Here is a 115,343-nt window from a genome sequence, read left to right as displayed (position 1 = left end):
CGCCAGCCTTCCCGCCAAGAAGCACGGAAACATTCCGCTGTGAGCCCGGACGTGGAGCCGGCCGCGAAGGCGGCGGTTGAGCCCGGGCAGACCCCTGGCGGAAACGGCGCCGAGGCCGCAGAGCCGCTGTTCTCCGTGGTGAAGGGCGAACCGACAGACGTCGAGCTCGCGGCGCTGACCGCCGTCGTACTCTCCCTCGGCAGCGCCGAGCCGGAAGGCAAGGCGAAGCCCAGTGTCCGCCACTGGGTGCGGCGGCAGCAGCTGCGCCTGGCCCCCGCCCCCGGGCCGGGAGCCTGGAAGCGCAGCCGCGGCTGAGGCGGAGCCGGGGTGGCCGCCGCAGCGGCGGTCCGCTGACACACCGAAAAGTTCAGTGAGTCTTTCATAACCGGGTTTGCCCCGTTAGTCTCGTGGGGTGACTACCGAATCCGCAGCCTCCGCGCGCCCCCATACAGCCATCGACGCCGTCGCCGACGGCTACACGGACACCCTGATACGGCTCAATCCGAGCTTCGCCACAGTGCTGGGCATACCGGGCCACGAGACCGAGTTCCAGGACTTCTCGCCGGCCGGCATCGAAGGATTCATGGCTGCGGCCATGGAGGCTCTCAGCGCACTCGACGGCCTGGAGCCGGTGGACGAGGTGGACGCCGTAACGCTCGACGCCATGCGCGAACGGCTGGGACTGCAGTTGGAAATCCACGCATCGGGCTGGGACGCCGCCGAACTGAACAACATCGAATCGCCGGCGCAGAACATCCGCTCCATTTTCGACCTGATGCCCACCGACACCGCCGAACACTGGGAGCACATCGCCGGCCGTGCCCACAGCGTCCCCGGAGCGATCGACGGTTATATCGAGTCGCTGCGTTCCGCAAAGGAGCAGGGCAAGGTCTCCGCTGCCCGGCAGGTGGCCATCGTCATCGAGCAGGCCACCAAATACGCCGCCGGGGACGGCTTCTTCGCGAAGATGGCCGCCGGCGCAAAGACCAAGAACGGCCCGCTTTCCGCGGAACTGCAGGCAAAACTCGACGACGGCGCTGCCGCGGCCAGCGCAGCCTACGTGAAACTGGCCGACTTCCTGTCCGCCGAGCTCCTTCCCGTGGCACCTGCCAAGGACGCGGTGGGCCGGGACCGCTATGCACTGGCATCCCGGGCATTCCTCGGCGCGACGGTGGACCTCGACGAGACGTACGCCTGGGGCGTCCAGGAACTCGAGCGGCTCATCGCCGAACAGGAACGCGTGGCCAACGAGATCCGGCCCGGCGCGTCCGTGGCGGAAGCCAAGGACATCCTGAACAGCGATCCTGCCCGGCAACTCAAAGGCACCGACGCCCTTAAGGCCTGGATGCAGGACCTCTCGGACAAGGCCGTGGCGGATCTCGCCGGTGTCCACTTCGAGATCCCGGACATCATGAAGACGCTCGAATGTCTGATCGCCCCCACGGACGAAGGCGGCATCTACTACACCGGCCCTTCCGACGACTTCAGCAGGCCGGGCCGGATGTGGTGGTCCGTACCGGCGGGCGAGGACACGTTCACCACGTGGGCAGAGACCACTACGGTGTTCCACGAAGGCGTACCCGGACACCACCTCCAGATCGCTACGGCTGTCTACCGCCGGGAGTTGCTCAACAAGTGGCGCCGCAACGTCTGCTGGACGTCCGGCCACGGTGAAGGCTGGGCACTGTACGCCGAGAAACTGATGCAGGAACTGGGTTACCTGAAGGACCCGGGCGACCACATGGGCATGCTGGACATGCAGCGCATGCGTGCGGCGCGCGTGGTGTTCGATATCGGCGTGCACCTGGAGCTGGAGGTTCCGGAACGCTGGGGCAGCGGAACCTGGACGCCGGACAAGGGGTACGGCTTCCTGAAAGAGAACCTGGCGATCAGTGAGGGACAGCTCAATTTCGAGTTCGCCCGCTACCTGGGGTGGCCGGGTCAGGCGCCGTCCTACAAGGTGGGCCAGCGCCTCTGGGAACAGATCCGCGCCGAGCTGGAAGCCCGCCCCGGTTTCGACCTGAAGGCCTTCCACACCAAGGCCCTGAACATCGGCTCCGTGGGGCTCGACACCCTCAAGCGGGCGCTGCTGGGGTAAGTGCCTTCCGCCTGTCGAGTTTTTGTCCAGATGACGCGAGCAAACCGCCTTGGAAGTCGCGTTATCTGGACAAAAAGTCATTGTGAAGGCGAGACGTTTGCCACATCGACCCCGGGAATAACTTCACAAAAGTGCCTACCTACGCCATTTTCTAGGGATTTTCCGGCTACCCCTGGAATCTATTCCCGTAACATTTCTCAACATCCGTTCGTCGTGATAAGCGAACCCGTCCTAGCGTGTTCGGGTGAGCACTCAAACCAGCACCCCCTCCCCCGCAGGAAACACCGGCTTCCGGCTGCCCAAATGGGCCGGTTCGTTCGGCTTCCAGATCATCGCCGCTCTGATCGTGGGCCTGGGCCTCGGCCTCCTGGCCAAGTACACGGGCAGCACCAAGGCGAGCCCCAATGCCCTCGGCGCCACCCTGCAGACCATCGGCTCGAGCTACGTCTCGCTGCTGCAGACCGCCGTCGTCCCACTCATCTTCACCGCGGTTGTCAGCTCGATCTCGAACCTGCGCCAGGTGTCCAACGCCGCAAAGCTGGCGTGGAACACGCTCCTGTGGTTCGCCATCACGTCCCTGATCGCAGTGCTGATCGGCATCGGCCTGGGTGTGCTCCTGCAGCCCGGCGCCAGCACCGGCATCACCCAGGAGGCTAAGTACTCCGGCAAATCCGGCGACTGGTGGGCGTTCCTGGTGGGGCTTTTCCCCAAGAACTTCCTGGGCCTGGGTGCCAGCTCCACCGTTGCTGAATCAGGCGCCGTGACCACCGCGGTCAGCTTCAACGTCCTCCAGATCCTGGTGATCGCGATCGCCGTCGGCGTGGCCGCCCTGAAGGTGGGCAAGGCAGCGGAGCCGTTCCTGACCCTTAACGCTTCCGCCCTCGCCGTCATCCAGAAGGTGCTGTGGTGGATCATCCGGATCGCCCCGCTGGGCACCGTAGGGCTCATTGGCAACGCCGTGGCCGTCTACGGATGGGACACCATCGGGTCGCTGGGCAAGTTCACCTTTGCTATCTACGTCGGACTGGCCCTGGTGCTGTTCGTGGTCTACCCGGTCCTGGTCCGCACCCACGGGTTGTCTGTCAAGCAGTATTTCTCCGGTGTCTGGCCCGCTGTGCAGCTGGCCTTCGTTTCCCGCTCTTCCGTGGGCACGCTGCCGCTGACCCAGCGCGTCACCGAGCGCAGCCTGGGCGTCCCCCGGGCCTACGCCTCTTTCGCCGTGCCGCTGGGCGCCACCACCAAGATGGACGGTTGCGCCGCGATCTACCCGGCCATCTCGGCGATCTTCGTGGCCCAGTTCTTTGGCATCCAGCTGGACTTCAGCCAGTACCTGCTGATCGCACTCGTCTCTGTGCTGGGCTCGGCAGCGACTGCCGGCACCACCGGCGCCGTCGTCATGCTGACCCTGACGCTCTCCACGCTGGGACTGCCGCTGGCCGGCGTCGGCCTCCTGCTGGCGATCGATCCGATCCTGGACATGGGCCGCACGGCGGTCAATGTCGCCGGGCAGGCGCTCGTCCCCACGATCGTTGCCAAGCGCCAGGGCATCCTGGACGAGTCGCTCTACAACGCACCGCGTAACGGCGACCCGTTCGCAGACGACTCCACCGAGGTGGTTGCCGATCCGACGGCGGCTGCAGTGGACGGCCGCGAATTGGCCGACGCGAAAGCCTGACACCAGGCTTGGCTTAAAACGCCGCAGCCCCCGGGATCTTCCCGGGGGCTGCGGCGTTTGGGTATGTTCGGCCGCCGGTACGCCTTAGTGGCCCCCGCCTCCGATCACGCCGTTCTTTACGGCCTTGGCGACAGCGTCCGCTTCCGCCTGGGTGAGCTTGCCGTCCGCGACTGCCTTGTCCAGCCGCGTTTTGAGGGCAGCAGCGCGCTCAGACTGCGCCTCCGTGCGCAGCTCCTCAAGTGCGGCGGTGACCTTGGATTCCTCAATGCCGAGTGACTCCGCGAGGGACTTGGCCAGGGCCGATTCCATGGCCTCCCTGTCCGGTTTAGTGCCCTCGGCGGGACGAGTGGCCGGCTTGTTCGCCTCACGGAACGTCCTGAGCGCCTCGGTGACCTTTGCCTCGTCGACGCCGAGCTTGGCAGCTAGCTCCGATGCCTGCGCGCCCCCTCCGTGTCCGTGCCGGCCGCCCTTGTGCCCGCGGTCGTGGCCGTCCGCATTCGTAGTGGCCGACGCACTGGGCGACGGCGTGGGCGTGGTTGCCGCCGACGCAATCCCGCTGACGCCGATCCCGGCCCCGACAACCAGGGCAGCGGCGCCCAGGCCGAGGCCCAACTTCTTCCTGCTTGACATGGCACGTCTCCTCGATCTGCCGCAGCAACATTGCTGCTTCCGTTGGTAGCTACAGTTCGCCTACCTTCCCCAAGAGTGCGGCACCCGGTTAAGTAAATGCTGTCATCCAGCTGTCAGGAAGCTGTGAATCGGACTCCACAAAGAACTTGCACAGAGTGTAAAAATGCACGTAGTGTAATGCCGTGCCACCTACCCAGACCGCGCCCGGCCAGGCTTCCGGCGCCAACGCCGCGCCCGCAACACCGTCGCGCCGTGAACTCAACAAGGCCGCAACACGCCAGGCCATTACCGATGCCGCCCTCCAGCTCTTGCGGAGCAAGGGCCCGGGTAACTTCACGGTCGAGGACATCGCCGATGCCGCCGCCATTTCCCGACGCACTTTCTTCAACTACTTCAGCAGCACGGAAGCGGCCCTGGCAGCGGTGACCCACGGTTTCCTGGACCACGCCCTTGCGCAGTTCCGGCTGCGGCCAGCCGACGAGCCCATCCTGGAGTCGGCACGGGCGGCCCTGATTCAGCTTGCCGACCCCATGACCGTGGCCCCCATGGCCGAGCTGTACACCCTGGCGCAGTCCAATCCGCAGCTCAACCGCAGCGAACTGGAAGCATGGGACCACTGCACCGCGGAAATCATCGACGCTGCCCGTGAACGGTTCGCCCAAACTCCCGGCGCCGAATTCGACGAACTCTATCTGCGCGCGCTGGCCGGTTCCCTCATCTCCTGCGGTAAGGCTGCAATGGACGTCTGGTTCGCCCGATGCGGCGGGTCCCTGACCCCGGAGTCCCTTTCCATCCTCAGGCAGCTCCTGATCGATTCCATGAGCCTGCTGGGCTCCGGATTCGCCCGCCCCGCAAGGCCCCGGGCCAGCACCATGGCCAACAACTCCACCGCCACCCCTTTCGCAGATCGGCTCTGACATGGCACTTTTGCTTTACCGCCTCGGCAAGTTCTCCTACCGGCACCGCTGGCTTGTCATCTCCGTGTGGCTCGCCGTCATGCTGGCCGTCGGTGGCGCGGCTGCAGCCTTCCACGGCACCCTGTCCAACAACTTCCAGATCCCGGGCACCGAGACGCAGCGGATGGCGGACAAGCTCAAGAACGAGCTCCCCTCGTCCTCCGGCGGCTCGGCGAGCGTTGTGTTCGAAGCCAACGACGCACAATTCAGCCAGGCAGGTAAAGACGCCGTCACGGCTGCGCTCACCAAGCTCAAGACCCTCCCCGACGTCCAGGGCACCGTCGACCCGTTCGCCACCCAGGCGCAGCTGGACAAGGCCGCCGCGGACCTCACTGCAGGCAAGGAACAGTCTGCTGCCGGCAAGGCCCGGCTGGAGCAGTCCGCGGCCGAGCTCGCCGCTGGAAAGGCCCAGCTGGAAGCTGCCGAACAGCAGATGGTGGCCGCGGGCATGCCGCCCGCCGCGATCGAGGCGCAGCTTGGCCAACAGAAGGCAGCGCTCGCCGAAGGCCAGGCAAAGCTCGACGCCGGCACGAAGGAACTGGAAGCCGGCGAGGCGACGCTGGCCCTTGGTACGCGCCAGCTCGAGGCCTCGAACGGCCTCCGCTTCGTCTCCGAGGACGGCAAGGCCGCCATCGCGCAGGTCCAGTTCAAGACGTCGATCAACGGCCTCAACCCCGAGGTCCGCCAGGAAGTCCAGGACATCGTCAAGGAGGTGTCCGCCGCCAACGTCACCGCGCTGCCCAGCAAGGAAATCAGCGAAGACATCTCCGAACTCTTTGGCACAGCCGAGATCATCGGCATCGCCGTGGCAGCCCTGGTCCTGATCATCATGCTCGGAACCCTGATCGCTGCCGGGCTTCCGCTGCTTATGGCCGTCGTCGGCGTCGCCGTCGGCGTGGGTGCCACGTTCGCCCTGAGCGGCGCCTTCGACATGAGCTCCATTTCCCCGATGCTTGCGCTGATGCTCGGCCTCGCCGTCGGAATCGATTACTCCCTGTTTATCGTCAACCGGCACCGCTCCCAGCTGCTCTCCGGAATGGACCCGGAGGAATCCGTGGCGCTGGCCACGGGCACGTCCGGCAATGCCGTGCTCTTCGCCGGCCTGACCGTCATCATCGCCCTCGCGGCCCTCGTGGTCCCGGGCCTTCCGTTCCTGGCCGTGATGGGTCTCTCGGCCGCCGCAACAGTGGGCGTCGCCGTCGTCGTAGCCCTGACCCTGACGCCGGCTGTGCTCTCCCTCGTGGGCCGGAAACTGATCTCCAAGCGGGCCTGGGCCAAAGCGGCCAGGCACAATGCCGCTCCCGGCCACGAAACCGAGGACCGCGCCAGGGAGGAACACCGCAGCAACCACGGCTGGGGCGGCATCGTCACCAACCACCCGTGGCTGGCCCTGCTGGCCGGAGTGGTCCTGCTCGGTGTGGTGGCCCTGCCCGCCGCCCAGCTGCGGCTTGCTTTGCCGGACGCAAGTTCCGAACCGGTCGCCTCACAGGCATTCAAGGCCTACGACGTCACCAAGCGGAGCTTCGGCGAGGGCATGACCGGCCCGATCATCGTAGTGGGCGACCTCCCCGAGGGACTCAGCGAAGCCGACGCGCAGGCCAAGCAGTTCGACGTCGCGGACATCCTGCGCGAGACCGGGAACGTCACGGCCGCCGTGCCCCTGGCCCTGAGCGAGGACCGCCGCACCGCAGTGTTCCAGGTCATCCCGAATGAAGGCCCGGCCAGTGCGAGCACCGTCCAGGTGGTCTCCGAACTGCGCGCCGAAAAGGACCAGATCAAGGACTCCACCGGCGTCAGCATCGGCCTCACCGGACAGACCGCCGGCAACGTCGACGTGTCCACCAAACTCGGCGACGCGCTGCCGCCGTACCTGGCGATCGTGGTGGGTCTCTCGTTGATCCTGCTGCTGCTCGTGTTCCGTTCCATCTGGGTGCCGCTGCTGGCCACCGGCGGCTTCCTGCTCTCGCTTGCCGCTGCGTTCGGGGCGGTCGTTGCCGTTTACCAGTGGGGCTGGCTTGGGATGGTGTTCGGCGTCGAAAATCCGGGCGCTGTGCTCAGCTTCCTGCCCATCATCCTGATCGGTGTCCTGTTCGGACTCGCCATGGACTACCAGGTGTTCATTACCTCGGGCATGCGTGAATCGTTCATGCACGGGGAGTCGGCAAAGCACGCCGTCCGGAGCGGCTTCAGCCATGCCTCTGCCGTGGTCACCGCGGCCGCCATCATCATGGTCAGCGTGTTCGCGGGCTTCATCTTCTCGCACCTGAACATGGTCCGTCCGCTCGGCTTCGCCATGGCCTTCGGCGTGCTGATTGATGCCTTTGTGGTCCGTATGACGATCGTCCCGGCCGTGATGTACCTGCTCGGCGAAAAGGCATGGTGGCTGCCGCGCTGGCTGGACCGCATCCTGCCGGACGTCGACGTCGAGGGCACGAAACTCCGGAAGGATGAGACCGCCGTCGTAACAGAAGCGGAAGAGGTCGGCGCACGCTGACAGAGCGCTTCGTCGTCCTTAGGGGCCGCCCGCCGATCACTTGATCGGCGGGCGGTCCCTTTTTCTGCAGTTAATTTCTGCTGTTAGTCTTCCGCTGTCTGTGACCCGGCTACGCCGCGAATGGAGCATAGCGGAGGGCACGCCTGCGAATCTTGGCGTGGTGGCGGAGTTCTTTCCGCTGACGTACTGCTTCCGGGCAGCCGGAGTCCAAGGCCGGGCTCCCGCGTTGAGTTCCCGGCAAAGGCGGTGCAGTGGATCGGCAGCTGTGGCCGGTGGGCGTTGTCAGCCGGATGGCATGCCTGGTCCCGCCGGGGACATGTGGTCCGGTCAACGGGTGAGCCGTCCAGCCCGGCGCTTCCTTGGTGTGGTTGCAGGCTTCGCAGAGCCCGGCACCGTTGTCCTGTGTTGTAGCTCCGCCGCCGTGCCAGGGGACGATGTGGTCCAGATGGCGGATGGGTGCGTCGCAGTAGGGCGTGCGGCAGGTGTCGTCGCGTGCCTCGATGAAGCGGCGGAGTCCCGCGGGGAAAAGCCGGGCGCGGGAATCCATCGCCACCAGCTCGCCCGTGGCAGGGGCCGTGTACAGACGACGGATCCAAGTGTTGAAGGCTTGATCCCGGATAGAAGGCGCAGCTCCGCCACGGTCAATGATGCTTCTGGCCCAGCCGCCTGGGACCACACCGTAGCCGGGAAGGCGTGCCGGTTCGCTGTCACCTTGAAAGAGGGTCCGATCAGTCATGACGAGCTGGATTTCGATGCCTGTAAAGCCGCCCGGCGTCCCGGTCACGCGTTCGACCAGGTCATCGGCCATGATTTGTCCGCGGGAGCGAGGATCTCCGCCGCTGCGGACAGACTCCGCGTTACGGACAAGAGCAGCATGAACGGCGACACCGGCCGAGACGGGCAACAGGGCGGTCAGATAGCACATGGTGTCCGGAGCCGGGCGGAGGCTGACGTGACGCTCGGCTGCGGCGTGGCTGGCCCGCTGGGTGACAGAACGGGGGTCACGGCGGTAAGCCGCGGCTCGGACGGCAGCGATGATTCCCCGGTCACCTACCCCGTCAAAGGCGGCAGTGTCGGGCGCGAGTTCCTCGTCCACGGCGCAGCGGTCCTCCGCCGACAGGCACGCCGTCTCCTTGACCAGTAACGTTGCGCGCCACTCATTCAGTTGCCCGGTCTCCAGCGCGGCGAGGGTTCGGGGCATCTCGGTCACCATAGCCTCGGCCAGGCCCAGCAACCTGTCTCCCTTGGACGGGGATTCGCGACGGGCGAGCGCGATCTGCGCTCCGATGCCTGCCCCGCATTGGTCTGCGGGTACTCCGGCGTCAGACTGTTGGCGGCGCTGCTGCCGGTCAAATGCGACAGTCAGCCGGGCCTGACGGGCAGACAACGCAGATTTCCTGTCCTCCAACGCCCGAATCTCCTCAATCAAGCGAGCGCCGTCCTCCTCAGGCATGCCACCATTCAGGTCAATGACCGCATCTTCCGCAACCGGCCGTTGACCGCAACTGCAAGCACAGCGGAAATCACCCTGGCGTGCTGCCAGCGCCGCTTCCGGTCCGGGATATCCTTCCATGGCTCAAGTGTCCCTTTGGGCTACGACATTAATGAGGGCAAACAGGAGCCGGTCGCCCGCTTCGTGTGCCATTGGGGACGTGCCCACTCCGGTCGTAGCTATCGGCGCACGACTTAGGACAGCCGCCACCTCAAGACGCGTTATGACAGGAGCCAATGCGGCGCCCAGCTCCTCCAGCCGCCGACAGAATTCGATCTGCTCGGCGCCGCCCTCAGGCACCTTGATCTGTTGAAGCGCGTGCAAGCACATTGCTACCACGCCGCGGAGGTTGTCTCCATCACGTCCGGCCATTGCCCGTGCCGCTTCCGATCCCTGGTTCCCGTCCATGAACCAACTATCCCGCCGACCTCCGACAATAAGCCCGAGCGAGAAATCCTGAGCGAAAAGACCCCGCGACAATGAGACTCAGGGGGAACTAGGCTGGAGCGGTGACCCGCCTCATTCTTGCCTCCCAGTCCCCCGCACGCACCAAACTGCTGAGCCACGCCGGCATCCGGCACGAGATCCTGGTTTCGGACGTGGATGAAGATGCCGTCCAGGCCCGCTACGGCGTCACGGATCCGCACGACACCGCCCTGCTGCTGGCGCGCGCCAAGGCGGAGGCCGTCGCCTCGCTGCCGGAAGCAGACGGCGCACTGGTGCTCGGCTGCGATTCCGTCTTCGAGTTCGACGGCGAGGCGCACGGCAAGCCGTACACGGCCGAGGTCGCCAGGGAGCGAATGCTGCGGATGAGCGGCGCCATGGGCGTGCTGCACACGGGCCACTGGCTGGTGGACTGCCGCGATACCGAGCCCGACGACGGCGGCTCCAACGGCTCCGGCGCCACGCTGGGCTCCGTGACCTCCGCCGAAGTCCATTTCATGGACATGAGCGTCGAAGAAATCGACGCGTACATCGCCACCGGCGAGCCGCTCCAGTGCGCCGGCTCATTCACGATCGACGGCTACGGCGGTGCCTTCATCCGGAAGGTCGACGGCGACCCCCACACCGTCGTCGGACTTTCCATTTCCACCCTTCGCGGGCTGCTGGGCCAGGCGCAGGTAGGCATCACCGAACTGTGGACCGGCGGCGCCATTGACCCCGCCGATGTCCGCGCGGAGTGAGGCAATTCGCAGCTCTTTGTAGCATCCCTACAAAGGACAGGAGCTTTACACGCGGAATCCGCAAGTAATATCGGCGGAACCCTCAAAATCGCGCTAGGCTCCCTGAAGGAAAGAAGGAGACGCCTTGTCAGCAAATTCGGAGCAGTCCGCAAGTCCAGAGCAGTCCACCGCCCCAAGCCACGCAGGTGCCGCCCTGACGAGCTCCAAGCGGCTGAGCAAAGTCCTCATCGCCAACCGCGGTGAAATCGCCGTGCGCATCATCCGAGCCGCCCGGGACGAAGGCATCACCTCGGTGGCCGTCTACGCCGACCCGGACCGCGACGCCCTGCACGTGCGCCTGGCGGATGAGGCCTACGCACTGGGCGGCAACACCGCTGCCGAGTCCTACCTGGTGATGGAAAAGCTCATCGAAGTGGCGCACCAGAGCGGCGCCGACGCCATCCACCCGGGCTACGGCTTCCTGGCCGAAAACGCACAGTTCGCCGCCATGGTCATCGGTGCGGGCATCACCTGGATCGGCCCCTCCCCGGAGGCAATTTCCGCCCTCGGCGACAAGGTCCAGGCACGGCACATCGCCGAAAAGGTGGGCGCACCGCAGGTCCCCGGCACCGCCGACCCCGTGGAATCCGCAGAAGAGATCCTCGAGTTCGTGGACAAGTTCGGCCTGCCGGTGGCCATCAAGGCGGCTTTCGGCGGCGGTGGACGCGGCATCAAGGTGGCCCGCACGCGCGAGGAGATTCCGGAACTGTTCGAATCGGCCGTCCGCGAGGCCGTCGCTGCGTTCGGGCGCGGAGAATGCTTCATCGAGCGCTTCCTGGACGCCCCGCGGCACGTCGAAACCCAGTGCCTGGCGGACGCGTACGGCAACGTCGTGGTGGTCTCCACCCGCGACTGCTCTCTGCAGCGCCGCAACCAGAAGCTGGTGGAGGAGGCGCCCGCTCCCTTCCTGACCGAAGAGCAGAACCGCCGCCTCTACGAGTCGTCCAAGGCCATCCTCAAGGAGGCCGGCTACCTCGGCGCCGGAACGTGCGAGTTCCTGGTGGGCCAGGACGGCACCATCTCGTTCCTTGAGGTCAACACCCGCCTCCAGGTGGAGCACTGTGTCTCCGAGGAAGTCACCGGAATCGACCTCGTCCGCGAACAGTTCCGGCTGGCCCGCGGCGAAAAGCTGGGCTACGACGATCCCGAGGTGCGCGGACACTCCATCGAATTCCGCATCACCGGCGAAGACCCCGGCCGCAACTTCATGCCCGCCCCGGGCACCATCACCACGTTGAAGAACCCCACCGGCCCCGGCATCAGGGTTGACTCCGGCGTAGAGCAGGGCGACGTGATCAGCGGCAACTTCGACTCGATGCTCTCCAAGCTGATCGTCACCGGCGCCACCCGTGAGCAGGCACTGCAGCGCTCCCGCCGGGCCCTGGAGGAGATGGTGGTCGAGGGCATCCCCACCGTCATTCCGTTCGACCTCGCAGTGGTCACCAACCCCGACTTCGCCCCGGCCGAGGGACCGTTCAAGGTCCACACCCGCTGGATCGAGACGGCGTTCGTCAACGACATTCCGGCGTGGACGCCTGACGGCGCCGAAGGTGAGGCGTCCGACGCCGGGGATCGCCAGCGCGTTGTCGTCGAGGTGGGCGGCAAACGCCTTGAGGTGGTGCTTCCGGCGTCACTCGGCTCGTTCAGCACCGGCGGCCCGGGCAAACCGGCCAAGGCCAAGAAGCGTTCCCGCTCCGGCGGACCGGCGGCTGCTGCGGGCGGCAACTCGCTGACCTCTCCCATGCAGGGGACCATCGTGAAGGTGGCAGTTGTGGAAGGCGACATTGTTGCCGAAGGTGATCTCGTCGTCGTACTCGAAGCGATGAAGATGGAGCAGCCGCTCACGGCCCACCGTGCGGGCACCATTACCGGCCTGGTCGCCATCGCGGGCGAGACGGTCTCCGCCGGTGCCGTGATCGCCACGATCGAGGACTAAGCCGCCTCCGGCTCCTTCCCGGTCCGCCGGCACAGCAATGCCCGCCGCCCCCGGCGCGCCCATGGCGCCCGGGGGCGGCTCCATGCAGACTTAGCGTGTGAAGCCATTTCTACTGCTTGCCTCACGCGCCGAGGACAAGGCTGCCGAGGAAGAATACGAGGCCTACCTGCGCTATGGCGGACTTGAGCCCGCACAGTTGCGCCGCATCCGAATGGAAGCCGGGCCCATGCCGGACCTGGACCTCTCCGATTACTCCGGGGTGATCGTAGGCGGCAGCCCCTTCACCTCCAGCGACCCGGCGGACCACAAAAGCCCGGCCCAGCACCGGGTGGAGCGTGAATTGCGCCTGCTGCTGGACCGCATTGTGCCGGCGGATTTCCCGTTCCTCGGCGCCTGCTACGGGGTCGGTACGCTGGGCCTGCACCAGGGCGCGGTCATTGACCGGACCTACGGTGAAGGCCTGGGCGGCACCACCATCAAGCTGACAGCGGAAGGCCTGCAGGATCCCCTCCTGCGCGGACTGCCGGAAAGCTTCACGGCGTTTACCGGCCACAAGGAAGCCGTCAGCGTCCTTCCCTCCCACGCGGTGCTCCTGGCCAGTTCCGCGGCCTGCCCGGTGCACATGTTCCGGATCAAGGCCAACCTGTACGCCACACAGTTCCACCCGGAGCTCGACGCCGACGGGCTGGTCACCCGGATCGATATCTACCGCCACGCCGGCTACTTCCCGCCGGAGTCGGCGGAGGTGCTGATGGAGAACGCCCGGCAGTTCATTGCGGCGGAGCCGATGAAAATCCTCAGCAACTTCGTGGAGCGCTACGCAAGGTAGCGGCCGCAAATGACAAATGCCCGGCACCCCCGCGAAGGGTGCCGGGCATTTCCAGTGTCGGATTACCGGGTCAGGCTACGTTGTTCTCGTAGTCCAGGTCCCGTGTTTCCTTGCTCAGGAAGAGCGCCACAAGCGTCAGCACGGCCATGACGCTGAGGTACACGCCCACCAGCACGGGGCTGCCCTTGGCCATTTCCCAAAGCCACACCGCGATGAAGGGGGCCACGGCCGCACCCAGGATGCTGGAGACGTTGTAGCTCACGGCGGACCCCGTGTAGCGGACGTTGGTGGGGAACAGTTCGGGCAGCAGCGCACCCATGGGTCCGAAGGTCAGCCCCATCAGGGTGAAGCCGAGGATCAGCAGGGCCATGGTGCCCACGAAGCCGCCGCTGAACAGGGGGACGAACAGCAGTCCGAAGACGAAGATTCCCGCGGTGACTGCGAGGAGCATCTTGCGGCGGCCGTACTTTTCTGCCAGCGGGCCGGACACCAGGGTGAAAATGCCGAAGAACACGACGCCGGCAATCAGCATCCAGAGGAAGTCGTTGCGCGTGTAGCCCAGGCCGGGGACGAACGCCGCGGCTGCGGCCTCGGTCATCGGCTTTCCGGCCTTCTCGGCGGCGGCCCTCGCGGCGTCCAGCGTGGCGGGGCGCGTTCCATAGGTGAGGGTGAACGTAGTCATCAGGTAGAACAGCACGTACGTGGCCAGCATGATGAACGTACCCAGGATGAGCGGGCGCCAGCTGGTCTTGAAGACACGGCCGATGGGAAGCTTGGCCACTTCGTTGGATTCCAGGACCTTGGTGAAGGCCGGCGTTTCAATCAGCTTGAGGCGGACGTAGAGCCCGATGATCACCATGACGGCGCTGAGCAGGAACGGCACTCGCCAGCCCCAGGCTTCAAACGCCTGCGGGGAGAGCTGGTAGCTGGCCACGAGGAAGATCACGTTGGCAATGATGAAGCCGATGGGCGCACCCAGCTGCGGGAACGTGCCGTAGATGGCCCGCTTGTTGGCGGGGGCGTTCTCGGTGGCCAGGAGGGCCGCGCCGCTCCATTCCCCGCCGAGGGCCAGGCCCTGGGCGAAGCGCATGACCACCAGGAGTGCCGGCGCCCAGAAGCCCCAGCCCGGTACCAGCGCCGTGGGGAGGCAGCCGATCAGGAACGTTGCGATGCCCATGGTCAGCAGCGATGCCACCAGGGTGCCCTTGCGGCCGAATTTGTCCCCGAAGTGGCCGAAGACCACGGAACCGAGCGGCCGGGCGATAAACGCCACACCGAACACGGCGAAGGAGCTCAGCAGCTGGGTGGTCTCATTCTGTCCCGGGAAGAACAGTTTGGGGAATACGAGCACAGCGGCAGTTGCGTAGACGTAGAAGTCGTAGAACTCAACAGTGGTCCCGATGAGGCTGGCGACGATCACGCGCCCGCGCGAGTTAACCTGCTTGGCTGACCCCGGCTGCGGTGAGGTGGCAGTGGATGACATGTAGTAACGCTTTCGTGAGAAACCGGGCGGGTGCCCCAAAAGACTGCCCGGCTAAGGGATACGTATCTCTCAATAATAGTTCCCGCCGTCCAGCGACTGGACAAAGGGTCCAGTATGCGGACGTTTCGATTTGTCTCACAAAGCGGCGCCTCACGCCGTCACAAATGCCCCGATAGGCAAACTTCACAGCACGTTAACAAACGGCGACGGTTGACGAAACGCGCCATCCCTACCTTTGAAGAACAACAAACCCCCGAAGGAGGTACACCGTGACTGTTGACCGCACGGCAGAGGCCGGCGCACAGCCCGGAACTACCCGCACCGTTCACGCCCCCGCCCTTGAAGTCCGCCCCGGCCGCTGGATCGCCAACTGGGATGCCGAGAACAAGGAGCAGTGGGAGTCCCAGGGCCGTTCCATCGCCCGGCGCAATCTGAACTGGTCCATCTTCGCCGAATTCCTCGGCTTTGTCGTCTGGCAGCTCTGGTCCATCGTGGTGGTCCAGCTCCCCGCAGCAGGCTTCACTTTCTCCACGTCCGAAATCTTCTGGCTGATCTCCATGCCCAGCCTGGTGGGTGCCACCCTCCGCATCCCCTACACGTTCATGGTCCCAAGGTTCGGCGGCCGCAACTGGACCATCGTCTCCGCGCTGCTGCTCCTGATCCCCTCCATTGGGCTGGCGCTGTGTGTCTCCAACCCGGCGACACCGTTCGGCGTCATGCTCCTGGTCGCTGCCCTGGCCGGCTTCGGCGGCGGCAACTTCGCGAGCTCCATGGCCAACATCACGTTCTTCTACCCGGCCCGCGAAAAGGGCTGGGCCCTGGGCCTGAACGCCGCCGGCGGCAACATGGGTGCCGCCGTCGCACAGCTCGCTGTCCCGATCGCCATCACGCTCCTGGCCGCCGGAACCGTCAACCTTCCGGTCGCAGGCCTGATGTGGGTTCCGCTGATCCTGCTCGCAGCGTTCGGCGCCTTCAAGTACATGGACAACCTCACCAGCGCCAAAGGTGACGTGGCAGGCTCGATCGCAGCGCTCAAGGAACCGCACCTGTGGATCATGGCCCTGCTGTACATCGGCACCTTCGGTTCGTTCATCGGCTTCGCCGGGGTGTTCCCCAAGCTGATCAAGGACTACTTCCCCGCTTTCTCCTCCATCGGAGTGGGCACGGTGGCACTGTCCCTCGCCTTCCTCGGACCTTTGGTGGGTTCACTGGCCCGCCCCTACGGCGGACGCATGGCTGACCGAATGGGCGGCGCCCGCATGACCGTTGCCGCCTTCGCCTCCATGGCCGTCATCACGCTGACCATGATCTGGACCCTGCCGCTGAAGAACTTCTGGCTCTTCCTGGTGCTCTTCCTGATGCTCTTCACCGCAAGCGGCTTCGGAAACGGCGCCACCTACCGGATGATCCCCATCATCTTCGCCACCAACAGCAGGGCAGCCCGCAACGGCGCCAGCTCGGTGGCAACCCAACGCCTGGCCTCCTCGGCCCTGGGCCTGATCTCGGCTATCGGCGCCTACGGCGGGTTCGTTATCCCGCAGGTGCTGAACGCGTCCAACCAGGCCAGCGGTTCGTACACCCCCGCTTTCTACGGCTTCGTCGGGGCATACGTCCTGATGCTGGTGGTCTGCTGGGCCTGCTACATCCGCAACGCCAACCGAAATGCGATGGGACACGTCTAACATGACCACAAGCGCCGACACGCACTGCCCCTACTGCGCCTTGCAGTGCGCCATGACGCTGAAGTCCCCAGCGGCTCTGACCCCGGCTGTCCAGCCGGGGTCAGACCCCGTGCCGGCTCAACCTGTCCTGGAGGTATCCGGACGCGACTTCCCCACCAACCGCGGCGGCCTCTGCCGCAAGGGCTGGACGTCCGCGTCCCTGCTGAGCCACCCCGGACGCGTCACCGAGCCCATGCTGAAGGGCTCCGACGGAGTCCATCGTCCCGTGAGCTGGGATGACGCCCTGAAGCTCATCACCGCAGCCGTCAAGGAGACCAGGTCCCGCTACGGCGCGGACGCCGTCGGCGTTTTCGGCGGCGGCGGCCTGACCAACGAAAAGGCCTACATGCTGGGCAAGTTCGCCCGCCTCGCCCTGGGCACGTCCCGGATCGACTACAACGGCCGGTTCTGCATGTCCTCCGCAGCCGCCGCCGGCATGAGGGCATTCGGCGTGGACCGCGGACTGCCGTTCCCGCTCGAAGACCTCGACAACGCCAGCACCATCCTGATGCTCGGCTCCAACGTGGCCGAGACCATGCCGCCCTTCGTGCAGCACCTGCAGGGAGTACGCGACGCCGGCGGGCTGATTGTGGTGGACCCCCGCCGTTCCGCCACTGCCGCGTTCACTTCCGACGGCGGCGGCCTGCACCTGCAGCCGCTGCCGGGCACCGACCTCGCCCTGCTGCTGGGTCTCTCCCACGTAGTGATCCACGAAGGCCTGGCCGACACCGATTTCATCCAGGCGCGCACCAGCGGCTTCGACGCCCTGGTCCGCAGCGTCAACGCCTTCTGGCCCGAGCGGGTCCAGTCCCTGACCGGGGTTCCCGCCGACCTCATCCGCGAAACGGCGCGCAGGCTGGCCCACGGCGCTGCCCAGGGTGGAAGCTACATCCTGACGGGCCGCGGCGTGGAGCAGCACGTTGACGGGACGGACACCGCCACCGCCGCCATCAACCTGAGCCTGCTGCTCGGACTGCCGGGTTCCGCCCGCAGCGGCTACGGCACCCTCACCGGCCAGGGCAACGGCCAGGGCGGACGCGAACACGGCCAGAAGGCCGATCAGCTCCCCGGCTACCGGAAGATCACCGACCCCGCGGCCCGCGCGCACGTGGCCAAGGTGTGGGGCGTGCCGGAATCGTTGATTCCCGGGCCCGGCCTCCCCGCCGTCCAGCTCCTGAAGTCCCTCGGACAGCCCGACGGCGTCCGATGCCTCTTCGTGCACGCCTCCAACATCGCGGTGGCCTCCCCTGATGCAAACGCAGTCATTGCGGGCCTCCGCAGCCTGGACTTCCTGGTGGTCTGCGATTTCTTCGTCTCCGAAACAGCCGCCGAAGCAGACCTGATCCTGCCGGTCCTTCAGTGGGCGGAGGAGGAAGGCACGCTGACCAACCTTGAGGGGCGCGTGCTGCGCCGCCGCCGTGCCCTGCAGCCGCCGGCCGGAGCCCGCAGCGAACTCTGGATCATGGCACGGCTCGCCGAAGCGCTCGACGCCCCGTCCACCTACAGCGAGGATCCCGAGACGGTCTTCGAGGAACTGCGCCTGGCCTCCGCCGGCGGGCTCGCTGACTACTCCGGCATCGACTATGCGATGCTGGACCGCGGCGAGGCCGCCTACTGGCCCTACCCCGTGGGAAGCAGCGGCACGCCGCGGCTGTTCCTGGACGGTTTTGCCCATGCCGACGGCAAGGCGGTCATGACGCCGGTGGCGCCCCGCCGCCGTCGTACTCCGGCAGCGAACCCCGCCCGGGACAACACAGCCTCAGGCGCCAAGACCATGACGCTCATTACCGGCCGCCTGCTGGAGCATTACCAGTCCGGGTCGCAGACCCGACGCGTGTCCGAGCTGCTGGAGTCCCAGCCGGAGGCAAAGCTGCAGATCCACCCCGCGGCCGCGGCGTCCATGGGCATCACCGACGGCGCGTTCGTATCCGTGGCCAACGAGCGCGGCGAGGTGCTCTGCCGCGCCGAACTCAGCACGGCGATCCGGCCCGAGACTGTCTTCCTGCCGTTCCACTTCCCGGAGCTCGAGAGCGCCAACCGGCTGACGGAGGCCGCTACCGATCCCATCTCCGGGATGCCGGAGTTCAAATTCAACAAAGTCTGGGTCCGGGCGGCCGCCAACGGACTTCAGCACAGCGTTCTTCAGACATCGGAGGCCTCATGAGTGAGCAGATAGTAATTGTTGGCTTTGGTCCGGTTGCCGCACGGCTGGTCGATGAGCTGCTGCCCGCGGTCCGTGGCGGACTGGCCCGCCTGACCGTGATCGGCGAGGAGGCGGACGCCGCCTACAACCGCGTGCTGGTGGCCGACCTCGGCGTCGGGCGCACCACCGCGGGCGCGCTGGCGCTGTCCGACGCCGCCGCGCTGATCGCCGACGGCGTGGACGTCCGGCTCGGCGTCCGCGTCCGCCGGGTGGACCGCGCCCGCCAGCAGGTGATCCTCACGGACGGCACCAAGCCCCGCTATGACCGGCTGGTGTTTGCCACCGGTTCGCGTCCGGTCATCCCCAACCTGACCGGCCTCAACCCGGACCCGGCCCACCCGGTATTGCCCGCCGGCGTGACCGCGCTGCGCGACCTGCGCGACGCCGAGGTGCTCCGCCAGGCTGTTTCCGGCGGCAAGCGCGTTGTGGTGCTGGGCGGCGGCGTCCTGGGACTCGAGACAGCCCTGGCCGCCGCCGAAGAGGGTGCCACGGTGACCGTGGTCCACAACGGACCGCACCCGCTGGGCCGGAACATCGACCGCGGCGGCGGAGCGGTGCTGGCCGCCAGCCTGCGCAACTGCGGCGTCCGGATGGCCGGCAACGCGCGCTCCACCGGGATTGAACACAACGCTCCCGACGGCGGCTTCTCCGCCCTGCTGCTGGATGACGGTTCAGCGATCGACGGCGACCTGCTGGTGCTGTCCTGCGGCGTCCGGCCGCGCGTGGAACTGGCCGAAGGCTGCGGGCTGTCCACCGGCGCGGGCATCCTGGTGGACCACAAGCTGCGGGCACACCATGAGCCCCACATTTTCGCGATCGGCGACTGCGCCGAAGTCCGCTGCCCCGACCCTTCCTGCAGTGAGTGCCGCAGCGCGCCCGGCCCCTCCGGCCTGGTGGGCCCGGGCTGGCGGCAGGCGGGGTGGCTCGCCGAGTACCTGACGCTCCTCGCCGAGGGATCCCCTGCGGGATTCGGCGAAGGTTTCGGCGAAGGTTCCGGCGACGCCGGTCCGGCGGACGTGGCGGATTCCCTGCCCGAGCTGCCGATGGAAAAGCCGGGTGTTATCGTCCTCAAGGCCCGCGGCCTGAACATGGCCGTGGCAGGCGATAATGCCGCAGATCCGTGGGACGACGAGGTTTTGACGGCCGGTGCGGTGAACGGCCGTCCGCGCCTGCAGATCGCTCAGTGGGCGGATCCGGAACACGGCCGCTACATCAAGATGACAACGCGCGGCGGAGTCTTGGAGGGCCTCGTGGCCGTGGGCATGCCCCGCACTGCGGCGGAGCTGGTGTCCCTGTTCGAGCGCGGCGACGAGCTCCCCGCCGACAGGTCGCTCCTGCTGCGCCTTGACGGACCGGACCAGCTGGCAGCCCCGGGAAGCAGCGACCCCGCCCGCACCGTCTGCCGGTGCGCCGGGGTCAGCGGCACCAAGATCCAGGACGCTGTTGCTGACGGCTGCTCCACCGTGGCTGAGGTTTCCGGCGCCACCCGTGCCGGCACCGGCTGCGGCGGCTGCCACTCCGACATCAAGGACATCATCGAAAAACACTTCCAGGCGGCGGCAGCCGCCTGACGTGATGTGATGTGATGGCGGCTCGCCCGGTGCGCCGGGAAGCCTGGCTTCGCCGCTGACCCGTTCAAGGGACTTATGCCCCTTGTCCCTCCTGCGGCCCCGGGGTGTCATGGAAGCCAGAGTCAGTGGATCCGAGGGGTTGCCATGTTCAGCGTCACGATCTTCCTGGCCGCGGCCGCGCTCATCGTTGCTGCCGCCGTCATGGGCATCGTCTCCCTGCGGCGGCCGGACCGTTCCGTCCGCGCCCGGGCACTGGTGTGGACGGCAGCCGCCATCATGACGGCCTTCACGGTCCTCGCCGGCCTGTTCGTCAGCGGCTATGCCCTGACTGATCCCGGCGGCCCCGAGGGAATCATGCTGGTTTTGTGGTGGGCCGTTGCCCTGGCCGTCCTGGCCGTCCTTGCCTGGCTTCGTCCCTCGTGGGCCACACCGGTACTGGCCCTGCTGGCCGCGTTGGTGGTCGTGGCGGGAATTTGGTTCGCCCTGGATTCCGTGTCGTGGCGCGAGTTCGAGAACGCCAACGGCCCGGTCCGCGCCGTGGCCGTGCTGGTCCTCGCGTTCCCTGCAGCCGTCCTGGGCCTGAAACGAACGGCCACGGCGGGCTGGCTATTGCTGGCCCTCGGCCTGGGCCCGATAGCCTTCTCAGCCCTGGGGAACCTCGCCGGAGTGGTGTCCCTCTCCGCCGTCAGCGTGATCCCGCTGATCACGGGACTGCTGTTTCTGGTGGCGGCCCGGATGACCCGCGCCGCGGTGTCCACTGAGCACGTGGGTGCCTTGCCGGCCTGACGTTACATATGAACGTGCAGGCGCCGTGCCGCTTCCGAGATGGAACCGCTGAGTGACGGGTACACCGTGAAGGTGCTGGCGACGTCGTCGACGTGCAGTTTCTGCGTGACCGCGATGGAGATCGCGAAGATCAGCTCGGACGCGTTCGGGCCCACCACCACACCGCCGATCACCGTGCCGGAGCCCTTGCGGGCGAAGATTTTGACGAAGCCGTCCCGGTGGTTGCGCATCTTGGCCCGGGCGTTGCTGCGCAGCGACAGCTTCACCACGTCGCCCTGGTACTTTCCGGAGTCGATCTCGGCCTCGGACACGCCGACGTTGGCGATCTCGGGCGAGGTGAAGATATTCGAAGCCACCTGGTGCAGCTTGAGCGGGGTCACGCTGTCGCCCATGAAGTGGGCCACCGCGATGCGGCCCTGCATGGCAGCGACGGAGGCGAGCGCAAGGACGCCGGTGCAGTCGCCGGCGGCGTAGATGTTCGGAGCCGTGGTGCGGGAGACGCCGTCCACCTTGATGTGGCCGCTCTCGGTGAGTGCCACGCCGGCTTCTTCAAGGCCGATACCGGCCGTATTGGGAATGGACCCGACACAAACCAGGCAGTGGCTGCCGGTGACCTGGGAGCCGTCGCCCAGGGTGACCACCACGCCGTCTTCCGTGCGTTCCACTGTTTCAGCGCGTGAACGGGAGAGCACTTTCACGCCGCGGCGTTCAAAGACGCCCTCCAGAACCTCGGCGGCGTCGGTGTCAGAGCCCGGCAGCACGCGGTCGCGGCTGGAAATCAGGGTGACCTTGGAGCCCAGGCCGTTGTAGGCGGAGGCGAATTCCGCACCGGTCACACCGGAACCCACCACGATGAGTTCTTCAGGGAGCTCGTCCATGTTGTAGATCTGCGCCCAGTTCAGGATCCGGTCGCCGTCAGGCCGGGCGGTGGGAAGTTCACGCGGGTGGGCGCCCACCGCAAGCAGGATGGTGTCCGCTTCCACCGTTTCGGTGCCGTCCACGGTGAGGACCTCAATGGTGTGGCTGTCCAGCAGCTTGCCGGAGCCGATCAGGATGCGCACGCCCTGGTGTTCCAGGCCGGTGCGGATGTCCTCGGACTGCTTCCGCGCCAAGCCGAGCAGGCGGTCGTTGATGTGCTTCAGGTCCGCGCGCATCACGGGGGCGAAATCGCCGCCGTCGACGTCGAACTTCACTCCCAGCTCCCCCGCCTCGCCGACGCGGGTCATCAGGTCCGCCGTCGCGATCAGGGTTTTGGAAGGTACGACGTCGGTGAGCACCGCCGAGCCGCCCAGGCCCGCCCGCTCAATGATGGTGACTTGTGCCCCCAGCGAGGCGGCCACCATGGCGGCTTCATAGCCGCCGGGCCCTCCGCCGAGTATTGCGATGCGAGGTGAGCTGAAATCCGGATGCGTAGTCACAAAGATCCATTCTCTACCCATCCGCCGCCGCACACCAATAAAAGGGACCTGCGCCACTGCTGGGCACGGCCCCGCGGGCACGATAACTTGTACCAGTGAGTAATACAGAATTCCTGAACACGGACCCCTTTGACGCCGCGCGCGCCGCCGCCGACTACATCGCCGAAGAGACGGGCGTGGACAGCCACGACGTCGCCCTGGTGCTCGGCTCGGGCTGGGGCGACGCCGCGGACCTGATCGGCGAGACCACTGCGACGTTGTCCGCGGACGAGGTCCCCGGTTTCTCCGCACCGGCAGTGGAGGGCCATGTAGGCACCATCCGCTCCGTCCTGACCAGGGAAGGCAAGCGGGCGCTGGTGCTGGGCGCCAGGACGCACTACTACGAGGGCAAGGGCGTCCGCGCCGTAGTCCACGGGGTCCGGACCGCTGCGGCGGCCGGCTGCAAGGTCCTGGTGGTGACCAACGGCTGCGGCGGCCTCAACGAAGACTGGGCTCCCGGCACTCCCGTGCTCATCAAAGATCACATAAACCTCACCGCCACCTCACCGCTGGAAGGCGCAACATTCGTTGACCTGACAGATCTCTACTCGGCACGGATCCGCGGGCTGGCCCGCGAAGTTGATCCGTCCCTCGACGAAGGCGTGTACGCGCAGTTCACCGGCCCGCACTACGAAACGCCCGCGGAAGTGCAATACGCCAAGCGGATCGGGGCCGACCTGGTGGGCATGTCCACAGCGCTCGAAGCCATCGCCGCCCGTCACGCGGGCATGGAGGTTTTCGGCATCTCACTGGTAACCAACCTTGCCGCCGGCATCAGCCCGGTGCCGTTGAGCCATGAGGAAGTGCTGGAAGCCGGGCAGGCCGCCGCTCCGCGCATCTCCAAGCTGCTCGCGGAAATCATCGCCAAGCTCTGAGCCGACACCGCATGGCCGCGCCCGCCGGGCACTAGTTCCTGGCGAACTAGCTCCTGGCGGGCATCAGCCGGCGGAGGACGTCCTTACGGGAGCCGGGAAACTTCCGCTCGACTGAGGCGGCAATGCCCGCAATGGTCTGCCGCGAGAGCGTCTGCCGCCAGGCAAGCTCGGCCTGCCGCATGGTCTGGGACACCAGGCAACTTCGGAGGTAGTCTTCACCGGGGTCCGCCCCGGGCGCGTTCGCGAGAATGGATTCGCAGCGAAAAGCGGGTTCCGGACCCTCAATGGCCAGGACAACGTCCAGCACGGTGATCTTTTCCGCGCCCCGCGCCAGCTGGAAGCCGCCGCGTGGTCCGGAGACGGAATACAGGATGCCCGCGCGGACCAGCGCCTGGAGCTGCTTGTTCAGGTAGGCGGCGGGTAACTGATACAGCTCAGCCAGCCGGGCACTGTTCACCGCCTCCCCCGAGGGGGCCCAGGACATGTTCACGCAGCAGTGCAGCGCCCACTCAACTCCCTGCCCCATCTTCATTTTTCAGACATTACGTGTCCGGAAAATTTACTGTCAAGGTTCCCCCTGCGCTTGTCGGACAGCCAATCGCGGACGTTAGGCGATAGCTTTGTTCCTATGACGTCTTCCGATGCCGACCTTCCGCAGCTGCTGAGCGACGCCCGGGACTGGGCCGCCCAGGACCCGGATCCGGCCACTGCCGCCGCTTTGACAGAACTCATCCAGCGCTCAGGGGACGGCGTTCCGTCCGCCCGCCAGGAACTCGAGGACAGCTTCAGCGGAACGCTGCAGTTCGGCACCGCCGGCCTCCGCGCCGCGCTGGGTCCCGGGCCGAACCGGATGAACCGCGTGGTTGTCCGGCGCGCGGCGGCCGGGTTCGCGGCGTTCCTGACCGGCGCCGTCGCGGCCGCTTCGCCGGGCACCCGGCCCCGCGCCGTCGTCGGCTATGACGCCCGCTATAACTCCGACATTTTCGCGGAGGAGACCGCTGCGGTCTTCACGGCCGCGGGCATCGACACCTTCCTGATGCCGCAGGCGCTCCCGACTCCGCTGCTCGCCTACGCTGTACGCGCCCTGGATTGCGACGGCGGTGTGATGGTGACCGCCAGCCACAACCCTCCGCAGGACAACGGCTACAAGGTTTACCTCGGCAGGCACGCCGTGGAGGAAAGCGGACGCGGAGCGCAGATCGTGGCACCCTACGACGCCCGGATCGCCGCGGAAATCGACCGCGTGGGCACGCTCGACTCCATTACCCTGGCCCCCGCGGGCTGGACTGTTCTGGAGCCGTCAATCGCTGCCGACTACCAGGCAGCAGTGGCTGCCCTGGCACTGCCCGCGCAGTTCCCGGCCCGTGACCTGAAGATCGTCCTGACCCCCATGCACGGGGTGGGCGGCGACACCGCCGTCGCCGTGCTGAAGGCGGCAGGATTCGACGACGTCACCCTGGTCTCCGAACAGGCGCGGCCGGACCCGGATTTCCCCACGGTCAACTTCCCCAATCCGGAGGAGCCCGGCGCCCTGGATCTTGCGCTGGAAACGGCGGCCCGCGTGGACGCCGACATCGTGCTGGCCAACGACCCCGACGCCGACCGTGCAGCCGTCGCCGCCAAGGATCCTGACACCGGCGCCTGGCGCATGCTGCGGGGTGACGAAGTGGGCGCACTGCTGGGGGCGCACATTGTGGCCCGGCTCGCTGCCGGCGGCGAAAGCCCGGCACACGGTGTCTTCGCGAACTCGATCGTGTCCTCGCGGCTGCTGGCACGGATCGCCGCTGCCGCCGGGTACGCGCATGAGGAAACCCTGACCGGCTTCAAGTGGATTTCCCGCGTTCCGGGCCTGCTCTACGGCTACGAGGAAGCGCTCGGATACTGCGTGGCCCCGGACCTGGTCCGGGACAAGGACGGCATTTCCGCCGCCGTACTGATCGCGGAGCTCGCGGCCGCGGCGAAGGCGGACGGCAAGACCATTTTCGATACCCTCGACGAGTTGTACCTGGTGCACGGGCTGCATGCCAGCGACCAGCTCAGTATCCGGGTGGCGGACCTGGGCCTGCTGGACGCCATGATGAACCGCCTCCGCGTGGGGCCGCCGGACTCCTTCGGCGGGTCCGCCGTCGAAACGTTCAAGGACCTGGCCGAAGGCAGCGAAGCCTTGCCCCCGACGGACGGGCTGCTCTACCTCACGAAGGACCTCAGCCGGGTGATCATCCGTCCCAGCGGCACGGAACCGAAACTCAAGTGCTATCTTGAGGTCATCCGGAGCGTGGGCTCGGCCGCCGAGCTGCCCGAGGCACGGCAGGCGGCACGGGCAGCGCTCGACGGCGTCCTGGTGGATGTGCGGGAGGCCCTGGGGCTCTAGCTAGAGCTCAACCTCGACGAAGCCATCCACCACACGGGTGCGGAACGTGGGGAGGCGGAGCCCGGCGGTGCCGAAGCACTCGCCTGTTTCGAGGTCGTAGACCTCTTTGTGCAGGGGGGACGCAATGGTCTGGCGGGTCCCGCGGGAGCCCACAATGCCGCGGGCCATCACGTGGGCGCCGGTGGCGGGATCTTCCTGGGCCACGGCGAAAACTTCGGCGGCTGCGGTGCGGAACAATGCCACCTGGCGGCCGGCGATCAGTGCGGCCTCACCCCAGGCCAGCTCCAACTCTTCCACGGCGCAGACGCGGTTCCAGCCCGTCGCAAATCCGGTGCTCTGGTCTTCAAGTTCAAGTATTGCGGTCATTTCCGGCCCCTCTCGCATAGCCTGCCGCCCGGCGCTCCGTGGAACGGCTGCCGGGCCCGGACCGCCGACGCGGCCACATCTCCAAGCTAGGGCTGCGGTGTTTCGGCGGCGTGCAGTCAATGTGTCCGGGACGTAAAAGGCAACTCACCTGTCCGGAAATCCGTTCGTGATGCAGAAGTTAAGTTCACGAAACATAAGGGAAACTGAAGCGAAACTGCGCCTACCTAGTCTGGAACGACAAGCTGCAGAGCACCGTCTGCGGCCCATGCGAAAGGCCCACAGTGACCGGACAGACTTCAAGCACCCAGACACCACGCCGCATCGTGGTCGCCGGCGGCGGCCCCGCGGCCCACCGCTTTGCGGACGCAATGCACGCCCGTGGCCTTGAAGGCTGGCAGGTAACCGTGCTCACCGAGGAAGCCCACCTTCCCTACGACCGCGTAGCCCTCAGCAAGGCGCTCACGGACAGCGACGTGGACCTCACCCTTGGCAGCGCCTCGATGTGGGACCACGACGCCCTGTCCCTGAAGACCGGCGAACGCGTCATCAGGATCAACCACGCTGCCAAGTCCGTGGAGACGGCAGCGGGCAACACCTATGAATTCGACGAGCTCGTGGTGGCCACCGGCTCCGACGCCGCCCGCCTGCCGATCCCCGGCGCCGAGCACGTGCACGTCTACCGCACACTCGAAGACGTGTGGGCGATCAACAAGGCAATTGCCGAACTCACCGAAAAGCTCGGCCGCAAGATCACCGCCGTCACCATCGGCGGCGGGCTCCTGGGCCTCGAGTCGGCCGCAGGCACCGAACAGCTCGGCGCGACTCCCGTTGTGATCAACGGCGCCCCCTGGCTCATGAACACCCAGCTGGATGAAGGCGCCGGCCAGGCGCTCGGCCGCCTGATCGAAGCCAAGGGCTTCACCGTCCACGGCGGAGTGTTCCCCTCCGAGGTACTCTCCGAAGACGGCCAGGTCACCGGCGTGCTGATGGCGGACGGCCGCATCATCCCCGCCGACCTCGTCATCGTTGCCATTGGCGTGAAGCCGCGCGACGAACTCTTCCGCGCCGCCGAAGGCGAGGAACAGCTGTTCGATCTCGGCCCGCGCGGCGGCGTCGTCATCACCGACGGCTGTGAAACCCAGATCCCCGGCATCTGGGCCATCGGCGAGGTGGCCAACTTCGGCGGCATGTGCCTTGGCCTCGTGGCACCCGCCAACACCATGGCCGAAATTGTGGCCGACCGCCTGCACGGCGGAGACGCCACTTTCCCGGGCTTCGACACCGCCACCAAGCTCAAGCTCTCCGGCGTGGACGTTGCCAGCTTCGGCGATGCCTTTGCCCGCACCGAACACTCACTGGAGATCGTCTACGCGGACCCGGCCCGCGGCGTCTACCAGAAGATTGTCACCACCGACGATGCCAAGACCCTGCTGGGCGGCATCTTCGTGGGCGACGCCACCCCGTACACAAGCCTCCGTCCCATGCTGGGCCGCGAACTCGCCGCCGAGCCCGGCGCCTACCTCACCGCTGCAGGCGGCGGGGACGCCCCGGAGACCGAACTGCCGGACGACGCCATTCTCTGTTCCTGCAACAACGTGTCGGCTGGAACCATCCGCGACGCCGTCAACGGCTGCGGCGCCTGCGACGGCAACGCGCCCGTCCAGGAACTCGGCGAGCTGAAGGGCTGCACCCGGGCCGGAACCAGCTGCGGTTCCTGCGTGCCGATGCTCAAGAAGCTGCTCGAGACCGAGCTGACCAAGTCCGGCGTCGAGGTCTCCAAAGCGCTGTGCGAGCACATCGAGCTGTCCCGCCAGGAATTGTTCGAAACCATACGGGTCCTGGAACTGACCTCCTTCGAAGAGATCATGGCCAAGTACGGCACCGGCACCGGCTGCGACATCTGCAAGCCGACCATCGCCAACATCCTGGCCAGCCAGAACAGCGCCTATGTGCTCGACGCCGGCCGCGGCACCCTGCAGGACACCAACGACCGCGCCCTCGCCAACATGCAGAAGGACGGCACCTACTCGGTGGTCCCGCGCATCGCCGGCGGCGAGATCACCCCGAAGAAGCTCGGCGTGATCGCAGCCGTGGCGGAGAAGTACAACCTCTACACCAAGATCACCGGAGGCCAGCGGATCGACATGTTCGGTGCCCGGCTGGAGCAGCTCCCGGAGATCTGGAAGGAACTGGTGGACGCCGGTTTCGAGTCCGGCCAGGCCTACGGCAAGAGCCTGCGCACCGTGAAGTCCTGCGTCGGTTCCACCTGGTGCCGCTTCGGCGTCCAGGACTCGGTGGCCATGGCCATCCAGCTCGAGCTCCGCTACCGCGGCCTCCGCAGCCCGCACAAGCTCAAGATGGGCGTCTCCGGCTGTGCCCGCGAATGCGCCGAAGCCCGCGGCAAGGACGTCGGCGTGATCGCCACCGCCGACGGCTGGAACCTGTACGTGGGCGGCAACGGCGGCGCCACCCCGGCCCACGCCCAGCTGCTGGCCAAGGACCTCGACGACGAAATCCTGATCAAGTACATCGACCGCTACTTCATGTACTACATCCGCACCGCCGACCGCCTGCAGCGCACCGCTCGCTGGCAGGAAGAGCTCGACGGCGGTATCAAGCACGTCGAGGACGTGGTGGTCAAGGACACCCTGGGCATCGCCGAGGAACTCGAAGCCGCCATGGCCAAGCACGTCGACACCTACGTCGACGAATGGGCCGACACCCTTAAGGATCCCGAGCGCCTGCGCCGGTTCCGTTCCTTCGTCAACGCCCCCGACCAGAAAGACGACTCCATCACGTTCGTCTCCGACGAGCGCGGCCAGATGCGCCCGGCCACCGCTGAGGAAAAAGGCAAGGTCCTCATCGGGGCCACCATCCCGATGCGTCCCTCCACCCCGGAACTCGACAAGAACGAGGTATAGGCATGCAGCTCAGCATTGATCTCACCGGCCGCGAAGTCCTGGTCACCGGATCCGACCACGCCGCACGGCAGGCGGTCCGCCGCTACCAGGCCGCCGGCGCCGTCGTCTCGAGGCTCAGCACCCCGCAGGGCGCAAGCCACGACGGGCCGCTGCCCGAGCGCCCGTTCCTCGTGGCTGCCGTCGACGACGGCCAGCCCGGCTGGGAGGCGCTGCTGCACCGCTGCCGCGCGACCGGCATCCCGGTGGCGGTGGAACCGGCTGCGGGAGCAGCGGGCCACGTCACCCTGGTGGGCGGCGGTCCCGGCGTCGGCGAACTGCTCACCGTTGCCGCCGTCAAGGCGCTGCGCGATGCCGACGTCGTGTTTTACGACCGGCTGGCCCCCTACCAGGAACTGCCGTCCCTGACCACGGCCGAACTGGTGGATGTGGGCAAGCAACCCGGCCACCACAAGGTCAGCCAGGGCGATATCGAGAAGCTCATGGTGCAGAGCGCCCTGGCCGGCAACAACGTGGTCCGCCTCAAGGGCGGGGACCCGTACGTGTTCGGCCGCGGCGGCGAAGAAGTTGCCGCCTGCGTGGCCGCCGGGGTGCCGGTCAAGGTCGTATCCGGGGTCACCAGCGCCATCTCCGTCCCGGCAGCCGCAGGGATCCCGGTCACCCACCGCGAAGTCAGCCACATGTTCACTGTGGTGTCCGGCCACGCCCCGCTGACCGAGACGGAGCTCACCCACCTGGCCGGGCTGGGCGGGACCATCGTGGTCCTCATGGGCATCGGAACCCTGCACCAGCTGGCCGCCGGCCTGCGCCGGGCGGGCATGCCGGCAGAGATGCCGATGGCCGTCGTCGAACGCGGCTACCGCCCTGGACAGCGCACCACCATCGCCCAGCTGGGTACGATTGTCACCGCGGCCGCCGACTGCACCAACCCGGCAGTGCTGGTCATCGGCGAGGTGGTGCGGGTGGCTGAAGCCAACCGCGGGCACGCCGAGGCGGCGGCTGATCTCGACCGCCTCGCAGCGTCACTGATTGAATCGTGAAAGAAAACCCATGAGCGCCATGAACTCAATTGCCCCCGCTTCCGCCGCAGGCCCGCAGGACTCCCCCGCGGCCGACGCCCCCGATTCGCCCCTGGAGGGGTTCCGGATCGGTGTGACGTCGCACCGGCGCTCCCAGGACCTGATTGAGGCCCTGGAGCGGCGCGGGGCGGAGGTACTGCACGCTCCCGCGCTCAAGATCGCACCGGTGCAGGAGGACATGCGGCTCATCGAGGACACCCAGGCCATCATTGCCGCCAAGCCCGATCTGTGTATCGCCACCACCGCCTACGGCATGCGCCGCTGGTGCGAGGCGGCTGACGCGTCCGGCATCGGCGACGAACTCCTGGAGACCCTCGCGGCCTGCCGCATGTTCGTCCGCGGCCCCAAGGCGCGCGGCGCCGTCCGCGCCGCCGGACTCGCCGACGTCGGAATCAGCAGCGACGAAACCACGGCCACCCTGGTGGACATGCTGCTGAAGGAGGGCGTCCGCGGCAAGACCGTGGCGGTACAGCTTCACGGCTACACGGACGTCCGCCAGCTGGAACGGCTCAAGATGTCAGGCGCCACCGTCCTGACCGTGACCCCCTACCGCTGGGTCAAGCCCGACGGCGAGGACAGACTGCCGCGGCTGATCGAGGCAGCATGCAGCGGCAACCTGGACGTCCTGACGTTCACCAGCGCGCCCGCCGTCGACGCCATGTGGAGCACCGCGCACGAGATGGGCCTCTACAAGCAGCTCGTCGACGCCCTGAAGACCACCGTCACCACCGCCGTCGTCGGTCCCATCACGGCGCAGCCGCTGATCGACGCCGGACTGTCACCGCTCATTCCGGAACGCTTCCGGATGGGCGCCCTGATCCGGCTGGTCTGCGAACACCTTGCCCTGAACCACGTCCGGCGCCTGGACACCCGGTCCGGCAGCGTGGAGCTCCGCGGACGGTCACTCCGGATCGACGGGGAACCGGTCGAAATGGCACCGGCGCCCCTCCTGCTGCTGCGGGCTCTGCTGGGTGCCGAGGGCGCCGTCCTGTCCCGGGAATCCCTCTCCGAACTTCTCGAACTGCGCGGCTCCGTGCACGCGCTGGACATGACTGTCAGCCGGCTCCGGTCCTCGCTGCCGGACGGCCGCATGGTGGAGACCGTGGTCAAGCGCGGATACCGGATCCGGGTCTAGCGGTTCCCTGCCGGCGCCGGCCGCGGGCGCAATCCGTGGACAGACCCGGGCCGCAGTGGGAACATGTCGCTATGGTTTGCGTCTGACCGCCCCGTGGCCGCGTTCGTACCGCTCCGGTACGTGGCCGCAGTGGCGTCCGGCGAGTCAGCTCTTCCAAGGGGAATTGCGTGGAACCGGTGGTGCAAGGGGACGATGATCCCGCGGAGTCGGTGGACGCCGTGGTGGTGGGCTCCGGCTTCGGCGGATCGGTAGCGGCCTACCGTTTAGCGGACGGCGGCCAGTCCGTCGTCCTGATGGAACGGGGCAGGGCCTACCCGCCGGGAAGCTTCGCCAGGACACCGGCCGAGATGGGCCGGAACTTCTGGGATCCGGACAAAGGCCTCTACGGTCTCTTTGACGCCTGGACCTTCCGGGGCCTGGAAGGAATCGTCTCCAGCGGCCTGGGCGGCGGATCCTTGATTTACGCGAACGTGCTGCTGCGCAAGGACAAGAACTGGTTTGTCCAGGAATCCCCCGTTCCCGGCGGAGGCTACGAAAGCTGGCCCTTTAGCAGGCAGGACCTCGAGCCCTATTACGATGCCGCCGAAGCCATGCTCCGCCCCGTGCCCTACCCCTACCAGGACACCCCCAAGACGCTGGCCATGGAAACCGCCGCGCGCGCACTCGGGCTCAGCATCACGAGGCCGCCCATCGCCGTCACCTTCTCCCAGTCGCCGGGCGCCGCCCCCGCCAGGAACCAGGTACTGCCGCCTGCCCCGTACGGAAGCGTCCATGGCGAGGGGACGGTGCGCACCACCTGCACCCTGTCCGGCGAATGCGACATCGGGTGCAACACCGGTGCCAAGAACACCCTGGACCACAACTACCTGTCCGCGGCCAAGGCTGCCGGCGCGGACATCCGGACCCACCACGACGTCCGCGGCATCCGCCCCCTTCCGGGAGGCGGCTATGAAGTCCGCTACGTAGTCCACGATCCCGCAGACGCCGCGCCCGGGCTCCTGCGCGAACAGCTGATCCACTGCCGCCGGCTCATCCTCGCCGCCGGAACGTTCGGCACCACGTTCCTGCTGCTGCGCAACCGCGCCTCGCTGCCGGCGCTCAGCCCTGCACTGGGCACCAGGTTCAGCGGAAACGGCGACCTGCTGGGCTTCGTCCTTGACGCCAAGGACCCCGACGGCGTCACGCGCACGCTCTCGGGCAGCATGGGACCGGTGATCACCGCTGCCATCCGCACGCCCGACTCCACCGACGGCGGCGACGGCCGCGGGTACTACATCGAAGACGCCGGGTACCCCTCCTTCATGAACTGGCTCCTGGAAACCGGACAATTCCGCCAGGTGGCGAAGCGCGCGGGCAAAGTGATGGTGCAGCTCCTCAAAGACCGGCTCTTCCAGGCCCAGCGCTCCAACATCTCCGCCGATCTTGCCGCGGCCCTGGGAGACGGCCGGCTGTCTGCGTCCTCCGTGCCCCTGCTCGGCATGGGCCGGGACATACCGGACGGCGTGATGACCCTCCAGGGCGGCCGGCTGGCCATCAACTGGACCCTCGCCACCTCGGCTGCGTACTTCGGCCGGATGCAGGCCACAATGCAGGCGATCGCCACGGAACTGGGCGGGAGCTTCAAGCAGAATCCGCTCTGGTGGAGCAAGCGGGTCATCACCGTGCATCCGCTGGGGGGCGCCCCGGCAGGACGGAACAGCAGCGAAGGCGTGTGCGACTCCTACGGTGAGGTCTTTGGCTATCCCGGGCTGCATGTGGTGGACGGCGCCGTGATGCCCGGGCCGGTGGGTGCCAACCCCGCCCTGACCATCGCCGCCTTTGCCGAACGGGCCTGCCACCGGATCCTGGACGGAACCGGTGCGGAGCGGCAGCGCGGCGGCCTGGACACCGCCGCCTTCCCGCCGGGAAGCGTCGACGGCGGGACGCCCGACGGCGGGATTCCCGGCTACCAGCCGGGGCCGCTTCGCGCCCTGGTGCCGGACGCCACCAAAGGTGCCAGGGCCCCCGCCGAAGAAGGCACGTTCGTCCCGCGGGCCGCCAGCCGCTCGCTGGGCCTGCGATCCGCAAAGTTTCCGGAGGCCGCCGTCTCCCCCGAAAGTGAGGCCCTGCAGGAAGCTGAAATCGAGGAGGAAACCGAACTGGCCGAAACAGGGCCGTCCTCCGTCAGTTTCACCGAACAGATGCACGGGTGGTTCAGCGCAGGCGTGACGGACCCCGAGGCAGGACGCAGCCTGGGCCGTGACCGGAGCCGCCGGATGATGTTCGAGCTCACCATCACCGCCCCGGATATTGACGCGTTCGTCCGTGATCCGCTCCATCCGGCCACGGCTGAAGGCTACGTCCTGGCAGACCAGTTCGGCGGCCGCCTGCCGGTGGAACGTGGCTGGTTCAACCTCTTCGTCAAGGACGGTCCTGAACCTGCCGGCCGGAAAATGCTCTACCGGCTCTGGCTGCGGGATCCGGGCGGCACTCCGCTGACCTTTGTGGGCCACAAGGACGTCCGCAACAATGCAGGCTTCGACGTCTGGGGTGACACCACCACACTGTACGTCACCGTCCTGCGCGGGCATGTTCCGCCTCCGGACCCCGCCGCTCCCACTGCCCCGGCCACCGCCCCGAGTTTTCGTCCAGATAACGAGACTTCCGCGCCCCGGAACCCCCTCGATGTGGACAAAAACCGGGCCATGGTGGCGGGCGCAGGGATGCTGTTCATCCGGCCGTGGGACTTCGCCCGCCAACTGACCACGTTCCGCGTCGCCGGCCCGAACCCTGCGAGCGCCCTGGCAGCATTCGGCAAGGTCTTTCTCGGCGAGCTCTGGCAGGTGTACGGCCGCCGGATGCACGGCCGCGTTGACGCCGGCAAGGCCGCCGGCCGGCAGTGAAGGGCGACGGGGGCATGAAACGGGCTGAGCTGGCACAGCACAGCGACAGGCTTGGCTTCACTCCGCGGGACGCAGTGCGCTGGCTCGCCCCGGCCCAGCTGGGCAGGACCGCCGTGCGGGTTGTCCTCGCGTCCGTCTTCGCCGATTTCGGCGACAAACGTGAACTGGAGGGCGGCTTCCCCCGCTACGATCTCGACCTGGACAGGCTGCCCGTCCCCGGCCAGCCCGCGCAGCCGGTAGTCCGCGACCTGGGGCTGCCCGGAACGCCGCGCACGTCACGCTCCGACGAACCCGCCGAAGAAACCGACGGCCAGGGAGCCGGCCTCGCGGACGGGTCCGGGGCCGCTGCACTGTGGCTGGATTTCACGGCCGACCTCGGCGACGGCTTTGATGCCACCTACACGGTGGCGTCGTTGCTGGCCGAAAAGTCGCTGCTGGTGGACGGGCATGAACTGAGCCGCGGCAAGGTGCTGGTGCTGGGCGGGGACGAGGTGTATCCGGTGGCCGCGCCCGCCGCCTACGAGGACCGCATGGTGGGGCCGTACCGGACGGCGCTGCCCGGCGGCGGCTCCCCCGGCCGGGACGGCGTGCTGCTGGCGCTGCCCGGCAACCATGACTGGTACGACGGCCTGACCTCCTTCATCCGGCTGTTCACCCGGCAACGGAACATCGGCGGCTGGCGGACCATCCAGACGCGCAGCTACTTCGCCCTCCGGCTGACTGGCGGGGACGACTCCCCCGGCTGGTGGCTCGTGGGCCTGGACAGCCAGCTGGGCCAGTACATCGACGAACCGCAACTGGACTACTTCTACAACACGGTGACCACCAGGCTGCTGCCCGGCGATGCCATCATCCTCTGCGTGGCAGCCCCGTACTGGGTGCGGGAAACGGAAAACGCGAATGCTTTCCGGCAGGTGCATTTCTTCGAGCAGGACTACTTGCGGCGCCGTTTCAACCACCGTGCCGGGCTGTTCGAGGAAACGGGGGCGTCCGTGCGGCTGTGGCTCACCGGGGACCTGCACCACTATTCGCGATACGAGGAACTGGCACCGGAAGCGACCGGCAAACGGACCGGCGCCCGGCCCGGGGACGACCCGCGCCAGACCCAGCTCATCACCTGCGGCCTGGGCGGCGCGTTCCTCCTGGACGCCCGGTGGCTGCCTGCGGAGCTCACGCTTCCGGCGCACCAGCCCGCACATGCCGTCACCGGCACGGAGCCCCGCACCCCGGCCGCCGCAGAACCACGGAGCAATCCCCGCCCCGGCCGACGCTTCGCCCTGGCTCCGGGAACCTTCCCGGGCAAGGCAGAGTCCCGGCAGTTCCGCGGACGCCTGGCCAATCCTCTGACACCGTTCTGGCTGCCGCTGCGGAACCCGGGCTTCGGCTCGGCACTCGGCATCGCGCACCTGGTGGCTGCGCTGACGCTCTGGACCGTCTTCAGTGCATTCCGCGGCCTCTCCTTCGTGGACAGCCTGCTCAGCCTGAGGGCAGGCAATACCGGGCTCCTCGCGGTAGCGATCCTCGCAGTCCCCCTGTTCCTGCTCCTGCTGCTGGTCACCCTCGGCACCGCGCTCGGCCTCGCCCGGGATCCCCGGGAAGACGGCGCCGGGTTCACCGTTGCCCGGGGTGCGCTGTGGCAGCTCACGGCGCTCGGGGCGGGAATCGCCGTCGTCCTCCTCCTGCCGTGGCAGGCGGCATGGCCGCCGTTCCTGACGCTTGCGCTGGTTCTCGCCGTCATCTTCGCCACCGGGTTTGGAGCCGGCAGCGAAGCGTTCGCGCTCTTCATCCTGGGCACGCCACGCGGAGAAGTGGCGTCGTGGGCCATGTCCGGCCAGGCCATTGAGGACCACAAGGGCTTCCTGCGGATCCGGATCACGGCAGACGGCAACCTGACGGTCTATCCCGTGGCAGTCGACCGCGTCTGCCGGGACTGGACCCTGACGGAAGACGACGACGGCGGCCTCCGCCCCGTGCCGGCAACCGGATTGCCGCCGCTCCGGCTTTTCGAACCGCCGGTCACCGTCGCCAGGGAAGGATTCGCCCCATGAACAGCCCCCGCACCGTCACCCGGGCGGACCACGTCACGGAAGTCATCCCGTTTCCCGCCCGCGACGGCACGCCGCTGACCCTGGTGCACGTCACCAGCGCTGCACCGGCCGACTCCGGGGCTCCGGAAAAAGGGCCGGTGCTGCTGGTCCACGGGGCCGGGGTCCGCGCCGAGCTCTTCCGGCCCCCGCTGCCGCGGACCCTGGTGGACGCCCTGCTGGAAGACGGCTGGGACGTCTGGCTCCTGAACTGGCGGGCCTCCATCGACCTGGAACCCCTCTCCTGGACCCTGGGCGACGCCGCGGTGTACGACCACCCTGCCGCCGTCGACTACGTCCTGGGCGCCACCGGCGCCGAGACCCTGAAGGCGGTCATCCACTGCCAGGGGTCGGTTTCCTTCACCATGGCGGCCGTGGCCGGGCTCCTGCCCCGGGTGGATACGGTGGTATCAAACGCAGTGTCCCTGCATCCCGTGATCCCGCTGTGGTCGGTCATCAAGATCACCTACCTGGCCGAGCTGCTGAAGCCGTTCACGCCCTGTCTTTCGCCTGCGTGGGGCTACAAATCCAACGGGTACTTCTCCCGCATCCTCAGGTCCATGGTCAAGGCCACCCACCACGAATGCGACAACCTGGTGTGCCGGCTGGTCAGCTTCACGTACGGCAGCGGCCGGCCCGCGCTCTGGTCCCACGAGAACCTGGATGAGGCCACCCACAACTGGATCAGCGGGGAGTTTGCCGAGGTGCCGTTCACGTTCCTGTCCGAGATGGGCCGCAGCGTGCTGGCCAGGCGCATGGTAGCCGCGGGAAACCACCCGGAGCTGCCCGCGAACTTCCTGGCCGAAGCGCCGCAGACCGACGCCAGGTTCTCCTTCCTGGCCGGCCGCAACAACCGCTGCTTCCTGCCCGAAAGCCAGGAGCGGACCTTCGCCTTCTTCCAGGGCCACCGGCCCGGCAGGGATTCCCTGCACCTGTTGCCCGGGTACGGGCACCTGGACGTCTTCTTCGGTGCCCGCGCCTGGGCGGACACCTATCCCGTCATCCTCAAGGAGCTGAACAGATGAACAAACTCATCGGTCTTGCCGCTTCGCTGCTGCGGCTGGTGCCCTCCCCCGTGCCGCACCGCCAGGAGCGCCTGCGGGGACAACACGCCACGGTGGACGGCATCAAATACTCCATGCCGGTCAACTCCGACGATTCCCCCGTGCTGATGGCGGCCTTTCCCATCAACAAGCGCGCGGCCGCTGCGATCCTGCCCGGCACTGAGCTGCGTCCGTTCAGCCTGGGCGGCAAGGGGCTGCTGGTGGTCACCGTGGTGAACTACAAGTCGACGGACATCGGCAAATACATCGAATACTCGCTGGCGATCGCCGTCACGCACGGCTCCCGGCCGGCACCTCCGCTGCTGCCGCTGGTCTTCCAAAAGACGTTCGGGCTGGGCCAGTACGTGGTGGACCTGCCGGTCAGCACGGAAATCTCAGTCAAAGGCGGCAAAGGCATCTGGGGCATGCCCAAGCACCAGGCCAACCTGGACTTCGTGGTCACCGACGCGACGGTTTCGGCGCAGTACGACGACGGCGGCAGGCTGGGCTGCTTCATCGAGATTGAACGGCCCCCGGCTATGGGCATCCCGCTCAAGCTCGCCGCCTCCAACTATTGCGCCTTCCGCGGGATGCTCATGAAATCCGACATCTACTTCGAAGCCACCGGGGACATCGCCCTGGGTGGCGGCGCCAGGGCCCGGCTGGTGCTGGGCGACGCGCCGGGCGTGGCCGCCCTCAGGAACCTAAAGCCGGCGGAGAATCCGGTGTTCACCGCCTACCTGCCCGAAGCCCGCGGAGTGCTGGACGACCACTACGAGGCCTGGTTCCTCACGGCACCAACGGCCGAGGAAGCCGCCCGGATCCCCGGCGGCGACCCGCTCGAATCCGTCGTTGGCCTGGGCCAGGGCCAGGACTGGCTGCCCGCACCGGACCGGAGCACTACGGCCCGCACCGGCACCGGAGACACCCGGTGAACTGGCTCCTGCTGCTGAACGCGCTGTACTTCCTGTTCGGCGCCACCATGTACGTGGGCACCATGTGGGTGCTGAAGTTCTTCCTTTACCCCACTTGGGAGTCCCTGAACCGGGGCAACGTGGACATGCACTTCGGCATCCCCACCCGCCAGGCCACCAAGTTCTTCACCGTGGTGGTGCCGCCGATGTTCATCAGCGGCATCATCCTGGTCTGGACGGAATGGGGCACGGTCCGGATCATCCCCGCTGTGCTGTGCCTCCTCGGGATCATCACCCTCACCGTGGTGGGCCAGGCCATGATCATTCCCGTCAACATCAGGATCCGGGGCGGAGATTTTGTTGACGACGCCGAACTGCGTTCCCTGCTGCGCCGGTGGATGCTGCTCAACGACATCCGCTTCTACGTTTCCACGTTCACCTGGCTGGCCATCGTCTGGCTGCTGGTGGACCGGGGCCGGCTGTGGGAGGCGTTCGCATGAGCAGGGCGCAGCATCCGCGGGGCAGAGCATGAGCGGGGCGGTAGGCCCGTCCGGGGCGGCCCTTCCCGGCATCGGCGCCTGGATCGCGGCCGATCGGCTGCGTGCCGTCCTGGCCGCGATCGCCGTCGTCACCGTCTTTTCCGGTGCGGTGCAGATCCCGTTCGGCGGCGCCGTCCTGGAGCTGCTGGGCGCGGAGCCGACGACGGCGGCCCGCCAGCTGTTCGCCACCGTGGGGATGTTCATGGTGGTGGTCGGCGGACTTCTGCTCCACACGCTGCTGCGACCGCAGCCGGCGGCCGAAGTGCTGCTGTGGTCCGGCGTGCAGAAGGCGGGGGCATGCGCCGCCGTCGCGGTCGGGGTCCTCAACGGCGTCTTCGCGCCCGTGGCGCTGGCCGTGGCCGCGTTCGACCTTGCGACGGCGGCACTCTGCCTGATCTACCTGCGCCGCCTGGTCTATCTGCGAGGGGCTGGCGGGGGCTACGGCCCCGGTTCGGGGGAACGACCGTGAAGCGCTCGCTGGTCCTGGCGGGGGGCGGCATGCGCGTGGCATGGCAGGCCGGAGTGGTGCGCGCGCTGGCGGAAGAGGGGCTGCACTTTGACCACGTGGACGGGACCTCCGGCGGCATCCTGACTGCAGGCATGATGCTGTCCGGGGTGTCGCCAGAGGACATGTGCCGGAACTGGTCCGGCGTGAACGTCAAGGACTTCGGCTCGGCGCTGCCCCTGGGCGACTACGTCAAGGGCCCGTGGTCACTGCCCGCCATCGGCGACGCCGACGGCCTGCTCGGCAAGGTGTTCCCGGCCCTCGGGATCGACGCCGGCGAGATCCGTCGCCGCGCCGCCCTGCCGGGCGCCGTCGAGGGCACCTTCAACGTGGTGGAGTTCACCGAAAAACGCTGTCACGCCATCGACGCCCGTGACGTGGATCCCGAACTGATGGCGGCGGGAATGTCCTTGCCCATTTTCCTCACTCCGCTGCGGCGTGAGGGGAAAGTCTGGACGGACGCGGTCTGGATCCGTGACGCCAACGTTGCCGAAGCCCTCCGCCGCGGGGCGGACGAGGTGTGGCTGGTCTGGTGCATCGGCAACACCGGGTACTGGGGCGACGGTCCGCTGGAGCAGTACGTGCACATGATCGAGATGAGCGCCATGGGCGCGTTGCTGGCAGACTTCGAGGCTGCGGGAGCGGCCGGACGGGACTTCGTCCTCCACGTGGTCAGGCCGGAGAATCCCCTGCCGCTGGACCCGGAGTTCTACCTGAACCGCATCGATGCGGACACGCTGATCGCCATGGGGTACCGGGACGCCCGCAACTATCTCAAGGACATGACCGCCGAAGGCCTGCCCAAGGACGCTTCCTGCACTGCGATGGCGGAACCACCCGCCGGCATCCGCTTCACCGAGCGGTTTGCCGGACAGGGAAGCGGCGACGCCGGAGGCCAGGACGTCCGGCTGACGGTTACGGTGACCCTGCCCCTGGACGGTTCAGGCGCAGCGGCCGGGCTCACGGGTTTCCTCGACCACGCGCCGTTCGGTTCCAGGGTGTTCCTGGCGGGCGGACGGGTGGACGTCCGCGGCGAGTCGGTGACCTACCGGGCGTCAGTCCATGCGGGCGGCGCCTGGCACCGGCTGTCCCTGGCCAGGGTCTTCCACGACGATCCCGGACCGGACGCCTGGGAGGACACCAGGCAGGCCCGCCTCAGGGTGGGATCGCTGCTGGATGCCGCGGTCACCATGGGGCTGGCGGACGCGGCAGCCCTGATCGCCTCGGTGGAACCAGCTGGTGTCCACGGTCCCGGAGAACGCGCCGGCGTCGTCGCCAAAGTCGTGGCCGGAGGCCTCCGGGAGGCATTCCGCCGCTATGGCTGACCAATGAAGGACGGGGCAGGGCCGGCTGCAGCGCCCTGATTGTGAGCCGGAACACATCGAAGGACACATTTGTTGCCGGCTGGTAAACATTGTGGAACGGGCAGGGATATTCCGGCAACAACCGGGAAACACCCCGGAAAAACCGTGCGCCTAGGCTGATTCCCATCAGCAACCCGGGCCTGACAACGGCCTCACCAGCGAAAGGGCCTTCACATGTCCGCTCCGGCACCGTCCATCTCCTCCTCCGCCACGTTCCGGGGGTCATCCCCGGCACCGCGCGTGGTCATTGCCGGCGCCGGACCCGCTGCCCGAGCCCTGGTGGGCCAGCTGGAGAGGTCCCGTTTCGCAGGCACCGTCACAGTGCTCAGCAACCGCGACGACGCCCCGTCCGAGCTTCTGGAACTGGCAGCCCTTCCGCAGGTTTCCGTCCGTTTCGGGCAGCCGGCCAGCTTCATTGATGCGGCCAACCGCACGGTGGCCACCGCGGACGGCATGGAGTTCAGCTACGACCAGCTGGTGATTGCCACCGGCTCCGCCCCGGCCCTGGCTCCCGTGGACGGCGCCGGCCGGTGCCTCAGCTACTCCACCATCGACGACGCCGCCCGTATTGGCGACGCCGTCAAGGAAGTCACCCGTGTGCTCGGGCGCAGGCCGCTGGGGATCCTGGTGGGAACGGGCCCCGAGGCGGGGCAGGCCGAAGCGGTGCTGCGGGCCCGCGGAGTCAGGCCTATCCGCACCACGCTCCGGCCGGCTACGGTGGTCCCGACACTGGCGGGTTCGGCACTCCCCGCCGCCGGGATTGTGTTCGAGGACGGCAGCAGCATGAACGGCGACCTGGTGGTCCTCGCCGAGGAGCGGGTGGCCAGGGACGGCCTGGCGGCGAGCGCAGGCCTTCAGACGGCCGCCAACGGCGGGATCGTAATCGGCCAGGACTTCCGGACGTCCGTCCCGGGGATCTGGGCCATCGGCGACGCCGCCTCGTTCGATGGCGTCCGCCTGGGCCTCCTCGTGGCGTCGGGCTCCGCGGCGGGCGTCTGCGCAGCCCAGCTCATGCAGGCCACGCTGCAGGAACCTGTGCCCGCTGCGGCTTAGCCCCGTTGTGGCAAGATGGTCACCTGAGAAGCCACGAAGAACACGGCGCCTGTTGCCCACAAGGCCCGGCAGGCCCACCAGGAAGGACCACCATGAGCAACGAAGCCACCGCGGCCGGCATGCCTGAAACCGCCGCCGGCGTCACGGCGCCCGGGGCCACCGCACCCGGAGAAATCGCCTCCTTCATCGACCACACGCTGCTGAAGCCTGAGGCCAGCGAAGCGGAGATCCTCAAGGTCTGTTCCGAGGCCGCCGAGTACCGCTTCAAATCCGTCTGCGTGAACCCGGTGTGGGTGAAGACCGTTACCAACGCGCTCAAGGGTTCGGGCGTCCTGACCTGTTCGGTGGTCGGCTTCCCCCTCGGCGCCACCCCCACCGATGTCAAGGCCTTCGAAGCCCGCGGCGCTGTGCTGGACGGCGCCGACGAGGTGGACATGGTGATCAACATTGCGGCCGCCCGCGCCGATGACAAAGGCGCGCTGGTTGATGACATCCGGGCCGTCGCCGAGGCCGTGCACGGCAGCGACGCCATCCTGAAGGTGATCATCGAGACTGCGCTGCTCAGTGATTCCCAGAAAGTCCTGGCTTGCGAAGCGGCAGTGGAAGCAGGCGCGGACTTCGTCAAGACGTCCACGGGCTTCAACGGTGGCGGCGCCACGGTGGAGGACGTGGCCCTGATGCGCCGCACGGTGGGCCCGGATGTTGGCGTCAAGGCCTCCGGCGGCGTGCGTTCGCTGGCCGACGCTCAGGCTATGATTGCTGCAGGTGCAACACGTATTGGCGCCAGCTCCGGAATTGCGATCGTCAAGGGCGAACAGGGTTCGTCCGCGTACTGACCGGATGCGGAAGCGCCACAGTTTTTGAGCCCTTCGGGGCGTTTTGAGCCCTGCGGGGCCGAGGAGGAATGAATGTCCAAGACCGTTGATAGCCCCAAGACCCCTCAGAACGAGAACAGCCTTGCCGGAAGCATCGCCGTTTTCGTGGTCATGATGGCCCTGTTCCTCGGCTCCATCTACTCGCTGTCCTTCCTGACGCTGGGCAACCCGTGGCCGATGGCCGTCTGCCTGGTCCTCTTCGCCGCAGCGTTCTGGATCCCGCAGACCCTCCTGGGCCGCTCGGATTCGGCCGGCGAGAACTAAGACTTCCACGTTAGACAGCTGTGGCCCCCGGATTCCGGGGGCCACAGCTGTTTAACCGGCCGCGCCGAACAGGCTGTTGATCAGGGCGCTTCCCAGCGCAAGGGCTGCCGGGAAATGGGCCTTGGCCAGCGCCCAGGCCGCCACGCACATCCCCACCATGGCGTAGGCGCTGACGGGAATCAGCACAAGCCATTCGCGCCGGGAGCCGGCCCGTCCCAGGAGCGGGATGGAGAACGCGCCGTTCGCCTTCCACACGTCGTTGAGCACCGGGAGCTTCCGCAGGAACCGGGGCGGCTTGATCACGATCGGCCAGAGCAGGGGCACTCCCCCGGTGGTGATCATGTCGCCGACGATGTGCACCACCACCCCGGTCAGCATCGAAACGGGAAGCCAGGTCCATTGGTCCGGCGCGAACCAGGTGACCAGTCCGGCCATGGTCAGGGCGAAGAGCCAGTTACTGATGAAGCCTGACTTGGGGAAGAACTTCAGGGCCTTGGCGGCGATATTGATCATGAACATGCACAGCAGGCCGGCACCCACTGACAGCAGGCCCCAGTCAGTGTGCAGCTGTAGCTGCCCGGCAATGGTGGCCAGCAGCACGAAGAAGGCGGCCCCGAGCACCGAGTGCGTCCCCTGCCGGTGCCCGCCGCTGGCATTTTCGATCCCCACGGCAATCACGTTGGACAGCGGCGGCAGTGAATTGGCCACGGTGCTGTGGCGGTGGTCCCAGTCGCACACCAGCGCGGTTCCCGCCGTCGCCATGCCGCCGATCAGGATGCCGGTGGCGTCCAGCGGGTACCAGCCCAAGGTGTATGGCCCCGTAGAGGCGATAGCTACCCACGCCGCGGCTCCCGACGCGGCGTGGTGTCCTCCCATCATGCGGCTAACCGACTGTGAGCGGGGCGTCGGAGAAGATGTTCCGGATGACGCCGTTGGCCCACTCCAGGATCTCGGCGTCCTGGAGGTCGCGGCCGCCGATCCGGGCCGTCTTGGGCTTGGGGATGAGCACCGCGTCCAGGGCGGGCTTGGACTGCGACCCCGGGTACATCCGGGCAAGCCGCATGGTCTTCGATTCGGGCAGCTGCGCCGGGGAGAACTTGATGAAATTTCCCTGCAGGGCGACGTCGGACAGCCCGGCTTCGCGGGCTCCCACCCTGAAACGAGCGACGGCGATCAGGTTCTGGGCGGGCAGCGGCGGTTCGCCATAGCGGTCCACCAGTTCGGCCAGGACCTCGTCGATGGCTTCGTTCGTGAGCGCGGAGGCCAGCTTTCTATAGGCCTCGAGGCGCAGCCGTTCCCCCGGCACGTAACCGTGCGGCAGGTGGGCGTTCACCGGGAGCTCGATTTTCATTTCCGCGGCCTTCTCTTCGGCCTCGCCGCGGAAGTCCGCCACGGCTTCGCCCACCAGGCGGATGTAGAGGTCGAAGCCCACGCCCTGGATGTGGCCGGACTGTTCGCCGCCCAGCAGATTGCCCGCGCCGCGGATTTCGAGGTCCTTCATGGCCAGCTGCATGCCGGCGCCAAGCTCGTTATGCGCTGCCACAGCTTTGAGCCGTTCCAGCGCCACCTCGCCCAGCGGCTTCTCGGAGGGGTACAGGAAGTACGCGTAAGCGCGCTCGCGGCCGCGGCCCACGCGTCCGCGCAGCTGGTGCAGCTGGGAGAGGCCGTACTTGTCCGCACCGTCCACGATCAAGGTGTTGGCGTTGGAGATGTCCAGGCCGGTTTCGATGATGGTGGTGCACACCAGCACGTCGAAGCGCTTCTCCCAGAAGTCCACGATGATCTGCTCGAGGCGGCTCTCGGACATCTGGCCGTGGGCCACCTCCACCCGGGCCTCGGGGACCAGTTCACGGATCTTGGCGGCGGTCCGTTCGATGGATGACACCCGGTTGTGCACGAAGAACACCTGGCCCTCGCGCATCAGTTCGCGCCGGATGGCGGCGGACGTCTGCTTGTCCGTGTACGGTCCCACATAGGTCAGCACCGGGTGGCGCTCTTCCGGCGGGGTGGCCAGGGTGGACGTTTCACGGATGCCGGTCAGCGACATCTCCAGGGTGCGCGGGATCGGTGTGGCGCTCATGGCCAGGACGTCCACGTTGGTGCGCATTTTCTTCAGCGCTTCCTTGTGTTCCACGCCGAAGCGCTGTTCCTCGTCCACGATCACCAGGCCCAGGTCCTTGAACGCAAAGTCCTTGGAGAGGAGCCGGTGCGTGCCGATCACCACATCAACGGAACCGTTCTTGACGCCTTCCGCGGTCTCCTTGGCCTCCTTTGATGCCTGGAAGCGGGACAGCGGCTTCACCCGCAGCGGGAACCCGGAGAACCGTTCCGTGAACGTCTCGTAGTGCTGCTGGGCCAGCAGGGTGGTGGGCACCAGCACGGCAACCTGCTTGCCATCCTGGACGGCCTTGAAGGCGGCGCGGACGGCGATTTCGGTCTTGCCGTAGCCCACGTCGCCGGACACCAGCCGGTCCATGGGGATCTCGCGTTCCATGTCCGCCTTGACCTCGTTGATGGTGGTCAGCTGGTCCGGGGTTTCCACGTAGGGGAACGCCTCTTCCAGCTCGCGCTGCCACGGCGTGTCGGGGCCGAAGGCGAAGCCCTTGGAGGCCATCCGGGCCGAATACAGCCGGATGAGTTCGCCGGCGATCTCCTTGACTGCCTTGCGCGCCTTGGACTTGGTGCTGGCCCAGTCCGAGCCGCCCATCTTGCTGAGCGCAGGAGTGTCGCCGCCAACGTAGCGGGTGACCTGGTCCAGCTGGTCCGTGGGCACAAAGAGCCTGTCGCCGGGAGCGCCGCGCTTGGACGGGGCGTATTCCAGGACGAGGTACTCGCGGACGCCATCTCCGCCTCCCGCCACTTTGCGCTGGATCAGCTCCACGAAGCGGCCGATGCCGTGCTGCTCGTGGACTACGTGGTCGCCCGCCACCAGCTGCAACGGGTCCACGGCGTTCCGCCGCTTGGAGGGCATGCGCCGCATGTCCTTCGTGGAACCCGCGGACGTGCGTCCCAGCAGGTCCGCTTCCGTCAGCAGGCCCAGTTTCAGCCCGTCCAGGACAAAACCGCGTCCGACGGCGGCAGTGGTCACCTCGATGATGCCGGGCTGGGGCTCGTTGTCCAGCGAGTCAACCCGGGCACAGGGAATGTCCGCGTCATGGAACAGCTCGGCCAGGCGCTGGGCCGGGCCGGGGCCCTCCGTGGCCACCACAATGCGCCACTGGTCCCGCACGTGCGAACCGATGAACTCCATCATTTCCGCCACGTCGCCCTGGTAGCCGCGGGGCTCCCGGGCGTGCAGGTTGAGCACGTTGATGTCCGGCGTCAGCTCTTCGTCGGTGGCCAGCGAGGTGATGGACCACCACGAGACCTCCTGGCCGAGGGCCGAAGTGCGCGTCTCCGTCAGGGAGCGGAAGCTGGCGGAGTGGAGGGCGGCTGAGGCAGCGGAGCTCAGGTCAAGAGGCGCCGTGCCGCCGTCCGAGGCAGTGGACCACGCGGCCTCGAGGAATTCCTCGTTCGTGGCTGCGAGGTCGTGGGCGCGGGTGCGGACCTTTTCCGGCTCGATCACCACCGAGATGGAACCGCCAGGAAGTTGTTCCACAAAGGGAACCATGGCGTCCACCAGCACGGGCGCCAGGGACTCCATGCCTTCCACCGCGATGCCGCCGGCGATCTTTTCGAGCATGTCGGCAGCGGCGGGCAGCTGGGTTTTGAGCGTGGCGGCCCTGGACATCACGGAGGGGGTGATCAGGATCTCGCGGCACGGCGGGGCATGCAGTTCGGTGGGGTGGTGCAGGCCCGGAGACGAGAGGGAACGCTGGTCCGCCACGGCAAACCAGCGCATCTGGTCCACCTCGTCACCGAAGAACTCCACCCGGATGGGGTGGTCCTCGGTGGGCGGGAACACGTCCAGGATGCCGCCGCGGACCGCGAACTCGCCGCGGTGCGTCACCATGTCCACACGGGCGTAGGCGGCGTCGGAGAGGCTGCGCACCACGTCGGTAAACGGGGCGTCCTGGCCCACCTTCAGCGTGACGGGCTTGAGATCGCCCAGGCCCGCCACGATCGGCTGGACCACGGCGCGGACAGGCGCCACCACCACGCGGAGCGGCCCTCCGGAGGCCGTCCCCGGGTGGGCCAGCCGGCGGAGCACGGACAGGCGGCGGCCAACAGTGTCCGAACGCGGGGACAACCGTTCGTGCGGGAGTGTCTCCCAACTGGGGAATTCGGCCACGGAACCGGCCGGCAGGAATGCCCGCAGCGCCGCGGTGAGGTCCTCCGCTTCGCGGCCGGTGGCGGTGACGGCCAGCACCAGGGGTGCCCCGCCGTCGTTGTTGCCTGCCTCGGGCGACGCGCCGGCGCCGGCGTGCAGCGCCGTGAGGCCGTCGGACATCTCCGCCAGCAGCGCCGCACGAAGCCCGGCAGGCGCGCTGATCTGATAATCCTCGCTGCGGGTTCCAAAACTCCGGGACGCTTCAGCCTGCACGCGGGCAAACGTTGTGTCTCCGGCGAGCGCGCGGCGAAGGCCTGTGAGTGACGGGCCGGTGAGGCTCATGGCAGAAGCTCCTGAAATGATCACGGGAAAGCAGGCAACACGAAAACCCGAAATTCGCGAGAATCCCGGGTCTTCCCAGCCTACCGCGACCGCGGAGCCTGCGTGCGACTGGTTGTGCGGACCGGCGTCAGACCGCGGCCCGGGCGCGCTGCAGGAAAGAATCGAGAATGCGGCCGGCATTCTCGCGGGTGGACACGGGATCAGCGCCGGCCCCCTGCCCGTGGCGGGTTCCCTTCATTGACTCACCCAGGTACAGCAGGGCAGCCAGGGCTTCTGACAGCTCCACATCCGCCTCGGCCCGCTGGCGCAATAGCCGCAGGTGCGCGGCCTGCAGGGCCGGACCCGGCGCGCAGCCGAGGTCCCGGTCCAATATCCTGCGGCACCGCGCATAGGCAGACAGGCCCTCGGCCGGGAGCCCCGACAGTTCGTAGGCTGTCACCAGCACGGTCCAGGCCCGTTCGTTGAGTGGCTCGGACGCCACCGCGGACTCCGCCCAGGGGACGGCTTCCGAAGGCCTGTTGAGCAGGACCGCTGTTTCCGCGGCCCGGACCAAGGCGGCCACTCTTTCTGCGCTGAGCCGGGTTCGGGCTTCGTCGGCCCAGTCGGAGGCCAGTTCCGAACCGAGGAGCGGATCGGCGGATAGCCGCAGAGCCTCCGTCAGGAGGGCATAGGCGTCCCGGGGAGCTGCCTGGCCGGCATCCCGCACCAGCCGTCGGAATGTCCACAGGTCCAGGTCCACCAGCGCCGGGTCCAGGACATAGCCGCCGTTGGCGGTCCGGAGCGGGCCGTTCCTGGTGTTCCCCGGCTGGATCGCCCGCCGGATGCCGCACACGTAGCTCTCCAGCGTCGCAGTTGTTCCGCCGCCGGCGCTGGAGCCCCACAGAATTTCTATGATCCGGCTCTTGGATACAGGGCTGCCCAAATTCAGCAGCAGGATTTCCAGAATGTGCCGCGGTTTGCATCCGCCCATGTCGGCTGCGGCAAGCATCGCCCCATTGCGCCGGACTTCAAACACCCCGAACAATCGGACGGATATTGACTTTGATAATTCAGGAGTTGTCCCCACGATGTTCTCCATTTTCCCCAAGTAAACGCTTTTCTGAGTCTTCCGCCAGGACCCGGCAGCGGTGCGATGCTGCTGGTCCGGCCTTCCAAACCACCGTGACACGGTGGAAGAGGCCCTTCCAAGCGATCCAAATACCTGTCTTTTAGTGAAGGAAAAAGACAGGTACACCCCTGCGGGCCCCGGGTATTCCGGCTGTCGCATGCTGGAGTACTGATCAATCCGGGCCAAGTAATCGGAGTGACTGGAGTTACACCTGAGCGAGTACTACGCAGAATGGTCTAGGAGTGAAGATTTACAGACAAAGGCAGGCCCCGGATGTTCCGGAGCCTGCCTTTGATTACTGCTCAGTCGGGGCCTTTAGCCTGCAGTCGGGTTGCTCATCCGGTAGAGGAAGGCTGCCATGGCGTCGCGGTTGATCGGCTGCAGCGGCCGGTAGGTCACCGTGCCGTTGGCCTCCGTCCAGCCGGTGGAAATGCCCTGATCTGCCAGCCACGCCATCTCCTTGTAGAACTGCTGGCCCGTGGACACATCCGCGAACGGCGACACAGCCGGGGCAGTGAACTCCGGCGAGCCGGCCGCCCGGTAGAGGAAAGCCGCCATGGCGTCACGGCTGATGGACTGCAACGGCCGGTAGGTCACCGTGCCGTTGGCCTCCGTCCAGCCGGTGGAAATGCCCTGGTCCGCCAGCCACGCCATTTCCTTGTAGAACTGCTGGCCCGTGGACACATCCGCGAACGGCGACACAGCCGGGGCAGTGAACTCCGGCGAGCCGGCCATCCTGTAGAGGAAAGCCGCCATGGCGTCACGGCTGATGGACTGCAACGGCCGGTAGGTCACCGTGCCGTTGGCCTCCGTCCAGCCGGTGGAAATGCCCTGCTCTGCCAGCCATGCCATCTCCAGGTAGTACAGCTGGGTGGTGGACACATCGGCAAACGGAGAGACTGCCGGCGGAACAAATACCGGAGGAACAACCACCGGCGCCGCTGGCGTCACTTCGTTGGATGCGGCCGACAGTGGGCTCTCGCCTCCGGCGTTGACCGCACGGACCTGGAAGTTGTAGGCCGTACCGTTGGTCAGGCCCACCACCAGGAGGCTGGTGTCGTTTGCAGGAACACCTTCGATCGTGCGAACCACGGTGGTGCCGGTGCGGACCAGGACGCTGAACGAGTCAGCCGGGAACTCACCGGCGGGAGCCGTGAAGGTCACGGTTGCCGTCGTGTTTCCAGCGATGGCTGCACCGATTACTGGGGCGGCCGGAGCCTCGACAACAGGCTCCACCGGTGCCGTCAGGTCCACGGTCTGGTCAGTGAACCGCAACCTCTCAACGTTGGTTATCCGGTCCGTGCCGTCGTCGCCGTTGCCGCCTGTGTGTGCCACAGTGGTGACGCCGTTGACGGTGGTGATGTCGTACTCGTCCATTGCCCCCGAGAACACGGCTGTGTCGATATCGGCTTCACCCGGGCTGGAAAGGATTTCCCGGACGATCCTCACGTTGCCGGGGTCGATGGTCCCGGCCATGATGTCGGCCTGGAGCTCAGTCAGCGAGGTGACCGTCCTGATCTCGGAGCCGTCTGGCCCGTCGAGGACGCTCAGCCGGACGTTGAGCCACTTATCGCCGTCGATGATGTCATCGGCGCCGTTACCCCAGATCTGGTCGCTCCCGGAGCCGCCGATGATGATGTTGCCGGCTCCGAAGGTGGTGGCACCTGCAGGCAGCAGGTCGGCCAGACCGTTGATCCGCGCAATGCCGGCCGCGTCGAGTTCATTGCTCAGGCCGTCCACGTTGACCTCGGTGTTGGGAACAGAGGGCACCTCGTCGTCTCCGCGGAGCACGTCATCCTTGTCCCAGCCCGAGAGGGCCTCCACCAGGAGGAAGCGGTCCTTCAGGGCGTTGGGTCCGTCGACGATGATCTGGCGCATGTCGGAATCGGCCGGTTCGACCGAGCGTGCGTGCGTGACCCAGTCGAAACCAAAAACTCCGTGGTTCCGTTCGATGCCGGGGCCGGCGACCATCACGTCGTCGCCGCCTTCGGCGTCGTAATCGTCTTCGCCGGAATCGCCGATCAGGACGTCATGGCCCGGAGCGTTGATGTCGTCGAAGAACGGCGCTCCGCTGTCGCCCTGCAGCAGGTCGTTGGAGTTGCCGCCTTCCTGCCAGTCATCGCCGCCGCCGCCGAACACCGCGTCCGGCCCGTCGCCGGAGAGGACCAGGTCGTTGCCTTCGCCGGCGAACGTCTCGTTTCCGTTGAGCCCGCCGTTGGAGAAGTCGTGGCCCTCACCGGACATGATGATGTCCAGGCCGGGGCCGGCGTCGATCGCGTCATTTCCGGGCCCGCCCTTGAGGACGTCGTCACCGTGCGAGTCGGTAATCCGGTCGTTGCCTTCGCCGCCAAGGACGACATCGGCGCCATCGTTGCCTTCGATGATGTCGTTGCCGTTGTTACCCCAGAACGTATCGTTGTCGATGCCGCCCCAGATCCGGTCGTCGAGCCCTGTGCCGTTGAAAGTGGACTGGGCGTTGAGGCCCGGACGGTCCACCGTGTTGCTGACGCGGTACCGGATGGTGCCGTCCGCCATCCTCATGAGCAGCGCGGATTCGTCGCAGGCGGAGGCCGGGTCGTCGGCGACGGAATTTCCGGTGCTTGCCGATATGCGGCTGAGCTCGAACTCGCAGTCAGCCACGCCGAAAACATCTGCCTTGAGGGCTTCCGCATCCGTATTGCGCATGATGAGCTCCGCCAGCGAGTTGCCTTCCAGCTGCGTGCGAAGGTTCAGCCCTGACGTGCGGGACAGGTAGTACATCCGGTCCCCGTCCTGGAGGTCCGTCATCTGGCGTTCAAAGATGTAGTTGAACGTCGAGCCCAGCAGTCCGCCGAAAAGGTTCTGGCGTTCCGCAAGGCCACCAACCCAAAGATCCACGTTGTCCAGGCCGGTGGGGTCTGTTGCCCAGGCTCCGGCGCTGTTGACGAACTCAAAAGAGTCAGCAGGGGTCAACGCGTCCGTCGTGTCCATGTCGAACAGCCGCTGCGCTGCAGCACGCTTGTCAATGATCGACGTTGCGGCTGTGATGGTCGGGTGGGAGCCGTAAGCAGCCATGAAGTTCACCACGGACTCCGGGTGCTTCAGGTTCTGGCCAAAATCAACCCAGCTGGTGTACGGCTTCAGCGAGGACTCGCCGGTGCTCGCGTACAGCTGTCCGCGGAAGTTGTTCAGGGACGGGATGCCCGTATCCCGACCGCGGGCCAGGTTCAGCGAGGCAAGGTCCAGCGGCAGGCCCAGGACGTTGTTCCGTAGCGTATCGGTGACGAATTCGTCGAGTTCGGCACCCACCTGGTCCGTCATGCCCATGGCGATGGCGCCAGCGGCCTGCTTCGGAGTCAGCGTGCCGGCTGTGCTTTCGTAGTACGCCGGCGGGTTGAGGAACGCGTCCAGCAGCGGCATCCCGATGTCCGTGCCGTCGTTGAGCTTGCGGTCCACTGTTTCGGTGAGCATCGAGTGGCCGAACCGGTACGTGGCATGGGCAAACTCCGCCTTGATCGCTGGATCAATGCCGGTGTCCGACTGCGTGAAGACATTGAACCCGTTGATCCCCGGCTGGATCTTGCGGGCAAAGTCCTCGAACACGATGTGCTGGTATTCCATCTCGGTCACGTAGCGTGCCGCTTGGAACAGCCGTTCACCGTTCCATTGCCCGTTGGGGAGCTTCCACTCATTGAGGTCGAGGTTCTGTGACGTGAGAAGCTCCTCCATGTAGCCCACCAGGCGGTTGTGCTCGGAGTGGAACACCTGGTGGATCGCCGTCAGGCCGATGTTTTCGTTGACGCGGCCGTCGCCGGCGATGAAGTGCTTGTCCAGCATCTCGTCGTCGTAGCGGCCCGCAGGACGCGGCAGGTTGACGTCATTGACTTCGGCGTCATCGTCCGGCTGCAGCGGGGCACCGGTCTGGGAGTTGAATGGGGCCGCGTTGTGGCCGATATCGTCCAGGAAGGCGATGCCGATCCGTTCCACGTTGGCAGGGGGTGCCACCGGGGCGGCCAGGTTCCCTTCCACGCGTCCGGTTGCGGTCTCGTACTGCGGGAGTCCGTTCGGCCCGCGCAGGAAGCGGCCGTACTGGTCCGTCGCCAGCTTGGGGACATCTGCGACGTCAACGTCGGACAGTTCGAGCCCGAGCATCGTCCGGGCCTGTTCCTTGATGTGGGCCCAGGTTGCCATACCGCCCGGTTCACCCTCGATGAGTTCGCCGGTGGAGACGGGATCCCCGTTTTCGTCGAGCGTATATTCGCGCAGGAACACCTGGTGGGACGAGTGCGAGGAGTAGGTCTGGCTCTGGTCCACCCACGGCGAGTCGGTGTTGGTACCGTTCTGCTCGTCATCGGCTGTTCCCAGGATGCCGTCAGGACCGGGCTGGTTCTCGGCCCGGCTAAGCAGCATGAAGTTGGTGCGTCCGCCCGGGACGTAGAGCGGATCGTCTTCCGACAATGGCATCATGACGTAGTTCTTGGTCTTCTTAGTGAAGTCCACGCCGTGGTCGAAGAACTGGCCGAACAGCGCGAACATGCCGTTGTACGGCGGGGAAAGACCAAAGTCCGTGGTGACGTTGGGAATGTCCAGGGTCTCCCCCTCAGGCACGCAGTTCTCCGGGAGTCCGTTGCCGTCGCAAGGCACAGCCGTGGGCCCGTCATTAACCGTGCGATGGGCCTGGCCGGCCGCGGCTACGGCAGCCGGGTTGGTTGCGGTCTGGTCCACAATGACGTTGCTGACGAAGCGCGGGCCGTTGTCAGTGACGTTAGCGTTGACGGACTCGTAGCTCTGCCCGCCGGACGAAGTGCGCCATTCCGGGTCCGACAACCGGGGGAACTCACGGCTGGCGGAGCCGTAGCCGCTTTGGCCGGCCACCAGGTTGTTATCCGTGCCGTCCACCGTGCGGAGACCATAGGGCAGCAGTGGGCTGGCAATCTGGTTCGGTCCGTTACCCAGGAGCGGCTGGCCGGGAACATCATTTCCCTGCGCGTCCTCTTTGGTCGCATTGTTTTCGGCGATTTTGATCTGCTTGAGAATGAAACGCATATCGCCGGCATTGAGTGTGAAACCCTGGCCCGTCGGGGCCGCGGAGACCGCTGGTGCCAGCACTGACGGGACAACTCCCGCCCCGATCAAAAGGGCCAGCGCGCCCGCAGTGACTTTGCGAGTTACAGCTGTGGCTGAAGCTTTCGAACGGGGCATGGTGACCCCCTTTCGGGACTTGCGATGTTTAGCCATGTCTTTTTCCTCCATCGAGTTAGTACCGGCTCCCCCCTCAATGTGGTCGCCCGGTTCACTGAATGGCCCCAGCATCCGTCAGCGTCCTTTGGAAAAACTTGGATTGCTAAGCTGGCTGTGCACCGACGCACTCCGCTTTCGTTCCAAGGAGATCCACATGAACGGCATCCCGAAAACCGTGCTTGTCACCGGTGCCACCGGTTATATCGGCGGGCGGCTGGTCCCCCGTCTCCTTGAGGCCGGACACACAGTGAAAGTCGTGGTCCGGACTCCGGCGAAGATCGCCGGCGTTCCCTGGCTCGACAAGGTGGAGGTCATCCAGGGCAGCCTCGACGACGGCGACATGCTCCGGGAGGCGCTGGACGGCGCCGACGTGCTTTATTACCTGGTCCACTCAATGGCCACCGGCACCGGCTTCGAAGCCAAAGAGAAGGCCATGGCGGAGACCGCCGCGAAGGCGGCGGAAAACGCCAAGGTGGAGAGGATCGTCTACCTCGGCGGCCTGCACCCGGAAGGCGCCGAACTCTCAACCCACATGCGGTCCCGCGAGGCCGTGGGCAAGGTCTTCCTCGCGAGTCCGGTGGACGCAGTCGTGTTCCAGGCGGGAGTGGTGATCGGATCCGGTTCGGCGTCCTTCGAGATGATCCGGCACCTCTCGGAGACCCTTCCCCTGATGCCCGCGCCGAGCTGGGTGCGGAACCGGATTGAGGCGATCGCCGTCAGGGACGTGCTCTACTATCTCGTTGCCGCGGCGTCCCTGGAAGGGCACATTAACCGCACTTTCGACATCGGGTGCCGGCAGGTCCTCACCTACGCCGGAATGATGAAGGAGTATGCGGCCGAGGCCGGCCTGCCCTACCGCGTGGTGCTTGCCCTGCCCATCCCGGCACCGAAACTCGCCGGCATGTGGGTCGCCCTGACCACGCCCATCCCCCTTTCCATGTCGCTGCCGCTCGTCGAATCGCTCCAGCACGACGCAGTGGCGCGCGAGCACGACATTGACGATTACATTCCGCTGCCCGAGGGCGGCCTGACACCCTACCGCCGGGCCGTGTCCCTCGCCCTGGGCAAGGAACGCGACGCCCAGGTGGAAACCACCTGGGCCAGCGCCGGCGCGGATGCCGATCCCCTGCCGAGCGACCCGGACTGGGCCGGCTACCGGGTGTACGTCGACGAGCGAAGCTATTCCAGCCCGGTGGACCCCAAGTATGTCTGGACCATCATCGAGGGGATCGGGGGCCGCAACGGCTGGTACTCCCTGCCGCTGGCATGGCAGGTCCGCGGCTGGCTGGACAAGCTGACCGGCGGCGCCGGGCTGCTCCGCGGGCGCCGGCACCCCCACCTGCTTGCCGAGGGCGAAGTGGTGGACTGGTGGCGCGCAGAGCGGATTGATCGCGGCCGGCTGCTGCGGCTACGCGCGGAAATGCGCGCCCCCGGCCGTGCGTGGCTGGAGCTGTCGGTGGAACCGGAGGGCACGGGCAGCCGGTACCGCCAGCGCGCCATCTTCTTCCCGAAGGGGCTCAGCGGCAAGCTGTACTGGCTCGCCGTACTGCCGTTTCACAGCGTCATTTTTCCGGCGATGTCACGCAACATCACGGCGGCTGCGCAAAAGCTGTCGGAAGCCGAATCGGAGTCGGCTGGGTCCACCGCATAGGATGTGGGAGGCAAAAACCGATGCCCCATACCCCCAAACCCCCATGGAGGAACAATGGCACTGAGTGCTTCCACCACCCTGCCGCACAGCGTTGACCGCGTAACGGCTTTGTTCGCCAATGAAGACTTCCAGCGCCACACCAGTGAACTGGTGGGCGGAACCCTTGAATCGTTCAAGGTCGACGGCGATGTTGCCGGCGCTTTCAGCACCACCTCGGTGCGCACCCTGCCCACCACCCGGTTGCCGGAAATTGCCCGCAAATTCGTGGGCGAGCGCCTCACCGTCACCCAGCTTGAGACCTGGGAAGCCCCTGCCGCTGACGGCTCCCGGCAGAGCAACATCAGCCTGAAGATCGCAGGTGCCCCGCTGGACGTCAGCGCCGTGCAGCGGCTGGTGGCCGACGGCGGCAGCACCCGTGTGGAGCTCGAGGGCAATGTGACGTCCTCGGTTCCGTTCCTGGGCGGCAAGATTGCCGATGCTGCGGAGCCCATGGTGGGCAAGGCCCTGAACATCCAGTCACAGCAGGCGCAGGCCTGGCTGGAAAGCCACTAAACCGTGCAGCTTCCCGTTGCCCTGGCCTGGGTCCTGATCATTGCCGGTGTCTGGTCCCTGGTGGTCTGGCCTCAGTTCCTCAAGCGTGTGATGAAGGATCCGAGGGCACGCGACTCGGCCGGCAAGGCGACCAGGTTCCTCACGGTCCATGTCGTCCTGGTGTCCGTCTCACTGGTGCTTGGCGCCGCCACGGCGGCAATCGGCATCGCCGGCCTCGCAGGCTAGCGAACAGCCGGTTCCGTTCCTTCCAGCCGGCACGCGCCGGCTGGAAGGGGCCGCCTAATCCTTCCGGCGGGACTTCCACAGCCGTGCTGCAACGCGGGCCGGCCTGCCGACAAACTCGAAGACGCTGGTCCGCCGGACCACTGTCTCCTCCAGGACCGAAATGCGCCTGCTGAGGTCCTCCAGTGTGGATACAACACGGTCGGCCAGCACCCGGGCATCAGCAGCGGCCGCCTCCTGTTGCCCGCTCAGCTGGGCCAGATAGAGCAGGTACCCCACTCCCGTCTTCCCGGCTTCGCGCCGCAGGAACGCATCCCGCACCAGGCTGTCGAACTTCGCATGTTCGTCGGCGGCGGCAATAACGCTGTTCCCCATGTCTCCGCTCGCTGCCGGCCGCTGGCACCAGAAGGCCAGCGGCTCGTCGTCGAGCAGTTCCATCGGATAGGCCTGCAGGAACCGCAAGTAGAACTCCCAGTCCCCCACGACGTCGAGTTCCTCATTGTAGAACCCGACGTGGTCGTGCACGGAGCGGCGGTATAGGAAGGAAATGGGGACGATCCTGTTGATCCGGAGCATGTCCGTCAGCGTGATGGCCTGCAGGTCGGGCCAGTACGCGAAGGATCCCGTCTCCACAATCCCGCCGTCGCGGACTTCCTCGTACACAACATTGGTCCTGACGGCAACACCCTGCGCGGCGGGCTTACCGTCCAGCAACCCGACGGTCTTGAGCAGGAAATCCGGGTGCCACCGGTCGTCGTCGTCATGCACGGCGACGTACTCCGACGTTGCGGCGGCAATGCCTGCGTTGCTGGCTGCTTCCATGCCCTTGCTTTGTGCATGGTGGAGCACTGTCAGTTTCCCCGCCGGGAGGTGGCGGTACCCTTCCGCCAGCGCGTCGACCGGAACCGGATCCCCGCCGTCGTTGACCACCACGATGGAGAAGTCCTGGTAGGACTGGCCCAGGATGTCCTCCAGGGCGCGGTGGAGCAGGACGGGGCGGTTCTTGGTCCGGACCACCACCGTTACACGGCCGTTGGCCATCAGTGTTTCCTTCCGGTCAGCTGGCGCGCAAAGTCCGCGCCGCGGCCCAATATTCTTGCTGCTTTGAAAGTTCGTGACTGCAGGATTCTGTCCTTTTCCCGTAGTGCTTCATCCCGTTCATGGATCAGCACATCGCGTTGGGAACGCACATCGTCCCATTCCGTCCACTGCCGTCCGATTTCCAGGCTCAAAGTGCGGAACAACGCCCGCTGCTCCGCAGCCTGCCGGGACCAGGGTCCCGCCGCACTCAGCGCCGGCGCGTCGTCAAGCCCCGGGTAGCGGGTGCCAGGTTCGCTGCCGTGTTCGCCGCCGCGCAGGACCTCGGCCACTGCATCCCACCATCTCGCCTGGGAACGCTCGAACCCGGGCCGCAGCCGTGCAAGGTGCTGACCGATCTCGTCGCGCCGACGCCAGGCCTCCGCAACGGCCTCCTCCACTCCGCCAGGGGAAAGGCTTGGCTGCGGCAGCGCCCAATCGCCCAGTCCCCAGTTTCCAAGAGCACCGGAAAGACGGATATCCGAGTAGGCATCATTCGCCAGGGAGATGACTGGTACACCTGCTGCCAGCCCGAAAACGGCAGGGTGGTAACGGTTGGTGACCACCAGGCGGGCGCCGGCGGTGACGGCCACCGCCGCGCGGACCGGCAGCACCGGCAGCATCGTCAGCTTTCCCGAGCGCGAGTGCGCCAGCACGGTCCGGTGGGAATCGTGGTCGCCCCCGCTCTCCGAGGATCCGAGCGTGCCCATGTGGGGCAGCAGATACACCGGGAGGCCGGTGAGCTCTGCCGCGCGGTCCAGGACTGCCGCGAACGGCGCCAGCGTGCGCGTTCCTTCGCGCCATGCGTCGGGGCCCACCGTGGCCGCGATGTAACCGTCTGCAGGCAGGTCCGGCAGGCCGCCGTCTGCGCCCGCCGGTGCCGGGTCCGTCTGCGAGCGCAGGAAGCTGCCGTCATCCAGGACGCGGACCAGCTTGTCCGGGCCGAGGCCCAACTCGAAGCCCAGGGCGTAGGATGCGGGTTCGCGGGCGGCGACCAGTGCGGCGCCGTCGAGGAGTTCGTGAAGTATTTTCCGATCCTGCGGCAGCAGGGTGGGCCCGAAGGTCTGTCCGCTGACCACCAGCGGCTTGCCGAGTTCCCGGGCAATGATGCCGACGGCGGCACGCTCGTAGAGCAGCCAGCCATAGAGGGAGTTCATGTTGCCGCCGCCGGCAATCAGGACGCCGTCCGCGGTCGAGACCTCCTCGATGACGCCCCACACATGATCGGTAGCCGGGAGGGCTGTCCGGTCGCCCCTGGCGGCCCGGCGTACGCGGTCCAGGTAAGCACTCCGCTCGGCGGGCGGCCACGGGGATTCGATGGTTGCCATGGATCCCGTGCCGTAAAGCGCCGCGGTCTGATCCGGGTCGCGGGACATCAGCACAAAAGAAGCCCCGGTGCGCCGGGAAAGTTCATCCACTGCGGCCAGGGTCATGGCCTCATCGCCAATGTGGTACGCACCCTGGCCCAGATCGCCCTGCACCACGAACTTCACTTGACGGTCCTCTTCCACTACTTGCCTGATGTCGCAGCCGGAAGCGGATCCCGTACGGGCCCGCTGGCGCGGAACCAGACTACCGTCTTTTGCGGAACGGGCTGCCCGGACAGGCGTCTTATCCGGACACACCCCGGCAGCAGGCGGCCACTCGAGTACCCGGAGCGGCAAATGGAGTAGCAGGGTCCATAAGTGAGGTGGAGGACACGCTGTTATCTGAACGTGATAAGCCCTAAATTGCTGTTATGGACGCGAACGATATGGAACGGGTTTGGCATGGTAGCCACCGCAAAATCGACCGCAGAAATTGGTCGTTGTATTTCGCACTCACCCTATTGGGGCTTATCGCGTGGGTAATAATCATATTTCCCCACTAATCCTGGAATTTTCGGCACCATAACCTGAACTCCGGCGGGTCTCCACCTGCCGGAGTTCTATTTTCCGTGCCGGCCGATGTCCATATCCTGCGGCATTACCGGACAAAGTCGGAGTATCCGGCCAGGATAGTGAGCACGGTGAGCACCACGAGGGCAAGAACACAGACAATTTCCGCCCTGTGAATCCGGTGCTGCGTCTGGCGCCATTCAGCGTCGTCCTGGATATCAACCATAAGTAGACGCTACGGGCCCCGCCTGCACGCCACTAGAGTAGTCACTACTTGTCTTTATCCCCATTGCGGCGCGCTCTTCACATCAAGCTCACCATGCCATAAAGTAGCCATAAGATCGGCGATCGGCTCAGCGACGTTTGTCTCAGGATTGAAGTACGTCCTCAGGATCGAACTACGTCCCAGGAGAGCTGAGAACAGTGGCCGCTGAAGGTTTTTCAAATACCCGTTTCCTGACAGTTTCGGAAGTCGCAGAAGTCATGCGCCTGTCCCGGATGACTGTGTACCGGCTCGTCAAGGCGCACGACCTGCCTGCCGTCCGTTTCGGCCGCTCCTACAGGGTCCCCGAGCATGCCATCGAAGACTACGTCCAGCACCATTCCACGCTCGCGGACGATGAGCACCCGGAGGCCGGCAAGACCTAGCGGCTGGTGGCTACGGCCTGCCGCAGCGCATCCTCGGCAGCCACCCACGCCAGCATGGCGCACTTCACCCTGGCCGGGTACTTTGCCACTCCGGCCAGGGCGGCCGCATCCCCCAGGATTTCCTCATCAGGCTCCAGCCGTCCCCGCGAACGCATGAGCTCCCGGAAATGGCCGATCATTTCGCTGAGCTCGTCCGGTGACGCCCCCTCGGACAATTCGCTCAATATTGAGGCCGAGGCCATTGAGATGGCGCAACCGTCACCATGCCAGTGGATTCCCTTCACTGCTGGCGGGTTCCCCGCGGCCTCAAGTTCCAGGCGCAGCGTAATTTCGTCGCCACACACCGGATTGAGCTGGTGGCACTGCCCGACTCCCGCCTGGTCAGGCGTCACCGTGGCTTCATCGGCCGTCAGGTCAGCCCCGCTGCGGGTTTTTGCATGCTCCAGGATCAGCTGCTGGTACATCGCATCCAGGGCGCTCATTTGGATACCCCCGAGCCTTCTACGCCGAAATAGGGCCGGACCTGGGCCACAGCCTCGAGCAGCAGGTCCACTTCGTCCGTCGTGTTGTACAAATAGGTGCTCGCCCGCGTCGTGGCGGTCAGGCCCAGCCGGCGATGGAGCGGTTGTGCGCAGTGGTGACCCACGCGGACGGCGATGCCCATGCTGTCCAGGTACTGCCCGACGTCGTGCGCATGCACGCCGGCCACATCGAAGGCTGCCAGGCCGAGCCGTTCCACGCCGGGAGCGGGTCCCACGACCCGGACTCCGTCAATGGCGCTCAGACCGGTGACCAGCCGCTGGCCGAGGGAGGCTTCCCAGCCGGCGATTCGTTCCATGCCGGTTTCGCGCAGGTAGTTGGCGGCTGCTGCGAGCGCCACAGCCTGCGAGATGGGCTGGGTGCCGGCCTCGAACCGCTGGGGCGCCGGAAGGTACTCGGCCTTTTCCATCGTCACGGTGGTGATCATGGAGCCCCCGGTCAGGAACGGAGGCATGGCATTCAACAATTCGCGCCGCCCGTACACGCCGCCGATCCCCGTGGGCGCCAGCATCTTGTGGCCGGAGAAAACAGCGAAGTCCACGTCGAGGGCCTTGAAGTCCAAGGGCAGGTGCGGCGCAGACTGGCAGGCGTCCAGCACAACGAGGGCTCCTGCCGCCCGGGCCAGCCGCACGAGCTCAGCCACCGGATTGATCGTTCCGAGCACATTGGACGCATGGGTGAACGCCAGGACCTTGGTGCGCCCGGTGATAAGCCGCGCCGCCTCCTCAAGCCGCAACGCGCCGTCGTCGTCTATAGGGATGAATTTCAAGGTGGCACCGGTGCGCCGGCAGAGCTCCTGCCAGGGAATCAGGTTCGCATGGTGTTCCATTTCCGTCACCACGATCTCGTCCCCGGGGCCGAGGGCGAAACGGCCGGCCTCGCTCCGGACGGTGCCGACACTGGCGTTCGAGAAGGCGTATGCGAGGAGATTGAGCCCGGCGGTGGCGTTCGCAGTCCAGATCAGTTCGTCGTCCGCCACGCCGACGAAGCCGGCCACGGTGGCACGGGCATCCTCGAAGGCGTCGGTGGCCTGGACGGCAAGGTGGTGGGCACCGCGGTGCACTGCGGCATTCCTCAGTTCGTAGAACTCCTGCTCGGCTTCGAGCACGCTTCGGGGGTTCTGTGACGTGGCGCCGGAATCCAGGTAGACAAGGGGCCTGCCGTTGACTTCCTGGTCCAGGACAGGGAAGTCGTTGCGGATACGCAGGACTTCGACATCACTTAGCGCGACCTGGGTGTCTGCGGTAGCGGGAGTGGATACCATGACCAAACTGGAGCTCCTAGATAGGCAAGACCTGCCGACGGCTCGCCGCCACGGGCAGGCACACCGCTTGCATCCGCGGTGCTACTCCTCAATTGTCCCACTATTGCCCGGCGCCGGTTCCGCACGGGCCGTCACCGCCCCGCGCCGTCCAGGCTGTTCCAGAGTTCAGCCAGCTCCTGGCGCCGGGAAACGCCCAGCTTGCCGTAGATCCGCTGCAAATGCGCGTTTACCGTGTTCACGGCGATGCCGAGTTCCGCCGCTACGCCCGCACTCCCCATGCCGGTGACAACAAGTACGGCCACTTCGCGTTCCCTTTGGGACAGCTTGGCGGCATCAGCGGCCGGTCCGCTGTTCCCGTCGCTCGACCACCGCCAGTCCGGCGGCCCGTCGGCCGATTGTTCACATGCCGCGCCATCCGGCTTTGCCGCGACTCCGAGGTTCAGCAGTTCACGTGCCCGGCGGCCCCTGCCGCCACCCGTCGCCATGGCCGGCTTGCGGGGCGCCCGCTGCGGTGGACCTGCGGCGCCAGTTACAGTCGGACGTGCCACCGATGCGTAGGTTTCAGCCAGCCTCGCCGCGACGTCGCCGTCCGCTGCCCGGTTGTCCGCTCGCGGATTGTCCGCTTGCCGGTTGTCCGCTTGCCGTTCGTCTGCCGCGGCGGTCCCGGCGCCTGGCAGCTGCGCCAGGTCCCAGGTCAGCCACTCCGCCGTGGCCTGCGCGGCCAGGGTGAGTGCCAGCAGGTCCTCAGGGTCACCTGCTGTCCCGGCGTCCGCGCCGCCGTTCGCTCGCCCGGCGGCGTGCCCGGCAGACTGCCGGCAGAACATCATGGCCCGGAAAAGTTGCAGCGGGCCGCCCGGGTAGCTCATCCATTTGTTGCGGCCGGGCAGCTTGTCCGCACTCCCGGCGTCGGGTCCCTGGCCCAACCGGGTCAGGTTGGACGCATGGATGGTGAGCACTGTCGAGTGGAAATCGACGCTGCATCGCGGCAGGCGGTCCACGGCGTTAAGCGCCCGGGTGGAAAGCGCGACGGCGTCAGCGGACTTCCCCCGCACGGACAGCCCCTGTGAAGCGAGCGCCAGGAGCAGGATGCCTGCATGGGTACCCGGCGCATCATCCGGACCCGGCGGCTGGCCGCCGTCGCAGAAACCGGCAGGGCAAAGCCGGTGGAAGAGCTCCCCGCCCGGGCTGGGCCAGTTTCCCTCCCGTGACTCCAGGTAGAGCTGCAGGACATCCAGCTCATCCTGGACGGCATTCTGGTAAGTGTCGGCAGCAGTATCACCGACGGACGCAGTTGCCGCCATGGCCAGCCGCTTCCGTGCACCGTCCAGTACGGACTGAAGTGCGTCCCGGCCCGGATTCGTGGGCATGAGGGCTTGGAGGAGCAGGCCCACTGCCCGCGCGAACTCCATGCTCAGCACAGCCGGGGTGTTCTCGACAAGGCCTCGGAGAACCTCAGCGCTCCGGCCGTACTTGTGGGCATGGAACAGCGCCCGGGCCGCCTCCGTCTGCGCCATGAGCTGGAGTTCGGGTGCCTTGATCGCTTCGGCTGCCTTTTGGGCGCGGTCGCTGTCATAGAGGTTGTTGGCGGTGGTGGCCACCGCCAGGAGGTCCAGGTCAGCGACAGCCGTGCCGGCATCCAGTGCGGTTTCCACCCGCCGAAAAAGATCCCACAGCGGTTCCTCCCCCGCTCTCCGTGGGACGCCCAGCCCCCGGCCGTGCAGGTCCGCTTCACGGCCGAGGTCCAGCGGTCCGGCACCGCCCGGATAATGCCGGGCAGCAGTGGCCTCGACCTCGTGGTTCAGCGTGACGTCGGCCCCGCCGTCGCTCCTGATTTGGAGCCGGATGAAGTTGCCCCGTTCCAACGCGGCCAGGGCGGTCGGCAGCACGGCCCGGGCGAGCACGGAAAGCGGAGCCGGATCCGCGGCCGCCAGGAAGTCAACCACCTGGCGCTGGTCCGGCGGAAGCGCCTCGATCCGCCGTCGGGCCAAGTCGAATTGGCGTCCTTCCGCCAGGTCCGGCGGCCGGACCATCACACAACTGTCCCCGCGCTGCACAATCCGGCCGTCCGCCAACGCTTCGTCCACCAGCCAGCTCGCAGTGAGCGCATTGGCGCCCGCTGCGGCGAGAACGTCGCGCACCAGGCTGCGGTCAGGCCGGGCCGGAAGCCTGTGCTCGAGGAAAGTACGGAGCTGGTCCGGTGTCAGGTCCTCCAGTTCCACAATGGACAGCTGCCGGGCCACCACCGACTCCATCAGCTCCATCTGCAACTGCCGGTCCGAGCGGTGGCTTGCCAGCATCTTGATGTCCGGTTCCGCGAGAAGCTGGTTGAGAACCCAGAGGGACGTTCCGTCCAGGTGGTCCACATTGTCCAGGACCACCAGGATCCCGTTCGCCCCCGGGTCCTGGCTGCGCAGCGCATCGCGGCACGCCCGGACGATGTTCAGTGGCGACACCTTGGAATTCGCAGGCAACGCCGGCGCCAGCACACTGCCGATGCCGAACTTCATCCGGCGGCAGGACCGGGGAACGCTGTGGACAATGACGGTGAGCCGTCCGGAGAGCGCTTCCGCTGCGGCGGCAAGCAGCCTGGTCCGGCCCGAGCCGGCAGCGCCGGTAACGATGACGCCCGAACTCTCTGAGTTGGAGAGGGCATTGATTGCGGCCCGCAGTTCGGCCACACGAATGACTGGGGGGAAAGCTGAATTTCCTGCCCTAACGTCCATGGTTGCGTCGATTCCTTAGCCGCGGAGCGTGAAGTTCCGGACCGCCCCCAACCATCTGCCGGCATTAGCAACTCCTACGCTACCTAGCCACCGCACGCGCTGGCGTGAGTAGTGACTACTCGAATATGCCGGACCGTTGCTCTCGGGCCCGTTCGGGCTACTCACAGGCATCCGTGTAATGTGGAGCGGGTGTTAACGGTCTCTACGGGTCTCTTGACGGTCCCGCTGTCTGCTTCTGGGGAGTAAGCGGCTCAGCTGATTTCACTATCAGCATCGATTCTGGGCGCGGCCACTGCCGCGCCGATCTGGCGGTCATGACCCGTGCTTGGCGTGCCCTCATTGGGTACCTGCCAACCCTGTTAATGTCCCCAACAGATATGTATCCCAAAAAAATGAAACGCATGACCACGCCCATCATGGCTGTGTTGATCCTCCTCATCGGAGTATTGACCGCAGGCTGTGCCGCCCAATCGGCGCCCGACCCGTCGGCCTCCGCCAGTCCCTCGTCAGCCAGCGCAGAAGCATCGCAGGTAACCCCGAACGCAACACCGTCACCGAGTTCGACACCGGCTGCGGCGCCCGTCAAGGAACCGGCGCCTGCCGCGGTTTCCGCACCCGAACCTGCCGTCGCGGCTCCCGCGCCGGTGGCCGTAGCCGCAGCTGAACCCGTTGCCGCACCGGCAGCCAACAAATACCCCCTGCACACCAACGTCGTGAGCACCACGTTCTGGGTGGGCGAAATCTTCAACGCCAGCCTTGCAGACGGTTCACAGGTCTGCTCGACGTACAACGGCCAGTGGGCTTTCAAGCACACCGGCATCAACGCCGGCACTACTCCCGCCACTGCCTCCGGCTGCCCCGGCAGCATCTACGGCGGCTGCGACGGCGTGAGCTCCGGCTCGGGAAGTTCGTTCACTTGCGCCACGGAAGCACGCGATGCCTCCAACGGGTACTTCCCCAAGAACCAGCCCGCGCCGCTTGAGAACCCCTTCTACCTCGACCTGCCTTACGACGACGTCAACGACAGCGTCGCGTTCCAGCAGCGCTGCCAGGTCATCCCGTGGGCCGCCGCGGACAACGCCGCCACAGGTGTCGACCACTGCGCGGATGGCAGCTATTCGTACATGAAGAACCGGTGGGTCCAGATGACCGGACCCAACGGCAACGTCTGCTACGGACAGATTGAGGATGCCGGTCCTTCCAGCGGTTCCGAATACCATGACGCGAACTACGTCTTCGGCGCGGCCGACGCCCGCCCGGCAAACACCGATTTCTCCGCCGACGGTACGCAGGGCGCAGGAATGGATGTTTCCCCTGCGCTGAACGGTTGCCTCGGCTTCGCCGAACTGGACGGCAGCGGCGATCACGTCTCGTGGAGGTTTGTTGACCGCGCAGATGTTCCCGCCGGACCGTGGCTGAACGTCGAAACCACGTCGGGTGTCAGCTGGTAACAACAGCGCTTGTCTGCGCAGAAACCTGAACGCAGAAACCTGAACGCAGGAACCTGAACGCCCCTCCCGCAGGACCACAGTGTCCTGCGGGAGGGGCGTTTTGCGCTAACGGGTGATGCCGGCACCAGCCGTAGCTTCTTCCAGCTCGAGGCCTTCGCCCTGGATGCGCCGCACCGGGCTGACCCACACGCCCGATGAGGCCGCGGAGAAGGCACGTGGCAGCACCATCAGGCAGATGACGGAGTCAAGGATCCGCATGAGCGGGAACAATGGCGCCATCAGCAGGATGCCCGGCCGGCGGAGGGCAACGGCCGCGATGACGGTGAGCAGGAAGTCCGGAACGAGGACACCCAGGAGCACGTCCTGCGGGCGCATGAGCCCGGAAAGGTAGAGGAAGGATTCGCCGTTGTCACCGAAGGCCTGGAGCTGCATGGACGCCACCAGCGAGAGCAGGAAGACCGGAATCAACAAGACGAAGAACATGCAGCTGATAACGAGTTCGATAATGTAGAACACCAGCACAAACCAGAACTTTCCGGACTGCAGGCGGTGCCGACGGACGGTCTGCCAAAAGCCGAGGATCCAACGCCGGACTTGCCGGGTGTAGTCCTGCAGGTTGTCCGGATCTTGGGTGTATGCCACGGCGGCTGAGGGGTGGAACGCAATCCGCCCTAACTTCTTGGCATGGATCTCGAAGGTCATATTGAAGTCCTCAATGACCAGGCCCGGGGCCAGCACCTTGATTTTCGCGAGTGCACTTGTCCGGTACATGCTGGCAAAGCCCGGCACGATCGAGACAACGTTTGCGCCCCTGGCGGCCTGGCCGTATTTGAGAAGCAACTGCACCACGATGTACAGCCGTTCCCGATAGGCCACCAGGAACCGGCCCAGCGCGGTGGGTGGAGGCGGGGTCATGATGGACTTTGCCCTGCCGGCCACGGCCACCACAGAGTGATCAAGGAAGAGCGGCAGCCCGGTCTCCAGGTAGTCCGCGGTGGGCCGGGTATCCGCGTCAAGCAGCATCACCACTTTGAACTTCCGGCACAGCTCGAAATAAGCGATTCCAGCGGCCAATGCGCCGGCCTTTCCCCTGTTCGGTTCGAGGTCCAGCACTTTGACCCCGGCTGCGCGTGCAATCGCCGAGGTGTCATCTGTGGACATGTCCGAGATCACGTGGATGTTCCTGAGCGGCACCAGCGCCGAGGCAGCCCGGATGGTCTCGCTGATGACCAGGGCTTCGTTGTGGGCGGCAATAAGCACCGCGACATTTGCCGGCAGGATCCTCGGGTCCCTGGCACGATGGCGGCCATGCTCCCGCTGGATCTGGCCCCGGTGTGCCCGCGGCGCCGGCAACGTGTGTGCGCCATGGACTCCGGGGCCGAGCCGGTTGGCCAGTGGCCAGCGCTGCAGGAGCCCCAGCATGCGCCCGCTCAGTGGCGGGCCCAGCGTGATCCGCCGGGTGTACTGCTCATTGACCAGGCGCAATAAGCCCACAAACGACCAGAAGATCGTGCTGATTCCAAGGACTAAGACGATGTATACGGCTATCACAGCGACGGCGCTCCAATCGTGTCGTACATGGCATAGTCATCCGTGATGAGCGTGCCATTCCTGAAGAGGTTCAGCCCGAAGCTGATCGCGGATGCGCCGGAGGGCAACGCGGGGGTGGTGAAGCTGGCCTGGGTATAGGAACCGGCGGCAGCGAACCAGGGACTCGATGTCCAGTAGACCCAGGCTCCGGCGGAGTTCCGGTAGTAGACAGCGAACTGGGTCACCGTCGTCGAGGTATACCAGGCGCGGAGCGAATACGTGTGGCCGGCGACCGCCGGCGGTGCGCAAGAACCGGAGTCCAGCGTCTGGAGGAGTTTCGCGTCACCGTTGGCGTAGTTACTCATCACCAGGCGTTCTGCCTTTGTCCCGGTCCGTGCTGTTGAGACGGTACTGAACGACGCCGTGTTGGAGCCGTAGCCCGCCGTTTGCCAGCATTGCGGCGTGGAGCCGGCACCTGCCGTTTCAAGGCTGGCATTCTGCACGAGGTTGGTACCGGCTGGCGGTGGCGGCGGCGGAGGTGTGGACGACGCGGTGTCGGTCATTTCGTAGTCGTCCGTGATCAACGTTCCGTTACTGAAGAGGTTGAGTCCGAAGCTGATGCCGCTGGCCCCCGAAGGCAACGCCGGGGTTGTCCAGCTGGCCCTTTGGAATGTCGTGGCGGGCCCGAACCAAGGGCTCGAGGTCCAGTAGACCCAGGAGCCAAGACCTGTCCGGTAGTAAAGGGCGAACTGGGTGTTGGCGGTTGACTTGTACCAGGCACTGAGAGCGTAGGTGTGTCCAGGCGTTGCCGTCGGCGAGCATCCGCCAAGGTCCAGCGACTGCAGCCACTTGGCATCGCCGTCGACGTAGCCCGACACCACCACCCGTCCTGCCGTTGAACCGGTCCGCCCCGGACTTACCGTGGTGAACGTGCGCGTGTTCGTCCCGTAGCCGCCCGCCTGCCAGCACTGCGGCACTCCGTTGACCAGGGTTTCAAGGCCGGGATTCTTCACCAGGTTGCCACTCGTGGGCTGCGGCGGAACGGCCGGGCCGGAAACGGCAGGCTTGACGGTTCCGCCAATCACCTGATTCACCGTTTTCACTGTGGTGGTGGCCGGTCTGGCCTTCAGCCAGGTGGCGAACTGTTGGAAAACAGTGGGAGTAACGTTGAGCGGATCCGCGCTGGACGCCGCAATGTGGTGGAAGGTCAGCTGGATCCAGCCTCCCACCGATTCCGCCTGTGTGACGGACCTCTGCAGATCGGCCAGCGACCACGTGTTGTCTACTTGGTCCGGGGCTCTGGTGTTGTAGGCGTTGGCGGGCGGGATGGTCTCGGCCAGAGGGCAGCCGGCGCAGCTGAACCTGGTCCGGATATCACCGAGGCCGCGCCCGCTGTTGTACCCACAGTTTTTCACGATGCCCTCGACCGCCGCGTTCGATGAGGCAAACGGATAGGCAAAACTCGTGACGGCAAAACCCCAGTTGGTCAGGTTGACCCGGTCGTTGCACACCTGCCGGGTGGCTTCATCCGAAGGCAGCGTCACCAGGTCCGCATGGGTCACGGTGTGGCCGGCGATCTCGTGGCCGTTCGCCGCAAGGCCCTGGAGGTTGGCCACAGTCAGGTAGTTCGTGGTGTTGATGACCCCTGAGGTGATGTAGAACGTGCCGTCGATGCCTACGTTGTTCATGATCTGGGCAGCGGTCATCTGGTCCGCGTTGCCGTCGTCGAACGTCAACGAAACAACGGTGGGTGCCGCTGCCTGCGCCGGAAATGCCAGCGCAGCCAGGCCGGTCACGGCCAGGGCCACAATGCCCAAAACCGTGACGGCGGTCCGCGCCCGCTGCCTGATCCCCTTCAGTGCGGGGCCAAGGTCAACCTGCCATGCTAATCGCCGTGAAGTTTGTGACTTCATGGGAATCGACTCGATTCTTGTATTCGAGCCCGTGGAGCTTCTGCGCTGGCAACGGGCGGGGCCTACGGGGCGGGCGGCGCCCCCGTGTCAAACATCTCGTAGTCATCTGTAGCCAGCTCCCCGTCGCTGAACAGATTCAATCCAAAACTGATGCCGACGGCGTCTGCCGGCACTGGCGGTGTAGTCCACTCAGCCTGCCGGTAGGCAGCGCTGGCGGGAAACCATGGGCTGGCTGTCCAATAGGTCCAGGTGCCAACCTTGTTGCGGTAATACAACTCGAACTGCGTGGATGAAGTGGAGCCATACCACGCGCGCAGCGTATAGCTGTGGCCGGCGACGACGCTCGGTGCGCACGCCCCCAGATCCATGACAGGGAGCAGCTTTGCGTCCCCGGAGGTGTAGCCCGTAACGTCCAGGCGCCGGGCGATCGTGCCTGAGCGGCCGGGAGTCAGCGTGCTCAGGACGTGTGAATTCTCGCCGTAGGAGGAAACCTGCCAGCACTCGGGAAGGCCGTATTTTCCGGCTGTTTCCAGTCCCGGGTTGCGGAGCGCGTTGGTGCCCGGCGGCGCAGCCGGAGCAACAGGTCCCGGAACTGCGGGTTTTGCCCCGCCACCAATGACATCGTGCACGGTGCGGATGGCGGTGGTTCCCTCGTCCGTGCGGGTCACCAGCCACGAGACGAAGTCGTTGAAGAGTGCGGGGCTGATAGACCGGGGACTGCCGCTGTCATCGATGTCGAAGAAGCTCAGCTGCAGCCATCCTCCGGTGGTTTCAGCGTCCATGACTGACTGCTGGAGGTCTGCGATGGTCCACGCGGAACCGATCTCCGGCGTCGACTTCGTGCTGAACGGGTCGGCCGGCCGGACAGTTTCAGAAACGGCGCAATCGGCGCATCCCAGCCTGCTGCGGAGATCGCCCTGGCTGCGCGCGCTGTTGTACCCGCAGCCGGCCACCATCGCCTCGGCCTCCGGCGACTTGGCGGCAAAGGGGTAGGAGAAGGATGTGACCTTGAAGCCCCAGTCCGTGAGGTTGGTCCGGTCATTGCAGACCTGTCGGGTGGCTTCAGCAGGTTCAAGTGCCGTCAAGTCGGCCAGGGTTGCGGTGTGCCCGCCAATCTCGTTGCCGTCCGCGGCCAGCTTGTGCAGGTCCTCCACCGTCATGTAGTCCTTCGCACCCATAAAGCCTGAGTTGACGAAGAACGTCCCCCGTAGCCCCTGGCCTCGAAGGGTCTCTGCGGCGGCCAGCTGGCTGGCCCTGCCGCCGTCGAACGTCAGCGTGACGGTGGTCAGCGCGAGGCTGGTGTCCACGGGTGCCGCAAAATCCTTCAGGGCACCCTGCGCATCACGGGCCGGTCCCGGGCCGGCCTTGGGTACCAGGGCGGCGGACCCCGTCAGGAGTGCCAGCCCGGCCAGCCATGAGACTGCCCAGAGCGTTGTCCGTTTCCGCTGCCGCATCAAACCGGATCCGGGCGGACCGCCCTGCTCCCCCGGCATTTCATTCCTCTGGCTCATGACAGATATCCCCTCTTACATCCGTATCGCCCGGCCGCAAGAGGATCCCCCCAGGCCGCAGTGCTTCATTGATTGACACCTCGAAGGGGTCGGTGACGACTGGGGGGAAGCCTTGGTCTCAAAGGCTTGTTCGCCACCGACCCCCGTTCACGGGCCCCGGGCTTGTGCGCCAGGGCTGGCTGCCTCGCGGCAGCTGTGTCGGCAGAATTGGAAGAGAAGTCACCGGCGGGTTCCGCCGGCCCGGGCATTCCTGCCGCCATGACCGTCGCGGACCGCCATTCAGGGGTATGGTTGCGTGCTTGCGCCCGCAAAGGTGCGTCCATTCCCATTCTGAGACCCGATTTCTCCCCCGGAACTCTGTATCTATCCGACATCCACAGCCTATTAAGAGGGGAGCCCGGCGGCACGAGTGGTGCCTACCCGTCTTTCCTTTCCGGCTGGGCCGGGTGGGCCCGGCGCCACTCGCCCGGTACCCGGTTCGCTACTCGTTGCGTGCGCCGGGACACCCGCGTTGGCCGGCCGACAGGAGCCACCAGCAGGCGTGCCGTGGTGAAATGGTTTCTAAGTAAACCAGAGGGGGGCGTGGGAACCGGATGACAGCCATAAACCGCGGCTCGGAGCCGGCCGCAAAGGCCGAAATAGAGCCGGCGCGGGAGCCCGTTCCGCAGCCGATGCCCGGCCGATTCCGCGCCCGCTCGCAGTTTCAGCTGCGTCAGCCCTCTTCGCCCCTGATCGCAGGCATCGCCATTGCCACCATCCTTGCCAGCGTCATCTTTTTTTGGGCCTGGCGCTCCGGTCTGGCAACGGGAGCTGCGCAAGCCACATGGTTTGCGGGCTACGTGGACGTTACGGTCTCCCCGCCCTACGCTTTCGAGGAAGCCGCCACGCCGGGCACCAGGGACGTGGTGCTGGCGTTCCTCGTTGCCTCCCCCCAGGACCTCTGTGCGGCCAGCTGGGGTGCCGGCTACGGCCTCGAAGAGGCAAACACCGCCCTCGGCTTGGAAAGGCGGATCTCCGACCTTCGCTCCCGCGGCGGATCCGCTGCCGTCTCCTTTGGCGGCGCCGGGAACAGTGAACTGGCCACCACGTGCCGGGACGAAGGAAAGCTCCGTACCGCGTACCGCGACGTCGTAGAACGCTACGAACCTGCCTTCATCGACTTCGACCTGGAAGGTGCCGATCTCCTGGACCAGGCCGGCGGCGAACGCCGGGCCAGGGCAGTAGCTTGGCTGCAGGGCGACCGGAATTCTTCCGGCAAAGAGCTCGCTGTCTGGCTGACTCTGCCGGTTTCTCCCCGCGGACTAACCGACGCCGGCATTGCCGCCGTGGAACAGATGCTCCAGGCTGGCGTGGACTTGGCAGGCGTCAACATCATGACCATGAACTACGGCGCCAGCAGGAGCAGCTCCCAGGGCATGCTGGACGCCGCCAAGGCCGCCGCGGCCGCCACACACGATCAGCTGGGCATTGTCTATCAGCGCACCGGCACCAACCTCAGCCGCGAGCAGGTGTGGAAAAAGATCGGGCTGACGCCCATGATCGGCCGCAATGACCTGCCGGGCGAGGTGTTCGAACTGGACGCGGCCCGGGACCTGAAGGACTACGCGGTGGAGTTGGAGATCCAACGCCTGTCCATGTGGTCTCTCAACCGCGACGCGGCGTGCCCTTCCAGTGAGGAGGGGCCAACTGCCAGTTTCACCTGCAGCGGTGTGGACCAGGGAAGCTCGAGGTTCTCCGACCTCCTGGGATCAGGGCTTCCGGGCAGGATGGGCTGACCCTACTTCACCTGGCTGGTGGTGACCACGTCGAGCCAAGGGCCCGGCGGAACATCCTGCCGTTCCACGAACTGCCAATCGACCTTGTCCGCTTCCCCGTTGAGGGTGCTGAAGCCGAGGCAGCCGTTGAGGGCAGGCGAAACATCCATTCCGGCACCGTTGAATTTCTTGTTGACCGGCCGCGCGTCGTTCGAGCCGAAGACGTACTCCTTGTCCTGGTACTCCCCGGGGCCGGCATCCTGGATCTGGCCATAGCACTCTTTGCCGTTCTTGCGGATCTTGACCCAGCGGTTCTTCATGTAGCTGAAGGAGCGGTTGGTGGCCTGGCCTTTGTATCCTTCGTCATTGGCCCAGGGAATGACCGTTGCCCGTTCGCGGAAGGCGGCGTCATTGTTGATGTCGTCGTAGGGCAGGTCAAGGTAGAAAGGGTTCTCCTTGGGCTTCATGCCGTTGGGGGCAAAGCCGTTGGAACTTGACCGCGCTTCGGTCTCACATCCCGTGGCTGTGAGCCGGCCGTCGCAGCCGCCGTAACTGTCCATCCACCTCGAGTCGTAGGTGGAGAAGACCTGGCTGCCGTCTGCTGCGTTGGGGTCAAAGACTTCGCCTACCCAGAAGGTGGTGGCCACGATGTTCGTGTGCCAGGGGTACTTCCCCTGGGACCGTTTCTCCGGCTCCGAAGGCGTGCACGCTGTGGCAACCAGTGCCAGCAGAAGCATGGCCGCCGGCAGGCCGCGGAAACGGCGACGCGCTAAGCCTGGATGTTTCACTCTGGTCCCCCGTGTCAACGGACTTCACTACTTCGAAAGAGAACAGCTGCGAAGGCGGCCGCGCGTCCAGGGCTTCCCCTGGCTGCGCGGCCGCCCGCGGTGTCATGCCGGTGTTATCCCTGTTTACATTCCCTTCGGGAAGTTCAGGTTGTAGCGGTAGACGAACGCTGCCATGGCGTCCCTGCTGATCGGCTGGACCGGACGGAAAGTGCCATCCGGGTAGCCGGTGGTGATCCCGGTCGCTGCCAGCCAGCGGATCTCGTTGTAGAACTGGTTGCCGGTACTGACGTCAGGGAACGTGGGGGCGGTGGTCGGCACGGCGGGCTTGCCGTTGTAGCGGTAGAGGAACGCCGCCATCGCGTCGCGGTTGACAGGGTCCAGCGGCCGGTAGGTTCCATCGGTGTAGCCCGTGGTAATGCCCTGGGCGGCCAGCCAGCGGATTTCGTTATAGAACTGGTTGCCGGGGGCTACATCGGTAAACGTCGGAGCATTGGCCGGCACCGCGGGGCTGCCCGCCAACCGGTACAGGAACGCTGCCATCGCGTCCCGGTTGATCGATGCCAGCGGCCTGAACGTACCGTCGGCGTAGCCCTGGGTGATCAGGTTGTTGGAGAGCCAGCTGATCTCGTTGAAGAACTGGTTGCTGGTGGCAACATCGCTGAACGTCTTGATGCCCACAGTGTCATACAGTTCGTAGTCGTCAGTGACCAGGGTGCCAATGCCGATCATGTTCAGGCCGAAGCTGATGGCGGTTGCACCGGCCGGAACCGGCGGCGTCGTAAAGGTCAGCTGCGTCCAAACATTATTCGTAGGGAGGTATTGAATGCTATCCGTCCAATACGTCCATGTTCCGGACGCCGTCCGGTAGTGCAGATTGAACTGGGTATTCCCGCCGGTGGACTTGTACCAGGCTTTGGCAAGGTAGGTATGACCCGGGGTGGCGCTGGGCGCACACTCACCGGTGTCCAAAGTGGGCAACAGCTTGCCGTCGCCGTCGGTGTAGGCCGACATCACCATCTGCTGGGCGGCTGTGGCCGTCCCGCCGTGGCCGGGGGTCACATTGCTGAAAGTCCGGGTGTTGTTGCCGTAGCCGCCGGCTTGCCAGCAGCGCGGAACCAGGGAGCCGGCAAGTCCCGGGGTCTCAAGGCTCGGGTTCTTGATCAGGTTGCCGGCGGTCTGAGCCACCGGAGGCGGAACGACGGCGGGGGCAGGCTTGAGGGTTCCACCGATGACTTCCTTGACTGTTTTGACCTGGATCGCGTTGGAGTTCTTCAGGCCTGCCAGCCAGTCGGCGAACTGGTTGAACGTGTCTGTGCTAACGGTCAGCGGGTCAGCAACGTTCGATCCGATCACCTTGCCGTCGCCGATGTGGTGGAAGGTCAGCTGGACCCAGCCGCCGCCGTTGGCCTGCGCCTGGGTGACCAGGGACTGCATATCCGCGAGCGTCCAGGTGTTGTCCAGCTGATCAGGTGCCCCGGTGTAGTACAAGTCGCCCGGAGGCATCGTCTCGGCGAACGGGAAGGTCTCCGAACCCACTACCTTGCTCCGGATATCGCCCAGTCCGCGCGCACTGTTGTAGCCGCACGCTGCGACTTCTGCCTTGGCGGCATCGCTCGCCGAGGCAAAGGGGTAAGCGAAGTTTTCGACGTTCAGTCCGTAGCCCATCAGCGTGGCGCGGTCATTGCAGACCTGCCGTGCCAGTTCCTCGGCTCCGACAGCGGCTAGATCGGCGTGCGTCACGCTGTGGCCGCCGATCTCGTGCCCGGCGCTCTGCAGGGCCAAGGCCTGGGCCGTGGTCATGTAGTTCGTTTGGTTCATGTAACCGGACGGCAGGAAGAACGTGCCCTTCAGCCCAACCGCGTTGAGCTTGTCGGCGGCAACCACCTGGTCAACGTTGGCGTCGTCGAACGTCAGCGTTACGACAGTTTCGCCAACAGCGTTGGCGGCGGGGGCGGTGAGCCCGAGCAGGGAGGCGGCGAGCGCCACCGTAGTGGAGGCGGCCAGCCAGCGTGCCTTGCGCCGGCCGGGAGGCCGTTCAGCCCGGTGCCGGGGCTCCGAGGCCGCAGTGTAGCGTTGCAGAAGCGTCATGGAACTCAACTCTTTCGTCGAAGGTGCACATAACTTTTGACGGTTGCCGCCCCCCGTCCGGCGCGGCACCTCACGGACGGCTAGTTGGCCGCCATCGTGACTTTCCACCCGAGCGGATCGGGTGCTTTCACCGGGCGGTGGTCGGCCGCCACGTTCAGGATGATCTGGTCCAGTGTGGTCTTGGGGTCGAAGCCCACCAGATCCTTCGCCTTGCTGTTGTTTGGCACGCGCCGGCGCATGTCCTCATAGCCCTCTGCGTAGGCCTCTTCGTAGGGCACCAGGGTTATAGGGCTTTCGCTGCCGAGCAGCTCCACGATCCGCTGCGCCAGGGTCAAGATCGAGATCTCGTAGCTGCCGCCCAGGTTATACGCATTGCCGTAGGCGGACTTCTCCTCCGAGATCCTGGTGATGGCGGGGACGATGTCTCCAACGTAAGAGAAGCACCGGGTCTGGTGGCCGTCGCCGTAAACCGTCAACGGCTCGCCGGCCAGCGCCTGCTTGACGAGGCGGGGCACCACCATGCCGTACCGGCCGGTCTGCCGCGGGCCCACTGTGTTGAACAGCCTGACAATGGCAACCGGAAGGCCGAACTGCCGCCAGTAGGCGTGCGCGAATGCCTCGTCGATGCCCTTGGCAGCGGCATAGGTCCACCGGGACTTGAGCGCGGAGCCGAGGATCCGGTCAGACTCTTCCGACAGGCTGTCCGAGGTGTTCTTTCCGTAGATTTCACTGGTGGATGCCAGGAGCAGTGAAGCTCCGGATGCCAGGACGGCGTCCAGGACCACTTCCGTGCCGTGGATATTAGTTCGCAGGCTCTCCAGCGGGTGCTCCACGATGAGGTTCACGCCAACCGCGGCCGCCAGGTGGAATACCCGGTCAGCACCGGCCACCACCTTATCCACCGCGGCACGGTCCAGGATGGTGCCCTCCACGAAGTGGAAATCCCGGTGGCCGATCACCGTCCGGAGGTTTTCCAGGCGACCGGTTGAGAGGTCATCCAATACGGTGACTTTGTCCCCGGCCGCAAGGAGGTGCTCCACGAGATGGCTCCCGATGAAGCCGGCTCCGCCGGTGATTGCTGTTTTCACTTCTCCTACTTTCTTTTGAAACCCGGCGGGCCGCCGGGATCACAACTTTGATTCACAACCTCGTGACATTCGTTCCGGCCGGAAGACGGTAGGTGGTGTCAAGGACGGCCGGAGCGTCACTCAGCCAGTCGATGTCCATCGCGGAGTGCCTGGTATGAAGGATGACCAGGTCCGCGTCCCAGCCCGCCGGATCCTCCAGCGATTCCAGCGCACTTCCCTGCCCGTCAGGGGCGGTGGGGCACCACGGATCGTGGTAGGCAACGACAGCACCGTCGGCCACCATTGCAGCGATGATTTCCAGGGCCGGAGATTCCCGAAGGTCCTCGACGTCGGGCTTGTAGGCCACGCCAAGGACCAGCACACGGGCGCCGTTGATTCCGTGGTTCCGGTCGGACAGGATGCGGCGTGCCTTTTCCACCACCTGGTGGGGCCTTCCGGCAATGCCCGCCATGGCGTGCTCGATGACCGGCGCCGTGACCCTCGCCTTCCGCAACTGCCACAGCAGGTAGTGCGGATCGCAGGGAATGCAGTGGCCGCCAACACCCGGGCCGGGCGTGAACGGCATGAATCCGTAAGGCTTCGTGGATGCAGCGTCAATCACATCCATGACCTCCATGCCCAGCTCGTGGCAAATGTCCGCGAACTCATTGGCCAGGGCGATGTTCACCGCCCGGAAGGTGTTTTCGACGAGTTTGGTCATCTCGGCCACATCTGCCGAGGGCACAACGTGCACCAGCTTGGTGCTGGCCTGTAGCAACTCTGCTGCGGCCTCACCGCACGCCGGCGTTACCCCGCCCACGACCCGCGGAACGTCTTCGTGCGAGAAAGCGTCCACGCCGGGGTTGATGCGCTCCGGAGAGAAAGCCACGAACACGTCCCTGCCGGGGATCAGGCCTTTGGCGGCCAGCGGCACTGCCAGAAGATCCCTGGTGGAGCCCACGTAGGTGGTGGACGTCAGCATCAGCAGCTGGCCGGGAACCGCGAATTCGACCACGGATGCGCACGCGGCCCGCAGGATGCCGAGGTCCGGCACCAGGTACGGATCCACCGGGGTGGGGACACAAACCACCACTGCCGCCGCACGGGCCAGCAGTGAGAGGTCCGTGCTGATCATGAACGACGGGTCCTCCAGCGCGTTGCCAAGCCGTACCCTGTCGGAGTCCAGCAGGTCTGCCTGCCGGGACCGGATGACAGCCAGCCTGTTCTCGGACACATCGAGGCCCAGGACGCGCCGTCCGGAGGCGTTGATGGCAAGCGCAGTGGGCAGGCCAACGTAGCCAAGTCCGACAATTGCGACGTCGAACGTGAACGTGAGGTCCTGGGTATCAGTGTCGGCTGCCGTTGCGTCTGACTCAACGGCCTCGGGCGCCAGCTCCGGCGCCCCCGCTCCGTTTTCCGGCCATTCCCGGGAATCGTCGAGCAGGGGTGGAAGCTCGGCCCTCGTCAGCGGGGCCTTATGAGCCTTTACTTTGGTGTTCGGTGTCATGCTAACCGACCTCCCGGTATTCGATTTGTCCCGTTTGTAAGAAAGCCGGCGACGAAGTGTGGCAGATCCCGGTCTCAGAAGACGCTGCCCGGATCGTCGCCGGCTCGAATGGGGTGCCCGCGATGGGCGGGATGCTGGTCGCTCTGGAGGAATGTTCCAGGTGGATTGACACATGAAATTCCGAAAGCCAAGTGTCAGCTGATCGATGCATTTAGAGACCCACTTCTTTCCCCAATAGTTGCCTGCGGCCCAACAAGCTACAGCGTATTAACCAACCCCTTGCCGGGGCGCGAGTGGGCTCTACCCGTCTTTGCGGGTGCATCACTGAGGTGGAGGGGGTGGTACCCGCCCGGCCCGCCCATACCACTCGCATGAATACTCGTTTGGGGGACGGCGCGAACCCGGGGCCGGCTCCGACGTCAGGGCGCGCGGAGGTTGCAGCGGGTAGCCAGATGTATTGACCGCCGTCTGGCGGGCGCGGTTAATCCTGCCAGCCGTGCCGGCGCAGGCCATGCCTGGGCCGGCCGTGACCGGCCCGGCAGTGCCCTGCTAGCCCGCGTGGCGGGCGCCATAAGCTACCGACGCCAGGTCCTCCCGATGGCTGATTCCGAGTTTCGCGAACATCCGGTAGAGATGGCCTTCCACAGTGCGGAGCGAGAGCCCGAGCTGGAGGGCGATTTCCCGGTTGCTCGCACCGGCCTGGACCAGCGCGGCAATTTCCTGCTCGCGCCGCGTCAGCTTGTGCAGGTCCGGCGGGATCTCGGCGGCGGACGAGCCGGTCTTGTTCAGCGCCGCATTGCGTTGCTTGACGAGTTTCTGGGCCTCGAACTGGCGGGGCTTATCTCCCCGTGTCTCGAGGATCCGCAGGGCGTGGGCAGCGCATTCTGCGGCTGCCAGGTCCAAACCGTCCCGTGCGGCGGCATCGCTCATTTCCACGAGCCGGTTGACGTCCTTGGCGGCAAGGGCACGGCAGTAGGCGGCCAGGAACTCCGCGCTGCGCCCTTCGCAGCCCTCCGCAGTTACGGCAAGCCGCGGCACAACGGACAGGTCACCGAGCCGGAGCACCAGGGAGAGTATCTCCACTTCATAACTGAGGAAGCCGGACGCGGCTGCCGCATCCGCGAGGGCCATCAGCTTGGAGACAGCCGTCTGGACGCCCAGGCGTTCGGCCAGGGCCGCCACTGTGTAGGCCTGCCCCAGCAGTGACGCGTGGCGATGGTCCGACAGCAGCGCCTCATAGGCGTCCGCATTCACTTTTGCCGTTTCCGTCCGGTTAAGGATGGACGCCGCGTAGGCTGCGGCCGCAAGGGCATCAGGCAAGTCTCCCCCGGCATCGGATAGACGCAGCACCTCGGCCGCCTGGCTGAGTTTCGGCAGGGCGGCCCCGACGGTGCCCCGGCGCAGGTCCGCGGTGCCCGCCGCGAGATGCAGCATCCCGCCGAAGTAGATCAGGGAGTTCGACGCCTGGGCGATGTGGTTCTGCAGGTACTCGTCCAGGACGTCGAACTCACCGGCATGGAGCAGCGCCAGCAAGTAGCGTCGCATCACGAACTCGGCGTATTCAAGGCGCCGGTCGCCGCTATCGGCAAGGATGTCTTCAACGTCCATGATTATCTGGATTGCCGACACGGCACGTCCCGTGAGTGCCAGCGACTCTGCCAGCAACGTCCCGGCCAGCAGCCGGGACTCGTCGTCGTCCGTGGACTCCCAGATCTGCTGGAGTTCCGGCTCCGCCTCGACATGGCGTCCTGCCGCCTGGTAGCCCTCCAGGGCAAGAAGCCTGCTGCCAAGCCGCGCTGTCTCAAACTCCTTGGCATCGAATCCGGGCCGGGCCTCTTCCAGCCTCGAAACGGCTTCCGCCCACGCATCGGCCGCCCGCAGCACAGACTCCGGACCGTTGCGTTTGCCGGCGGCGAGTTGCGCCGCCAGCATGGAAGCCTGGCGGACGGTTCGAAGGTCGGCGGCTTGTTCAACCACGCCCTCAAGGCACAGGCCGGCTCCCATGGGATCCCGTCCGTACAGCTTGGCGCGGGCCAGTTCCACCTGCGCGGCAAGCTTCAGGGACGGATCCCTGATGGCGCCGACCACCCGTTCCACGTATTCGGGAATGAAGAGGCGGTTCGCCAGCTGGGCGGCCTCAAGAATGTCGGCGTCGGGGACAGTTGCCCCGGACTCCAGAGCCCAGGTGACGTGCCGGAGCCTGCCGTCCAGGGTCTCCGGCCGCGAGTCCATCAGGTCAACGATCCGCCTCCGGATGGTCACGCTGCGGGCGGTAGGGACCAGTTGCCTGATCACTTCGCCGATCAGGGGCTGGGCCAGGCGGACATGCCTCGCCGGGTCCGCCGAGATCGCGATGAACTGGAGCTCCTTGAGCTCGTCGACGGCGTGGCTGTCGCTGGCACGCTGGAGGACGCTGAGGGGGATCGCCTCAGCGAGCGCCACTGATTCCAAGGCCTGGCGCTGACCGGGGTTCAGCTGCATGATCTGGTTCCTGACGAGGTCCATCAGCCGGACAGTGGCTGCTCCCGGCTCGCTCAATAGCACCCACGTGTCATTTCGCTGCACCAGGTGGCCGCGGGTCTTGGCATGGGCTATCAGTTCCAGCAGGAACATCGGATTTCCGCCGGACGACCTGAACAGGACCGCGCTCGCGCTGGGGACCAGCGGTGAGCCCAGCACCCGGGTGCACAACTCGTCCGATTCTTCCTTGCTCAGCGGCTGCAGTTCGAAACGGTCAACCAGGCCTTCCGACCACATGGACAACACCTCGGGCGGCGGTGACGGGTGCGGCCGGCACAGCAGCACCACCCTGGCGGCTTCGGCAGCGGCCAGCTGGGCAATGACAGCGGCGCTGCTGTCATCCAGGTGCTGGGCGTCTTCCACGACCAGGACAGCCTGCGACTGGTCCCGCAAGCCCTCCGGATTGAGCTCCGTTACCAAAGCCTTAAGCACGGCACGCGGCTGGTCCGTCTGTCCGGGAGTCAACGCCGTCAGCAAGGGCGCAAGGGCCGCGTACGGTACCTCGGAGAGCGAAGGACCCGCGTAGACGTAGAAGGGCCGGATCCGGCTGCCAAGCTCAAAGATCACCTCATTGGCGAGCGCCGTCTTGCCGATGCCGGCATCGCCAAGGATGAGCGCGCCCGGACCGTTGGCGTCCAGAAGGCAGTCGACAACCGAGGCAACCATGCCGAATCGCCCGATCAGCCTCTCTGCCGTGATGGTGGACTCAGTCATGGCTAGTCATCTCCTGTACTGCCGAGGGCTACCGGAAGCTCCAAACGCTCTTCGATTTTCAGCTTGCCGTAGATCTGGTAGAGGTGGCCCTCCACGGTCCGTACGGAAACGTGCAGCTGGGCTGCGATGCTCTTGTTGCTCGCTCCGGCTGCGGCCAGCTGCGCAATCTGGAGCTCCCGGGCTGTCAGGGTGAGGCGGTCGTGGGTTCCGTCCTGGGGCGTCCGCAGCCTCCTTCGGCAGGATTCTGCCAAGTGCTTGGCCTGCCGGATCAGGCTCCGTTCGAGCCGTGTCTGGTCGAGGTTGAGAACTGATTCGGCGATGTCCAGGGCAAACCTGTCATTGTGCAGCCGGGCCGCGAGGTTTGCAGCAGCCATCAGCTCGTCGGCTTCACCGGAAATGATGCCCCGGGCGTATTGTGCGCACAGTTCCGCGAAGGGTCCCTGGCTTTCAGCCGCACTCTCCAGCAGCCGGGGCGCCGCAGCTGATTCCCCAAGCCTGACGGCCGAGCTCAAGCACAGCAGCTCGTGGCCTACATTGCCCGTGCCGCGGTCCTCCTCCGCCATGCGCAGCAACTCTCCGATCCCCGTCCGGGGTCCATCCAGCTCCGCCCGTGCGAGTGCGGTGAAGTAACCCTCAGCCCGGGACACCTTCCATGATTTCCGCCGGGAACCTGATTCCGTCTCGGCCAGGTAGCCGAGCGCCTGTTCACGCTCACCCTGCAGAGCCGAGGCGTAAGCCGCGGCCGCGCAGGCGAGAGTCAGCACGCCGTCGCTGTCCTGGATCCGCAGCTGGCTGATACCGGGAACGAGCAGGTCCAGTCCGTCGCGTCCGCGGCCTTGCATGCAGGCGCAGATCGCCTCCGGAACCTCAGTCGCGCTGAATCTCCGGTAGACCATGGACGACGGACCCCAGTCCTCGTCCGGCAAGGTCTCTGCGGCCTCGTCCCATCTACCGGCCACCAAATAAGCGAAGCGCAGCCGGGAAATCACCGACTGCGCTATTGCCACCGGGATCTCCGGACGGAGGCACTGCAGCTTCAGCTGTTCAGCGAGCTCGGCGGCATCCGCCTGCCGCCCCGTCACGGCCCACGCTTCACACAACCAGCTGCCTGCCTGGAGCCGGAATTCGGCACTGTGGAACTCCACATTGTCCAGGGCTCCGGCCAGGTCGGCAGCCATTTCCGGATAGGTTCCGGCGTAGCTGGCTGCCTCGGCTTCGGCCAGCGTCAGCTGTTCGCGGATGCGCCTGAGCTCCGGAGCGGGCATATCGGCTGCCGGACCAGTCGCGTCGTCATAGAGTACTTTTCGCACCCGGGCCAGGGACTCAGCCGCCTCGTGCCAGGCGCCCGGGGTGGCAAGGAACACCGAGCTCTCGGCCAGCAGGAGACCGATCCACTCAGCGAGCGCCGGGTCTCCCGTCGACGCCTTACGGTGCCGTCGGACCACGTCGAGGGCCTCGTCAACATCGCCGAGGGTCATCAGTGCCGCCACTTCCTCAGTGACTGCCGCAGCCAGCGCCTCATGCCCCGGTACCGAGCGGACGAACCGCAGCGCCAGGGCGGCATCAAGCCTCCCGTTGGCGAGGCGTGCGGCTGAAAGGGACTCTTCCGTTGACAACACGGCACCGCAGTCAAGCGCCCAGACCGCGAACGGCAGTTCCGTCGCGGGAGTCCGGAGGGAAGGTGCCGCGGCGAGGAGGACCATTTCGCGGAGCTCGTTGCTCCGCCCGGGCGGGACGTTTTCGCGGACCACATCGGCCACCAGCTGGCTCTGGATCCTGACGCGGCGGGGAAGGGAGTCCTCCACCGCCAGGACCCCGCGCTCTTCGAGGGCGTCCACGTCGTCGGCCTCCACCAGTTTCAGCAGGGTATCCAACGGCAGTGTCTCTGCCAGCGACAGAATCTCCAGAATCCGCCGGTCAGCCTCGCCCATCCGCCCCAGCCGGGTGGCGATCAGGTCGGTGATGGCCCGGCCATGGACGTGGTGGTCAGCGGTCAGGACCCACACACCGTCGCGGACCACAAGGGAACCTGAGTCAGCAAGCTCCATCGCAAGCATCTTCAGGTAGTGCGGGTTCCCGTCGCTGGCAGCCCAGAGCGATTGGACCGCCGAGTGCGAAACTTTGGCGCTGAGGCCTTCTTCAAGCCAGCTGACGGCCTCTCGGAAGGACAACGGTTCGAGGTTAACGCGGGTGAGGAATCCGCCGTCGCAAAGTCCCGAGATCTCTGCCGACAGCCGCAGCGGGTCAGAGCATGTCAGGACCAGGCGCACTGCGCGGTTTCGGGCGAGCTGGGCGATCGTGACGGCTGTCAATTCATCAGCTTCGCCGGCGTTGTCGACAAAGAGGTAGACGGTCTTCCCCTTCGCGCGTTCGCGCAGGAGCCGCATCAGGCCGGAGAGTACAAGCACCGGGTGGTTCAAATAGCCCGGCTCCAGGTCGCTCAACAGCATGTTCAGCGCGCCGTACGGGGAACGGGAGAGTGCTGCACTGCACCGAAGCGTCACAACCAGGGAATCGTCGCGGAACTGTTTGAGGGCGTGGGTGGTGAGGAACGTCTTCCCGGTGCCGGAGCTCCCGGTCACCAGGACTCCACCGGTGGACTCCGCAAGGGCGCGTGCGATGTCGCTGACCGCCTGCCTGCGCCCGATCAAAGGCCACGCGGCGCCCCGTGTCATTCCGGCGGACCTGGTGGCGTGTGAACTGGCCACATTATCGGCTGTCAACATGAGTGAGACCTCTGTATTTACGAGCGGTTCCTAGTAACCCAAATTAACCAGCTGGCAGGCCCGCAGGCACCAGTAGTGAGTACTCGAATTTGCCCGGCACCCATACCTGTACTTGGAAAGCAGGTACCCCTGGTTGTCCCGCGGCAGTACGCAGACAAGCGGATCTACCGCCGGAATGCGGCTATGCAGTCACCTGCTGCCGCTCCAAAATAGTTAACAAGTCGCCAGTGCGCTACCGGTTTCGCTACGCGCCCGCCCGGGTAGTCGCCGGCGGTCCGGGTACCTATTTGCCGGGGGATGTTTTCGCCCGCACGGCTGCTTCTTCTCCCAGTCCTGCCGCCGCGGCCAACTCGTCGCGTCCTGCGATGCCCAGTTTCAGGTAGCAACGGTAGAGGTGGCCTTCCACCGTGCGGACGGAAATCTGCAGTCTGTCTGCGATCTGGCGGTCGCTGAGCCCGGTTGCCGCCAGTCCGACAATGTTCCGCTCCCGCTTGGTCAAAACAGGCGCCACGGCGTCCGGCTGGGCTTCGCTTCCTGCGTGGCCCAGCTCTTCGTTGCAGCGGGCGATGCCTGCGCGGGCCAGGGCTGCCAGTTCGCGGTCGCGGCTCCGGTCCAGTGAGGCCAGGGCGGCTGAATAAGCGTCCGCGGCCAGCTGGAAGACGGAGGCCGCACAGAGGGCATCCCCCGCGCGCAGGAACAGTTCGGCGCTGCCGTCGGAAAGCGCCGCACAGTATTCAGCCAGGGCGGCCGCCCAGGCGCCTTCCACCGCGCCGGCGAGTTCCTGCAGCCGCTCCAGCCTGGTGGTGTCTCCGAGGCCCAGCGCCATGGCGAGGGCATTCAGCTCCAGGAACTTGGCGTCCTGTTGCGCGGCTTCCGCGGCGCTCCGGTGCAGGGCCGCGACGCCGGTTCCGTCGCCGGCCAGGTGTTCGTCACCTGCGGCCAGGAAATCCCGGGCAAAAGCCGTCACCAGATGCATGCCCCGCTCACCCCAGGCGTCATAATCCAATTTCAGCCTGGCAGCCTCCGCTGTGAGGCCCCGGGCGGCCGCGACGTAATAGGCCATGGCCGCGCAGAGCCGGAACATCTGCTGGGGGTCGCTGTCGCGGAGAGCCTCCAGGCCCGTGGTCAGTAACTCCAGGGCGTCAGCGAGCTTTCCCTGCCGGACGGCTACGTACCCCATGACGACGTAGGCGGCTCCGCTGAACGAGACCATGGCGGAACCGAAGGGTGTTTCCGCATAACCCGCCAGGAGCTGCTGCGCCTCGGCCCATTCACCGGCCGCAAGATCGCAGGCCACGAGTCGGACCACGATGAACTCAGGGAGGAAGAAGATGTCGTTGTCCGGAGGCTGGGCCTGGCCGAAGGCGTCCATGGCGAGTTGGCGCCCTTGCAGCGGATACCCCAGCGCGCAAAGGCGCTCCGCCTGTAGCGCCAGCGCCATCGACCGGGTGAGCGCGCCGTCGGGTGCCGCGAGCGAATCGCCGGCTGCCAGCAGGTCATCGAGCGCAGGCCCCATTCGCCTGTAGTCGCCCGCGAGCGAGTACGCCATGAGTTCTACAAGCGACGCCCGCTGTGCCGTGACCTTGAGGATGGCGGCTGAGTCCGCGGGATTGGCCGCCGCCTCTTTTTCGCCCCATTGGCGCAGGCGGCTGGCATCTTCCGCGATCTCCGAGGCGGGGTGCCCGAGTGCGGTCCGGGTGGCCGACCTCAGGAGGCTGTTGACCACCATGTGCGTGAGGCCGCTACCGGCGTCGACGTTGACGTTCAGGAGGGCGGCAGCTTCGTCGTAGTGCCCGAGGTTGTAGTGTGAGCGGGCCATCACGGCGCGCGCAGTCTGTTGCAGTTCCGGGTCCTTGACGGCCCAGGCGATGCGCAGGGCCGTCTCGCTCTCGAACAGCTTGCAGGCGAGCACGGCAGCCCGGATCAGCAGGCGGGCAGGCACTTCGGCCCCGCAGTCCAAGGACCAAGTAACTATTCGGAGCAGCGACTCCGGTTTGTCTGCAGAGACTTCCATCCGGGACACGAGTTCCCGGTGGAGCTGGAGGCTTCGGGCCGCGGGAACGATCCGGCGCAGCACTTCGCCGTAGACGGGGCTCACGAGCCGGAGAGTCGGCTCGCTGTCCACCGACTGGGCCACGAGCCGCTGGTCCAGCAGTTCCTTGACGGCGGGCTCACCGGCGATTTCTCCCACGAGGGTTCTGTCCACCGGTTCCGCCAGGGCGATCAGGTTCAGGGCCTCCCGGCCGTCGGCCGAGATGCGCATCAGCTGGACTTTGACGACGGCGGTGAGCTCCAGGGTCCGGACGTGGGACGAGCCGGTATTGAGCCACACTCCGTTGCGCCGGATCAGGTCACCTGAGCGCTGGGCCTCGCGGACGAGGGTCTTGAGCAGGAGGGTGTTGCCTCCGGCCTCCTGCCAGTATTGACGCGATGTGCTGTTGAGGACTTTGCCGTCGAGCAGCGCCTCGCAGAGTTGATGCCCCTGTTCCATTGTCAAGGGAGCAATGTCGAATCTCTCGGCCGTACCGTCGTGCCAAAGCCGGAGCAGCGGCTGCGGTATGCCAGGCCTCGGAATGCAGGTGGCCACGAGTTTGGCCCAGCCTGCCTGGACGAGTTCGGAAATCATCTCTGCCGTGGCCGTGTCCAGGTCGTGGGCGTCGTCAACCAACAGGAGGGCGGGTCCTGGATTTTTCCGGCCGCTTTCGAGGTGCGCCCATAACGCCCTCAGGACAGCCACCTTGGATGTGACGTCTTCAACGGAGAGATCCGCCAGGTACGGAGACAGCGCCCCGTACGGAACGGGGGCCAGGGACGGACTTCCGTGGACAGTCATCACGGCCGTCCGGCCGTTTCGTGCGTCGTTCAGCTGTGCCAGCAAGGAAGAGGCGCCCAACCCGGCGTCGCCCACCACAAAAACCGCCCAGCAGTCGTCCGAGGCAAGGGCGTCCCTGACTGCGGACAGCATGTCCCCCCGGTCTATCCAGGGCTCACCGGCATTCTGGCGCTTGGTTCCGGCGCGCGTCTGCGCCGAAGCCTTCCCGTCAGACTTGAGCGGATCCTTCAAGCTCACTCCTCGATGAAATCCCCATTTTCGTGAAGATCTGGTAAAGATGGCCCTCCACGGTACGGATGGAAAGCTGCAGCCGGTTGGCGACTTCCTTGTTGCTCAACCCCTGGCTGGCCATCCTGGCAACCTGCCGTTCCCGTTCGGTCAGTTCGGGTCCCACCGTGTGCGGCATCAACGGCAACACCGGCAACGTCTCTACGAGCCGGTCCAGACGGTGCTGGGCCGCGCGTGCGGATTGGGAATCTCCCTTTTCCCTGGCGATGTCCAGCGCCAGGACGACGCATCTGGACTCCACCGCATCGAGATGGAGCTCATGGGCCACGGACGCTGCCTCCAGCAGGACCTTGGAATCCTTCTTTCTGCTCCCCTCCCCCACCAGCCGGTTGACGCTGGCCATTTTTCCTTGCCGACGAGAGGAAATTTCGGTCAGCAGGACCAGTTCTTCCTCTGTTCCATGCACCGTAGCACCGAACAGGCTGATGGAGGCAGTGGTTGTCCGCCCCTTGGAAATGTCCTCGTGGGCGGATTCCATCAGCTTCTGCTTGGCTCCCGGATCCTTGAGCCACCGCTTTGCCATCCGGACACAGAAGTCGGCCATCCATGAAGTGAACCAGGCGACGTGCTGCTCCTCCTGGGCGGCCAGGTCCAGGAAGTTCCGCGATTCCTGGATATCGCCGGCCTGGGCATAAGCGAAGGCAAGCGCTGAGCAGGCAAGCGACGGACCGTAGTAGCTCCGCCTGATTTCCAGTTGCGCCTGGGCACCGAGCAAGGTGTCGATGGCGAGGTCGGCGCGTCCTGCGTAGGTGTAGGCCACACCGAGTGCGAGTTCGGCTGCCCCGCCGAGATACTGCATGATCTTGGGCTTCCGGTCCAGGGCTTCCGTGAGTATCCTGACGCAGTCCTCCCACTGGCCGCTGCACAGCAGCGCAGCAAAGAGGCCTTCAGCCTGCCAACTGAGCATCCCCGGAGCCACGTTGGACTGTTCCATCCTGTGCTGGATCTCGGCGGCCAGGGCGATGGCGTCTGCTTCCCGGCCCAGGACCGCCCAGGCCATGGTCAGCAGGCAGGCACAATTCAAGACATACAGGGGATCGCCGGCTTCCTTGTAGGCCCGCTCCAGGTCTTCGGCAACAGCCGCATATTCGCCCTGGTGGACCATCTGCTCAAATTCGGCAAGCCTGATCCGTTCATGCGCACGGGCAAAGTCGGCGGATGTTTCATTGCCGATGGATGCCCTTTCCCTGCGTGCCAGCTCCTGCCTGGCCGCCGACAGGATGCCGCCGATCCGGCTGTACCCACCGTGGATCCAGAGCAGCGAACTGCAGAAGTCCTGGATGTAGCTGGCGTAGGCGGTCGCGGGGAGTTCAGACAGCTGCTCGGGCGTGACTTCCTCGAGGACGGCCACTGCAGATTCGTGTTCTGCCAAGGTCATGTAGGCGGCCGCCCGCTGCTGGGCTGCCTCCGCCCAGTGCGGGTCCCCCACCCGGATCTGCGCCAAAGACTCCAAGGCGAACATCGGGTCGAACAGCTGGTTCGCCGCAGCCGCCGCGGCCAGTGCAAACGCCGGTTCCACTGGCTCGCCGCAGTCAAGTGTCCACGCCACATAACCGAGGAGCTCTTCGACATCCATCTCAGCGGGCGTTGTGCCCACCGCCCTGGCCACGAGCTGATGCAGCTCCTTGCGGCGCGGCAGATCCATCCAGCCCCGGATGACTTCGCCTACATATTCGTCCTTCAGGCTCACCCAGCGCCGGCCCGTCTCTCCCACCTGCAGGTACCCGGCTTTTTCGAGATCGGCAACCACTGCCGGGTCCAGGACGTCAAGGAGGACGAACAGGGGAACCCGCCGGATCAGCGCCAGCCATTCCAGGCCCTCCCTGACCTTCGGCGTCTCCCGTGCCAGCCGGGACCGGACCAGGTCAACCAGGGCGTCGGCCTCTGCGAGGTTGATCCCCCCTCTGAGCGCCCAGACCTTCCCGGCCAGATGTAGGTTGCCGGAACGCAGTTGTTCTATGACGATCGCTTGGAGGACCAGCGGGTTCCCGCCGCTTGCTGCGTAGAGCGAACTGGCGGCGGTGGCAGTCACAGGGCGCCCCAGGACGCCGGCAAGCAGTTTGCTCACTTCCGGCCGGGTGAATACTTCGAGCCGGACTTCCTCAAGTGAATTGTTCCGGAGGAGCCGGATCAGGTCTTCGGGCATGTCCGTCACATTGCGGACGGTGACCATGAGCTTTGCGGCGCCGCTCAGTACGAGGTGCATCAGGACGGCGGTGCTCATGCTGTCGATCGCCGGCAGATCCTCGAGCACCACAAGGACAGGACGTCCGGCGGCATCTTCCCGGATCAGCCGGGAAATGCCGTGAACAATCTCCCCGGGGGATTCCAGCGCCTTGCCGGGCAGCCGGGCCACCAGAAACGCCAACTGGCCAAAGGGGATCGCGGGATCGGTGGTGGTTCCATGCAGGTGGATGACGTGCATCTTTCCCGCCAGCTGCGCTTCCACTGCCCGTACAAAGGTGGACTTGCCGACGCCTTGGGCACCGGCCACAACAACGCCGTGAAGATCGTTATCGCCAAGGATCGAAACGACGGAGGCCTGGAGGTCCTGCCTGACTAAAGACGACCACTTACGACGCTCTGAGGCTCCCATGCCCCGGCGTTCAGTCTCCAGCAGCCCCCCATGTTCAGAGCCTGGTGATGCAAGCACGATCGATCACGCTACCTTCGTGGCTCGAGCTGGTGCGACTTGGCTCAGCCGTCGGGTTTTCAGTTTTCCGATGCCGCCAAACGAGGCAACAAGACCTTGAATGTGAAAATTACCATAGCAGGTATGACTAAACAATTAGGCCGCTTTATGCAATTGGTTAACCAATTCCGTGGCACTCTCCGTAGCCAGTCCTTACCCGCAGGCTACCCCTCTAAAGGCACCTTCGAGGCAACGTTACTGGACCGCAGTGTGATATTTCTGCTGGGCAGCCGCAAGGCCGTCCCTGACCACAGTCTCCACCGCATCGGCCGCGTCATCCAGGAGGAAGGGCAGGTCCTTTTTTTCGGTGGTGGCAAAGTCCTTCAGGACAAAGTCCGCAGTATCCATCCGGCCCGGCGGGCGGCCCACGCCGACCCGGACCCTGAGGTAGTCCTTTGTGGCCAGTGCCTTCGAAATGTCCCGCAGGCCGTTGTGTCCCCCCTCACCGCCGCCGATCTTTAGTTTGACGGTATTAAAGGGAATGTCTATTTCGTCATGGACCGCTACGACGTGTTCCGGATCGATGTCGTAGAACTTTGACAGGGCTGATACCGGTCCGCCGGAGACGTTCATGTAGCTCATCGGCTTGGCCAGCACAACGCGGGGGCCGCCAAGCCCGAGGCGGCCCTCCAGCACATGGGCGCGGGCCTTGTGCAACTTGAAGCTCCCGCCCACCCGGCGGGCCAGTTCATCCAGCACCATCTGGCCGACGTTGTGCCGGTTGTTGCTGTACTCGGTGCCGGGGTTGCCAAGGCCTACGATCAGCCAGGTGTCAGTCATGCGTCAATCCTAGGGTTAATACAAGTGGGCTATTAACGGCAGTGGCCGGGCCCCGACGGGGACCCGGCCACGGAAAACGGGCTGCCGGAGTTACTCGGCGGAAGCCTCGGATGCCGCGGAGGTGGCGCCTTCGGAAGCCTCTTCCTCGGTGACCTCGGTGGCCTCGGAGATGTTGACCACCAGGGACTCGGGGTCAGCCAGCAGGACGGAGCCCTTCGGCAGGACCAGGTCGGAAGCGTGGATGTGCTCGCCGGCGGCGCGGCCTTCGATGCTGACCTCGACGGCGGTGGGCAGGTGGGTTGCCTCGGCTTCCAGGGAAACAACGGTCATTTCCTGGTTGTAGACGTTGCCCGGAGCAAGTTCACCGGTGACGTGGACGGGAACGTCCACGGTGACCTTCTCGCCGGTGCGGACGGTCAGCAGGTCAAGGTGCTCGATGATCTGCTTGATCGGGTCGCGCTGGATGTCCTTGACGAGCGCGAGGTGCTTTTCGCCGTTGATGTCCAGGGTCAGCAGGGCGTTGGCAACGCGGACAGCCAGCGTGGTGGCCTTGGCCGGCAGGGTGATGTGGATGGGCTCTGCACCGTGGCCGTAGATGACAGCCGGGATGAGGTTGGCCATGCGGGCGCGGCGGGCGAAGCCCTTGCCGAATTCGGTGCGTACTTCTGCTGCGAGCTTCTGCTCAGACATGAAAATCTCCTTGAAATCTAAACGGTGTTCAGCAAGGGCGGAGGTCTGTTTGCGACCTTCAACGCCGGGCGGCCCGTGGCCGGCCCTTCAAGAAGGGAGATTCAGACCCAGTCGATAACGGAGACCTGCACACTGGTTGCCCGTAAAAACGGCTTTCCAGTGCTCTCCCTCGCCAAGGTATCGTGGACCAGCTTACCAGCGTTGGGCCCGGTTACTGAAAACGGGGTCCAACGCCGGGGCGGCCGGGGCTCAGGCGTTGCCGTCGAACAAGCTGGTGACGGAGCCGTCGTCGAACACTTCACGGATGGCACGGGCAATCAACGGCGCGATCGACAGCACAGTCAGCTGCGGGAAGCGCTTGTCGGCCGGAATCGGCAGCGTGTCGGTGACCACCACTTCGCGGGCACCCGACTCGGACAGCCGGCGCGCTGCGGGATCGGAGAAGACAGCATGGGTGGCCGCGATGATGACGTCCTTGGCGCCGGCGTTCTTCAGCACCTGGACGGCACCGGAAATGGTCCCGCCGGTGTCGATCATGTCGTCGATCAGGACGCACGTGCGGCCCTCGATCTGGCCAACCACGGTCTTGGACACTGCCTGGTTCGGAACCGTGAGGTCCCGGCTCTTGTGGACGAACGCCAGCGGAGCCCCGCCGAGGCGCTCCGCCCACTGTTCGGCCACGCGGACGCGGCCCGTGTCCGGCGAAACGACGGTGATGTTGTCCGCTGCAACCCGGGTGCGGATGTAATCGGCCAGCAGCGGGATGGCCATGAGGTGGTCCACGGGGCCGTCGAAGAATCCTTGGATCTGCGAGGTGTGCAGGTCAACGCTCATGATGCGGTCGGCGCCGGCGGTCTTGTACAGATCAGCCACCAGACGGGCAGAGATCGGCTCGCGGCCGCGGCCCTTCTTGTCCTGGCGGGAGTAGGGGTAGAACGGCGAAACCACGGTGATGCGCTTGGCGGATGCCCGCTTCAGCGAATCAATCATGATCAGCTGCTCCATCAGGTGGTTGTTCAGCGGCGCCGGGTGTGCCTGGATGACGAAGGCGTCGGTGCCACGGACGCTCTCCCCGGCGCGTACGTAGATTTCCCCGTTCGCAAAATCGTAGGCATCCACCGGCAACAGTTCAGTGCCCAGCTCCTTGGCGATCTCCCGCGCAAGCTCGGGGTGTGCCCGCCCAGCAGCGAGAACCAGTTTCTTCTCGCCGCGTGCCGTAATTTCGGTCATGATTGCTTGCCCTCTTCTGTAGGTGCCGGGGTGCTTGAGGAATCCTGGGACGGCTGGGCCGCTGCTGTTTCGCTGGCCGGTGCCGTTGCCCCCGCGGCTTCGGCCAGTACTGCTGAGACGGAGCCGGGCCGGTGCGAGATGACCCAGCCTTCGGCGTTCCGCTGTTTGGCCACCGAGATTGCCAGCGCACCGGCTGGCACGTCCTGGCGGATCACGGCGCCGGCTCCGCTGTAGGCGCCGTCGCCCACCTGGACCGGAGCCACGAAGACGGTGTTGGAACCTGTGCGCACGCCCGAGCCGATCACGGTGCGGTGCTTGTTCTCGCCGTCGTAGTTGGCGGTGATGTTGCCGCAACCGATGTTGGTGTCCTCGCCGATCTCCGCATCACCGGCGTAGCCGAGGTGGGACAGCTTCGAGCCGCGGCCGATCTTCACGTTCTTCGTCTCGTAGAAGGCGCCGATCTTGCCGGTCTCCCCCAGCACTGTTCCCGGGCGGAGGTAGGTAAACGGACCGACGCTGGCCTTCGCGCCGATCGTGGCGCCGGAGCCGTGCGTCCGGGTTACTTTGGCGCCTTCGCCAACGGTGACGTCGGTCAGCGTCGTGTCAGGGCCGACGACGGCGTCCCTCGCCACCGTCGTGGAGCCGTGCAGCTGGGTGTTGGGCAGGATCCGGACGTCCTCTGCCAGGTTCACCGTGGAGTCGATCCACGTGGTGGAGGGGTCGACCACCGTGACGCCGGAGCGCATCCAGGCTTCGACGGTGCGGCGGTTGTGTTCGGCTCCCAGCGCGGAGAGCTGCACCCGGTCGTTGGCGCCTTCCACCTGCCAGCGGTCGTTGGTGACTACCGCTGCCACGCGTCCGCCGGCCGTGCGTGCCAGTCCCAGGACGTCGGTGAGGTACATCTCGCCCTGCGCGTTGTCCGTGGTGACGTGAGCCAGCGCGTCGCGAAGGACGGCGGCGTCGAAGGCGTAGATCCCGGAATTGATTTCCCGGATCTCACGTTCCTCGTCAGATGCGTCCTTGTGCTCGCGGATGCCCGTGACGGTGCCGTCCGCCGCACGCAGGATTCGGCCATAACCGGCGGCGTCGTCCAGGACTGCTGTCAGGACGGTGACTGCGTTGCGTTCGTGTTCGTGGATCAGCACCAGTTCGGCAAGCAGTTCCGCCGAGAGCAACGGGACGTCGCCGTACGTGACCACAACGGTTCCGCTCAGCGGACCGCCGGCGTCGAGGGCTTCCAGGGCCGCCTGCACCGCCCGGCCGGTGCCGGGCACCTCGTCCTGGTCCACGACCAGGGCTGCCGGATCGAGCCCGGACACGTGGGCTGCCACGAGGTCGCGTTCGTGCCGGACCACAATGGCCAGCTGCCGGGGATCGATGGTGCGGGCGGCACGCAGTGCATGGCCGACCAGCGACAGGCCGCCGATTTCATGGAGGATCTTGGGGGTACGCGACTTCATCCGGGTACCGGCACCTGCAGCTAGGACGATGACGGCAGCGGGGCCGGTTGTCTCGGGGCTCACGTACAGGCTCTCCTTGCTTGGTGGATCTCAGTTGCGCGCACTTTCACACCTTCGCCTGTCTGTTCCGGATGCAGGACCCGTCCACAGCGGCTGTTCCGCCCATAGGATTCGAACCTATACTCCACGGCTCCAAAGGCCGGGGTGCTGCCATTACACCAGAGCGGACCGTGCCCGGGCCCTTAGCCCGGCGGCACGAGAACCAATTCTGCCACGAAGGTTGGCGCACGTGCGACTCGGTAGTCCCGGCGCCCATTAAGGCATGATGGGACGGTGAGCAAGATCAACGGTGCGCCCGATGGTGCGGGAAACCATCCAGGCAGGCCCGTCCGGGCTCCAGGGTACGTGCCCAGGGCCCGGATGACCGGGGCGCAGCGGCGCTCACAGCTGATCGACATCGGACGCGGACTTTTCGCCATCCGGGGCCTTGACGGCACCACGATCGAAGAGGTCGCCGCTGCTGCCGGTGTGTCGAAACCCGTGATCTATGAGCATTTCGGGTCCAAGGAGGGCCTCTACACCCAGGTGGTGGAGTACGAGTTCCGGATCCTGCTGGCAGCTATCAACGACGCCCTCACGGACGAAGCCAAGCCGCGGGTCCAGGTGGAGCGCGCCGCGCTGGCCCTGCTGACGTACATCGAGGAACGCACCGACGGGTTCCGGATCCTCATGCGTGACGCCCCGCCGTCCCAGCCCGAAGGCGCGTTTTCCACCCTGCTCTCCCACGTAACTGCCCGGGTGGAGCACATCCTGTCCGACGAGTTCGCCCGCCGCGGTTTCAGTGCGGCCGACGGCGCCATGTACGCGCAGATGCTCGTGGGCATGGTGGCCATGACGGGCCAGTGGTGGCTGGACAGCCGGACCCCGGACAAACGCGCCGTGGCCGCTCACCTGGTAAACCTCGCCTGGAACGGCCTCACCGGCCTCCAGAAGGATCCGGAGCTCCGGTCCGAGGCTTAGTATGTCCCCTGCCTACCGTGCCACGGGGCGAGGTGACTGTCCTCGCCGAAGGCGGTCCTTCGATAAGGAGCGCATCGCGGCGCATCGGGGCATGGACGTCGCCCAGCGACCCGAATGTCCCCTTTGCGACGTGTCTAAGCGACGTCGAAGGGCCGGCTCCGGCGCCCAGCCCGGCACCCTTCCGCCCCGGTTCCTACTCCCCGAGGACTTCCAGCGCCTCGAGCCATTCGAGTTCCAGGGCTTCGCGTTCCTCGGCCAGGGTCTTGAGCTTCTTGTTGAGTTCGGCCATGGCGTCGAAGTCGTTGTCGGCCGTGCTCTTGACCATCTGGGCGTGGATCTTTTCTTCCTGCTGCGTCAGCTTGCCCAGCTGGCGGTCAATCCGGTTCTTGGCCTTGCGGGCGTCCCGCTTTTCGGCCTCGGACGGACCGCTGGCTGCGGGAGCTGCACCGCCGCTGGCGGCAGTGACGGGGTTGCCGCCACCGGTGATGGTGGAGCCGGCCAGGGCGTTTTCGCGCAGTTCCAGGTACTGGTCGACGCCGCGCGGCAGGGCGCGGATCTTGCCGTCACCGAGCAACGCCATCTGGTGGTCGGTGACGCGCTCCAGCAGGTAGCGGTCGTGGCTCACCACAACGAGCGTGCCCGGCCAGCCGTCCAGGACGTCTTCGACGGCGGCGAGGGTATCGGTATCGAGGTCGTTGGTGGGCTCATCGAGCATCAGCACGTTGGGCTCGCCCACGAGCAGGCGCAGGAGCTGGAGTCGGCGGCGTTCGCCACCTGAGAGGTCCTTGACCGGGGTCCACTGCTTCTCGTTGGTGAACCCGAGCTGTTCCACCAGCTGGCCGGCACTGAATTCCTTGCCGCCAACGTTGAAGGACCGCTTTTCGCGCTCGATCACTTCGATGACGCGCAGGTCCTTGACGTCGTCCAGCTCCTTGACCTCCTGGGTCAGAACAGCGGTGACAACCGTCTTGCCGCGCTTGAGCTTGCCCGAGGTGGGCTGGATTTCGCCGTTGAGGAGCTTCAGCAGGGTGGTCTTGCCGGCGCCGTTGACGCCGACCAGCCCGAGCCGCTCCCCCGGCGCGAGCCGCAGGGTGATGTTGTCGAAGAGCTTCTGCCCGGGCTCGCCGCCCAGGAAGTCCAGCGAAACGTGCTCGAGGTCCAGCACGTCCTTGCCGAGGCGCGCGGTGGCCATCTTGCTCAGCGCCATCGAGTCGCGCGGCTCAGGGACATCTGCAATGAGCGCGTTGGCTGCTTCGATGCGGAACTTCGGCTTGGCCGTCCGCGCCGGGGCGCCGCGCCGCAGCCAGGCGAGCTCTTTCTTGACGAGCTGCTGGCGTTTGCCTTCCATCACGGATGCCGAGCGGTCACGTTCGGCGCGGGCCAGGACGTAAGCCGCGTAGCCGCCTTCAAACGGGTCCATGATTCCGTCGTGGATTTCCCAGGTCTTGTTGCAGACTTCGTCGAGGAACCAGCGGTCGTGGGTGACCACCAGGAACGCGCCCTGGTTGGCGCGCCAGCGGGTCTTCAGGTGACGGGACAGCCAGGCGACACCTTCGACGTCGAGGTGGTTGGTGGGCTCATCGAGCATGATGACGTCATGGTCTTCGATCAGCAGCTTCGCCAGCGCAACGCGGCGTTTCTGTCCGCCGGACAGTGCGTGCACGTTCGCGTGCCAGTCGACGTCGGATACCAGGCCGCCCATGACCTCGCGGATCTGCGGGTTGCGGGCCCATTCATAGTCCGCCTGGTCGCCAACGATGGCGGCACCGACCGTCAGGTCGCCGTCGAGCACGTCGCTCTGGTCGAGGTAACCGATGTTGACCTCGCTGCGCTTGGTCACCCGCCCCGAATCAGGGGTGGCACGCATCGCCAGAAGGCGCATGAGGGTGGACTTGCCATCGCCGTTGCGGCCCACCATGCCGATCCGGTCGCCCTCCTCAAGGCCGAGGGTAACGCCGTCGAGGACGGTACGGGTTGCATACGAGACCGTGAGGTTCTCGCCGCCGAGCAGGTGAGCCACTGGGAACTGCTTTCTTCGGTGGAAATTCGTTAAAAGTACTAAAGGAGCGTATCGGAGATGATGCGCGCTCCGGGCACCGGACCGTGGACGGCCAAGGCATTCAGGCCGTGATGGCCGAGGTCTTCCGCGAGGCCGGCAGCGGCCTCAGGACTGTGGGTGAGCAGGGCCACCGTGGGTCCGGAGCCTGAGACAAGCCCGGCGATGGCTCCGCACGATTCGCCAAGTCCAAGGGTATCGCGCAGCCCCGGCGCCAGCTCAATGGAGGCGCGCTGGAGGTCGTTGACCAGTACACGGCTGAGGGCGTCGGCGTCGCCGCTGCGCAGCGCCTGAAGGATCTTCGGATCGACGGCGGCGGGTTCTTCCGCGGTGACGCCTTCGGTGCGGCGGAGCCGGTCCAGGGTCCGGAAGACCTCCGGTGTGGACAGCCCGTAGTCCGCAGTGACCAGCACCCAGTCCATCTGTGCCTTCGCCAGCGCCGGCGACAACTCATCTCCAACGCCCAGTCCGACGGCGGTGCCCCCAAGGAGCGCAAACGGGACATCCGCGCCGAGTTCTGCGGCCAGGTGGGCTAGCTCGTCGCGGGATAGCCCGCTGTTCCAGAGGGCGTCGCAGGCAAGCAGAGTGGCAGCCGCGTCGGCTGAACCGCCGCCCATGCCGCCGGCCACCGGGACGCGCTTGGTGATTTCCAGGTGGACGCCCGTAGAGTGCTCGGAGACGTCGGCCATGATGGCGGCCGCCTTGTAGGCGAGGTTCCGTTCGTCCAGCGGGATGTCCACGTCAGACAGGTCCAGTGTGCTGGCCGGACTGATGCTGACCGTGATCCCTTCCGTGGCAGTGCTGGTGGCGGCCACTTCCTCGTACAGCGACACCGCCAGGTAGACGCTGGCCACGGAATGGTAGCCGTCCTCACGCAGCGGGCCCACATCCAGCGAGACGTTGATTTTGCCGGGAGCCTTGACCCGGACAGTCCTCGCGGCAAAGCGCCCTCTCACTGCGTTCATGAGTCCAAGCTATGGCATGGCAGCGTCAGGCTCCAAGCAGGTGCACTCAAGGCGTCACGCCGTACCGCAGCGGCCCCAGCCTCAAGCCTGCCGGTCCTGGCGGGCTTCGGCTATCCGTGCGAACGCTGCGATATCGATCACTTCGCCACGGGCGGTGGGATCCACGCCGGCCGCCAGCAGGCACTGTTCGGCCTCCGCGGCGCTTCCGGCCCATCCTGCCAGGGCAGCCCTCAGAGTCTTCCTGCGCTGGGCGAAAGCGGCGTCGATGACGGCGAAGACCTGTTCGCGGGTTGCCGAAGTGACCGGCGGCTCACGGCGGGTGAAGGCAACGAGGCCCGAGTGGATCTTGGGTGCCGGCCAAAAGACGTTCATGCCGATCACGCCGGCCTTGCGCATGCTGCTGTACCAGGCGGCCTTCACCGAGGGCACGCCGTAGGTCTTGGAGCCGGGGCCGGCGGCAAGCCGGTCCGCCACCTCGTCCTGGACCATGACCAGTCCGTGCCGCAGGCTCGGGAAGTGCTGCAGGAGATGGAGCACCACCGGCACTGCCACGTTGTACGGGAGGTTTGCCACGAGGGCGGTCGGTTCCACGGGCAGTTCAGTGACCTTCATGGCATCCGCCAGCACCAGGTGGAAATCTTTGGCGGCGTCGGGCCGCCATTGCTGCACAGTGCCCGGGAGCTTGGCGGCGAGGACCGGATCGATTTCGACGGCGACGACGGACTTTGCGGCGTCGAGCAATCCGAGGGTCAGCGATCCCAGTCCCGGGCCGACTTCAAGGACGGTCTCATCGGCGTGGATGTCCGCAGCGGCCACGATCCGGCGGATGGTATTGCCGTCGATGACGAAGTTCTGGCCCAGTGTCTTCGTAGGCCGGACTCCGATCTCCTCAGCGAGCCGGCGGACATCGGAGGCGCCAAACAGTGCTGCGGGCGCGGTGCCGGAGGCGGCGGGGATCGGTTCAGTCACCTGGGTATCCTATCCCGTCGGCCTCCCGCGACGGCGCCTGTGAAGCGCCCAGGTCAGACCAGCGCAGGGTACGGCAAAGGCCGGGTCCGGTAATCCGGACCCGGCCTTCAATTCCCCCGCGGCGGTGGTCAGCCGCCGCGGCTGTTAGCGGGAGGAACTGCCGGCTGTAAAGACTGTTAGCTGGTCGCTGCCCAGCCGCAGCCCCAAGGGGAGAGGCCGCGCTGCGCGTAGACGCGGTTGGCAATGTCGATCTGCTGGGCCTTGGTGGCAAGGCTGGCGTTGGGGGCGTAGGCGCCGCCTCCGGCACCGAGCCAGGTCTGGATGTCGAACTGCAGACCGCCGTAGTAGCCGTTGCCGGAGTTGATGGACCAGTTGCCGGTGGATTCACACTGCGCGATCTTGTCCCACATTGCTTCGTTCATCATGGCGGGGGCGCCTGCACCGGTGTTGGCACCGGCCGCTTCGGCCTTGGGCTTTTCCTTGGTCCCGACCGAGACCTTTTCGGTCACCGGCTGGACAGAGACTGTCTCGGAGACGAGGGTCCGGGATGCTTCCCGGCCGTCCACCAGCACCAGCTTGAAGTTCTTGTCCACCTTGCCGGGGACACCGGCCTGGGTGACCTTCTTCTCGCCCACGAACAGGTCGGCGCTTTCGGAACTCAGGGTCTCGAAGGGAACCTCTTCGGAGGTTGCGGCAGTCTTGGAGGAATCCACCCGGGAGACCTTGATCGCCATGTCATTGACGACGTGCGCGTTGCGCGGCTGGGAAAGCCGGTCACCGGCACCCACAGTCACTCCGGCGTCCTTAAGGACTTCCGCCACGGTTGAAGCCGTGGTGGTGGTCTTTGACGCCTTGCCGTCCGCCAGGATGCTGACGGTCTTGGGCGTGGAGATGGCCACGAACGAACCGGAGACGGCCAGCTGGGCGTCCTTCGGCGCGGAGACTTCCGAGGCACTGGCAACGCCGAGTTCGGTGACCAGTCCTTCGACGTTGGCAGAGGTGGTGTTGATCGTCTTCTCAGCGCCGTCGAGGCTGATCTTCACTGCCTTGGCGAGATTGACGTTGATGACCGAGCCATCCTCCACGCGGGCGTCCGCCGACGGGGAAACCCGGTCCGCGGCCTGCAGCTCCACCTTGGCACTCTTGACCACTTGGCCTACCGTCCCGCCGAACGTCTGGACGGAGCTGACTTTCCCGTCCACGTTCAGGGTGACTGTTTTGTTGTTGCCTACGAAGGCCACCAGGCCCAGCACGAGTGCAGAGAGCACAACCAGCTGGGCACCGACCTTGACGAAACTGAACTTACCGTCCGAAGTGAAGAACTTGACCACGATTGCCCGTAACTCTAGGACCATCCGGGCACGGGGAAAAACGCACATCACCCACCGACGCAAACACCCTCAGGGCAACTCCGGACACGGTCCGGCTGTTTGCAGCAGACGTGTGCGCCGCCACACTCAGGACTCACCGGACCCGCCGTGAGACGGGCCTGGAACTGAGCGAAATTATCCGAAGGCCTTCCCCGACCCCGGCTAATAGTTTTCCACTGTAACCGAAGCGTTATAAAGCATCCAAGATTTTGTGCATACCTGGTATTCGTGAAGAGTGGCTGAACAGACCGGCTGTCAGTCCCAGGATCCGTACGCCCGCAGGGAATTTTCGGCGATTTGGGCGCAGAGCCGGGACAAGTCGGTGCTTGTCAATTCGGCCATTGCCCGGACGGTGTGCGGAATCAGGTAACTGGCGTTGGGGCGGCCGCGGAACGGATGCGGGGTCAGGAAGGGCGCGTCTGTTTCCACGAGCACACGGGCCGGATCTGCAATGGCAAGCGCAGCGCGCAGATTGGCCGCATTCTTGAATGTCACAGTGCCGGCGAAGGACATGTACCAGCCTTCGTTGTTGCACGTCCGGGCCAGCTGTTCGTCCCCGGAGAAGCAATGGAACACCACCCGTTCCGGGGGCCCTTCTTCCCGCAGGACCTGGACAACATCGTCGTGGGCGTCCCGGTCGTGGATCTGCAGCGTCAGCCCGAGGCGCTTGGCGATGTCGATGTGGCGGCGGAACGAGTACCGCTGGTGCTGCAGCCCCTCCCCCTCCGTGCGGAAAAAATCAAGGCCGGTCTCGCCAATCGCGCGGATCCTGGGGTGGGCAGCCAGGGCCTCAATCTCGGCCAGGGCGGCCTCCAGCTCCCCGCGGGCGGCATAGTCCGGTGCATCGTTTGGATGGATGGCCACCGCACCGAGCAGCCGGGGGTCCAAGTCCACGGCCTGCACCGTGAACCTGGAGGACTCCAGGTCGCAGCCAACCTGCACGGCTCCCTGGACACCTACCGACGAGGCGACGTCCAGGGCGGCCGCCACGTCCACTGTCACGTCGCTGTTCGGGAAGTCCAAATGCGTGTGGTTGTCCATGACCGGGACGGGCAGCGGCTCGGGAGCGGGCGGATAGCCGTGCCGGCCGGAGCCGTCGCTTCCGGGCACGCGAAACGGGGCTGGCGTCAACGGGGTGTTCATCCTTCTACCCTAGCCGCCCGGGCAATCCCGGTCCCGCCGGGAATTACCCGGAACTCTCTGTCAGCTCCGGCAGTTGTGTTAGTAGTCTGGTAGGCATACGGGCGAAGGCCCGACGGCGGGCGCCGCAGTTCTTGCCAACCCGTGCCAGGCTTTCCCGAGGGCTGAAAGGCTGCCGATGGATTCCCACAGACGCACCACAGTAGATGAAGCGCTCCCGGAAGGGCAGGGCTTCCCCGGTGGTGCAGGTGTTGTCGGAAACCAACTCAACGGATCCAGGCCGACGGCCATGGACGCGGACGCTTTCCATGCCGCCAGCGAGCGCATCCTGTCAGCCATCAACACCGTGATCGACGGCAAGGCGGAGGCCGCGAAGCTTGCCCTCACGGTTCTCCTTGCCCAGGGGCACCTGCTCCTCGAGGATGTTCCCGGCGTGGGAAAAACGCTGCTTGCCAAGACACTCGCCCGCACCATCGACTGTTCGGTCAGCAGGATCCAGTTCACCCCGGACCTTTTGCCTTCGGATGTCACCGGTGTTTCCATTTACAACCAAGCCTCGCGGCTGTTCGAATTCAGGCCGGGAGCCGTGTTCGCCAACATTGTCATCGGGGACGAGATCAACCGGGCCTCCGCAAAGACCCAGTCCGCGCTGTTGGAATGCATGGAGGAGCACCAGGTCACTGTGGACGGTGACTCCTACAAGCTGGATGAGCCCTTTATGGTGGTGGCCACCCAGAACCCCATTGAGATGGAAGGGACGTACCCCCTGCCGGAAGCCCAGCGGGACCGGTTCATGGCCCGGATCTCCATGGGCTATCCGGACAAGGACTCGGAAATTGAGATGCTGGAGACACACCAGGCGACGTCTCCGCTGACCAGGGTCACGGCCGTCGTCACCTCGGCCGATGTGGCCGCCATGATCGCCACCGTCCAGCGGGTGTACGTTTCGCAGGCCGTCAAGGAGTACACGGTGTCACTGGGACGCGCCACCCGCGAAAGCGCCATGCTTCGTCTCGGGGCGAGTCCACGGTCCATGCTCCAGCTGCTGCGGGCGGCGAAGGCCACCGCGGCGCTGGAGGGCCGGGACTTCGTCCTCCCGGACGACGTCATCAGTGTTGCCGAATCCGTGCTGGCCCACAGGATCATCCTTGACCGCAAGGCCGCAGGCATGGGGGAAACTCCGCATAGCGTCATCCGCGGCATCCTGGCGAAGCTTCCGGTGCCGCAGGAGATGTCCGCGGCACCGTCCCGGACCGGCAACCCGCGCGGGGGCCCGGACCAGCGGCACTCGCGCTAGCCGAAAGCGCCACGATGGCCCTCACAGACAAGCTCCCGGGACACCTCTTCAGCACCCGCGGCTGGGGCCTGCTGGCTGCCGGCGTGGTTTCGCTGCTGTTGGCGCAGGTCATGGGCCGCCGGGACCTGCTCACGCTCGGCATCCTTCTGCTGGTCCTCCCGCTGGTTTCCCTCGCAGGGATCCGCATCCTCAAACCCCGGTTCAAGGTGTATCGGGAGTTCAGCCCCGCCAGCGTGGAAACCTCCTCGACCACCACAGTGCGGCTTGCCGTGGCCCGCACCGGCGCAGCCACCGGGCAAGTGATGATGGAAGAGCGCCTTCCCTCGCGGTTCGGCGAATCGCCGGCGTTCCGGTTCCCGTCCCGCTCTGCCGTCGGCGGAACCAGCCGCTATGAGTACCACCTCCGGTCCGGCAAGCGGGGACAGTTTGTGATTGGCCCGGTGACGGCCGAATTCACCGACCCCTTTGGTCTTTCGCTGCACCGCCACGCGATTGACGACGGCGACACACTGACGGTGACGCCCGCCGCCGTCGAACTTCCCGCGACAGGCCTTGCCGGCGCACGTGGCAATGACGGCGTCACTGCCACACGGATCCGGGCGAATCCGAGCGACGACGACGTCATGACCCGCGAGTACCGCCACGGGGACCCAATGCGCCGGGTGCACTGGGCCGCCACAGCAAGGCACGGTGCCCTGATGGTGCGGCAGGAGGAATCCGTGACCACGCCGGAGGCCACCATCATCCTGGACCACCGGTGGGCGGCCTTCGCGCGCGGACCGGGTGCCGCTTTTTCGTCCACCTCGGGTGAGGACGGCCACGAGCTGGTGACCAGCGAAACGTTCGAGTGGGCCGTCACAGCCGCCATGTCGGTCAGCGCACACCTGGCGGAACGCAACTACGCCCTCCGTTTCCTCGATCCCTCGGGAGAACCTGCATTCCTGCACTCTCCCTCGGCACCCGAACCGGCGGCAGAGGAATACACCGGGTCCGCAGGCCTTCAGTCCATTGCCGAGAGCCTGGCGGCCATCCAGCTCTCCGGCGCTCACCATACGCCGGGATCCGAATCAGGTCCGAGGCCCTTCGACGACCGGCTCATGGACAAGCTTTCCGCCCACCGGCAGCGCGGGCCCATCATGGCCATCCTGGGCCACCTGCAGCCGGCAGAGGCACGCGCTCTGTCCGCGGCTGCCGGGTTCGGCGCCAATGCATTCGCGATAGTGGTCACCGAACACCCGGGCGACTGCCAGGCGGCCCTTGAGTCATTGAGGTCCGGCGGCTGGCGGGCAGTGGCCGTCAGCCCTGGCACGTCGGTGCCGGCGGCATGGTCCTATTTCGACCAGCGCGATGCGGCTACCGCCACGGCCGCAGCGGACGTGCGCAGGGGCACGGGGGTCAGGCGATGACGTTGACGCCCCAGCGGCATCCCGGTCCGGACACGGGCCGCCCGCCCGAGGTCCTTGCCCCGACGGCCGCTCCGGCCGCGCGGCTGCGCCGCGTTGGTGCGCAGCCGTGGGCCATGGCGGCTGCCGTCGTCGTCGCGGTGGCCGGCGCCGCCCTTTCCCTCAACGGCGTGCTGCGGGGCTGGGCCTGGTATCCCCCGGCGCTTACCACCATCTGCGTTGTGGCCTTGGCCATGGCCGTCCTGAGGTCGCTGCGCGCGCATCCGTTCCTCGTGGCGCTGGGCGGCTTTGCGTCCCTCGCTTTCATCCTGACTTTCACGTTCTTCCGCCGGGACAGCATCGCCGGGTTCATTCCGTCCGGGGACACCATGGAACAGCTGGGCAGGTACCTGCGGCGGGCCAGTGAAACCGTCCTGGCCGAGAGCTCCCCGGTTGCGCCGAATGCAGGAATAGTGCTGGTCACGTGCGCGGTCCTGGGCCTGGTGGTGATCCTGGTCGATGCCCTCGCAGTGCCATTGGCCCTGCCGGCAACCAGCGGGCTGGGCCTGGTGGCCATCCTGGTGGTGCCCGCCATGGTCAAACCGCAGAGCGTCGGGGTCTGGGGGTTTGCAGCAGCCGCCGCCGGCTACCTGATGATCCTTGCCTGCAGCCAGTGGTTCGCCCCGGACAACCGCACCACGGCGGACACCGCCCGCAATCCGGGACAGTTCCGCCGCGCGGCCCTCACCGGCGGCATCACGCTTGTCATCACGCTCCTCCTTCCTCTGGCCGTTCCGGGCTTCGACCAGGGCACGTTCCCACAGGGTTCCAGGCTGAATCCGTGGGGTTCATCCACCGGGCTCAATCCGATGATCAGCCTGGGCAACAGCCTGCGGAGTCCCTCCGGCGACGGGCGCATCACCTACGCCACGAGTGCCAGCAGGCCCCCGTACCTGCGGTCCGTCACGGTGGACCGGTTCGACGGCGACTCGTGGTCGCCGGACGACCGCGACGCGTCCCGGCGCGTGGGGGTCGGGAGGATGGACGCCGGGTACGAGATCCTCGCGGACGAGCAGGTCCGCCAGGTCACTGCGGTCAATACCGGCCGTTTCACCAGCCCGTACCTTCCTGTGCCGTACGCTCCGGATGCCGTTAACGGCCTGGCCGGACGATGGAGCTGGGATCCGGCCACGCTCAGCATCAAGGGGGTGGACACCAATTCACGGAACCAGCAGTACGTGGTGCAGTCGACTGCCCCCAGGCTCACCCCGGAACTGTTGTCGCAGTCCTCGGCGCCGGTGCGCGGGATCTCCGAGGAGTTCCTCCGGGCGCCCAACAACGTACCGGACATTGTGCGGAACACGGCGGATACAGTGACCGCCGGAAGCAGGACGGCGTATGCCAAGGCGATGGCCATCCAGAATTACCTTCGCTCGGTGGAGTTCACGTATTCCCTGCAGTCCCCTGTCCAGGGCGGCTATGACGGCAACGGACTTTCCGTCCTCGCGGACTTCTTGACCCAAAAGAGCGGCTACTGCATTCATTTCGCTTCCGCCATGGCCGTGATGGCGCGGCTGGAGGGAATCCCCAGCCGGATCGCAGTGGGCTATGCCCCGGGCCGGTCCACGGGTGCCTCGGTTTCGGTTCCCGGGCAAGGGGCACTGACGGAATACGAAGTCGATTCCAGGGACGCGCATGCCTGGCCCGAACTCTACTTCCAAGGACTCGGGTGGGTGGCGTTCGAACCCACGCCTTCACGCGGCGTGGTGCCGGACTACGCGGCGCAGGCCTCCACGCCGGGCGGTGCCAGCACGAACGAAAACAACGACGATCTCATCCCGTCGAACACCGCCACGCCCGGCGCAACGCCGGGTGCCACGCCGACGCCGTTGCCGGGGCTGGAATCCGCCGGCGAACCAGGGCACCCGCTGACGCTGCCGCTCTACGGAGCCGCCGGTATCCTCCTCCTTGCCCTGATCGCCGGGTCGCCGCGGATGGTGCGGGCGGGCCTGCGGTCCAGGCGGCTCAGGAGCGCGCCTGCCCTGGGCGGCAACCCGGCCGCAGCGGCCTGGGCCGAACTGCGGGACCTGGCTACCGACTACGGCCTGGCCCCCGGCCTCAGCGAAACCCCGCGTCACTTTTCCAGCCGGCTTCGTGGATCGGGTGCGCTTGGCGCGCGCGACGACGCCGACGACGCCGGAATCCGGGCTGTCGCCGCACTCACCGCCGACTTTGAACGTCAGCAGTACGGCCCGCCTGCCGGCCATGCCGGGGTCGCTGAAGACGGCGCGGCGCCGTCAGCAGCCGAGAGGATAGCCGTGGTCCAGGCATCCCTGCGGAAGCACTCCCGACCGGGACGACGGCTGCGGGCGGAGTGGCTCCCGGCGTCGGTCATGAATCGCTGGGGGCGCATAGTGTCCGCTCCCTTCCATGCCGTTCTGCGGGCCGCGGCCAAACCCGCGCAGGCCGCCGCGCGGTCCTGGCGGACGGTGCGCGACGGCCTGCGACGGCTGCGACGGGGCTAGCTGCACTGCCCCGTGGGCGAATCAGCCTGCGTAGGGGTCGGCGATGCCGATGTACTGGGTGTAGAGGTATTCCTCGATGCCCTCGAGGCCGCCCTCGCGTCCCAGGCCGGACTGCTTGACGCCGCCGAACGGTGCTGCTGCGTTGGACACGACGCCGGCGTTAAGGCCGAGCATGCCGGTCTCGAGGCGTTCGCCCATCCGGATGCCGCGGTTCAGGTCGCGCGTGAAGACGTAGGCCACCAGTCCGTACTCGGTGTTGTTGGCGAGGCGGACTGCCTCGTCCTCGCTGTCGAAGGTGATGATCGGGGCCACCGGTCCGAAGATTTCCTCGGACAGGATGCGGGTGCCCTCGGTGACGCCCTTGAGGATGGTGGGCTGGTAGAAGTAGCCCGGCCCGTCCACCGGGCCGCCGCCGGCGACAGCCACCGCACCGGAGTTCACGGCGTCGGTGACGAGCTCGTGGACCTTGTCCCGGCTCTTCGCATCGATCAAGGGGCCCACCTTGGACTCGGGCTCGGTGCCGCGCGCCGTGGTCATCTCGCCCATTTTCGCGGCGAACTTCTCCGCGAACTCGTCCGCGACGGACTCGTGCACGATGAACCGGTTCGCGGCCGTGCAGGCCTCGCCCATGTTCCGCAGCTTCGCCAGCATGGCCCCGGCCACGGCGGCGTCGACGTCGGCGTCCTCGAACACCACGAACGGGGCGTTGCCGCCGAGTTCCATGGAGGTCCGCAGGACTGTTTCGGAGGCGTCCGAAAGCAGCCGGCGGCCCACTTCGGTGGAGCCGGTGAAGGAGAGCTTCCGCAGCCGGGTGTCCTTGATCAGCGGGCCCGTGGTGGCACCGGCCGTGGAGGTCGGGATGACGTTCAGGACACCGGCGGGCAAGCCGGCTTCCTGCATCACGGCCGCGAACAGCTGGGAGGTCAGAGGAGTCAGGTTGGCGGACTTCAGCACCATGGTGCAGCCGGCAGCGACGGCGGGGGCGATCTTGCGGGTGGCCATCGCGAGCGGGAAGTTCCACGGGGTGATCAGCAGGCAAGGGCCCACGGGCTTCTTGGTGACCAGCAGGCGGGACTTGCCGTCCGGGGAGACGGAGTAGCGGCCGAACGCGCGGACGGCTTCCTCGGAGAACCAGCGCAGGAATTCGGCACCGTAGGTGACCTCGCCGCGGGCCTCGGCCAGGGGCTTGCCCATCTCCAGGGTCATCAGCAGCGCGAAGTCTTCCGCCCGGGCCGTGACCATCTCGAAGGCGCGGCGCAGGATTTCCCCGCGCTCACGGGCCGGAACCTTGGCCCAGGAGTCCTGGGCGGCAGCGGCCGCGCCCAAAGCGGCAGCGCCGTCCTCGGGGCCGGCGTCAGCGATGCTGAGCAGGACCTTGCCCGTGGCCGGGTCCTCGACGTCGAACGTCTTCCCGGACGCCGCCGGGCGCCATTCGCCGTTGATCAGCAGGCCGGTCGGAACAGAGGCCAGCAGCTCGCTCTCGCGCTCCGCAGTAACGGTGGGCTGTGCAGTTACAGTCACGATGACTCCCTCGTCAGCAATTGGGGTTGGGGATGGGTTCAGCACTCGGCTGCTTTACAGCCACGGTACTGCCGTGCGCTCCGGAGCGTCTATGCATGTGCGCACTACGAACTTCGGACTTTGCTGTGCAGCTGCACAAGATCCGCGTCCGCGTTCTAGCGGGCAGCCAGGACCGCGGAATAGAGCTCCCTCTTGCTGACTTTTGCGTCCTCGGCCACAGCTGCCACGGCTTCCTTCAGCCTGATGCCTTGCGCGATCAGGCCGTTGACAGCGGCCACATGGTCCTCCGGCTTGCCCGGCTCACGTTCGGGGGCGCCGCCTACCACCACGGCTATTTCGCCGCGCACTTCGTTTGTTTCTGCCCATTTGAGCAGGTCGGTCAGCGGGCCGCGGATGACTTCTTCGTAGGTCTTGGTAAGCTCCCGGCACACTGCGGCCGGACGGTCGCCGCCGAAGCGCTCACGCAGCGCCCGTAGCATCGGTTCCAGCCGGTGCGGCGCCTCGAAGAAGACCATGGTCCGGCGTTCAGCGTCCAGTTCGGACAGCCGGGAGGCGCGCTCTCCGGCCTTGCGGGGAAGGAATCCCTCAAAACAAAAACGGTCCGTGGGGAGGCCGGACAGGGCGAGTGCTGTCAGGACCGCCGACGGCCCCGGCACGGCGGTCACGGTCAGTCCGGCCGCCACAGCACCCTCAACCAGCCGGAAACCCGGATCCGAGACCGCGGGCATTCCGGCGTCGGTCACCATCACGATGGTTTTCCCGGCCCGCACCTGGTCCAGGAGTTCGGCGGTCTTTACGGCTTCGTTGTGCTCGTGGTAGCTGATGATCCGACCGGCCACGGCGACTCCCAGGTTCTGCACCAGCCGGTGCAGGCGCCGGGTGTCCTCGGCGGCAACGATGTCAGCCGTGGTGAGGAGTTCAACCAGCCGGGGAGACGCATCGCCGACATTGCCGATGGGTGTCGCCGCGAGCACGATCCTGCCCGGCTGCCCTTCCGCGGGGCGGGCCGCAGCTTCCCCCGCCGGCACCCAGGCCTCATCCGTGGCTTCCGCCGTCCCGGACACCGAGTCCGGCGGGGTCGAACCTGCCTCTAAAGCCGAACCTTCCTCTGAAGAAGTGCCGGCATCATCGGAGCCGCTCGCGCGGGAAGTACTGAGTTGTTGGTCCACACGACCAGCCTACTGCTGGCAGGCTCTTCCAGCGCCAAAAGGTAGCATGGGCACGTGACGCAGACCTCCGTACCACCTGTCGAGGCCGACCCGGCCAAACCGGCGCAGCCGGCGTCCGCGGCTTTGGGCCGCAACCTTGAGGGCCACCGGTGGATCCGCCGTCCGCGGGAAGCGTTTACGGAAAGTGCCCTGCAGGAGCGGCTGCTCCGGGACATCCGCAGCTGGCGCGACTACCCTCCGTCGCTGCGGCTCTGGTTTTGGCTCATTCCGGCCATCACGGCGGCGATCGGCGGAATCCTTCGCTTCGTCCGCCTTGAGAGTCCACGCAGCCTGGTCTTTGACGAGACCTACTACGTCAAGGACGGGTATTCGCTCCTGGTCAGCGGTTATGAGCGCAGCTGGCCTGACAAGGCCAACGACTCGTTCGTAGCGGGCAACCCGGGCGTCATCCTGTCCTCTCCCGAGTATGTTGTGCACCCGCCGGTGGGCAAGTGGATGATCGCCGCGGGAATGTGGCTGTTCGGCCCGGACAACCCGCTTGGCTGGCGGTTCGGCGCAGCGCTGACGGGGACACTGTCCATCCTCCTGGTCACCCTGATAGCGCAGAAACTCTTCCACTCACTGACGCTGGGGGCCGTCGCAGGCCTCCTGTTGGCAGTGGACGGCCACCACCTGGTGATGTCCAGGACCTCCCTGTTGGACATCTTCCTGATGTTCTGGCTCCTCGCCGCTTTCGGCGCGCTGCTGATGGACCGCGACGACGGCCGGCGGCGGCTGGCCGCCCGGCTGGGGCGCCAGGCCGGCGGCACGGCTGTGGGCAGGCCCTCCGTGGTCCAGCTGGTTTCCGGGCCGTGGCTCGGGATCCGCTGGTGGCGCATCGCAGCCGGAGTCTGCCTGGGACTTGCTGTGGGGACCAAGTGGTCCGCCCTGTTCTTCATGGCCGGCTTCGGGCTGCTGACGGTCTTCTGGGACCTGAGCGCACGCCGGATCGCGGGCATCCGCGGATGGATCAGCGGCGGCATCATCAAGGACGGGATTCCCGCGTTCCTGAGCATCGTGCCGGTGGCCGCCCTGGTCTATGTCTCCACCTGGACCGGCTGGTTCCAGTCAAAGGATGCGTACTTCCGCCACTGGGCCGACACCAACCCGTCAGCCCAGTGGGGATGGGTCCCCGGACCGCTGCGGTCCCTGGCCCACTACCACCTGGAAGCGTACAAGTTCCATCAGGGACTCAGCTCAGACCACCCCTATGAGGCGAGCGCCTGGAGCTGGCTGGTGATGGGGCGCCCCACGTCCTTCTTCTACGAGTCCCCCAAGCAGGGAAGCCCCGGCTGTGACGTCGCCAGCTGCACGTCGGCCATCCTTTCGGTGGGCAATCCCCTGATCTGGTGGAGCGCCACCGTCTCGCTGGTGATCCTGTTGTTCTGGTGGGCAGGCCGCCGCGACTGGCGTGCCGGTGCCATCCTGGCGGGGGTCGCCGTGGGCTACCTCCCCTGGTTCATGTATCCGGAACGGACCATGTTCACCTTCTACGCCGTGTCCTTTGAACCGTTCCTGGTGCTTGCCCTGACCTATTGCCTTGGCCTGGTGCTCGGGCGGCCGCAGGACCCGCTGTGGCGCCGGCGATCGGGGCTCTACCTGGTGGCGGTGTTCGTGGCCGGGGCAGTGCTGCTCTCTGCGTTTTTCTACCCCATCTGGACCGCGGAAATCATCCCGTACCAGGAGTGGCGGTTCCGAATGTGGATGCCGTCCTGGATCTAGGGCAGTATGGCAGGGGTGCCGCGGGCGTTGGAACCGCAGGAGATGGAACGGGTATCGGGAAACCAATCACGGATCCGGAACGGAGACAGGCTGTGAGAGAAGCAAGCACTGAACTGCTCGTGGAGCTGGATCAGGACAGCAACGTGACTGACCTGCTGCTCGGGCAGCACGCCAAAGACCCCTCCCATGCCGCGTACGCCCGCAAGGGCCCCAACGGCTGGGTTGACATCCCTGTACAACAGTTCCTGGACAAGGTCATGGCACTGGCGAAGGGACTGATCGCGGGGGGCCTGGCCCCGGGCGACACCGTGGCCGTGATGTCCGGAACCCGGTACGAATGGACCCTGGTGGACTTCGCCATCTGGTTCGCCGGCGGCGTGACCGTTCCGGTGTATGAAACCTCCTCGGCAAGCCAGGTCGAGTGGATCCTGCATGACTCGGGCGCCCGCAGGGTGTTTGTTGAGGACCAGGCCAAGGCTGAGCTCGTGGCCGGTGTCCTGGCCCACTCCGAACTGCTCGGCGATGCAGTGGTGACGGTCGTGCGGATGGACGACGACGGCGGCGCACCCAACCTGGCCAGCCTCGCCGCCGCCGGCGCCGGCGTCACCGACGCGGAGCTGGAGAGGCACCGCAGCACCGCAGTCCTCGCCGACGTCGCCTCGCTGGTGTACACGTCCGGAACTACGGGCAAGCCCAAGGGCTGCGAGATAACGCACGGCAACTTCGCCCTGGTGGCCACCAACATCGTGGAGTTCCTCCCCGAGATCCTGCGGCAGGAGGGCGCCCGGACGCTGATGTTCCTCCCCCTGGCCCACGTCCTGGCCCGCGCCGTCCAGGTGGTGTGCCTCAGCGCCGGGGCCACCCTGGGCCACACCGCCGGCGCCGCCCAGCTGCTGGAGGACCTGGCGACGTTCAAACCCACTTTCCTGCTGGTGGTACCCAGGATTTTTGAGAAGGTCTATGCGGGGGCCAGCCACAAGGCCGCCCTGGCAGGCAAGGAACGGCTGTTCGCCGCTGCCTCCGCGGTGGCCATAGATTACTCCAAGGCACTCGACGCCGCGGCCCGCGGAAAGGGCAGCGGCCCCAGCTTCATGCTCCGCGCCAGGCACGCCCTCTTCGACCGGCTGCTGTACCCCAAACTCCGACAGGCCTTCGGCGGGCAGGTGAAGTACACGGTTTCCGGCGCCAGCCCGCTGAGCTCCAATGACGCACACTTCTTCCGTGGCGCCGGCATACCGGTGCTGGAAGGCTACGGACTCACCGAAACCACGGCCCCATGCACCGCCAACACCCCGTCGCGGACCAAGGTGGGCACTGTGGGCATTCCCGTGCCGGGCACCACCATCCGGGTGGCCGACGACGGCGAGATCCTGGTCAAGGGCATCGGCGTTTTCAAGGGCTACCACGCCAACGAGGCAGCCAACGCGGAAGCGTTCGTGGACGGGTTCTTCCGCACCGGAGACCTCGGTTCGCTGGATGAAGACGGTTTTCTCACCATCACCGGGCGCAAGAAGGACCTCCTTGTCACTGCCGGGGGCAAGAACGTGGCGCCTGGCCCGCTCGAGGAAAAGATCCGGGAGCACCAGCTGGTGGCCCAGGCAGTGGTGGTGGGAGACGGTCGGCCGTTTGTCTCCGCACTGGTCAACCTTGATCCGGAAGGCCTGGAGAACTGGTGCTCCGCCCAGCGGATCGCGGTCATGGGCCTGACGGAGGCCACTTCCGACGCCCGGGTCCGTGAGGCCGTCCAGGGCGCAATCGACCAGGCCAACCTGCTGGTCTCGAAAGCGGAGTCAATCCGCAGCTTCGTGCTGCTGGATGCTGATTTCACCGTTGAGTCCGGTCATCTGACGCCGTCACTGAAACTGAAGCGGGCCGCCGTCGTACGCGACTTTGAAGCGCACATCAACGGCCTGTACGCCCAGAACAAAAAGTGAAGGCGACCGGCACAAGTGCCGGTCGCCTTCACTGTATGGTCCAGGGTCCTCCCTTACAGGGCGGCGGAGTTTCCCCGCGCGCGTCCCGGCGCGGCGTCAGGACGATCCGAGGCGCCGGCGTCGCTGTCCTTGGACGGCGTTTCGGCGGCGTCCGCATCCTTGGCAACGACGTCCTTGGCAATTCCGCGGCGCTTCCGGGTGGGCCAGGTGAGGATCAGGGTGACGACGGAAGCGATCAGCACCAAGGCACCGATGACGATTCCGGCGTCAACCCAGAACTGGCCCGGGAACAGCCGGATGAGGGTGTCATCCAGGGCAAATGTCCAGGTCCCGTTGGCGAAGAAGATCCGGTGGAACTCGGTGAAGAACTGCTGCCAGCTGAGCGCAGCCAACGTGCCCAGCCCAAGAATGACCACGAGCGTGACGATGGCGCCGGCAAAAAGCCCGCGGCGCACTCCGCCGGTGCTTCGGCGGCGAAGGTAGACAATAGCGACGATGCTCAGCAGAATCAGCAGCGCACCGCCGGCGAACGCCGAGAGGATCACCAGTTTGACGTCCGCCATGTGGCTGACCTCGCCCTCCTGGAACAGCGCATCGCCGCTACGGTTGACGAGTTCGCCGAGATACCGTGGACCGGACCAGTTGCTGAGGTAATCCACCGCGTAGGAGCCGTAGGTCATGCGGTCATCCGTGCTGAAACCGTAGCCGTCGCCGGGGAAGCCCGGACGGTTGTACTCCACCCAGAGGAACAACGGGCTGGTGACGGCCCGGACGGCGAGGACCAGGAGGATCAGAGGATAGAAGACAGCCAGCAGGACCTGCATCACGCGGGGCAGGACCGGCTTGGTGTTGGCCGCAAGCTCACGCTCGGCGTTCCGGCGCTCCACTTCGTCCCGGGGCGGCCGCACCTGGAGGGCGGAGGTGGGCAGCGGTTCCCGGAAATGCGTCCCCCTCCCCTGCGGTTCGGGGGCAGGCTCGACAGCGGCCTCAGCGGCCTTGCGGTCGGCGCGGCTCCCTGCCTGCGGCGCAGCGGTGCCGGCGGACGCTGCCGGCTGGTCCTTGCCCGCGTCAGGGGAGGTCTTTTCGGCCGGGGTTGTTCCCTTTGCCGCAGCGGCAGTGCCTGCCCCGGCACCGGCGGGCTTCATCCAGTCAAAAGCGGGTTCATCGGTGTCATCGGCCGGATCCAGGTGCGGATCCTGCCGGTTCGGCGGGGTGGGCGTCTTCTCAGTCACTGCAGTTTCACTTCCGTAGGCGTCCGCGTCGCCGGGAACCGCCAGGCAACGCTACTTATCTCCAGATGAGCCTACCGTCAGGCACTCCGTGGCGGCAGGTGCCACCCCGTTCCGGAACGTATTCAGGCAGCCAATGCCGTGTATCCGGCATCGGCGCCTTCCAGGTCGCCGGTGGCACCCGACCGGTACGCACGCCTGCCCCATACCAGGACATAGATCCAGTAGGCAGCCAGGACAGCCGCGCCGATGCTGATCTTGGCCCACACCGGAAGACTGCTGGGTGTTACGAAACCTTCCACCAGGCCGGAGACGAACAGCACCAGGACGAGGCCCACGGCAACGGTAATCAGGGAGCGTCCCTCAGCCGCCACCGCCTGGCCCCTGGTCCGGGGCCCCGGTGAAACCAGCGCCCAGAAGATCTTCAGGCCCCCCGCGCAGGCGATGAACACTGCGGTGAGTTCCATCAGCCCGTGGGGAAGGATGTAGCTGAAGAAAACATCTGACTGGCCGACGGCGGCAAAGACGCCCGCGGCGACCCCCAGCCCCTGGGCGTTGCCAAAGAGGATCATGGGAACCCAGAAGCCGGTGATGCCCAGGGCCACCGCCTGTGCCGAGATCCAGGCATTGTTGGTCCAGACGGCGCCGGCGAAGGACGCGGCGGGATTCTCCGAGTAGTAGTCGATGAAATCCTGTTCGACATACTGCTTGATGGCCGCATCCGAGCCAAGGGCCCGGAGCGCATCGGGGGACGTTGAGATCCAGAGTGCGTACGCGCCCGCGACCAGGCAAAACGCCACACCGCACCAGACGGTGAGCCAGCGGAGCCGGTAGAACGCGGCCGGCAGCGCTATGACGAAGAACCGGGCCAGGTCGTCCATGAAGTTGGAGCGGGCCCCGGTGAAGCGTGTTCGGGCCTGGGCCAGTGTGGCCGACAGGGAGGCAGACAACCCGCTTTCGGGTGCCACGGAGCGAATCAGGGAAAGGTGCGCCGACGTGGTCTGGTAGAGGCGCAGCAGTTCATCCGCTTCGCTTCCGCTAAGCCGCCGCTTGTACGCCAGCACGTGCAGCCGCGCCCACTTGTCCCCGTTGACCGCGGAGAACGCATCCATGTCCACGCCACTACCCTAGCGCTCCCGGATTAGACTGTGAGCGTCCGTAGGCGGCGTGTAGGGGACGGGGACCCGGTTTGAGCTCAATCATCACAG

General features: G+C 66.3%; 81 protein-coding genes and 1 tRNA gene (2 of these 82 cut by a window edge). 41 read left to right on the top strand and 41 right to left on the bottom strand.

All coding sequences use genetic code 11. The annotated features are described in order from the left end of the window. The 4 genes from ACSQ12_RS06660 to ACSQ12_RS06645 all read left to right on the top strand — a co-directional run. On the top strand, positions 1-43 hold the 3' end of the coding sequence (locus tag ACSQ12_RS06660; RefSeq protein ID WP_436064813.1) for an acyl-CoA carboxylase subunit beta. The gene continues 1,541 nt to the left of window position 1, outside the view; 43 of the gene's 1,584 nt are visible here — the last part of the coding sequence; the start codon falls outside the window, past its left edge; the stop codon is at positions 41-43. Between the two features lie 8 nt (positions 44-51). Further along, complete coding sequence (locus ACSQ12_RS06655; RefSeq protein ID WP_374100885.1) at positions 52-315, top strand: acyl-CoA carboxylase subunit epsilon; 264 nt, start codon at positions 52-54, stop codon at positions 313-315. A gap of 97 nt (positions 316-412) precedes the next feature. Next, a complete protein-coding gene (locus tag ACSQ12_RS06650; protein WP_436064812.1) occupies positions 413-2,098 on the top strand; it encodes a DUF885 domain-containing protein in 1,686 nt (561 codons plus the stop codon). 244 nt (positions 2,099-2,342) lie between these two features. Beyond that, positions 2,343-3,773 carry a dicarboxylate/amino acid:cation symporter gene (locus ACSQ12_RS06645; protein ID WP_436064811.1) on the top strand — a complete coding sequence of 477 codons (1,431 nt, stop codon included), beginning with the start codon at positions 2,343-2,345 and terminating at the stop codon, positions 3,771-3,773. 84 nt (positions 3,774-3,857) lie between these two features. Here the strand turns inward: ACSQ12_RS06645 and ACSQ12_RS06640 are convergent, their stop codons facing one another. Continuing rightward, positions 3,858-4,403 carry a hypothetical protein gene (locus tag ACSQ12_RS06640; RefSeq protein WP_436064810.1) on the bottom strand — a complete coding sequence of 182 codons (546 nt, stop codon included), beginning with the start codon at positions 4,401-4,403 and terminating at the stop codon, positions 3,858-3,860. 182 nt (positions 4,404-4,585) lie between these two features. Here ACSQ12_RS06640 and ACSQ12_RS06635 point away from each other — a divergent pair, with 182 nt between their 5' ends. Together ACSQ12_RS06635 and ACSQ12_RS06630 are read left to right on the top strand one after the other, a co-directional pair. Next, positions 4,586-5,320 (top strand): TetR/AcrR family transcriptional regulator, encoded by a 735-nt coding sequence (locus ACSQ12_RS06635; protein ID WP_436064809.1) that lies wholly within the window; start codon positions 4,586-4,588, stop codon positions 5,318-5,320. Between the two features lies 1 nt (position 5,321). Next, entirely contained in the window at positions 5,322-7,853 is a 2,532-nt protein-coding gene (locus ACSQ12_RS06630; RefSeq protein ID WP_436064808.1) for an MMPL family transporter, read from the top strand. A 109-nt stretch (positions 7,854-7,962) separates the two neighbouring features. On the opposite strand, the gene ACSQ12_RS06625 is transcribed toward ACSQ12_RS06630, so the two are convergent. Beyond that, positions 7,963-9,426 carry a DUF222 domain-containing protein gene (locus tag ACSQ12_RS06625; protein WP_436064807.1) on the bottom strand — a complete coding sequence of 488 codons (1,464 nt, stop codon included), beginning with the start codon at positions 9,424-9,426 and terminating at the stop codon, positions 7,963-7,965. Between the two features lie 428 nt (positions 9,427-9,854). Between ACSQ12_RS06625 and ACSQ12_RS06620 the strand changes: the two genes are divergently transcribed. The 3 genes from ACSQ12_RS06620 (at position 9,855) to ACSQ12_RS06610 (ending at position 13,333) form a co-directional block, all read left to right on the top strand. Next, the gene (locus ACSQ12_RS06620; RefSeq protein ID WP_436064806.1) at positions 9,855-10,529 is read left to right on the top strand and encodes a Maf family protein; all 675 of its coding nucleotides are present in this window, start codon (positions 9,855-9,857) and stop codon (positions 10,527-10,529) included. Between the two features lie 124 nt (positions 10,530-10,653). Beyond that, on the top strand, positions 10,654-12,504 hold the full coding sequence (locus ACSQ12_RS06615; protein ID WP_436064805.1) for an acetyl/propionyl/methylcrotonyl-CoA carboxylase subunit alpha: 1,851 nt from the start codon (positions 10,654-10,656) through the stop codon (positions 12,502-12,504). 97 nt (positions 12,505-12,601) lie between these two features. Continuing rightward, positions 12,602-13,333, top strand: a complete 732-nt coding sequence (locus tag ACSQ12_RS06610) for a glutamine amidotransferase (protein WP_436064804.1) — start codon at positions 12,602-12,604, stop codon at positions 13,331-13,333. Positions 13,334-13,403: 70 nt separating this feature from the next. On the opposite strand, the gene ACSQ12_RS06605 is transcribed toward ACSQ12_RS06610, so the two are convergent. Continuing rightward, positions 13,404-14,816, bottom strand: coding sequence for an MFS transporter (locus ACSQ12_RS06605; RefSeq protein WP_209746422.1), 1,413 nt, complete (start codon positions 14,814-14,816; stop codon positions 13,404-13,406). A 269-nt stretch (positions 14,817-15,085) separates the two neighbouring features. On the opposite strand from ACSQ12_RS06605, the gene ACSQ12_RS06600 reads away from it, so the two are divergent. From ACSQ12_RS06600 to ACSQ12_RS06585, 4 genes are all read left to right on the top strand, one after another. Then, the gene (locus tag ACSQ12_RS06600; protein ID WP_436064803.1) at positions 15,086-16,498 is read left to right on the top strand and encodes an MFS transporter; all 1,413 of its coding nucleotides are present in this window, start codon (positions 15,086-15,088) and stop codon (positions 16,496-16,498) included. A gap of 1 nt (position 16,499) precedes the next feature. After that, complete coding sequence (locus tag ACSQ12_RS06595) at positions 16,500-18,701, top strand: molybdopterin oxidoreductase family protein (protein ID WP_436064802.1); 2,202 nt, start codon at positions 16,500-16,502, stop codon at positions 18,699-18,701. Further along, the gene (locus ACSQ12_RS06590) at positions 18,698-20,311 is read left to right on the top strand and encodes an FAD-dependent oxidoreductase (protein WP_436064801.1); all 1,614 of its coding nucleotides are present in this window, start codon (positions 18,698-18,700) and stop codon (positions 20,309-20,311) included. The genes ACSQ12_RS06595 and ACSQ12_RS06590 overlap by 4 nt, the downstream gene beginning before the upstream one ends. Positions 20,312-20,455: 144 nt before the next feature. Then, positions 20,456-21,097, top strand: coding sequence for a hypothetical protein (locus ACSQ12_RS06585; RefSeq protein ID WP_436064800.1), 642 nt, complete (start codon positions 20,456-20,458; stop codon positions 21,095-21,097). Positions 21,098-21,099: 2 nt separating this feature from the next. Here ACSQ12_RS06585 and ACSQ12_RS06580 read toward each other — a convergent pair whose 3' ends face one another. Further along, entirely contained in the window at positions 21,100-22,515 is a 1,416-nt protein-coding gene (locus ACSQ12_RS06580) for an NAD(P)H-quinone dehydrogenase (protein ID WP_436064799.1), read from the bottom strand. 95 nt (positions 22,516-22,610) lie between these two features. Between ACSQ12_RS06580 and ACSQ12_RS06575 the strand changes: the two genes are divergently transcribed. Continuing rightward, positions 22,611-23,429, top strand: a complete 819-nt coding sequence (locus tag ACSQ12_RS06575) for a purine-nucleoside phosphorylase (RefSeq protein ID WP_209746434.1) — start codon at positions 22,611-22,613, stop codon at positions 23,427-23,429. 46 nt (positions 23,430-23,475) lie between these two features. On the opposite strand, the gene ACSQ12_RS06570 is transcribed toward ACSQ12_RS06575, so the two are convergent. Further along, complete coding sequence (locus ACSQ12_RS06570; RefSeq protein ID WP_209746436.1) at positions 23,476-23,961, bottom strand: RrF2 family transcriptional regulator; 486 nt, start codon at positions 23,959-23,961, stop codon at positions 23,476-23,478. A 96-nt stretch (positions 23,962-24,057) separates the two neighbouring features. On the opposite strand from ACSQ12_RS06570, the gene ACSQ12_RS06565 reads away from it, so the two are divergent. Continuing rightward, positions 24,058-25,800, top strand: coding sequence for a phospho-sugar mutase (locus ACSQ12_RS06565; RefSeq protein WP_436064798.1), 1,743 nt, complete (start codon positions 24,058-24,060; stop codon positions 25,798-25,800). On the opposite strand, the gene nirD is transcribed toward ACSQ12_RS06565, so the two are convergent. Further along, positions 25,801-26,166, bottom strand: a complete 366-nt coding sequence (nirD, locus tag ACSQ12_RS06560) for a nitrite reductase small subunit NirD (RefSeq protein ID WP_209746440.1) — start codon at positions 26,164-26,166, stop codon at positions 25,801-25,803. It abuts the gene before it with no gap. A gap of 281 nt (positions 26,167-26,447) precedes the next feature. Between nirD and nirB the strand changes: the two genes are divergently transcribed. The 13 genes from nirB (at position 26,448) to ACSQ12_RS06495 (ending at position 42,821) form a co-directional block, all read left to right on the top strand. Further along, positions 26,448-29,087, top strand: a complete 2,640-nt coding sequence (gene nirB, locus ACSQ12_RS06555; protein ID WP_436064797.1) for a nitrite reductase large subunit NirB — start codon at positions 26,448-26,450, stop codon at positions 29,085-29,087. 2 nt (positions 29,088-29,089) lie between these two features. Then, complete coding sequence (gene cobA, locus ACSQ12_RS06550) at positions 29,090-30,124, top strand: uroporphyrinogen-III C-methyltransferase (protein WP_436064796.1); 1,035 nt, start codon at positions 29,090-29,092, stop codon at positions 30,122-30,124. A gap of 19 nt (positions 30,125-30,143) precedes the next feature. After that, positions 30,144-31,298: a uroporphyrinogen-III synthase gene (locus tag ACSQ12_RS06545; RefSeq protein WP_436066950.1), complete on the top strand. Its 1,155-nt coding sequence runs from the start codon at positions 30,144-30,146 to the stop codon at positions 31,296-31,298. 167 nt (positions 31,299-31,465) lie between these two features. Then, positions 31,466-34,180: a GMC oxidoreductase gene (locus tag ACSQ12_RS06540; protein ID WP_436064795.1), complete on the top strand. Its 2,715-nt coding sequence runs from the start codon at positions 31,466-31,468 to the stop codon at positions 34,178-34,180. Between the two features lie 14 nt (positions 34,181-34,194). Continuing rightward, positions 34,195-36,228 carry a hypothetical protein gene (locus ACSQ12_RS06535; RefSeq protein ID WP_436064794.1) on the top strand — a complete coding sequence of 678 codons (2,034 nt, stop codon included), beginning with the start codon at positions 34,195-34,197 and terminating at the stop codon, positions 36,226-36,228. Then, positions 36,225-37,289: an alpha/beta fold hydrolase gene (locus ACSQ12_RS06530; RefSeq protein ID WP_436064793.1), complete on the top strand. Its 1,065-nt coding sequence runs from the start codon at positions 36,225-36,227 to the stop codon at positions 37,287-37,289. Before ACSQ12_RS06535 ends, ACSQ12_RS06530 begins: the two co-directional genes overlap by 4 nt. Beyond that, positions 37,286-38,242: an acetoacetate decarboxylase family protein gene (locus ACSQ12_RS06525; protein ID WP_436064792.1), complete on the top strand. Its 957-nt coding sequence runs from the start codon at positions 37,286-37,288 to the stop codon at positions 38,240-38,242. The genes ACSQ12_RS06530 and ACSQ12_RS06525 overlap by 4 nt, the downstream gene beginning before the upstream one ends. Beyond that, positions 38,239-38,721, top strand: a complete 483-nt coding sequence (locus ACSQ12_RS06520) for a hypothetical protein (RefSeq protein WP_436064791.1) — start codon at positions 38,239-38,241, stop codon at positions 38,719-38,721. Before ACSQ12_RS06525 ends, ACSQ12_RS06520 begins: the two co-directional genes overlap by 4 nt. Positions 38,722-38,749: 28 nt before the next feature. Further along, positions 38,750-39,229, top strand: coding sequence for a hypothetical protein (locus ACSQ12_RS06515; protein ID WP_436064790.1), 480 nt, complete (start codon positions 38,750-38,752; stop codon positions 39,227-39,229). After that, positions 39,226-40,590, top strand: coding sequence for a patatin-like phospholipase family protein (locus tag ACSQ12_RS06510; RefSeq protein ID WP_436064789.1), 1,365 nt, complete (start codon positions 39,226-39,228; stop codon positions 40,588-40,590). The genes ACSQ12_RS06515 and ACSQ12_RS06510 overlap by 4 nt, the downstream gene beginning before the upstream one ends. A 213-nt stretch (positions 40,591-40,803) precedes the next feature. Next, positions 40,804-41,682, top strand: a complete 879-nt coding sequence (locus ACSQ12_RS06505) for an FAD-dependent oxidoreductase (protein ID WP_436064788.1) — start codon at positions 40,804-40,806, stop codon at positions 41,680-41,682. Positions 41,683-41,774: 92 nt separating this feature from the next. Further along, positions 41,775-42,518: a deoxyribose-phosphate aldolase gene (gene deoC, locus ACSQ12_RS06500; protein ID WP_436064787.1), complete on the top strand. Its 744-nt coding sequence runs from the start codon at positions 41,775-41,777 to the stop codon at positions 42,516-42,518. A gap of 72 nt (positions 42,519-42,590) precedes the next feature. Beyond that, positions 42,591-42,821, top strand: coding sequence for a hypothetical protein (locus tag ACSQ12_RS06495; RefSeq protein WP_209746460.1), 231 nt, complete (start codon positions 42,591-42,593; stop codon positions 42,819-42,821). A 51-nt stretch (positions 42,822-42,872) separates the two neighbouring features. Here ACSQ12_RS06495 and ACSQ12_RS06490 read toward each other — a convergent pair whose 3' ends face one another. The 4 genes from ACSQ12_RS06490 to ACSQ12_RS06475 all read right to left on the bottom strand — a co-directional run bounded on the left by ACSQ12_RS06490 (position 42,873) and on the right by ACSQ12_RS06475 (position 53,698). Next, positions 42,873-43,700: a metal-dependent hydrolase gene (locus ACSQ12_RS06490; RefSeq protein WP_436064786.1), complete on the bottom strand. Its 828-nt coding sequence runs from the start codon at positions 43,698-43,700 to the stop codon at positions 42,873-42,875. Positions 43,701-43,704: 4 nt separating this feature from the next. Further along, positions 43,705-47,373, bottom strand: coding sequence for a transcription-repair coupling factor (mfd, locus tag ACSQ12_RS06485; protein WP_436064785.1), 3,669 nt, complete (start codon positions 47,371-47,373; stop codon positions 43,705-43,707). A gap of 127 nt (positions 47,374-47,500) precedes the next feature. Next, on the bottom strand, positions 47,501-48,361 hold the full coding sequence (locus ACSQ12_RS06480; RefSeq protein ID WP_436064784.1) for an AfsR/SARP family transcriptional regulator: 861 nt from the start codon (positions 48,359-48,361) through the stop codon (positions 47,501-47,503). 435 nt (positions 48,362-48,796) lie between these two features. Next, positions 48,797-53,698: a peroxidase family protein gene (locus tag ACSQ12_RS06475; protein ID WP_436064783.1), complete on the bottom strand. Its 4,902-nt coding sequence runs from the start codon at positions 53,696-53,698 to the stop codon at positions 48,797-48,799. Positions 53,699-53,855: 157 nt separating this feature from the next. Between ACSQ12_RS06475 and ACSQ12_RS06470 the strand changes: the two genes are divergently transcribed. The 3 genes from ACSQ12_RS06470 to ACSQ12_RS06460 are packed head-to-tail and all read left to right on the top strand — an operon-like array spanning position 53,856 to position 56,129. After that, the gene (locus tag ACSQ12_RS06470; RefSeq protein ID WP_436064782.1) at positions 53,856-55,352 is read left to right on the top strand and encodes an SDR family oxidoreductase; all 1,497 of its coding nucleotides are present in this window, start codon (positions 53,856-53,858) and stop codon (positions 55,350-55,352) included. Between the two features lie 54 nt (positions 55,353-55,406). Beyond that, positions 55,407-55,904 (top strand): DUF2505 domain-containing protein, encoded by a 498-nt coding sequence (locus ACSQ12_RS06465; protein ID WP_436064781.1) that lies wholly within the window; start codon positions 55,407-55,409, stop codon positions 55,902-55,904. Positions 55,905-55,907: 3 nt separating this feature from the next. Continuing rightward, entirely contained in the window at positions 55,908-56,129 is a 222-nt protein-coding gene (locus ACSQ12_RS06460) for an SCO4848 family membrane protein (protein WP_436064780.1), read from the top strand. Positions 56,130-56,183: 54 nt separating this feature from the next. On the opposite strand, the gene ACSQ12_RS06455 is transcribed toward ACSQ12_RS06460, so the two are convergent. The 3 genes from ACSQ12_RS06455 to ACSQ12_RS06445 all read right to left on the bottom strand — a co-directional run bounded on the left by ACSQ12_RS06455 (position 56,184) and on the right by ACSQ12_RS06445 (position 59,306). Beyond that, positions 56,184-57,167, bottom strand: coding sequence for a glycosyltransferase family 2 protein (locus ACSQ12_RS06455; RefSeq protein ID WP_436064779.1), 984 nt, complete (start codon positions 57,165-57,167; stop codon positions 56,184-56,186). Beyond that, entirely contained in the window at positions 57,167-58,696 is a 1,530-nt protein-coding gene (locus ACSQ12_RS06450; protein WP_436064778.1) for a polysaccharide pyruvyl transferase family protein, read from the bottom strand. The genes ACSQ12_RS06455 and ACSQ12_RS06450 overlap by 1 nt, the downstream gene beginning before the upstream one ends. A 472-nt stretch (positions 58,697-59,168) precedes the next feature. Continuing rightward, entirely contained in the window at positions 59,169-59,306 is a 138-nt protein-coding gene (locus ACSQ12_RS06445; RefSeq protein ID WP_436064777.1) for a hypothetical protein, read from the bottom strand. 197 nt (positions 59,307-59,503) lie between these two features. On the opposite strand from ACSQ12_RS06445, the gene ACSQ12_RS06440 reads away from it, so the two are divergent. Next, complete coding sequence (locus ACSQ12_RS06440) at positions 59,504-59,728, top strand: helix-turn-helix domain-containing protein (RefSeq protein WP_011691098.1); 225 nt, start codon at positions 59,504-59,506, stop codon at positions 59,726-59,728. Here the strand turns inward: ACSQ12_RS06440 and sufU are convergent. The 3 genes from sufU to ACSQ12_RS06425 all read right to left on the bottom strand — a co-directional run bounded on the left by sufU (position 59,725) and on the right by ACSQ12_RS06425 (position 64,210). Beyond that, entirely contained in the window at positions 59,725-60,210 is a 486-nt protein-coding gene (gene sufU / locus ACSQ12_RS06435) for a Fe-S cluster assembly sulfur transfer protein SufU (protein ID WP_436064776.1), read from the bottom strand. The two genes, ACSQ12_RS06440 and sufU, sit on opposite strands and share 4 nt — an antisense overlap. Next, on the bottom strand, positions 60,207-61,538 hold the full coding sequence (locus tag ACSQ12_RS06430) for an aminotransferase class V-fold PLP-dependent enzyme (RefSeq protein ID WP_436064775.1): 1,332 nt from the start codon (positions 61,536-61,538) through the stop codon (positions 60,207-60,209). Before ACSQ12_RS06430 ends, sufU begins: the two co-directional genes overlap by 4 nt. Positions 61,539-61,663: 125 nt before the next feature. Then, on the bottom strand, positions 61,664-64,210 hold the full coding sequence (locus ACSQ12_RS06425) for a helix-turn-helix transcriptional regulator (RefSeq protein ID WP_436064774.1): 2,547 nt from the start codon (positions 64,208-64,210) through the stop codon (positions 61,664-61,666). 446 nt (positions 64,211-64,656) lie between these two features. On the opposite strand from ACSQ12_RS06425, the gene ACSQ12_RS06420 reads away from it, so the two are divergent. Beyond that, entirely contained in the window at positions 64,657-65,706 is a 1,050-nt protein-coding gene (locus ACSQ12_RS06420) for a hypothetical protein (protein ID WP_436064773.1), read from the top strand. A 105-nt stretch (positions 65,707-65,811) separates the two neighbouring features. Here ACSQ12_RS06420 and ACSQ12_RS06415 read toward each other — a convergent pair whose 3' ends face one another. The 3 genes from ACSQ12_RS06415 to ACSQ12_RS06405 form a co-directional block, all read right to left on the bottom strand. Continuing rightward, entirely contained in the window at positions 65,812-67,257 is a 1,446-nt protein-coding gene (locus ACSQ12_RS06415; RefSeq protein ID WP_436064772.1) for a glycosyltransferase family 2 protein, read from the bottom strand. Then, positions 67,254-69,149, bottom strand: coding sequence for a polysaccharide deacetylase family protein (locus ACSQ12_RS06410; protein ID WP_436064771.1), 1,896 nt, complete (start codon positions 69,147-69,149; stop codon positions 67,254-67,256). Before ACSQ12_RS06410 ends, ACSQ12_RS06415 begins: the two co-directional genes overlap by 4 nt. 62 nt (positions 69,150-69,211) lie before the next feature. Further along, positions 69,212-70,660, bottom strand: a complete 1,449-nt coding sequence (locus tag ACSQ12_RS06405) for a polysaccharide deacetylase family protein (RefSeq protein WP_436064770.1) — start codon at positions 70,658-70,660, stop codon at positions 69,212-69,214. A 593-nt stretch (positions 70,661-71,253) separates the two neighbouring features. Between ACSQ12_RS06405 and ACSQ12_RS06400 the strand changes: the two genes are divergently transcribed. Beyond that, positions 71,254-72,435: a chitinase gene (locus ACSQ12_RS06400; RefSeq protein ID WP_436064769.1), complete on the top strand. Its 1,182-nt coding sequence runs from the start codon at positions 71,254-71,256 to the stop codon at positions 72,433-72,435. A gap of 2 nt (positions 72,436-72,437) precedes the next feature. Here ACSQ12_RS06400 and ACSQ12_RS06395 read toward each other — a convergent pair whose 3' ends face one another. From ACSQ12_RS06395 to ACSQ12_RS06335, 13 genes are all read right to left on the bottom strand, one after another. Next, positions 72,438-73,151 carry a hypothetical protein gene (locus ACSQ12_RS06395; RefSeq protein ID WP_436064768.1) on the bottom strand — a complete coding sequence of 238 codons (714 nt, stop codon included), beginning with the start codon at positions 73,149-73,151 and terminating at the stop codon, positions 72,438-72,440. 174 nt (positions 73,152-73,325) lie between these two features. Continuing rightward, positions 73,326-75,290, bottom strand: coding sequence for an S-layer homology domain-containing protein (locus ACSQ12_RS06390; protein ID WP_436064767.1), 1,965 nt, complete (start codon positions 75,288-75,290; stop codon positions 73,326-73,328). Between the two features lie 80 nt (positions 75,291-75,370). Next, entirely contained in the window at positions 75,371-76,378 is a 1,008-nt protein-coding gene (locus ACSQ12_RS06385; protein WP_436064766.1) for a dTDP-glucose 4,6-dehydratase, read from the bottom strand. Positions 76,379-76,430: 52 nt separating this feature from the next. Next, positions 76,431-77,864 (bottom strand): nucleotide sugar dehydrogenase, encoded by a 1,434-nt coding sequence (locus tag ACSQ12_RS06380; RefSeq protein ID WP_436064765.1) that lies wholly within the window; start codon positions 77,862-77,864, stop codon positions 76,431-76,433. Positions 77,865-78,413: 549 nt separating this feature from the next. Then, the gene (locus tag ACSQ12_RS06375) at positions 78,414-81,098 is read right to left on the bottom strand and encodes a LuxR C-terminal-related transcriptional regulator (RefSeq protein WP_436064764.1); all 2,685 of its coding nucleotides are present in this window, start codon (positions 81,096-81,098) and stop codon (positions 78,414-78,416) included. A 2-nt stretch (positions 81,099-81,100) separates the two neighbouring features. Further along, positions 81,101-83,824, bottom strand: a complete 2,724-nt coding sequence (locus tag ACSQ12_RS06370; RefSeq protein WP_436064763.1) for a LuxR C-terminal-related transcriptional regulator — start codon at positions 83,822-83,824, stop codon at positions 81,101-81,103. 283 nt (positions 83,825-84,107) lie between these two features. Continuing rightward, positions 84,108-86,888 (bottom strand): LuxR C-terminal-related transcriptional regulator, encoded by a 2,781-nt coding sequence (locus ACSQ12_RS06365; RefSeq protein ID WP_436064762.1) that lies wholly within the window; start codon positions 86,886-86,888, stop codon positions 84,108-84,110. Next, entirely contained in the window at positions 86,866-89,541 is a 2,676-nt protein-coding gene (locus tag ACSQ12_RS06360; RefSeq protein ID WP_436064761.1) for a LuxR C-terminal-related transcriptional regulator, read from the bottom strand. Before ACSQ12_RS06360 ends, ACSQ12_RS06365 begins: the two co-directional genes overlap by 23 nt. 291 nt (positions 89,542-89,832) lie before the next feature. Beyond that, positions 89,833-90,417, bottom strand: coding sequence for an aminoacyl-tRNA hydrolase (pth, locus tag ACSQ12_RS06355; protein ID WP_436064760.1), 585 nt, complete (start codon positions 90,415-90,417; stop codon positions 89,833-89,835). A gap of 90 nt (positions 90,418-90,507) precedes the next feature. After that, on the bottom strand, positions 90,508-91,107 hold the full coding sequence (locus ACSQ12_RS06350) for a 50S ribosomal protein L25/general stress protein Ctc (protein ID WP_436064759.1): 600 nt from the start codon (positions 91,105-91,107) through the stop codon (positions 90,508-90,510). Between the two features lie 249 nt (positions 91,108-91,356). Then, positions 91,357-92,337, bottom strand: coding sequence for a ribose-phosphate diphosphokinase (locus tag ACSQ12_RS06345; protein ID WP_011691079.1), 981 nt, complete (start codon positions 92,335-92,337; stop codon positions 91,357-91,359). Further along, entirely contained in the window at positions 92,334-93,860 is a 1,527-nt protein-coding gene (glmU, locus tag ACSQ12_RS06340; RefSeq protein ID WP_436064758.1) for a bifunctional UDP-N-acetylglucosamine diphosphorylase/glucosamine-1-phosphate N-acetyltransferase GlmU, read from the bottom strand. The genes ACSQ12_RS06345 and glmU overlap by 4 nt, the downstream gene beginning before the upstream one ends. A 93-nt stretch (positions 93,861-93,953) precedes the next feature. Continuing rightward, positions 93,954-94,025 (bottom strand) — tRNA-Gln (locus ACSQ12_RS06335). A 192-nt stretch (positions 94,026-94,217) separates the two neighbouring features. On the opposite strand from ACSQ12_RS06335, the gene ACSQ12_RS06330 reads away from it, so the two are divergent. Further along, complete coding sequence (locus tag ACSQ12_RS06330; RefSeq protein ID WP_436066949.1) at positions 94,218-94,817, top strand: TetR/AcrR family transcriptional regulator; 600 nt, start codon at positions 94,218-94,220, stop codon at positions 94,815-94,817. Positions 94,818-95,010: 193 nt separating this feature from the next. Here ACSQ12_RS06330 and ACSQ12_RS06325 read toward each other — a convergent pair whose 3' ends face one another. From ACSQ12_RS06325 to ACSQ12_RS06305, 5 genes are all read right to left on the bottom strand, one after another. Next, positions 95,011-96,837 (bottom strand): ABC-F family ATP-binding cassette domain-containing protein, encoded by a 1,827-nt coding sequence (locus tag ACSQ12_RS06325; protein WP_436064757.1) that lies wholly within the window; start codon positions 96,835-96,837, stop codon positions 95,011-95,013. Between the two features lie 38 nt (positions 96,838-96,875). Then, positions 96,876-97,838, bottom strand: coding sequence for a 4-(cytidine 5'-diphospho)-2-C-methyl-D-erythritol kinase (locus tag ACSQ12_RS06320; RefSeq protein ID WP_436064756.1), 963 nt, complete (start codon positions 97,836-97,838; stop codon positions 96,876-96,878). A gap of 81 nt (positions 97,839-97,919) precedes the next feature. Continuing rightward, positions 97,920-98,807 (bottom strand): 16S rRNA (adenine(1518)-N(6)/adenine(1519)-N(6))-dimethyltransferase RsmA, encoded by an 888-nt coding sequence (rsmA, locus tag ACSQ12_RS06315; protein WP_436064755.1) that lies wholly within the window; start codon positions 98,805-98,807, stop codon positions 97,920-97,922. A 176-nt stretch (positions 98,808-98,983) separates the two neighbouring features. After that, entirely contained in the window at positions 98,984-100,138 is a 1,155-nt protein-coding gene (locus ACSQ12_RS06310) for a ubiquitin-like domain-containing protein (RefSeq protein ID WP_436064754.1), read from the bottom strand. 294 nt (positions 100,139-100,432) lie between these two features. Next, entirely contained in the window at positions 100,433-101,320 is an 888-nt protein-coding gene (locus ACSQ12_RS06305) for a TatD family hydrolase (RefSeq protein ID WP_209746522.1), read from the bottom strand. A 175-nt stretch (positions 101,321-101,495) separates the two neighbouring features. Here ACSQ12_RS06305 and ACSQ12_RS06300 point away from each other — a divergent pair, with 175 nt between their 5' ends. The 3 genes from ACSQ12_RS06300 to ACSQ12_RS06290 are packed head-to-tail and all read left to right on the top strand — an operon-like array spanning position 101,496 to position 106,521. Then, positions 101,496-102,614: an AAA family ATPase gene (locus ACSQ12_RS06300; RefSeq protein ID WP_436064753.1), complete on the top strand. Its 1,119-nt coding sequence runs from the start codon at positions 101,496-101,498 to the stop codon at positions 102,612-102,614. A gap of 14 nt (positions 102,615-102,628) precedes the next feature. Beyond that, positions 102,629-104,020 carry a DUF58 domain-containing protein gene (locus tag ACSQ12_RS06295; protein ID WP_436064752.1) on the top strand — a complete coding sequence of 464 codons (1,392 nt, stop codon included), beginning with the start codon at positions 102,629-102,631 and terminating at the stop codon, positions 104,018-104,020. Next, positions 104,017-106,521 (top strand): transglutaminaseTgpA domain-containing protein, encoded by a 2,505-nt coding sequence (locus tag ACSQ12_RS06290; RefSeq protein ID WP_436064751.1) that lies wholly within the window; start codon positions 104,017-104,019, stop codon positions 106,519-106,521. The genes ACSQ12_RS06295 and ACSQ12_RS06290 overlap by 4 nt, the downstream gene beginning before the upstream one ends. A 21-nt stretch (positions 106,522-106,542) precedes the next feature. Here ACSQ12_RS06290 and ACSQ12_RS06285 read toward each other — a convergent pair whose 3' ends face one another. Both ACSQ12_RS06285 and rsmI read right to left on the bottom strand, forming a co-directional pair. Further along, on the bottom strand, positions 106,543-108,042 hold the full coding sequence (locus ACSQ12_RS06285; protein ID WP_436064750.1) for an NAD-dependent succinate-semialdehyde dehydrogenase: 1,500 nt from the start codon (positions 108,040-108,042) through the stop codon (positions 106,543-106,545). 155 nt (positions 108,043-108,197) lie between these two features. Beyond that, entirely contained in the window at positions 108,198-109,070 is an 873-nt protein-coding gene (gene rsmI, locus ACSQ12_RS06280) for a 16S rRNA (cytidine(1402)-2'-O)-methyltransferase (protein WP_436066948.1), read from the bottom strand. Between the two features lie 195 nt (positions 109,071-109,265). Between rsmI and ACSQ12_RS06275 the strand changes: the two genes are divergently transcribed. Beyond that, positions 109,266-110,972 (top strand): dolichyl-phosphate-mannose--protein mannosyltransferase, encoded by a 1,707-nt coding sequence (locus ACSQ12_RS06275; RefSeq protein ID WP_436064749.1) that lies wholly within the window; start codon positions 109,266-109,268, stop codon positions 110,970-110,972. Between the two features lie 92 nt (positions 110,973-111,064). Beyond that, complete coding sequence (locus ACSQ12_RS06270) at positions 111,065-112,906, top strand: AMP-dependent synthetase/ligase (protein WP_436064748.1); 1,842 nt, start codon at positions 111,065-111,067, stop codon at positions 112,904-112,906. A gap of 53 nt (positions 112,907-112,959) precedes the next feature. Here the strand turns inward: ACSQ12_RS06270 and ACSQ12_RS06265 are convergent, their stop codons facing one another. Both ACSQ12_RS06265 and ACSQ12_RS06260 read right to left on the bottom strand, forming a co-directional pair. Next, positions 112,960-114,138 carry a TIGR01906 family membrane protein gene (locus ACSQ12_RS06265; RefSeq protein ID WP_436064747.1) on the bottom strand — a complete coding sequence of 393 codons (1,179 nt, stop codon included), beginning with the start codon at positions 114,136-114,138 and terminating at the stop codon, positions 112,960-112,962. Between the two features lie 122 nt (positions 114,139-114,260). Continuing rightward, positions 114,261-115,253 (bottom strand): stage II sporulation protein M, encoded by a 993-nt coding sequence (locus ACSQ12_RS06260; protein ID WP_436064746.1) that lies wholly within the window; start codon positions 115,251-115,253, stop codon positions 114,261-114,263. Positions 115,254-115,324: 71 nt separating this feature from the next. Between ACSQ12_RS06260 and ACSQ12_RS06255 the strand changes: the two genes are divergently transcribed. After that, positions 115,325-115,343: the start of an RDD family protein gene (locus tag ACSQ12_RS06255; protein ID WP_209746540.1), read on the top strand. It continues 791 nt past the right edge of the window; 19 of the gene's 810 nt are visible here — the first part of the coding sequence; the start codon lies at positions 115,325-115,327; its stop codon lies beyond the right edge, outside the window.

This window comes from Arthrobacter sp. LjRoot14, assembly GCF_964253905.1.
Taxonomy (GTDB): Bacteria; Actinomycetota; Actinomycetes; order Actinomycetales; family Micrococcaceae; genus Arthrobacter.
The sequence above is the reverse complement of the archived record's forward strand: the minus strand, read 5'-3'. Positions and strand labels throughout refer to the sequence as shown.

Coding starts and splice junctions, on each gene's coding strand:
- ACSQ12_RS06640 (WP_436064810.1), bottom strand. CDS start 4,403: ATGTCAAGCAGGAAGAAGTTGGGCCTCGGCCTGGGCGCCGCTGCCCTG.
- ACSQ12_RS06630 (WP_436064808.1), top strand. CDS start 5,322: ATGGCACTTTTGCTTTACCGCCTCGGCAAGTTCTCCTACCGGCACCGC.
- ACSQ12_RS06625 (WP_436064807.1), bottom strand. CDS start 9,426: ATGGAAGGATATCCCGGACCGGAAGCGGCGCTGGCAGCACGCCAGGGT.
- ACSQ12_RS06605 (WP_209746422.1), bottom strand. CDS start 14,816: ATGTCATCCACTGCCACCTCACCGCAGCCGGGGTCAGCCAAGCAGGTT.
- ACSQ12_RS06595 (WP_436064802.1), top strand. CDS start 16,500: ATGACCACAAGCGCCGACACGCACTGCCCCTACTGCGCCTTGCAGTGC.
- ACSQ12_RS06590 (WP_436064801.1), top strand. CDS start 18,698: ATGAGTGAGCAGATAGTAATTGTTGGCTTTGGTCCGGTTGCCGCACGG.
- ACSQ12_RS06585 (WP_436064800.1), top strand. CDS start 20,456: ATGTTCAGCGTCACGATCTTCCTGGCCGCGGCCGCGCTCATCGTTGCT.
- ACSQ12_RS06570 (WP_209746436.1), bottom strand. CDS start 23,961: ATGAAGATGGGGCAGGGAGTTGAGTGGGCGCTGCACTGCTGCGTGAAC.
- ACSQ12_RS06565 (WP_436064798.1), top strand. CDS start 24,058: ATGACGTCTTCCGATGCCGACCTTCCGCAGCTGCTGAGCGACGCCCGG.
- nirD (WP_209746440.1), bottom strand. CDS start 26,166: ATGACCGCAATACTTGAACTTGAAGACCAGAGCACCGGATTTGCGACG.
- cobA (WP_436064796.1), top strand. CDS start 29,090: ATGCAGCTCAGCATTGATCTCACCGGCCGCGAAGTCCTGGTCACCGGA.
- ACSQ12_RS06545 (WP_436066950.1), top strand. CDS start 30,144: ATGAACTCAATTGCCCCCGCTTCCGCCGCAGGCCCGCAGGACTCCCCC.
- ACSQ12_RS06535 (WP_436064794.1), top strand. CDS start 34,195: ATGAAACGGGCTGAGCTGGCACAGCACAGCGACAGGCTTGGCTTCACT.
- ACSQ12_RS06530 (WP_436064793.1), top strand. CDS start 36,225: ATGAACAGCCCCCGCACCGTCACCCGGGCGGACCACGTCACGGAAGTC.
- ACSQ12_RS06525 (WP_436064792.1), top strand. CDS start 37,286: ATGAACAAACTCATCGGTCTTGCCGCTTCGCTGCTGCGGCTGGTGCCC.
- ACSQ12_RS06515 (WP_436064790.1), top strand. CDS start 38,750: ATGAGCGGGGCGGTAGGCCCGTCCGGGGCGGCCCTTCCCGGCATCGGC.
- ACSQ12_RS06505 (WP_436064788.1), top strand. CDS start 40,804: ATGTCCGCTCCGGCACCGTCCATCTCCTCCTCCGCCACGTTCCGGGGG.
- deoC (WP_436064787.1), top strand. CDS start 41,775: ATGAGCAACGAAGCCACCGCGGCCGGCATGCCTGAAACCGCCGCCGGC.
- ACSQ12_RS06495 (WP_209746460.1), top strand. CDS start 42,591: ATGTCCAAGACCGTTGATAGCCCCAAGACCCCTCAGAACGAGAACAGC.
- ACSQ12_RS06490 (WP_436064786.1), bottom strand. CDS start 43,700: ATGATGGGAGGACACCACGCCGCGTCGGGAGCCGCGGCGTGGGTAGCT.
- mfd (WP_436064785.1), bottom strand. CDS start 47,373: ATGAGCCTCACCGGCCCGTCACTCACAGGCCTTCGCCGCGCGCTCGCC.
- ACSQ12_RS06480 (WP_436064784.1), bottom strand. CDS start 48,361: ATGCTTGCCGCAGCCGACATGGGCGGATGCAAACCGCGGCACATTCTG.
- ACSQ12_RS06475 (WP_436064783.1), bottom strand. CDS start 53,698: ATGGCTAAACATCGCAAGTCCCGAAAGGGGGTCACCATGCCCCGTTCG.
- ACSQ12_RS06470 (WP_436064782.1), top strand. CDS start 53,856: ATGAACGGCATCCCGAAAACCGTGCTTGTCACCGGTGCCACCGGTTAT.
- ACSQ12_RS06465 (WP_436064781.1), top strand. CDS start 55,407: ATGGCACTGAGTGCTTCCACCACCCTGCCGCACAGCGTTGACCGCGTA.
- ACSQ12_RS06455 (WP_436064779.1), bottom strand. CDS start 57,167: ATGGCCAACGGCCGTGTAACGGTGGTGGTCCGGACCAAGAACCGCCCC.
- ACSQ12_RS06445 (WP_436064777.1), bottom strand. CDS start 59,306: ATGGTTGATATCCAGGACGACGCTGAATGGCGCCAGACGCAGCACCGG.
- sufU (WP_436064776.1), bottom strand. CDS start 60,210: ATGAGCGCCCTGGATGCGATGTACCAGCAGCTGATCCTGGAGCATGCA.
- ACSQ12_RS06420 (WP_436064773.1), top strand. CDS start 64,657: ATGACCACGCCCATCATGGCTGTGTTGATCCTCCTCATCGGAGTATTG.
- ACSQ12_RS06410 (WP_436064771.1), bottom strand. CDS start 69,149: ATGAAGTCACAAACTTCACGGCGATTAGCATGGCAGGTTGACCTTGGC.
- ACSQ12_RS06405 (WP_436064770.1), bottom strand. CDS start 70,660: ATGAGCCAGAGGAATGAAATGCCGGGGGAGCAGGGCGGTCCGCCCGGA.
- ACSQ12_RS06400 (WP_436064769.1), top strand. CDS start 71,254: ATGACAGCCATAAACCGCGGCTCGGAGCCGGCCGCAAAGGCCGAAATA.
- ACSQ12_RS06395 (WP_436064768.1), bottom strand. CDS start 73,151: ATGCTTCTGCTGGCACTGGTTGCCACAGCGTGCACGCCTTCGGAGCCG.
- ACSQ12_RS06390 (WP_436064767.1), bottom strand. CDS start 75,290: ATGACGCTTCTGCAACGCTACACTGCGGCCTCGGAGCCCCGGCACCGG.
- ACSQ12_RS06380 (WP_436064765.1), bottom strand. CDS start 77,864: ATGACACCGAACACCAAAGTAAAGGCTCATAAGGCCCCGCTGACGAGG.
- ACSQ12_RS06375 (WP_436064764.1), bottom strand. CDS start 81,098: ATGACTGAGTCCACCATCACGGCAGAGAGGCTGATCGGGCGATTCGGC.
- ACSQ12_RS06370 (WP_436064763.1), bottom strand. CDS start 83,824: ATGTTGACAGCCGATAATGTGGCCAGTTCACACGCCACCAGGTCCGCC.
- ACSQ12_RS06360 (WP_436064761.1), bottom strand. CDS start 89,541: ATGGGAGCCTCAGAGCGTCGTAAGTGGTCGTCTTTAGTCAGGCAGGAC.
- pth (WP_436064760.1), bottom strand. CDS start 90,417: ATGACTGACACCTGGCTGATCGTAGGCCTTGGCAACCCCGGCACCGAG.
- ACSQ12_RS06350 (WP_436064759.1), bottom strand. CDS start 91,107: ATGTCTGAGCAGAAGCTCGCAGCAGAAGTACGCACCGAATTCGGCAAG.
- ACSQ12_RS06345 (WP_011691079.1), bottom strand. CDS start 92,337: ATGACCGAAATTACGGCACGCGGCGAGAAGAAACTGGTTCTCGCTGCT.
- ACSQ12_RS06330 (WP_436066949.1), top strand. CDS start 94,218: ATGACCGGGGCGCAGCGGCGCTCACAGCTGATCGACATCGGACGCGGA.
- ACSQ12_RS06320 (WP_436064756.1), bottom strand. CDS start 97,838: ATGAACGCAGTGAGAGGGCGCTTTGCCGCGAGGACTGTCCGGGTCAAG.
- ACSQ12_RS06305 (WP_209746522.1), bottom strand. CDS start 101,320: ATGAACACCCCGTTGACGCCAGCCCCGTTTCGCGTGCCCGGAAGCGAC.
- ACSQ12_RS06300 (WP_436064753.1), top strand. CDS start 101,496: ATGGATTCCCACAGACGCACCACAGTAGATGAAGCGCTCCCGGAAGGG.
- ACSQ12_RS06295 (WP_436064752.1), top strand. CDS start 102,629: ATGGCCCTCACAGACAAGCTCCCGGGACACCTCTTCAGCACCCGCGGC.
- ACSQ12_RS06290 (WP_436064751.1), top strand. CDS start 104,017: ATGACGTTGACGCCCCAGCGGCATCCCGGTCCGGACACGGGCCGCCCG.